We start from the raw sequence: 115,343 nt of genomic DNA on the forward strand, positions 1-115,343 counted from the left end.
AATAAAGTTGTTTAAAAAATCGTACAGAATTGAAATTTAATACCATCTTTTGAGTTTCTCGTATAATAAAAGGAATAATGTTTCGATATCTGTGGTTAGTTAATAAAAGGGAATGAGGTTTTGGGAGTGAAAATACCGCCACATATTACAGGTTTGAAAGCAATACATTTAAATTCCCATAATGAAAATGAAACAAAGAGAATATTTTATGATGTATTGAGGACATGTAAATTCAAAATAGTAGAATGGATACAACCACACTATCCCAAAAATTTTTTTGAAGTGATAGTGATAATAGACGATAAGGAATTTATTATTTTATTGCATGAGTTTTATCCTTTCTTAGCTTTTGCGGATAAAAATGTAGAAGGAAAAATTATTTTTAGTTTTATTGATATGCCCATATTAGAAAGTGAATTTGAAGCGTACTATCAAGTTTTGTCGAAAGCTTATTTAGAAAAGCCTTTTATACCTAGGGAACACAACTTAACAGAAGAAGAATTAAAAGATGCTAAATATTGGCGACCAGAAAATATCGGTGAAGTAATTTTTAATGTTTGGGATTGAATATTAAAGGGGTGATTATTAATTATTAGCTATCCAGAAATTAAACACTTTTATTATGTCAATAACGTATTGAAATTCCCTTTTTTTGACGGAATCAAATTCCCTTTTATTAGCGATTTAATGTTGTTGGCTGTATTCCAGCTTTTTGCTTCTCACGAAGCCTATATGAATCTCCCTTGATATTAAATGTTGTTGCGTGATGTAAGAGTCGATCTAAAATAGCTATTGCTAATACTTCATCTCCAAAAATCTTTCCCCACTCTATAAAAGATTTATTTGACGTTACAATGAGTGCTCCCCCTTTTTCATATCGCTTTGAAATGATTTGAAAGAAGATATTGGCACTTAATTCATCAAAGGGAAAATAGCCTAGTTCGTCAATGATAAGAAGATCAGGACGACTCCAACGTTTGATTACTCGATTCAATAGTCCCTTGGTATGAGCCTTCTTACACTCATTAATAAAATCATCAGCTCTCAAAAAAAGTGCTGTATAACCTTTCATGATAGCTTCGCTAGAAAATGCAATTGATAAATGTGTTTTCCCTACTCCTGGAGGTCCTAAGAGTAGGACATTTTCCCCATTATTAATAAAACGGCATGTTAATACTTCTTTCACTCGCTTTTCGCTAATACTAGGTTGAAAAGTAAAGTCAAATTCATGAATTGTTTTATGAAACGGAAGTTTCGCGTGTTGTATTCGTTTCTGTAAAGCTGATGCTTCTCTTTTTTCAATTTCATGCAAAAGTAGGGTGTTTAGAAATTCAGAATATGGTACATTATGTTTAGATGCATCTTCTAAAAGACCATCAATTTGGTCGGCGGTATGATGCCATCCAACTTTGATTAAGCGTTCAATTATAAGCTGAGTGGTCATACAGAATCACTCCCTTCTAATTGTTCATACACTTGAAGAGAACGTTGTTCTACTTCGAGCTCATCGGGTTGAATGTGACGGGTCGCCAAACCTTTTGTTGTCGCATTCAGCCCTTTATAATGTTCAAGGCTTACATGTGTTTCAGTCTTACCTGTAAGAATTGGATGTATTGCGACGCACTCTAATTCATCATATATTTCAAGATGATGATCAAGTGTCTCTTTTATCTTCACTTGTTTGCCCACGAATCGAAACGGTACAGAGTAACGTTTTCCTTGATAAGAGATAAAACAATCCTTACTAACCTCTCGTATTTCCCATTTTGTAATTGGAAAGGCTGGTTTTGTATTAGACTTTCCTAGATACTTTTCCTCGACTTGATATCTTGCGATTGGAGCTTCTTTTGTTGTTCCATTTGGTTTACGATTTGCCGTTTTATTTAGCCAATCCCTGACGTCATCATTTAATGATTCTAAAGTAAATGTATGCTTACGCTGCATAAAATTCTTTTTAAGATACCCTACTACATTTTCTACTTTTCCTTTTGTTTGTGGACGATATGGCTTACACGCCTTCGGCACAATCCCATAATAGGATAGAAAATCTTCGAACCTTCGATTAAATCTAATCTCTACTGGTGTATGTTTAATTACAACAGTTTTCATATTGTCATAAAGGATTTGTTCAGGAACCCCATTAAAATAAGCAAATGCATTCATATGGCATTTCATTAAAGTTTCTAAATCCATACTTGTAGTAAATTCAACATATTTCATTCTGGAGTACCCTAATACCATTACAAACGCGTATACATCTTGTTCTTTTTCGTTAACTTTTATGTTCCCTATGTATCCCCAATCCATTTGAGCCTGTTTACCAGGTGGTGTTTCAAACCGTAAGGTTGCTTGTTTTTTAGGGGTTTGTCGATGAGGTCTGACAAAATCGCGCAAAATGGTAGCCTTCCCTGGGTATCCCATTGATACAATTTCGTCGTATAACACTGCGCAATTTGTAGTACCTTCTTTAATCCTTTGAAGGAGGTATGGTTTATATGGATCTAGTTTACTTGGTTTTTTCTCTACTTTCTTTTTTGATGGTAATGCATCTTGCTGGATATATTTCCGAATAGTTTTTGGATCAAATCCTGTTTCTTCAGATATCGCTTTGATTGTCCATCCTTTTTGATACAATTCTCTGATCATAAAAAATTCCCCAATCTTGACCATAGCTTCTCCACTCCATCATTGTCGTTTTGAAACCATTGTCCGTTATTTTTGGGGAATTTGGAACCGTTGTTATAAAGGATTTTACCACCGTTACTAACAGATATGTCAATATGAAGTACGTCTGCGATTTCTTTGTATTGAAAACCAGAAAATTTCATTAACAATATGGTTCGATCTCGTTCATTCATATGACTAAGTACGTTTTGTACTTTTGTAATCTCTTCTTTTCTAATCCAATCATCATCTAATGATGAGATAGGTTGAACCTCATGGTGTTGTATCGTTTTATCTATTCTCGCCTGATGCCTTTTTTCGGATCGTAAATATTTATATGCAACATAAGTAGAAGATTTTATGAGCCAACCAGATACATTTTCAATTGTCTTCCAATCATTTCTATATAGCTGTAAAAATACTTCTGGTGCTAATTCTTCAGCAATAGGTTGTTTTTTCACAATCCATAGAATTTGTTTCACAACATAAACGTAATATTGCTTAAATAAATCTTCAAATGTCAGATCCGAGACAGGCTTTTCTTCCTTTTTTATCTTTAACATGTCAGTTAAAACCTCACTCTCATTTGATGCCTGTATTATAAAGAACCCAGAAAGACGAGTTTTGTGACAAAAATGTTTTATTTTTTTATTATGTACGAAAAAAAGCATTCATCTTTCAAGTAGATGAATGCAAAAATTAGAATCATTTTGAGTTTTTCTTCCTATCCTTATCAAAAGATATATGAATTCAAAACAAAAGTAATTTATCCTATTTTCTTTTAAAACCGTAAAAGGAGGTATCCTCTGGAGATAAAAATAGTATTTGAAATTTAATGTGTTTTTTATAAGTGGCCCCAAAAAGAAGGAATCGTTGCCGTTCCCCAAAAAGGGCTAAAAACAACGTGATGATTTTTTATTTTTAAAAATATTCATAATTATAATGCCGTTTTTAACCTATCCAATTATTCTATTGTATTCTTCTTGGATGGTTTGTAGTTGTAGACTTAAACACTTTGCAAGTGATGCCATTTTGGGCTCTTGTTCCAACGTGAGTAACAATTGAGATACTTCTATCAACATTTGATGGACCTCATATGCTTCTTCTGTAGGCACATGCCCACATGCCCAGAAATATAACGAAGGATAAGCATAGACTCAATTATCCTCATTTTCTGATCGATTTCTTGTAATAATTGATTAGAACCACTAGACAATGATTTGTTCAATATACCAATCCTCTCCTATATTTTTTACGGGAAGAAGACAGTTATACAATAGATTCTTTTTGTACAAGTTAAAAGAAAAATGATTTTTTGTATTCTATACCAATTATAATACTTACACAAAGACATTTGTGATTTTTATTTTAAAAAAAGCCAAATGTATATACAGTTCGAATTTTTTCATTGAATTTGTTCTGTTTGGGTTTCTACCTGAACTAGTTTTTTATTTGATTCAAATGAATTGACCCATGTTAACTAGGTTAACCTAAGTTGTATCAAAGTTTTTTAAGTATTCAGGTTAACTTTAAAGGAGATTTGTATGGGGAGGAATGCAATTGAAAATGAACAACAACAGAACCGTTTTGATCATGTTGATACAACCAATCTATATGAAACGAATGGTTTTGTGTACCAACTGTATACGAACTCACTTGAAACAAACTCTTCAGATTGACTAGTAAACGTTTTTAATTTATGCGGAGTAGGAAAAGCATGTGAACGAATTAAAACGAGTACACAACCCTATAAGAACCTTTAAAATAATTGAAGGTGTTTTTCTAATAAAAGAGCATTGTATTTTTAATATAATTCCCGTAAAGTAAGCGCATACCATACAAAATATACAACTAGGAGTGTGATACACAATGAAACCCATTTTCAAAACAAGTATAGCTCTAACACTTTTTTCTCTTTCTCTTATAGGGTGTCAGTCACCACAAACACAGCCGAAACAACCATTTTCACTAACCGAACAACAAGTGATGGCAGATGCTTGGTATCAAACCGCTGGAGAAGTCAAAGCGCTCTATCATCAAGGATATAATATCGGAAAGATGAAATTAGACGCAGCACTTGCCAAAGGTACCGAGAAAAAGGCTGCCATCGTTTTAGATTTAGATGAAACTGTCGTGGATAATAGTCCGTATCAAGCCATGACAGTAAAAGAGAAGAAAGGATTTCCTTATAAATGGGAGGATTGGATTCAACAAGCGAAAGCAGAAGATCTTCCTGGTGCCGTTTCCTTTTTACAATATGCAAATAAAAAAGGTGTGGCGATCTACTACATTTCAAATCGCAAACAAAGTCAATTAGATGCTACCTTACAAAATTTACAGAATCTGAATATCCCGCAAGCTGATAAGGAGCATGTCTTATTGCAGGGAAAAGAAGAAAAAGGGAAGGAAGAACGCAGAAAGAAAGTTGCGACAGAACATGATATTATTCTATTCTTTGGAGATAATTTATCTGATTTTACAGGATTTGATGAGAAATCTGTACAAGATAGAAATCAATCAGTTGAAGCGATACACGAAGCATTTGGAGAAAAATTTATTGTGTTCCCGAATCCGATGTATGGGGATTGGGAATCCGCTTTATATCAATACGATTTCAAAAGGTCAGATACTGAAAAAGATAAGCTCCGTAAAGATGCATTGCATGTATTTGAAGATGCGAAATAATAAACGTATTGAGACAAATGGATATATGTTTGCTATTATATTCTATAAGCTGTGGTAAGCTGTCATTTGGAAGATTGGGCGCATTCGCTCAATCTTTTTTCCTATTTTTTATGATCCCATGATTAAATTGCAACATATGGCGAATACATACTACCTATCAAGGGGATTTCCTTGACGATAAAATGTTGATGCATCAACGATATAGGGCTTTTATCCCAATCTTTATGTTTTAAACAAACGTTTAATTCGACATCTTTCGTACAAATCCCACACGGATTCGCTACAATTCGTCAATATTTGTATGCATTTTTTGAGAAAGGAATTCTCTTATGTATAAATCTAATTTCGTTGCTTTCTTACTATTCGTAATCTCTTTTTCTTGTTACATCATCTATGTAACCAAAAACCCACTCTATTTGAAGTGAACCCGAATAGTGGTACATGAAAAAAACACCTCCTGAATTCGCATACTAAGTATGCAAATTCATTGGAGGTGTTTTTCGTTTGAAGACAAGAGTTCATTACCCAGAAGAAACAAAGTGGAAAGTGATTGAAATGAAGAAAGACGGCTACTCAAATCGTACAATTATGGAGAAACTCGGAATTAAAAATGTTTCCCAAATTAAGACATGGATGAAATGGTATCGTACAGATCAAACGTATCGTTTTCAACAACCTGTAGGAAAACAATATTCTTATGGAAAAGGACCAAAAGAGCTCAGTGAATTAGAACAGATACGTTTAGAAAATAAACATCTAAAAACAAAATTACTTGTATGGGGAAAGTATCTGGAAATCGAAAGGGGCTGAAACCAGAAACTGTAGTTGCTTTATGGGAAAATGTAAAAACAAAAATAACGGTAAAAGAATTGTGTAACGTATTAGAATTACCCCGTTCCACATTTTATCGTTGGTTACAACGAACGGAAGATTTGAAAGATGGTATAGAAGAGAAAGTAAAGGACGTTTGTCTTAGGCATAAATTCCGGTATGGATATCGAAGAGTGACCGCTACTCTTCGAAAAATGGGACTGTGTGTCAATCATAAAAAAGTATTACGAATCATGAGACAAAATCACATTCTTTCAAAAGTACGTCGAAAGAAAAAGAAATATATCAATGGTACGGAGCCAATGGTATCCCCTCATCGATTGGAGCGCCAATTCGATGCATCCAGACCAAATGAAAAGTGGTTTACGGATGTGACGTATCTCTTATTTGGAGAGCGTACCTTGTATTTATCAACGATTATGGATGCCTTTAATCGTGAAATTATTAGTTGTGTCATCAGCGAATCACAAACACTGACATTAGCGATGAAGACATTAAAACAAGCAATGAGAGGGCGAAAAGTAAAAGATGTCCTTCTTCACTCAGATCAAGGAAGTATTTATACAGCAAAAGAATTTCAAGCGTATGCCAAAGAAAACGGCATGATCACCAGCATGTCCCGGAGAGGAAATTGCCATGATAATGCCGTCATGGAAAGCTTCTTTGGTCATTTAAAAAGTGAAGCCTTCTATTCACAAGAGATAACAAAAGTATCCAACACAACTGTGCAAAAGATTGTGCTAGAATACATTCATTACTACAATTGTGTGCGAATTCAAGAAAAATTAAACCACCTATCCCCTAAAGAATTTAGGGAACAAGTGGTTTAGGTGTTTTGATTGGTGTCCCCTTTTCGGGGGTCACTTCAATTTGCATCCAGTCGTTTTATTATCTATTATGTTGATTACAATTGTAAGTGTCATTTTTTTTAGTGATTTCTATGATACAACTTATATGAAATATATACTTCTCATGGGATTGTTTCTGTATCTTATTCTTATATGTAGTACCATGCTAAACGTGATATAAGTGTGGGTACAACAACATAGTAACAAGTATATTTTATTTTAATTCCTTTCTATTAGCTCCCACAAGATAGATAAAAAATAAAAGCGATTCGGAAACTCATTTTTGTAAGCTTCCTTCTTTGTCTATTGTATGTTTTTCTTTTCATTCTCAAAATTTATAATAAGACAAAAAAGAAAAAACGCAATCTTTATGAAAGCGTCTCTTCTTTATATATAAACTTACAAACAACGGAAAGGAATTTACATCCACTTGTATCTTAGCACACATCCTCATCGACGAATATTGAGAAATTTCTACATGGTCATCTCCCTGTCAAGTAGACAGTAATAAAAAGAGTATTATGCCACGGCCTTTTCCCGATATTCTATCGGGGAAAGGCCGTGAAGTTTTTCTTGGAATCTTTCTGTATTATAAAACTGAATATATTCTTGAATTGCTCGGTAGGCCATTTCATATGTTTTTGGGCGCACTAAATACAACTTCTCTGTTTTTAAATGTGAGAAGAATGATTCGATACACGCATTATCAAAACAGTTTCCACGTCTAGAATGACTACCGACAAATCCTAATTTCTCTAACTGTTTTGCGTAGGATTTAGATGTATATTGAAACCCTTGATCTGAATGGAAAAGGGGCTTAGTAGTTAATGACTTCCCTTCTAATTGACGTAATGTAGTTAAAACCAAATCTAAATCATTTCTTGAAGATAGCTTCCAGGCAACAATTTCATTGTTGTATAGATCTAACACAGCTGACAAATAGGCAAATTGTTCTCCGATTCGTACATAAGTAATATCTGTTACGAATTTTTGGTTTTGCTTTTCAGCTTGAAACTCTCGATTCAAATGATTTTTAAATACCACAGATGTTTTTCTTCCATAAAACGGACGTTTTTTTCGAATGATAGATTGAATACCCAGCTCTCTCATAAGACGACGAACACGTTTATGATTCATTACCATTCCTTCTCGAGCCAAAGCACGAGTCATACGTTTATACCCATAGTAAGGGTGCTGACGATGAATAGATAAAATATGTTCTTTATGCCACCTATCCCTTTTCTGACGTAAACGCTGCACGTTATGATATTTCCGCCATTTATAGTAGCCAGCCTTAGAAACTTCCGCGATTTGAAGCAACCATCGGAGTGGATAGGCTTGGCGTAATGAATCGATAAGAGAAAATCGTTCTTTCTTTAGGACCATTCCTTCCCATGTAGATTTGGATTGCGCTTTTTTAAATACTCAACCTGTGCCTTCAAATAAGCATTTTCTTCTTCTAGACTATTAAAATTCTTTCGATTCCAGACACCACGTTGATCATCAAAGGACTCCCCCTGTTGCGCACGTTTTACCCACTCAATAATCTGGGCATCGCTCTTCACACCGAGTTGTTCACGAATTTCTCGCAATGATTTTCTCTCTTCTAATCGAAGACGAACTGCTTCTCGCTTTAGTTCTTCTGTATATTTTTGAAATGATTGTCCTTTTCTTGCCATAAAAAAATCCCCTCCAGATAAAACAGTATTGAGTCCATCATATCAGATGGACTCTTTTTTTACTGTCTACCTATAGGGGGTAATACCATATACCTCCAACTCCGTTTTTATGGGCTAATTTGCTCCTATGGCACATAGGAGTGCTCTTTTATCAGGCCCTTTCTCTCTGGAGTAAAACAGCCAAAATACAACAGATTATTTACATTGGCAAGGCGACTTCATATTATTTGAAGGTTGCCCGCACTGACAATTCGCGTTATTCGCAGATACGTTTGTCTGTGCTCCTAGAGAAGAGTCCGTTGCCATTATAGATGCTCCTGGTTGTGCGAGTGGAGTAGCAACCCCAATGGTATTTATTACTGTATCTCCACCTGAAACACTATGTGGTGTGATTTCTTCATATATCATTTCTTGTACTTCTACCCAATCTACCGTAAACTCTGCACCCTCTGATTGAATAATCAAATCCACTTGGCTCGTATTCGCATCTGGATAGAAATAGAATTCTTGGGTCATAAAAGTAGGTTGGGTGAAGAATAACATATGTCTTTGATTTCCTGGTGGCACAATGGAAATCGTTCCTTGTCCTTTGGCACGAACGCGAACACGATACTCTGTGTTGCCGCCCTCACTTGGTAAGGTAATGATTTGAGTAACTGTGCTATCCCAATTCGATAATGTCAAGACAGGTTTCCGATTACTGTCTTGTGGGAAACTCACTGTACCGGCTATATTCCAGTTTTGTGCTTGTTGAAGAAACAAACCATTTTGAACAATATTCCGTGCTTGTAGTTGATTCCAAGCGCGAAGAGCGGCTTGATAGATTGCTGCTTTTTGTTGTGCATATCGATCTTGCATTGGTATACCTGGCATAGATCCTTCTTGAGGAGCACTGTTTTGAAGTGCTGTTAAGTTCTCTATATCGGTATAACTTACGTTTGGTCCGATCGTTCCGCTCCAATTGGATGAATCGTACATGGCATTTAATTGATTTGTAGCCTGCTGTAAACCCGCAGTGATTTGTGCCTGTTGCGCCAAATAGGGTTGTAGCCATTGTTCCTCTTGGTTTTGTGCTTTTCTTATTTCTGCCGCAGTTAGTGGGCGTCCCTCTGTCAAGGAAACTTGACTTATTTTTGCGAATCCATTCGACGGTACGGTAAAACCAACTGTAATGCCTATATTCGCTTCTGGATGTAATGCACCTACATCAATTGGATATTGAAAGAAGTTTGGACTACTGTTAACACCTTCTACAGAAGTTGGCAGAGACGTAGAATAGGCTACATTCACGACTTGATTGACTTCATTTCCATAGCGGGAAGCCATAATTTGTAGAGAATCCGCTTGTAAGACAAAAACGGATAGATAATAACGTGTATACGGTTTTAATACTGATTCCGGTACAGTCTGATAGGCATAAGATGGATATACAAGGGAAGAAGGAGGTAACACCAGTTGCTGCCCCGCGTATTGTGAGTCTCCTGATGAGATGAACACCTTGCGTCCAAGTTGCCACCCTTCACCTGTAAAACTCCCACTGCGCAATACATTTTGTGATTTACTCAGACGTTTTGCCTGATTCACTTGTGTATTTAATTCCCGTTTTTCTATTGCATAACTATTTGGTAGAGATTGAACTTGTTGATGCACATAATCAATCCAGTAATCGGTCACACCGGGAGCTAGTTGATTCGGATTATCGGTCGAAAAAAGACTTTGTGTCATCACACGTGTTTGTGCCAAATTGTTGAAAGGGAATTTAACAGCGGATGTTATTTGATCTGTATTTATCATCATATAATCACTCCTTTAGATCTTTAATAGGACATACTATTTCTTTGGCTCTACTAATTAATAATGGAACATATTAGTTTTGAGGTATATTCACTGTACCAGTAATCGTTCCTCGTGTAACGTAGTTTGAAGAATAGCTACCTATTTTTATTACGGTGAACGGCTGGTCTCCATAAGGTTTTAAAATATAATCCCCATTACTTATCGAATAATCCCCAGTTGCATCTTGCATTGGAACTGCCGAAGACCAATCATCTCCATTCATAGCAATAAAAGTTACATTGTTATCAAGGTTTGTTGCATTAATGCTAGCAGAAACCCCATTTTCACCAGAGCTAGCTGTCCAGATTGTTGGAAAATTATCTGGTCCTACCCCGGATTCATTCCAGTAAGCCCAAAGCGGACTTGTAATTGTATAATTTATAATATTATCGGATGACTGAGTAGGTTGACTAACAGGAACCAACTCAATCCGATCGATAAATACTTGTGTGTTTGTTTCCTGTGGCTGTAAGGTAAGTGCTACTACCACATTTCCTGAAGGTAAAGTAAGAGGATCACCAGATCCGCCACCTGCAGGCCATGAGATGTCTTGGACTACATAATTTCCTTGTTGTCCCGATACATATACTTGATTTGGGAAGTTTGCTTGTATATTGGCATTTGTAGTACTTTTAAATCCCCATCCACCACCTTGAATCTGGCCACCATTTGCTACTACACTTTGCGTTAAAGATGCAGTAGTTGTACCAGCGTTTGCATAACGTACACGAACTTTATATTTTCCCGCTGTTAAGTTTGTTGCTGTTATCAACAAAGTATTTCCCGGAGTAAGGTTTACAGCATTCGCACCATTCACCCATTCTCTTACCACTACAGGACGGTTCCCATTCGTAAGAAATCCCTTTTCTGCCGGAAACCCTTTTCCAACGATATTTAGTGTATCAGGATCGATTGTACCAAAAACATTGTTTGGACTTAGACCATAGGGAACGAAACTCGCCATTACTCCTAATTTCCCAGATGCTCCCGACACATTTGTTTGTGTAAAAGGGTATAGTGCATTTATTTTTTGATTCGGTAACGGAGTATTACAACTCGCTGCATATCCAGAACTTCCATTTACACAATAGCTTCCCGGTGTACACGTCGCAGCATTACAATAACCAGGTGTAGCACAACCTGCTAAGTCAGCATTTTCTGTCGATAAGCTTTCCGCATCTACATAACGAGTATTTTGAGTAATCGCATTAATTGTCTGGACAGGGGCAATCGCACGATGATCCCAGCTGGTGTTATTTCCCGGATCATTATCCCCGTAGCGGTACGTCTTATTATTTGTATAATCTAAATAAAGTCCATAGGGGTAACAAGCATTATTAGGGTTGTATGTTTTCGTTCGAATGTACTGTAATTCTCCTGGAAAATACGAGATATCATTCAGGTTGATGGGTTGATGTTGATAACCATTGCTATCAAAAATATTATGAATAGTCGTAGTCCCATTATTGATTTGATCCTGTCCAACCATATCTGAAAAAATAACACGTGTTTGTTCTAATTCTGTTTGAGAAGTATAATCATCAGGATACATGGAAGGCCATGTTGCAACCATATCTAAGCCGTTTAACAACATTCCTCGAATATATACATTGTAGGCATTGATCGAAGCTTTATCAGATCCTAATGAAGGCATCCCCGATTTAAAAGCATCAAACACTTTTTGTGTGTTGTCATGAATAGCTGTCCGCATGATTCCTTTTATTCTAACTAGATTTTGTTTTTGTGTAAGCCCATCACCTTGTGTTTGATCTGGGTACACTACATTAATCCATTTATTTGCAAACTGGATAAAAGATTGATACGTTGATAATTGTACAGTTGCTCCTATAACAAAGAAAGGTATCGCAAGCGTGTCAAAATTTCCAGTGACCATTTGACTTAGGGCGATAATAAAAGCGGAATTAGCCGCAACAAGTTCATTATAAACATTTACATAATCTGAAGGGCTTGGTTGTCTTGGTTGTCTGTTTTGATCTCCTTGTACGCCAGTAAACTGCGCATCGACTACGGTGTCCGCTGCCTCGCTCGCTAATGTAAAAATAGCATTCAAATACCCCTGCCAATTATTTTTATCCTGATTAGATAAGGCTTGATTCAACTGTTTTTGAATTTCTGCATCAATCAAATTAATCAATTGTTGAGTATCATCTTTACTACTGTGTGGCCACAACCAACCAATCACCATGCTGAGAATTGGTGCTGCAACAGCAACGCCAGGAATTTCAGCGCCTAAAACTGTTCCTAATATTCCTATACCAGCTTGTAAAACTGCTAGATAATTGAAGCTTCCCCCACTCGCTGCTGAGAATCCGTTCTGTAGAACCGTTGTTAATAATTTGTCACTACCTGTTTTTTGAAATTCCACCCATGCTTCTTTTAGGGAAGTAATAAGGTCCTCAAAATCACCAAATTGACTCCCTGCAGTGCCCCTTGGCGGGCTTACCAGTACATTATAAGGAATAATGGATTGTTCTTGTAATGAATTCATAAAATACCCCCCTATAAAAATGGATTTGATATAGCATACTCTCTTTTCGAGACGGTGAAGAAACTCAGAACTTTATATGTTTTATTGGTATTATAAACATATTTTTTTGTGTAAATGGAATTTTTTGGGTTGTTATCACCATTTTAAGATATACGTGAAATACTCTGTTTATTCCTGTTATTTTCTTTATATAAAAAACTACAATGTTTTCCGTAGTCTGACAAAATTGTTCAAAAAGTAAAAGTATGTGTATATGTGAGTCAAAAAAGGGAAATTTACATTCCAGACTTCTCTTTTTCGACGTAAAAGGAATTACATTATTTAAACATCAACCATATTATTTCGTACATAATCATAACCGAGGTTTATCTTATCTTTAAATTAGGATGTGTGCTCTGAACACCTGAATCAACAACTGCTACAAACCTCATTTTTTCCAATTGATTCGTTTGAGCCTTTAATGTAATTCCAATGGATTTGAATCCCCGTAAACACAGTACTCATAGGATTATAATCACTATGTGTAAACTGTGAATCGTGTCCATTGGCTTGAATGATTTCAATATTAGGTAAAACCTCAAAAACATTAATAATGGCTATCAAGCTTTTGCTTTTTACTTATGCCGTACGCTATCCACCTTTTTTCTGATGTTACATTAGACCATGATTCCATTCGGAAAGGAAGTGCAGTCAACATCTTCCTTTCCTTCTATGAGTGAGCCCTATACAGAGTTAGGAACGACAGAAAACCAAACGATTTTAGGTGTAGAACTGATTCCCCATTAAGAAAATGGCACAATGTTTTCTGTAGATACGTTAAAAACAGGAACCGTATTAATTTTAATAACGAGTAAACAGGTAGAGATACAACTTATTTCCTCATCAGGGAAGGTTTATAATAAACAAGATACATTAGTAACAAAGGGTCATAATATCTTTTTAAAGGGGTTTTCATTCATATGTTTCAACTAAAAAGTATGAAAGTGGGAGACTGGCAGATACGTATGAACACGGAAGGTAAAGATGCCTATTTAATGATGGTACGGTATCAACAATAAGCACCTTTCCATTTGAAAATACCCGCTAATAAAGCAAAATTAAAAATCCCATCTTTTGATAAAAAACTGTTGAAGCGGAGGTGGTCTCTATTATGATTCGCGTTGTTCATTGGACAGCTACACTGAGTTCATAATCTGATGGATTTCGACAAGTAGATACAAATATTTTATCTGCTACGTTACAGCATATAGAGCAATCGGATATATACAATCTTATAATTGATGTGAAAGGAATAAATAAAACAGGACACCCATATACATGTACAATTATACTTTCTATGTATATTGAAAAATAAAATATGTTTAGAATTCTACAAACAGAAAAAACGCTCTTATGAGCGCCCTTTTTCTGTTCGTTACTTTTATTCATTTTGAGGTGGTACAGTAAAACTGGAACACAGTATAGAGATAAATTATTCTATATAAGAGGTGTTTCAGATGAAAAAACAGTATGATGAAACATTTAAAAAACAATGTGTTGAATTGGTAATCAAAGAAGGGCGTACAATTTCCAGTATTCAAAGAGAATTTGATCTAGGACATGGGACTCTTAATTCATGGATAAAAAAATATTCTTCTCCACTTTTAGATAGTAAGGGAACTGATATGGCAGAACTACGTTCTTTACGAAGAGAAATCCAGGCATTAAAAAAGGAAAATGAATTTTTAAAAAAGGCGGCAACCTTCTTTGCCAAAAACCAAAACTAACACGTTTTCAGTTTATCAAACAATATCACCACATATTTGGAGTGCGCTGGCTTTGCTATCGATTACAAGTGTCTGCGAGTGGTTTTTACGACTATTTTCATCGTAAAGCCACTGAAGGTCAGAAACAACGTAAAAAGACAGCGGCTTATATTGTCATGCAATTTAAACGTTTAAAAGGTAGAATGGGGTATCGAAAACTGTACCGTTATCTTATAAATAGAGATGTTATGGTGAGCTTATCTCAAGTAAGACAAGCTTTATGTCGAGCTGGATTAAAGTCAAAAGTTGTCACGTATTATAAAAAAAGAAAGCAAGACCATTATACATTCCCAAATGTACTAGAGCGCTCCTTTAAACCTGGTAAGAAAGACGTTCCAACAGTTGTATGTGATATTACAGAATTTCGTTTAGTAAATGGATTGAAAGTGTATTTTTGTGCTGCATTAGACATTAGCACCCGGCGGGTGCTTGGTTACTCTTTGGATACTCACCAAGATGCGCAATTAGTAAAGGACACAATTCAGCAAGTTAAAAATGTTTATGGAAGTCACAAAAAGATTTTATTTCATAGTGATCAAGGATCCCAGTTTGCCAGTTATACAGTTACTGATTTTTGTAAGCAACAAAAGATTCAACAAAGTATGTCCCGCAAGGGGAACTGTTGGGATAACGCTGTGATCGAATCATTTTTTAGCATCTTTAAACGTGAATGTTTGCATGGAGAAAAACTGATTTCTCTCGCTCAAGTAACTCAGTTAGTAGCTGAATTTATTTATATGTATTACCATTCCATTCGTCCGCACTCATCATTAAATGGAATAACTCCGTATCAGTATTCAAAATCAATTGCATAATCTATTTCATGTTCCAGTTTTTCTTGACCAGGTCATAATGTGTAAATTAACATTTGAATTATATATTGCTTATAAGTTATCATTCATATAAACCCTATCTACTTATGAGAGTAAGTAGAATTGAAATTTCAGTAGAGGAAGGAGGTTTAATTGATGGAGGTTAGAATTAAAGAAGTGCGCAAAAAATTTGGTGATACACTACAAGGATTGGCTGAAAAAATCGATTATGACTACAGTAACCTTTCTAAAGTAGAGCGGGGAGTATATACTCCTTCTTTAGAATTACTTTCAAAAATTGCTGATGTTTATAAAATTGAGATAACAGATTTATTAATTGTATCTAATTTAAATAATATAAAAAAAATTTCTCTAGAGGATAACTTAGAAGCTAAAAATTACGCTCTTAGTTTAGATGGGGAAACAGTGAGTGAAGATGAATTAGATTTTCTTATACAAAGTATAAGAATTTTTCGACAGAAATTACAAAAATATAAAGACAATCTAGATTAGATTTTACTCATTGGAATCCAGGGAATTTTATTTATAACAATGCCTGTTATTATAAATTAGGTTAAGTGAAAATGTAAGTTCGTCATTTTGTTTTTGAAGCTTCTTTTGGTAATGTACGTGCGATTAAAACACGATTTGAATATTATTTAAATTATATGTAATTAGCAATAATTTTATTAGCAAATGCTGTGAAAACGAAGTGGTATCTTAAACTTCGTTTTCATTTATGTTATACAAAGCATGAAGTTTGTGTTCACCCAAAAATAGTTTAATGGTAGCTTAAATAAGAAGAAAATATAAAATTATTAGCAGGAAAAAAACTTAAAATTTTAACATGAGAGTATCTCTATGAAGTAAAGGATTTGTTAGCGGAAATTTATTTGTGTAATTGATTCATCATTAACGTCATAAACGTATACTTTAAAAATAAGGAATAATTAGTCATACGATTGAAAGAACTTACCTAAAAATAAAACATAAGATAAATAAGAATTACTGATAGCATTTTGTTAAGAAGGAGGATTATATGTCACTTCCCAATATCCCTAATATTACGCCATGTATTTCTTTAACGCGTCATGAAGCAATTAATTTATTATTGTCTTCCATTGCGATGGAGGAAATTGGTTTATCGCACATATTAAATGCTGAGGGTGAAAAATTACAACATTTTTTAAAAATAAAACATTTAGATGTCTCTAAATATATAGCAATGAATAAAAGTGTCAATGATACGTTAAGGACTATTGTTAAGTCTCAAATGTTATTACAATTGAAATTAGAAGAAGTTAATTCTATAGCTGAATGTGAGCATAGATGTACCTGTGTATGTGAGAAAAGTACTTTGCAAGGTTGTCGTTGTAAGAAAAACTGTTGTAAACAAAATTGTAATAAAATTTCCAAAAAATGTAATTGTGAAAATAATAAACTATAAGGAATAATTATGGGTAAATATTCCAAGCTAATATTTTTAGTTTTTATTGTAATGTCTATATAGAATTTTTGAGATGTATTTTTTTACAAAAGATATAGTGCATTTCTCGCCGATTTTTATGTAGTATTGGCTAATATACAAATTTAAAAATAGTGTTCTTGACTAATGTTGGTGGAGAATAGGTAAATTTCAACACATGTAAACATTAATTTGTTAAATTTATTCTAATAAGAAACAAATTTATATATGGGGAGAGGTGAAAATGGTTAATGAGAGCTTATTTAACACAAAAACATTCATAAATTCCATTTTAGAACATTATCTTTTTTATATTGAACAACATTGTGCATTACTCAAAAAAATATTAAGTCAATTGCAACACGTATCCTGTTGCAGGAATATGCATATAGTGATAAATAAGAGATTATATGAATCTTTATGGCTTTTTCATAGTTTATTTAATCATCTTAACATAAAAATTAACGAAATACAGCAAGATGTTAAGTATAATATTTTGATTAATCCTCAATTTATACATTTTTCAAAAAATATACAAGCTTTTTTGAGATATATTTATAAATACGTACAAACTTATGAGCTTTTAGAACCACGATACTACAAAAGATGTAAACTGTTACTGCAAACTTTATTAAATCAAACTTTATTTAACGTGAATCAAATACAAAAAAAAATTAACAATATTCATGCTAGTCCACCTTGGGTAAACTCAACTGCATTTAATGCTTGGAGACGGATTCAGCAATAAAATAATTAATTTACTAATAGAATTGAATATAGATGTAAGATTGCGGACGAATCTCCGATATTTATATAACACGAATAAAAAATATTCATATTATGAAAGGGGAAATAACGTTGAAAAAAAACACCATTTCTTTATGCATGATTGTAAAAAATGAAGAAGAAAGTATTGAAAGGTGTTTAAATAGTATTAAGGAGCTAGTAGACGAGATTATTATTGTTGATACAGGTAGCAGTGATCGTACCATTGATATTTGCAAACAATACTCCAAAAATATTTATCAGTTTCTTTGGAACTATAATTTTTCTGAAGCAAGAAACTTTAGTATTCAACTAGCAAAAAGTAAATGGATACTATGTTTAGATGCAGACGAGGAATTTGATGGAAATGGAATTAGTAATTTAAAAGATAGTTTAGATGAAAAAAAAGAACAGTTGTTTTATTTACCTATACTAAACTATGTTGGAAATACGGTTGCAGAAAATAATATTTATCAGATTTTTCAGCCAAGATTGTTTTGCAATGGTGCTGAGCTCAGATTTCAAAATAAGATTCATGAGACGTTATGTATTCCTCCGAACTTTTCTCAATATGGAATTCTCAATACCCCTATTAAACACTATGGATACCTCAATTCAAGAGTGACAAGTAAAAAAAAAAAAACGTAATTTAGAAATACTTAAAAATGAGTTAGAAATTCAAAATCATACCCCATGGATTGAATATCATATGGCATCCGAACATTATGGTGTAAAAGATTATGAAAAAGCATTTTATTTTATAAACCAAGCAATTTTGAAATTTCTTGCGCAAGAAACTTTACCACCTGCAATAGCATATCGATTAAAGTATACAATTATTATGGAATCAGGTAATATTGAAAAGGGCTGGCGTGGTATAGATTTGGCGATCCAAATTTATCCAGATTATGTGGATTTATATTTTATAAAAGCTAATATTCTATTTTATCTAAAAAAATATCAGGAGGCCCTAGAGGCTATAAATTGTTGCTTAAATTTAGGAGAGGATAATTATAAATATTTAATTTTAAAGGGAACAGGTAGCTTTCGAGCCATTAAGTTGAAACAAAGATGCCTGGAAAAATTAAAATGAGTATGATAGAGTTATCCACGATTTAGAGAAAGAAAAACAAGGGTCCAAAAAGAAACCCTTGTGGAGGTATGGGCATTTTAACTAATGCGAAATTTTATAAGTGGCAATCGATTTACAATCGTTATAATTAACAAAAATAAATATGATACATCCACGTATAAGACGACTTTCTAAAAATCATTAACAACTACATCTACATCATTATCCGGACAACATCCGCCTGTTATTTTACGTACACTGCTTACTCGTAAATCAGTGAAATTCATATTTGCATTTCTATCAACCCAAACTAATATAGGGCCTTCTACACGAATAAATGAACCTGTCCCCATAATTCTTCCACCTGAAAATACTTGGATTTTATCTCCTTGAAATAAACCATATACTTTACAAAAACCGTCACCATATCCATAATAGGGCATGATAATCTCTCCTTATTCATTAAATTTTTCTAACCTTCAAACAACTTGCTATTAACAAAGAGGCGTTTCCGAACATACTATTAGAATTTGTATATTCATTTTATTTATATGAGCATATCATAATCCTGCTTGGACAGACGCACAAAAAACATTATATTTTTTGATTAGTAGTCAATTTACCTTTATAAATTGGAAATTTTAAAAATATAATTCAATATCTGAACTACCTTCGGTTTCACTCCGGTTAGAACAGAGAGATTCCTAAGTAAAAGGGTTCTATTATGATTTGGAAGACAAGAAGGGTAGTCTCATTTATGTAGGTTTATATTTTGTACGTCTGTGTTTTGACAAGAACATAATTGGTTTGAAATAAATGTTTTCCTTACCATTTTTTCTTTATACGCCAACATAGTTCGAAACTTTGACCATGATATCGTACAACTCGCTTTTGCTAATTTATATTTTTGTAATATATTTGATATTTGCAAATCCTCTATATCGATAACACCGTGGTTTTGGATAATTTTAGTTAAGATTTTGTCCAATTAATCTTTTCTAGCACTCGCCTTGTATTTATACATTTTAGCTACCTTTACTCGCTGTTTATTCCAGCGAAAAGATCCATTCTTTTCTCTAGGGAAAATACGCTGTGTTTTTGTCAACTTCTCTCCTAATGATTGAAAAAACTTCAGATTTTTATAGATTGTTTTATCTGATAAGATGGTGAAATCTTTTAATCTTAAATCCCTCCTAAAGGTTGTAAACAGAAGACTGAATCGCAATACGATCCACTTCTTTGAATCAAACTCTTTCGTCATGACAGTAAGTCTGGCAGAGCATGATCTATATGCCAAACCTTCTACGGTTTCTTTGACCTGGTCAAGAAAAACTGGAACATGAAATAGATTATGCAATTGATTTTGAATACTGATACGGAGTTATTCCATTTAATGATGAGTGCGGACGAATGGAATGGTAATACATATAAATAAATTCAGCTACTAACTGAGTTACTTGAGCGAGAGAAATCAGTTTTTCTCCATGCAAACATTCACGTTTAAAGATGCTAAAAAATGATTCGATCACAGCGTTATCCCAACAGTTCCCCTTGCGGGACATACTTTGTTGAATCTTTTGTTGCTTACAAAAATCAGTAACTGTATAACTGGCAAACTGGGATCCTTGATCACTATGAAATAAAATCTTTTTGTGACTTCCATAAACATTTTTAACTTGCTGAATTGTGTCCTTTACTAATTGCGCATCTTGGTGAGTATCCAAAGAGTAACCAAGCACCCGCCGGGTGCTAATGTCTAATGCAGCACAAAAATACACTTTCAATCCATTTACTAAACGAAATTCTGTAATATCACATACAACTGTTGGAACGTCTTTCTTACCAGGTTTAAAGGAGCGCTCTAGTACATTTGGGAATGTATAATGGTCTTGCTTTCTTTTTTTATAATACGTGACAACTTTTGACTTTAATCCAGCTCGACATAAAGCTTGTCTTACTTGAGATAAGCTCACCATAACATCTCTATTTATAAGATAACGGTACAGTTTTCGATACCCCATTCTACCTTTTAAACGTTTAAATTGCATGACAATATAAGCCGCTGTCTTTTTACGTTGTTTCTGACCTTCAGTGGCTTTACGATGAAAATAGTCGTAAAAACCACTCGCAGACACTTGTAATCGATAGCAAAGCCAGCGCACTCCAAATATGTGGTGATATTGTTTGATAAACTGAAAACGTGTTAGTTTTGGTTTTTGGCAAAGAAGGTTGCCGCCTTTTTTAAAAATTCATTTTCCTTTTTTAATGCCTGGATTTCTCTTCGTAAAGAACGTAGTTCTGCCATATCAGTTCCCTTACTATCTAAAAGTGGAGAAGAATATTTTTTTATCCATGAATTAAGAGTCCCATGTCCTAGATCAAATTCTCTTTGAATACTGGAAATTGTACGCCCTTCTTTGATTACCAATTCAACACATTGTTTTTTAAACGTTTCATCATACTGTTTTTTCATCTGAAACACCTCTTATATAGAATAATTTATCTCTATACTGTGTTCCAGTTTTACTGTACCACCTCAATTTTTGCCGCTCTTGGTTTATCTTTCATCGGTGGGGGAACATATGCCTATTTTAGTGATCAAGTAGTAACGAATAACACATTTACTGCGGGTACATTAGATTTAGCTATGCAACCTACGACTTCATTGGATTTAAATCAGTTGAAACCAAGGGATAAAATATTAAAATAATTCAACTAAAAAATAGTGGTACGTTAGCTATTCAAGATGTTGTGATGAAAATAGATTATACGGTAAACGATGCCCTGAAAAATAATTAGGCAGAGGATTTTGGTAAGCATATAAAAGTACAATTCCTTTGGGATTGGGATCCAGCAAAGAGCCCTGTTTATGAAACAACCCTTGCGGAACTAAAAGAACAAGGACCAGAAATCGTTTCAAAGAAAGTATTTGCATCTAAGTGGACAGAATCAGGAGGGTTACAACCTGGAAAAATGGATTGGTTTTGGATGAAATTTATATTTGAAGACAATGGAAACGATCAAAATATGTTCCAAGGAGATAGTATTGCTTTGAGAATGGAATTCTAAGCAAATCAAACCGCGGGACGGGAAAGATAAGAACTACTGCACAGAAAATTCGTGATACAATAAGCACTTGATGTATCAAGCTATCGTATAGAGTAATTTACAAATTCAAATGATACATAAAAAAACCGCTACATTTTGTAATGAAACAAATGTAACGTTTTTTTATAGATGCCTATCCCTTTTCACCATTCTTTTCATCCTACATTCTTTCGCATGATGATTGTAATTTTCTATCTCTTTATTTACAAATAGGGAATTCCGCCTTTAGCCATGCTAGATAGCCACCTTGTACATTTATTACGTCCTTTACACCATGTTTTTGTAATATACTTGCTGCAATAGCGGAACGTATACCAGAACGACACTGTACAATAATCGAAAGATCTTTTGGAATGTCTTGTACATGCTTTGTCAGGTGTTCTAGCTTAATATGTTTGGCATGCGGAAGATGGCCCTCGTTCCATTCCGATTGATTTCGAACATCAATAACAGGATGGGTTCCCGATTGTATAAGAGAAAACAATTCTTGAACGGTTCTTTCTTCATACGTCTCTAATGGCTCTATATCTTTCAGTGTATTTGAAGGCATATAGGCTATCGTGCGGTCTAGTCTAATTGCTTCCAAATCTCTCCGTACCTCGTTTATATTCACAGACAGAGGATCGATAACGATGATAAGGTCCTGGCTATCCTCTAGGAGCCAACCACACCATGTTGTAAAGGACTGGTTATAGGGAATATTAAGTGAGCCCTTTACGTGACCAGAAGCAAAAACCGTTGCTTCTCTTGTATCAATGATTTGCTTATCTGTATGTATTAGTTGTTGCCATGCAGGAAAGAATGTATTTCTTTTATGAGACCCTGTGTACGAATCGGCGGACCAACTTGATTGATTCGTTTCATTTTAGAAAAATAAGGTGGTGGTTCCGGCTGTCCACTTAATACATGCATCACAAAAGAATTTTGTTCTTCTGTTTGAAAGGCCCAATTAAAATGTTTCTCATAGCCCATTGTAGAAGAGGGAATGGTGCCTAATGATTTTCCGCATGCGCTACCAGCACGATGGGAGGGCCAAATTTGTAGGTATACCGGCATCGTTTTGATTTTTTGGATCGAATGAAATAAGTCTTTGGCACTACTCTTCGCATGATGTGGAATACCAACAGCCATTTCTAATAAATCTGGTCTACCTACATCACCAACAAATAGAAAATCTCCTGTAAAAATCCCTATCGGTTTGTCATCGGTTTCATTATGCTGTTTTGTATCTATGACTAGAAATGAAATACTTTCAGGCGTATGCATAACCTGAAATTGGATTGTACCAATATGAAATTCACTACCACCTCTGACAAGATGGTATGGCACTTGATCGAGATATTGATACTTCCACGTGCTTCTCCCTTCAGCTGCTGCATAAAACGTTGCGTTACAAGATAACGCAAGCTCTTTCGCACCAGATACAAAATCAGCATGAATATGTGTTTCCGTTACCGCAATGATGTCTAATCCTCGCTTTCTAGTAAATGTCATATATTGTTCAATGTGGCGTCCTGGATCGATAACGATGGCCCCTCCGTAATCCTGACACCCCACAATATAAGACGCATGAGCCAACTTATCATGATAAAAACATTCTAATAACATACATCCGTCCCCTTACACTTCAAATTCTTTTAGGCATGACTTCTTTTGACAATGTATCATTTCTTATACAATGCCTTTCAGCATATATCTCCAATACAGAAACGGAAGTGCATATCTCTTTAACAAAAACATACTATATCTTTCTTTTGATTGATCAAACGGAAATGTTTCTTGTTCTTCCTGATGATAATCAAATTCTGCTAAAATCAAACTTTTATATCCCGTGACAATAGGGCAAGATGTATAGCCATTGTATGTCGCTTGTACCTCCTGTCCCTGTAAAAATGCCAACAGGTTTTCTCTTACAACAGGGATTTGTTTTCGAATAGCCGCCCCCGTTTTAGAAGTTGGCAAATTGGTACAATCCCCAATCCCAAATATATTGGGGTACCGTACATGCTGCAGTGTATAAGGGTTTATATCTACCCATCCCTCTTCGTCTCCTAGTAAACTATTCTTGATCATATCAGGTGGTCCCATAGGCGGGACAACATGTAAGAGATGATACGGTATGCTTTCTCTATTACCTGTTTGTATATCTTCAAAAATCGCTTCTTTTTTTTCAGCGTTAATTTCTACTAAATTCTGATGAAAGTTCGTTATAATTTGTTTCCTCTGAATTACCTTTTCTAAAGAGGAAGCATAGCGAGGTACATGAAAAATATGTGGATTTGCTGTTTGAAACATAATCTTACTTTTCTCCCGGACACCTTGGCGACAAAAGTATTCCTCGGCTAAATACATAATTTTTTGAGGTGCACCGCCACACTTGATAGGGGTATTCGGATGCGTAAAGATGGCGTTTCCTCCTTTAAATTGTTGGATTTCTCTCCAGGTTGCATCCGTATAGTCATACGAGTAATTACTACAAACCCCATTTTTTCCAATCGATTCTTTCAATCCTTTAATGTGATCCCAATGAATTTGAATACCCGCAGCTACAATTAACATTTCATAGGTAATAATAGTTCCATCCTCTAGTAGCAACCTGTTTTCTCCCGGACTTATTTCCGAAACATTCCTTTGTATCCAATGTACGCCTTCTGGAATGAGGTCGGATTGCTTTTTCATCGTTGCTTCTTTTTTGACAATCCCAGCTCCCGCAAAGGTCCATAGTGGCTGGAAATAATGTGTTTGAGCAGGGTCTATGATGGCCACCTGTTCTTTTAATACAGGGGCATGACGGAGTAAATGGGCAGCCAAGGAAATCCCAGCTGTACCAGCTCCGATAACAACAATTGTATATGCTTGTTTCATGTTTATTCACGTCTCCCAAAAGTTTATTCGAACGTATGTCTTCCGTTCTACTGTAATTGAAAAACAGCACTCACAGGATTATGATCACTATGTGTAAACTGTAAATCGTGTCCCTTGACTTGAAGGATTTCCACATTAGGTGAGACTAAAAATCCATCAATAATGGTCACAAAACTTTTTCCTTTGATGTATGCCGTACGATTATCGCGTACCGTATACACAGAAGAATCTACAGCCCATTGAAACCCTCCTTCTGTAAAATCTTGGGGCAAACGCACTAACCATTTGGGCCAGGCGGCTAGAAATGCGGGGTCTTGTAACTGAATATCTGACAGTAGCTGATTCCAGTCGCCACCTATAATCACATAATCCCCCTTCTGATACTGTGTATGCATATACTGTTTTATGTATTGCAGTTGTTGTTTGCGGATATTCCCACCTGCATCATATGCCGAGACATGTAGATTTACGATTCGTAAGTTCTTTCCATTTTCAACCGGGATCATGTGTTCTACCATCGCACGATCTAAATCAAAGAGTTGCTTAGGCCAAGGCTCTCTCCCTGGTAATTGAAAACGAGTTCTTGTTGTATGAAGTAGGTAGAAAACGTAGCGAGTCCTGATTCCACATATCCCATGGGACGCAAAAAGGGAACCGGAACCCATGGATTCCTATAATTATAACCAAATGTAGACGCATGAGAGGATAACTCCTGTTGAAAAAATTGATATTCATTTTGATCAAAAGAACGGAATGCTTTCATATCGACTTCTTGTAACAAGACAAAATCTGCATAATCTGCTTTTAAGAAGGAAGACATGTGCTGTAAATTCTGTTTGGTTTGTTCTTTACTACGAGAACGTGAGCCTGTTCCTCCGTCCATGAAGAAATCTTGTTTTGCATCTAATCCTGCGTAACCAATGTTGAAGGTAGTAACTTGGAATGGCGTATAGGATGGTAATCTGTTTTCTTGCGAGTTTTCTATCATAAGATTTACAGATTCGGATGGCTTTTTATGCTTCCATGTAATAAAAGCTAAAAAGATGATAGGCAGTCCGAGCAAAACCAATGAGAAAGTAACCAATATTCGGGTTCCACTTTTCATCCTCTTCCCCTCCTTTTTCTATGTTCCTAGACAATCCTGCCAGGTCTCCCCATTATATATCGGATATAAGGGAAGTATTTTGAGAAATATCTCGAAACGGCTAGAATAAAAGGTTTTTCTCTTTTGGAGACCGAATATCATGAGAAATTATATGTACAAAAGGGGGCCGAGAAGATGTAATCTTCATTTGAAAGTGTATGTAAAGATAAAAACATGAGGGGGTATTCATTTGAAACATTGTAAAAGACTACTGCAATCCTTTCTTTTGCTTTTCTTATTTTTCATTTTTTATAACGCACCTTCTGTATCTGCAGAAACACATCCAAATTACGGAAAGGTATTTCCACCAAAAGAAACATTCCGGCCAGGGGATTGGTTTGTGGGAGCAACACCTACACAGGTAGACCCTACCAAATCACCGATTGTATTTGTGCAAGGAAAAAACGGAAAGGCAAATGATTGGTATGGAGATACTTACTATCATGGAAAAAATACGATGTATGACCTTGCTTACGATGCTGGCTATCAAACTGCTTTTGTACAACTGTACGATGCGGCGGGAACAGGGTCGGTAAGTCCTTGGACAAATGGGAAACTATTAGCTGCAAAATTAGAAGCCATTTCGCAACATTTTGGAAAAAAAGTCAACATCATCGCGCATAGCAAAGGGGGCATTGATACACAAGCGGCTCTTGTACAATATGGGGCGCATCGTTTTGTGGATAAGGTCATCACACTTGGATCCCCTCATTATGGGACACATCTAGCAGATTTATCCTATAGTTGGTGGGCGGGATGGCTTGCCTCTTTACTAGGGCAACAAGATGAAGGAACGTATGCGTTACAAACCGGGGAAATGGCACGTTTTCGCTCGATTATTGATACGAATCCTGCCACAAAATCCAATCAATATTACACGATAGCAGGAACCAGTTGGGGGCCTACTTTTTCTGCTTTATCTATGGGAGGATTGTATTTGTCACCATATGGAAATAACGATGGCCTTGTCAGTGAATGGAGTACCACTTTGCCGTACGGTGCCCACCTTTTTTCTGATGTTACATTAGATCATGATTCAATTCGAACGGGAAGTGCCGTCTTTTCTCGCATAGAACCTTACTTACGAACGAAAAAAATGGGGCCAGCATGGTCACCGTCTGCCGCGTCTTCTAGGAATGAGCCCTATACAGAGTTAGGACCGACAGAAAACCAAACGGTTTTAGGCGGAGAACTGATCCCACATCAAGAAAATCGCGCTGTGTTTTCTGTGGATACATTGACATCAGGAACTGTATCGGTTTTGACTGCGAGTAAACAAGTAGAGATACAACTTATTTCGCCATCAGGGAAGGTTTACACCAAACAGGCTGCGGTAGTAACAACGGGTGATGATACCTTTTTTAAAGGGGCCTTTATTCATACATTTCAAATAAAAAGTATGGAAGTGGGAGACTGGAAGATACGTATGAATACGGAAGGGACAGATGCTTATTTAGCGATGGTACAGTATCAACAAGAAGCACCTTTCCATTTGAAAATACCGGCTAAGCTGAGAGCAAATCAAGCAAAATTACAAATCCAATTTGCTGATAAAAACCCAGTTGAAGTGGAGGATGTCTCTATGACGGTTCGAATTGTCGATCGGACAGGTACACTGATTTCACAATCTAATGGCGTTCAGCAAGTAGATGCACATACGCTATCTACCACGTTACAGCATATAGAGCAATCAGGTGTATACAACTTTACCATTGATGTGAACGGGAAAAATAAAGCGGGGCATCCATACACACGTACGATTATACGTTCTATATATATTGAGAAGTAATATATATTAAAATTCTATAAACAGAAAAAGGTGCCCCTAAGAGCACCTTTTTCTGTTTGTTACATGTATTCATTTTCAATCTTATCATGATCCATGTAACTGTTTCTGGATTAGGATTGTCCATACCCGTATATATTCTAATAAGAACGGTATACGAATAGTGATGGACCTTGTAGGATTTGAACCTACGACCGGACGGTTATGAGCCGTCTGCTCTTACCAACTGAGCTAAAGGTCCCTAGAAAAGCATATGGATAAGGAGTATATATGTATTACATACTCTTTTTCTTAGCCCTCATCATTTTTTGAAAAAGAAAAACACTCTCGTGAGCGCTTCTCTTTGACTGGATAACCACTTCAATTTTAATAACATCTCTTAATCTATTGAAAAAAATATATAGCCCTATCCATACTCATTTTATCATATGTCCCAAAGGTTCTTGTTGAGAAAATAATCGCGCTCACTATGACTTCACACATACACAGCTGATATATGTGATGAAAGAAGGAACTTACTGTGAATTATTCAGGTAACATTTCAAAAGTAACGAACTCTTCAAGATTTTGTAACGTATCATGACATTTATTTTTATCAAAGGATGCACAGCGCCCCCTCACTTGTACCACTTTCCCCTTTTCATATTGAGGTTCAAGATATGTGATCACAAATATATCTACATTACGATCTGGAAAACAGTAAAAAATTACTTTTTTTCCTGACCAAGCTAATGGATAAATGGTTTTTAATTTTGCCCTTGTTGCTTCATCTCCAAGATGCGGTGCAGTATCTATGGTTTGCCCTACAAAATCAGTTCTTTGTTGATGAACAGTTTGGAGTAATGCCTGATTCACATCAGTAAAAACATAGTCCTCTTCGTTTTTTTGGAACATAAAATACATATGTGAATGATGTTTCTCATAGTCTTGCAGCAACTCTTCTAATAATGAACATAAAACCATTCTCATCTCTTTTTAATCCCTTCTGTGAAAATGATAGAATATAGGTTTATTTTAATTCAAATGTTGAGAAAAAACAAACTAAAAATTCCGAATTTTAAAGTTATTTTTATTACCCTCGAATATCTACTGGTCTGTAATTACATTGCTCCTAAAAAGTTGATCCCTTCGACATATGCATGATCTTACACATTCATTGTAAGCGCCATGCAACCTATATGTAATAAAAAGTTGTTACATATGGATTACAAGACATCTTTATTTCTCAATCATTTAGCTATAAGGACAATATATTTTTTCTAATATAATAAACTTGGTTCATTTCATACAAATTATAAATAAATGGGGTTTTTTATAAAAAAATCTAACAAATTCTGTGTTATTCTCAAGCAAATTACATGTATCTAAACTAGCGATTATAAAGGCAATCAAGATGGTAATAAAAAGAAGGTAATAGAAATTGATGTATTTTATTGTAACTATTTTTGAAAGCCAATTAGCCTCCATTTATGAAAAATTTCATCAAAAAGCAGAGAACCATTATCATCTATTTGATACATTTGATGAAGTAAGATTAGATATTATTATTCCCTTTTGAAATACATGGACAAACGAAATATGGAAGGAGTGATCGTGTTGAATAAAGAACAAGCTTATACATTTCTAAAGCAAGTGTATCAAGATGTTATCTTAGATTTGAAGTTAGATAACATATCAGATTATTTTAGTGACCAATATATGCAAGTTACGGATGGTACAGAGGTGAATATACAAAGGTTTCATACTCACATGGAAACTTTAAAAAGTATAGTAAACACACTGGAATTGTCACCTTTTTATGACCTTTTATTTGATGAAGAGAATCAAACAGCAACGCTAAGATATGAGATTCATGTAAAGAAGAAAAATGGGAATAGTGGTGTCATCGAAATCATAGCGATTTTTGAATTGAAAGATGGGAAAATTTTACGTTGTAATGAACTAACTCGTTCCTTACAACCTGATGATGAATTTAATACCATTGGAAAAATTAATATAAAAAAATAACACCTAAGTTTGCATGCATCATATGTTGCGAAGCCAAAACCTAAGCTCAGGTTTTGGCTTCGTTTGGCTAGTATACGGCTTATGTTCATCTTATTGAAGCAAATTTACTTCCTTCCATACCCACTAGCATGTCTCTCAATAAGAACTGACAGATGAGCAAAAATACCGCATGCTAACATTGCAAGCTTTTTATGCACTTTTAAATACCATCCATATTCTTATAACATCGTTGATACATCATTCATATAGTCCACGCTTTTTCAAATGCTCACGTAAACTACTGGCGCGACATTTTAACCGTTTTGCAATTTCCACATATCCCATTCCTGTATTCCGTAACTGAACCGTATCCTCACACAATTGATCCCATTTCCATTCTGCATTCTTTGCTCTCACATTTTCCTCCCCAGACAAATGCTTTCCTAACTGGTATACTTCTTTCCCCCATTTACAATTTGCAATGCAATGTTGATAAGAACCGAATAGATATTCACATCCACGGCAATGCTGTTCTTGTATATTTATAATTTGAATTCTCGTTTCTTTTGCATTCATCTTCCATTCTCCCCTATGTTTCTTTTTCCTTATGATAACAAAAGAAACATATTTTGTTTATGAAACTAATTCCGGCGCTAAAATAGCTTGTTTTACAATTTTCGACACAAATAACTCATAGAGCATCTTATTCTTTTTAATCCCCCTCCGCTGATTCAGAGGATAATCAATCGAAATAAGGAGTATACAGTGTATATGGAGTTGTATTCCACCTACGAAAAACACCTATTTTATTTAAAGGTATCTAAAACCTTTATAAACGGTTAGTAATCGATTTGTTCGTTTTGCTATTCAACTTAATTTAAAACGTCTTACAATAGGATATTAGCGCCACAAATGAACTGACAGCGAGAAAGTTTGGTCGTCACGACCAATTCATATGAATTATTGGTTGTAACGACAGGTGCTTTTTCTACAGGTACACACAATAAATTAGATGCATTGACTTGAGAAACGCCTACTACTTCTACAAAAGGAATCAAAACAATTCAGTCCATCTATCAACATAACCTATTTCTTCTCGTTTATTAAGTCCAATGCAATGAAACTACAGTATCAAAAATGTGCAATGCAATATTCCTTTTTATTATATAAATTGGACGCTAACATTTTGTCTGTTTTTTGGACAAAATAGAAATGCTATATGTTGAAGAATTTCTAGGCTTTATCATGCTAATTCGCTATGATAATAATTGAAAAAAGTAAAGTAAGAGTTATTTTTTGCATTCTAGGAAAGAACCTGCATGATAGGGGGGCTTTTTGTGTATGCGCGCGCAATAAAGGGGTTTATATATAATGCGGAGTAAAAAGAATGCACTTAAAGAATGGAAAGCGGATATCCAAGTGATGCGAGAAGAAAGGCGCTTGGAAAAGAAAGTGAGAAAAAAGAATAAAAAATATAGTATTCCTGGTCATACGGCTGATTTTATGAATGGACGGAACACCTATTATAAAAATCATGGCGTATGGAAGCAACACAATAAATAATACAAAGAAAACAGCACCCCAACGTTATATCTTTGCAAAATTAGAGATGTAATTTTGAACAATTTTGATCGTCTTTTCGGTTCTGTTGCAAAGTTTTCTAAGTGAAATTAAAATGTAAGAAAAAGGATGCGAGGAGCATGACGCATGAGATATTTTAAAGGAAAACAATTCAAGAAAGATATTATTTTGGTAGCCATCGGCTACTATTGTCGTTTTTCTTTAAGCTATCGTGATGTATCTGAAGTCTTGAAAGAGCGCGGAATATCAGTTCATCCAACAACAATCATGCGTTGGGTACATGAATATGGTAATCTTATGTATCAAATCTGGAAAAAGAAAAACAAAACTGCTCAATTATTATGGCATCTAGATGAAACCTATATCAAAGTCAAGGGGGAGTTGCGTTATCTTTATCGCGCGATTGATCAAGAAGGGCATACATTGGATATTCAACTTCGTAAAACAAGAGATCATCAAGCTGCCTATACGTTTATGAAAAGGTTAGCGAAAGCTTTTGGAGAACCGACGGTTCTCACAACAGACAAGGCGCCTGCTCTACTTTGTGCGTTCAAAAAACTGAAACATAACGGTTTTTATGTGCATACAAAACATTGCACCGTTAAGCATTTGAATAACCGCATCGAACAAGATCATAGACATATCAAGCGACGTTTTGCTAAATCCGCAGGATTTCAAAGTCTTCGTCAAGCTTCACGTACCTTGAAAGGAATCGAAACTATTCATGCGATATACAAACAAAAGAGAAGTCTTCCAGACTTCTCTTTTTCGACGTACAAGGAATTACAAGAGCTATTCAGAACTGCTTAAACTATAACTATATTTTGCAAACGAGTTTATATTTTTTTCAAACTTTGCAACAGAACCCTTTCATTATTGTTATACTCCTATTGATTTTTATATGGTGGTGTAAAAAAGAAATCATGAAATAAAAGTTCCGTGTAGATCTCCTCGCGTACTATTTTGGTAATGTAGAACCCGATTGTGTCATGTTTGGTTTTACATGAATGCGAATTTGACACGTAGTAAAATAGTGTTTTCCATTTTCCCAATTCTTCTCTATCGTTTTCCATTTTTTATAGTCTTTACGCTGATATGCATCTCCTATTTCGAGGACATCTAATTTATATTGTTTTTGTATACGCTGTATCGTACTTTGTAATTGTTTTTCCATTTCTTTCGATAGTAAGTTATTCAATTGCTGTAGTGAAAATTGATGCTGTAAAGAGGAATGAATCTCTGCCAATTTCCCGTCTACCATAACGTATATATCTACTTTAGGATGAGTTTGATTCGTAACATCTATTTTCATACGATGATGTACACGTTGAAATTCAAAAGTGATAAGTTGTTTCTGTTTTAAAACGGTAAAAATTCCTCTTATCTGCGAACCAGTCATGTAATTTAAGGAGGCTGTATCTTTTGCAGGTAAAATTGTAACGAAACGGTTATCTTTTCCGCTAAACAAAGCGGCCCCACTTAATGCTATTCCTTGTTTGGTTTGCAATAAAACTGGCAGTATAAAGCTTTTCTTGGCAAGAATCTTACTATGAATATCACCAATTCGTTTTTTCTCTACCATTTGTGCGTTTTTTTGTGTATGTTCTGATAACATTTCAACGTATTTGGCAGGTAAATACTCCGGACCTGCATTTTGCTTTAAAATATGTTCGGCGTTCCCCTTCGATACAAAGAGTCGAATATTTCTTCTCATTGCGTCGTCACGTGTGTACACATCTAAAATATGTTGTAACATATACGGTGTTTGTAAGAGTTTGTCAGAGAAAATAATGACTTGTATGTGTGGGAAAAATAAAGGTCGACTAATTTTTTTTGCAATCATGCGGAAATGAGCAAAAATACTTTCTCCTGTAGCACTTAAATTAATATAATTTTTTTGTGTAGATGTACCACGCTCTGAGGTACTAAGTGTATTGGGTAATACCATTTGATAGGTTCCTTTGATTCCCTCCCCTGGTGCTTGATCATAAGCGGCGCCAACAACAAATCCTAATTCTTCAATTTCTCTTCGTTCCGCACAAGCACACAATAGACAAAAAAGGAAAACTATAGAAATGAGTTTTAGACTACTTTTCATATACACTCCTTCTGTTAAGAATTGGTATGTATAGTAGCGTGTGTTGTTCGGATGAGAATTATGTAGGTAACAGAAATATTGCATACATCTTTTCTGTCAATCTTTGTTTGATAAGTATAAGTTTGAATTTTCTGTATTTTAGGTTATGATTAAAGTCAATCTCTATGATTATCTTTTTAAAGAACGGACTATGTAATCTGTTCTTTTTATTTTATGTTTCATTTTTATCCCTATTTTAAGAAAGAGGTGATTGGATTGAAAAAGGCGATTGTGGTTGGAGCTACTGGTGGCACGGGAGCGGCGATTACAGAAGAATTAGCAAAGCGAGGTATCCCTACTATTCTGTTTGGGAGATCCCTTCAGAAATTAGAACAACTTCGAATAAAAATTGGAAATCCCGAACATGTAACGATTGTAACAGGGGATGCGTTTTGTCAAGATGATATCGTAAAGGCGGCTGAGGACGCGGATGTTTTATTTCATTGTGCAAATGTTCCCTATCATGAAATGGAGAACAAATTAATTCCGTTAGGAGAATCGGTAATGGGGGCGGCGAATCAATTAGGAGTAAAAGTAGTTGTAGTCGATGGCATTTATCCTTATGGAAGAAGACAAAGTGATCGGGTTGCTGAGAATCATCCGAAACGACCACATACCAAGAAGGAGAAAACAAGACTGGCTTTTGAACAAATGTTACTTGAAAAGAGGTAGGGCAAGGTACCCGTGATGATTGTTCGTTTACCAGATTACTATGGACCCACCGCAAACGAAGCTTCTTACCTCGGTTCGACCCTCCAAGCAATTGCTTGTGGAAAGATGGCATTTTTTATTGGGAATATGCACGTCCCACGAGAATTTATTTACTTACCAGATGCAGCATTCATGATTACAGAGCTGGCTGTTCGGGACACAGCCTATGGGAGGGGCGAAAATTGGAATCTTCCAGGTGCGGGCCTTATTTCAGGTCAGGAAATTGTACGAATTGCACGTCAGGCTAGTGGGTACTCCAAACCTGTTATTCCGCTGGGCCGTATGGGACTATCGTTACTCGGAATGTTTATTCCCGTAATGAGAGAAATTGTAGAAATGTTATATTTAACAAAAGAGCCACTTACCTTAAGTGGCGACAAATACGAAAAATGGATTGGTCCTATACGTACCACATCCTTTCAACAAGGGATTTGGCATACCATACATGATTTGCAAAGAAAAAACGTATTGTCTCATACAACAGTGGAAAATCAGTAACAATGCAAAGGAAGTTTTTTCTTGCTACATGGATGAGATTGTATGTTTTTTATCGTTTTAGATGAATGAACTGGAAAGGACATCCACGTATGCTTCGCTCTTTTCGGTGGAAAAACAATGAGAAAAAACAGGAACTAATACTAGATAAGTAGTAAGCAATTTTAAATTTCTCAATGTCTTATATTTCATGCCATTCTTTTCTCACCAAATATAAGAAAAGAATGGCATGTTATTTTCTATTCGAGGAATCAATAGTGTGGAAATAAACGTACGTGCTGCGCTTGTTCTCTATCATGTCCGAAAAAAACCAATGTTGGGTGTATGTCTCGAATGACATCATGCATACATAGAATGGATTGTTTTGCCATTTTCTGATCAAATCCGAAAAAGGGAATGTCCTTTTCAAAATTTTCTTTCGTGTAAGCAACATCGATCGTTAAAAGGATGGGTCCAGATTTTTCTGTTGTAACCAGAATAGATTGATGTCCTGGAGAATGCCCAGGCGTAAAAAGGAGTTGTACACCTGGAAGCAACTCATGATCCCCTGTAACCATCTGATATTGTAAATCTGGTAGTCTACATTCTAATGGAGCATAATTTTCATTCCCGATTGCAGCCTCATATTCTGCTTGTTGGATGACAATGGAACTATGACGAAAATGTTTGTTTCCTCCAGAATGATCGACATGTAAATGAGAGTTAATAACAACTTGGATTTCTTCTGGCTGATACCCAACACGTTGGACTGCGTTCACGATGGAATCTTTCTCGAACATGTGAGGAACGACTCGATTTTCTCGATTCGTTCCTTTATAATATTTGGGATTGCTGATAAAAGTATCTGGCATTCCCGTATCAATTACAACTGGACCCTCTGTGTTTCTAGTAAAAAAGACCAGACAGGCATGCGAAGTAATTTGCCTGGTGGTAACGTTAGATTCACGGCGGATTGATCTAGAAAACATGATCCTACAGATAAAAAATGCAATTTTTTCACAGTCATGGTATGTCCCTCCTCACGTTTATTTTCTCCCCATTTAACGGAGTATTCGCATGTTATACCGTTCACACACAGTGTGTATTTACAGCGGGATGCGTTTTTTCTTCTAAACAATAGATTGGACAGAAAAACAGCTACAAAGAAATTCTCTTCTCAAGGTTTTCCTTCTGTAAACAAACATTATCATTCGCCGTCCTTTTTCACATTCCCTGCTGGAGTGAATTTTTTATGAAAGCATTTCGATTCGTAATAAAAGGGGTTGTAGAAAGGATGATTTACAGTAGCACATTAGGAACGCTGTCTATGGAGAGGCAAGCCACCGGTATTTTATAGCATCTCTTGTTGAGAAATATGAAGAGAGGCTGATAAGAAGCCTAAATTCATTGTATACTACGCGAGTACGTATAAAACAAATAGGAGTGATAATTTTGAAACGTAAGGTAGGTGTAGTTTTTACTGCGTTATTAACGGGGACCATACTGTTTGTAGTATCACATACATCAGCACATGCAGATACGGTATCTCAACCTTATCAAGTTGCTATCCCAAGCAAAGACAATACAAAGCCGACAATCATTGGATTTGATAGTCAAATAGCGTTCGAATCCTATTTAAAAGAACATCCCATTGCGCCAGCTTTTCCAAAATTATTACAATCTTCTTCCCAAATTTATTCTACTTTTTATCATGATACTAACTTGAAGGGGGCAAAATTTAATGCGAATGCAGGTAGAAATCCCATACTGATAACGAACTTTAGTGCAAGTAGTAATGATCAGGTGTCTTCCGTATGGACACATAAATTCGGTAATTATACAACCCTTTATGAGCATAAGAATGCACAAGGTCGTGCGTTAGCTATAGCGAATAATGGTACTAGTGTCGATTTAACAGATTATAGTATGGGAGATGGCGAAAGAACATGGAATGATCAAGCGTCATCAGTAGTTGTAAAAGCAAACTAATGAAATCCCTTCGTTCTATGTATCTATCATACATGTAGAACTTTCTCAATATTCGTCGATGTGGGTGTGTGTTAAGATGCAAGTGAATGTGAATTCCTTTCCGTTGTCTGTAAGTTTAGGTACAAAGAAGAGACGCTTTCATACAGATTGCGGTTTTTCTTTTTTGTCCATTCATTATAGATTTTGAAGATGAAACGATAAGAAGATTATACATAGGAAGAGATTTTGGATTCGTACTTTAATATTTTTAAATGTAGAAGGACTAGGCACCATTTTATAAAACCTTGTATAGCGAAAGGGACGTGCATCTTAATGGGGGTAGTGGCAGGGTTCTGGCTATGAACCGCAAAGTAAATGAATAAAGTACTAAAATCAGTTACCAAAAACCATAATTTTTGTAACTTGTTCAATCTTTATTAGGATTCTCGATTTAAATAGGTTAAGTCGTTACCAAAAATCATTCCCAAAATGATTACCACAAACATTTTCCAAAAGTGCACCGTGCACTTTTTATCCTTCTGGTAATTCAATTAAACTAGTAATTATTGTAATAAATGTAGATTTCCCAATACCGGATGTTCCTGTACCAACAATCATAATGTTGTATTCTTTATTTAAAACTTACTTTACGGTCTATGACAGCAACCCTGTCATTACCCCTAAAAGGGATGCAAACGATTCAAGCTCTATATAAACAGAGACGAAGTCTTTCATCAGACTCCGTCTTTTCGGCATACAATGCGTTACAGGAATTATTCAAATCTGCTTAAACTACAATAGGATTTTGTATGCAGGTCTATGTTTTCTCAAACTTGGCAACAGAACCCTATATACTTATAGAGTTACTTCATGATTTACATATTAATTTCCATTGGAGAACGTTTCTTATCTGATTCTGTTTCGCCAGATGGTTCAGAAAGTGTTGTACATTCTTGAAACGCAAATTGTTTACAGCCCTTACATGTGGATAGCTCTAATTCTTGTAGTGCAAAGTTTAATGCTAATCCTGTACGCGTGAAAAAGTGTTGCTCTCCAATCCTTTCGTATAACCCTGTTTGATAGAATATGTCTTTCGGTTGATGCTGGATACCTGAAATCAAAAGGGTTCCTTGTTTTTCAATTATTTTTTTTCGAATGTCTTCTACTGCAGACTCTGCCGAAGTATCCATAAAAGAAACGTTTCCCATACGTAGAAGAAGGATGTGAGTGTTAGATTGTAAGGATGCTTCTATAGATGTTTCGAATTCTTTTATGGTACCAAAGAATAAGGGACCTTCTACGTTGAAGATACCGATTTGCGGACAATTTTTCCCATTTTCAACGATTTCTGACTTGACATAGGAATCTACTGGATCTGGCAACGCTTTTCGAACACGTAAGGATTTGCTCATTTTTCCAATGAATAAAAGAAACGCAAGAAGTAGTCCCACGCTTACGCCAGTTGTAAGATCTGTGAAAACAGTTACTAGGAATGTCAATACAAGGACCAGCGTGTCCCCCGTTTTTGTTTTTAGAATATGAATAAACTCATCCTGCTCACTCATATTCCAAGCAACAACCATTAAAATCGGTGCCATACTAGCCAGTGGAATATGAAAAGCAAGCGGAGACAGAAATACTAACACCAATAATACTACTATTCCATGTATCATGCCTGATACTGGCGAAGTCGCTCCATTTTTAATATTTGTTGCAGTTCGAGCGATGGCACCGGTCGCAGGAATGCCGCCAAATAAGGATGTCACCATATTCGCAATTCCTTGTCCCACCAGTTCTTTATTACTATTATGTTTGCTGTTTGCCATGTTATCTGCCACCATAGCAGACAACAATGATTCAATCCCACCTAATGCTGCAATAATACAAGCTGCTGGAAGTAACATAAGGACAGTATCCCATGTAAATTCAGGCATTTGAAAGTCTGGTAGCTGATGTGGAATATCGCCGTATGTAGTCCCAATCGTTTCGATTTGATTCGGAAATAATAGAGTTGCGATCAAACTTGAAATGACCAAGCCTAATAATGCGCCTGGAATTCGAGGTAACCATTTTGTAGCTGCGATCACAATTCCTAAGCAAAGAAAAGCGGTAAGGATACTATATGGATTCAATTCTGCGATATTTGTTCCAATTTCTTTCATATTATAAAAAAAGGTTTCTTGCTTTTCCAGGTGATGAAGCCCTAAAAAATTTGCAATCTGTCCAGAGAAAATAATGACAGCAATCCCCGTTGTAAAACCAATCATGACAGGTCGCGGAATAAAGGTGATAAACCTTCCTAGTTTGCAAACACCCATGATAATAAGTAACATTCCTGCCATAAAACCAGCAATTAATAAGTTTTCATAGCCATATTGCATCACAATACCGAGTAAAATCGGTACAAATGCACCTGTGGGTCCCGCAATCTGATATTTTGAACCACCAAATATGGATACGAAAATTCCTGCGATAATCGTCGTATAAATACCATATTCAGGTCGTACCCCACAAGCGATGGCAAAGGCCATCGCAAGCGGAATCGCTACAATCCCGACAACCAATCCTGCCAGCATATCTTTTTGTAAGTTAGCAAGGTTATATCCAGCATATCTGCCTGAAAATCTCATCATTTTCCTCCTCTTCCTGCATGTATTTAAGGACTTGTTGTATGTGCGTAGGAATATCCCTCTATAACGACTTCTAAATGACCTGTTTGGGGGTGAATGACAAGTCCATGAACAGGTACAGAAGGTGGTAATAAAGGATGTTGGCGTATCATTTCTACACTATGTTGAACACTTTCCTGTACGTTTCGGAAACCGGTTAACCATGTAGATAGATCAATGCCTGCATGTTGTAATGTACGAATGCAAGTGGAATCAATGCCTTGCTGTTTTACCTTTTCTAATAGCGGCTCAGCTTGCAAACCCGCCATACCACAATCTTCATGACCAATCACACAAATTTCCTCTACTTGTAATTCATAAATGCCCAGTATGATACTCCGCATCATACTACCAAAAGGATGGGAAATCACAGCGCCTGCGTTCTTTATGACTTTGGCATCCCCATTTTGTAAGCCCAATGCCTGTGGTAATAATGTTAACAATCTGGTATCCATACACGTCACAATCAATAATTTTTTATTTGGAAATTTGGTTGTAGCAAAAGGTTCGTACTCTTGTTTTTGTACAAACGTTTCATTATGTGTCAATATATTTTCTAGCAATGTCACTTGGTAACGCCTCCCTTAAATGTCACTTGCCAATTTTATAGATTGGTAAGCTTTGAATATGAATTCGGATGTGATCTTATATTTAGTCTAGAGAGGATGAAATTTGGTGTCAACAACCTAAAACATGAGAAATAAAATCTTATATTCTGTATGTTTCATACAAAATCTGAGATTTTATTTTTTTGATTCTTGTCTACATGTCATGTTAAGGACATAAATAGGAAAAATAACAAACACCTCCTTAGGTTAAAATAAGTATCATAAAATCACCATTTATCTACGTTATTTCGACTTTAAACGGTTCTACACAGGGAGATGTTGTTTCTGATTCGTAATATGCATAAGTTGAGAAATGTAGATAGAACCTTGTATGTCATATGAAATTTATTTATGATGTAACTAAAGTGTTGTTAATAAAATATTTAAGTCGCATGTGATTGAGAGTGTAATCCCTCCATATGGTCGATTCACGGGGAAACAGAAAAGAATGGAAGGTGAATCACTCATAATGATAGATGTTTTAAAAAAATGGAATTGTTACGAGGGAGACAAAGTGAGAACATGGATGTTTGTTAGGAACAATCCATTTCATATATTGAGGAGGAAATAGAATGAACAAAACCGTAAAATATGCACTTCGATTTTTAGCTGTACCTATTGCAGCAGGCGCACTTCTGTTGAGTACAGCGGCACCGCAGCATGTACAAGCAGCTAGTGAACCATCTCTACAAACACAAAGAAATGAAGTGGGAACATTAGAAATTACATTGACAGCCATGGAATGGAAATATGATCATAGTGAGCCTGGGGGATTTAAGTATTATCCTGGAAACAATCTAGCAGATGTAGAATTTACAATCTATAATAAAAAGGACAATACAATCTATGCAAAGAAACGAACAGATAAAAATGGAAATGTTTCGTTTCAACTCCCTTTGAATCTTGTTTTTTCCTGTAAACAAACATCCGTATATCCAGAAATAAATGGGGGAAGATATGTACCGGAGACAAGAACGTTTTCTGGATCTTTTAAAACAAACGGAGAAATCTATCAGCATACTGTGTATAATATGTTCACATTATATTAAAAAATAAAACCCTTTGAAAAACGATTTCAGTTTTTCAAAGGGTTTTAACGTACTAGCGATTATGTAAATATTTTAGTATGAGTTTACCTATGAACTCCAAATTTGCTGTACCCATTCAGGATGATCAATAAATGGGTTCCGATTCTGTTGATACTTTGTATAAATAAGCTCATTACGCCTTCGTTCAAAATTATCCACGGGATCTTGTTCATGTTATTGTAGTAAGACCGATATTCGTCCCATATAAGGAGACGTATTGTTGTTCACTCTATCATTTAGTTCTAGATCAATTTCTCCATTGTCCCCTTCATACCGAACAGTCATATAAAATAACATGCTAGCAATATCTCCCTTTACACCATCATGAGGTTTCCAAGAATCACTATCATATTTACACTCTGTTGCTTCTAAATGAGGAGTGCCCCATTATCAAAATCTAAATTACCACGTGAACTGTTTACAGATACATCGAATGCATTAAATTCACGATAGCGGAGTTAAAGACGCCGTAGCAACCTTTTCACTCATCCACACATAAAGCGATTAAATCCTTTGCTTGGTACTTACTCAGTTTCTGAACAAAACCAACATTTCTAGCAAGATCTTGTAAGGCATTTGGAGATAAAAATCTTTGAATATCTTGAGCAAATAGTTGTAATTCATCAGATATAGAAATAGACATATAAAAACGCCATCCTTTCCTATGTTTCTACAAAAAGAATAGCGTATTTTTTCTTGTTAGGGGGTATTTTTTTGTTAGCTTGATAGCAATGGGGTGGAACCAAAAATTAATAAAACATATTCTATTATTGCTTCACCGCTTGGGCTACAAGTGCTGCGTATGCTTGTGCCCCTAATTTGGTTAAATGCACACCATCAGGTGCAAAGTAGTCTCTCTTTCCAGCACTTGCTGTATACCAATCAACTAGAGTTACATTCGGATATTCAGATGCCGTTATTTTCAGTCTCTCATTCACGATTGATTCCCACGGACGTGGTACTCTCGTATTAATAAATATGATTTTACGTTCGTTTCCAATTAATTTTATTAATGAAACAAGTTGCTCCGTAGTAAAGGCTCCATTTGTACCTAATCCAATAATGACATAGTTTCCTAAGTTCCCTTCGTTTTTTAACTGTTCAACTTCCGGAATCGCTTTTGACAGCTGGCGACCAATTTGCGCATCAATCCTAATATCAGGAAAAGTATTTTTTAAATACGGAGTAATATCAATCATAACAGAATCGCCTATCGCAGTAACTGTGAGTGAATTTTTAGGTTGCTCAGAACTTACTTCTTTTGATTCCCCTTGTTTTTGAGGCGTCTCTTGATTTTGCGCCGATTGTGTTTGTGCTGCCGCCTCCTTATCTTGTTGAGAATGTTCCTTAGACTTACTAGGGGTCACACGACCGAAAAAAGAAAATTGTACGTTAAGGAATATTTTTACATAAAAAGACGATTCTTTTCTATATTAAAGAGTCGTCTTTTCATCTTTTTTCAATTCTCTTAATTTCCGATATAACGCAGCTTGACGTACACCCGTGATAGCATAAATTTCTTTAATCGTTTTCTTCGTTTGTTGGCGTAATTCAATCGCATGGTTCATCCCTGCATGTTGTTCCGTATATTTTTTTATTCTCCCATGATATACTCCTTTTTGTTTTGCAAGTTTGATTCTAGCAATTTGTTTTTCCTTAATCATTTCTCGGTCTAACTCACTAAAGGCTGACATAACTGTTAAAAAGAATTTTCCTGTTGGAGTTCTTGTATCAATTCCTAAATTTAAAACAGCAAAGTGTATGCCTTTTTTATGAAGATGTTCAATAAATTGTAGTAATTGAATTGTATTCCGTCCTAGTCGGTCCATTCTTGTTACAACGAGGGTATCTCCTTTTATTAGGCGTTTGTGTAATAATGGAACAAAAACGGCAATAGGAATCCAAACCCTTTAAAATTTTACCAATATAAATCTAACTCATCACAATACGTGTCTGCTTCAATAAAACAATTTCTCCAATCAGCAGTATTTGCAATCTCACAGATAATATCTTCAACCTGTTTTGTTAAATCATAAATATCTTTGTAGGGAACGAAAAATACATATTCGTTAGATGAATTCATTTCCATATTAAAATCATATCGAAGATATTGCTCCACCTCTTTTCGTACCTTGCTTTTTCCCCTAACAAATTTATTATTATTTTCTATTCTAAGCCACATTCTAATTTTGGCTATTTTTTCTTTTCCAATAGGATGTACCTTATCTCTTATCCCCTTTTCTTTTATGTATCGATATAAAGTAGCTTGACTAATTCCAGACATAGCAACTATTTCACTAATACTATATTCTTTAGAGGCATATAGATTTAACGCTTTTTCAATGTATTTTTCTTTTACCTTCGGGCGGCCACCTTTTCTTCCCCTAGCTCTAGCACTTTCCAATCCTTCCTTCGTCCGTTGGACGATTAGATCTCGTTCAAACTGGCTAAATGCTTGGAAAACAGTTAACATGAGTTTTCCCTGTGGTGTTTGTGTATCAAAATTTTCTTTTAAACTAATGAGCTTTACACCTTTTTGTTCAAAATACTCAACGAGTTCAATTAAATCCTTGGTACTTCTTCCTAATCTTGAAAAGCTTTCTACAATTAAAGTATCACCGGTTCGAATCTTATCTTTTAATCTCATTAATTCAGGTCTATCTTTTTTTGTTCCAGATATTTTTTCGGTAAGAATTTCCGTACATTTACAAGTTTTTAATAAATCTAATTGACGAATCAAATCTTGTTGTTGAGTACTGACCCTGACATAGCCGTATATATGATTTTGCATGAAACATAACCTCCTCATGAAGTTAATTTTATCAAAAAGGTGCATTAATGTTAATTTGTTTTTGGTAATACTTTTGATAACGAGTTTACCTAGTTTTTTATCTTATCATTTATCAAAAAATATAATTATCAAAAACCATCGTTTTTGACATAGTGTATATGTTTATTGTTTCTCCAAAAATAGTAATACATGATAAACCTAAGAAAACACATAAGAATAATGTAGTAATATCGTAAACTATATGATAGAATATGTATGAAAAAGAGTAAAGAAAAAGCTCATTCTTTTACAAGAAATGAGCTTTCCTTTTTCAAGCTAAACATTGTGAATGGCTTCAATCTTTATTAGGGAAAAGATTGAAAGAAAAATTTAGCATAATTATATTTTGTCATGAGTGTAAAATAAAGTAAATTGATAATATTTATTTTAAATATTACGAATTCACTTTACACTTTCACAATGAGTAATCTAAAAATCCCACTGCCTAATTAGGCAGTGGGATTTTTAATTGATTTTGCAGATACTATAATATAAGGCCTCACCATACCATTTCGGGAATAAACTATTTATCAACTTATGTAATCTAGTTTATACATTTCATTTGTTATATATTTAGTGCGTAACTAAATTTTTAGTTTACGAAAAAGGAATACATTTGGAGAGGGGAATTTTATGAAGGGGAATACGTTTATTTTTTTTATGATAACATTATTAGTCGGAATTATCGGTTTGTTGTTTACGCCAGTTGTACATGCTGAAACAGAAACATCATTTCAACCAAATGATTTCTCTACGTATGGATTGGGTTTAAAAGATACTAAAATGAAAGAAGATATACCTGATTATACACCATCTATTTCTTATCTCACAAAACAAGAAGCAACCAAACAAAAACAACAGGGAATTCAAAATCCAAATATTCTTCCCAATCGCATCGATTTACGTGAATATTTTCCAGAAGTACGAAGTCAAGGGAAGTTTGGTACATGTGTCCCATTTGCTACAACTGCTTTAAGAGAATACTATATTGCAAAAGATGCAGGAGCACGTGGAACAGACATTACGTATTTATCGCCCTCTTATATTTATTATCCAAGTGGACCAAAGGATGGTATGTATTTCGAATCCGCCTTTCAAATTTTAAAACAAGAAGGCGTACCTCCAGAAACAGAACGCTTGTATGATTTAAATCCAGAAAATACAAACCAATTTAAAGAACCCCTTACAGCTCTACAGCAAAAAAATGCAGTGCCTTATAAAATTAGTTCCTATCAAGCTATACGTCAAGCAAATATGCTTGCTGATATAAAGCAAGCAGTAGCCAATCAAGACCCTGTTTTAGTGGGAATACATGTATACCCCAACTTTGATGCAACTCCTACATCCGGAATTGTACCACCTGTTACAGAAAAGAAGTCCAGAGGGGGACACGCTCTTGTTGTAGTGGGGTATGATGAAACAAACCAATGGTTCATTGTAAGAAATAGCTGGGGGACAAAATTTGGTGACCACGGATATGCATATATGCATTATCAGACATTATTAGACATGTCAAATAGTGTAGCATACGTGATTAAACCTTCACAAAAACAATATCCACCATTTGGTGTGCAGATGGCAGCGACAGATATAAATTCTTCTGAAATCAAATTTAATATAGCAGCGAAAAATGCGACTGCATACGATTTGTATAAAAATAACCAAAAAATCCAGACCTTTACGGCATCTACTATTACAGATTTAAATATCCTGCCTGAGCAATCTTATATGTATCATGTGGTAGCAAAAAATATGATGGGAGAAACTCGCAGTTATCCTTTGTCTATTTCAATTCCACCTATCATACCAATTAAACAGGCGAGTTGATATTAATCATGAAGGATAAAGTAAGAGCTACTTTTTGTGATTTTAATGGAAGTCCATTACTTGTTGTAATGGACTCTTTCATTATGATGTGAGAGAATTAGACTAGATTGGTAAAAAATAATAAAAAAAGAACGGTTCTATTGGCATAGTCCGTCCTTCGAGAAGGAAATAATGACAGTTATTCTTCTTAATTATACCTAATAAAACAGAAGATTCAATCTATTATACGTTGAGAAAATATTCATCTTCTGAAATAAGGCGGTTGTTATGAATAAAGGTGATGCAATTTTAAGGTTGTTATCAGAAATCAAGTTGGAACTTAAAGAAGTAAAAGAACAAATGGAGAAAATGCAAACAAAGTTAGATACATTCGAACAACAAAATCAGGTGAAGAACAAAATAGAGCGAAAGAAGCCAAAAACAAAACCTGATAAACAAGATAAGCGAGATTGGAAATACCCAGCTAAGCTGAAATGAAAATTGTACAGAAAAAGTGAGGTGATAGGTATATGAATAGAAAAGAATTTGAGGATACCTTACAAAATTTTTCTTTTTAGCTAGTCGTGGAAGAAAAGCATCCACAATTAAACGATATGTCTATGATATTGAGGACTTTGGAAGATGGCTGCAAACCTCGAATCGTTTTCAAGGAAAGAACGTATGGAACAAGCTAGATAAAGAGGATTTTGAAGCCTATTTTCAGGAGCTCATATACAAACGAAAGGATGGAGAGAGAACCATTCATCGTATTGCAGTCGTGTGAAAGAAATTGTATCAGTTCTTGGATATTCCAAGTCCTATTGTAGAAATGCAGGGAATCACTCCACCGAATCGGGCCCTACGGAAGGAGGACTTTATTACGAAGGAAGAAGAGAAAAAGCTGAAAAACATTCTTACTTCTTCTGAAGGATTGTCAGAAGAACAACTTTCCATTCGACCGCTTCTCCTAGATCGAAATGTATCCATCCTATCACTTCTTTTGGATTATGGGCTCACACTACAAGAACTCGTATCGTTACAGATGCAACAGGTGCACTTTGGAAAAACAGGATTACTGTTTTACATAACAAAGGGAAAGAGAGAAGGATCATGTTAAAGGAAGAGGATAAAATATGTTTATTTACGTACTATAAAACGATACCTGAACTAGTTCGTCCTAGATATCACAGTACAGATTCGTTATTGGTTACATTTGATTTTAAACGAGAGACATTTCGTTGGGTGTATGACAATGATGCTCCGAAAGCACTAACAGCCATTGCTGTACAAAAGATGATTCGATTAGAAGTAGCCAGAGCGCAACTGAGAAAAGGAATTTCAGCACAGCACTTACGGAATACCTATATTCTACGCTGTCTAGAAAGAAACATGTCTACAGAGGAAGTCATAAAAAAACTGGATTCCTTTCTCATTTATCAGTAAAGCGTTATGTAGAATATGCAAATCAATATTCACATGGAGAATAATTTGAAAAGAAACAATTTCTATGACATACTAAAATAATATAAGTTTACCTTTAAAAATGTAACGATTGAACCGCTCGCGGTGGAGAAAGAATAGGGTTCTGTTGCAAAGTTTCTTAAGAAATAAAAAGGTGAAATTGATTATATCTGAATCTTATGCAATTGTGAGTAATTGTTGTAATTCATTGTACGTTGAAAAACCGAAGTCTGAGCCAAGACTTCGGTTTCTTTTATATAAAGCATGAACGGTTTCAATGCCTTTCAAGGTACGTGAAGCATGTCGAAGGTTTTGAAATCCTGCGGATTTAACAAAACGTCTTTTAACATGCCTATGGTCCTGTTCTATAAGATTATTCAGATGTTTGATAGTGCAATGAGTTGTATGTTTATAAAAACCTTGTTCTTTTAATTTGTTAAATGCACATAGTAACGCTGGGGCTTTATCTGTTGTGAGAACCGTTGGTTCTCACAACAGATAAAGCCTTTACCAATCTTTTCATAAAGGCATATGCCGCCTGATGATCTCGTGTTTTTCGAAGCTGAATATCTAATGTGTATCCATCTTTATCAATCACACGATATAAATAAACCCATTTTCCTTTTATATAAGTCTCGTCTAATTTCCACGATGATCGTACCTGCTTGTTTTTCTTCTTCCAGATTTGATAAATCAAATTCCCATATTCATGGACCCAACGCATGATAGTTGTTGGATGAACCAATATTCCATGCTCTCTCAAAAGTTCAGATACATCGCGATAACTTAAAGAAAAACGGCTACTAAAATAATATCTTTTTTGAATTGCTTTTCTTTAAAATATCTCATGTTTCATTCTCCTTAGCACATTTTCCCTACAGTTTAGCTGCATTTAAAAAACTTTGCAACAGAACCTCGAATAGTATCTAATAATATTAAAGGAGTTTAGTATTATTTTCTTCTCGAAATAATGTAGTGCCTGTCAAAATGAAAGCATTCGTTATACATTTTGGGATAATTCTATATTGTATGATTGCATATGTGTGTTGTAACGCCATAAAAAAGAGACAAAATCTAGGTTGAGAGAAGGTACTCCTAGGTTCTGTCTCTTTCTTTTACGTTCTGATACATTCTCATGAATAGCGTTTAGCGAACCGACATCCTTATTTTTGATTACATTGACAGCTGAAAGGTGCATGACTTGTTGGCTTGCACTGACAATTACTAGCAGGTTGATTTGTCGACAGCTTGATTTGTGAATGTGATGCCATTATAGATGCTCCTGGTTGTGCGAGTGGAGTAGCAACCCCAATGGTATTTATTACTGTATCTCCACCTGAAACACTATGTGGTGTGATTTCTTCATATATCATTTCTTGTACTTCTACCCAATCTACCGTAAACTCTGCACCCTCTGATTGAATAATCAAATCCACTTGGCTCGTATTCGCATCTGGATAGAAATAGAATTCTTGGGTCATAAAAGTAGGTTGGGTGAAGAATAACATATGTCTTTGATTTCCTGGTGGCACAATGGAAATCGTTCCTTGTCCTTTGGCACGAACGCGAACACGATACTCTGTGTTGCCGCCCTCACTTGGTAAGGTAATGATTTGAGTAACTGTGCTATCCCAATTCGATAATGTCAAGACAGGTTTCCGATTACTGTCTTGTGGGAAACTCACTGTACCGGCTATATTCCAGTTTTGTGCTTGTTGAAGAAACAAACCATTTTGAACAATATTCCGTGCTTGTAGTTGATTCCAAGCGCGAAGAGCGGCTTGATAGATTGCTGCTTTTTGTTGTGCATATCGATCTTGCATTGGTATACCTGGCATAGATCCTTCTTGAGGAGCACTGTTTTGAAGTGCTGTTAAGTTCTCTATATCGGTATAACTTACGTTTGGTCCGATCGTTCCGCTCCAATTGGATGAATCGTACATGGCATTTAATTGATTTGTAGCCTGCTGTAAACCCGCAGTGATTTGTGCCTGTTGCGCCAAATAGGGTTGTAGCCATTGTTCCTCTTGGTTTTGTGCTTTTCTTATTTCTGCCGCAGTTAGTGGGCGTCCCTCTGTCAAGGAAACTTGACTTATTTTTGCGAATCCATTCGACGGTACGGTAAAACCAACTGTAATGCCTATATTCGCTTCTGGATGTAATGCACCTACATCAATTGGATATTGAAAGAAGTTTGGACTACTGTTAACACCTTCTACAGAAGTTGGCAGAGACGTAGAATAGGCTACATTCACGACTTGATTGACTTCATTTCCATAGCGGGAAGCCATAATTTGTAGAGAATCCGCTTGTAAGACAAAAACGGATAGATAATAACGTGTATACGGTTTTAATACTGATTCCGGTACAGTCTGATAGGCATAAGATGGATATACAAGGGAAGAAGGAGGTAACACCAGTTGCTGCCCCGCGTATTGTGAGTCTCCTGATGAGATGAACACCTTGCGTCCAAGTTGCCACCCTTCACCTGTAAAACTCCCACTGCGCAATACATTTTGTGATTTACTCAGACGTTTTGCCTGATTCACTTGTGTATTTAATTCCCGTTTTTCTATTGCATAACTATTTGGTAGAGATTGAACTTGTTGATGCACATAATCAATCCAGTAATCGGTCACACCGGGAGCTAGTTGATTCGGATTATCGGTCGAAAAAAGACTTTGTGTCATTGTACGAACTTGGGCCACATCGTTAGATGTAGTTACGATCGACGAAGCAACTTGATTCATATTTACCACCATATCATCACTCCTCTATACTTATTTTGAATCTATTAAATAGATATAATATTAGCACGCTGCTTTCGAGAGTGTGTAAAAAATTGAAAATCACCCAAATATCATTTGCTAGGAATGTCGAAATTCAAAGTCTGAAACATTAGTTAGTAGGTGGCTGGTCCGTACCTAAATAGGCTTTTGCACTACCTGTTATTGTTAAACTATAATCATGAGGATTATTATATAATATGATTGCATCAAATCCTGATGGGTCTGCGTATCCCTGGTTCAATACTCGATTTGCTATCCATTGCCCTTGTCTTACATACCACACTTGTAGTGGCTGTATTTCAGGAGGTATCTGATCCGTAGAAGAACTACCGGCTACATATGATTTATACTGTAACTCTCCGCTCCAAATAGTTTTAGTTTGTAAAGGACTAAGAGTAAATGCATCCGGATCCAAAAATGGAATCAACTCAATGCGATCGATTTTTATTTAAGTCGGAAACGAGATGCGAAGGCTACCAAGTGTTTTCTAAAGAAAGCCTTGGCTTCTTGTCATGCCACAAAGCCTCGTTCAATAATTGCTGATGGAGATAAGGCCTATCCTGTTGCAATACGTGAACTAAAGGAAGAGAAATGTATACCGCATGATATACCACTTCGTGTAAAAAAATATTTAAACAATATCATTGAGCAAGATTATCGATTTATCAAAAAACGGATTCGGAATATGCTTGGATTGAAATCCTTGCGAACGGCTGCAAAAATGATCGCTGGAATAGAAGCTATGCATATTGATCAAAAAAGGACAAACACTCCAAGGGGAGAAGTCTGTCCAAAAGCAACTGTATCTTATCGATGAAATCTTTGGTTTAACAGCATAAATTTCAATTCCGTTAGAAATCTTTTTTTCATTTTTCATCCCCCCCTATTTTTGCACCAGAACCAAAAAATAGGGGTAAAACGCCTCTTTCCGAGGAACAAAATAACGTAGCCATTAACTCCCGTTCCTCAGCTTTCCGCTACGCTAATACCTATGACCCTATTCCTAAACAGGGAACGACAAGTCAGTGAATTTGGAAATATAGGTGATATGCTGTATTTTAATGATGGTACCTATATGAAAAAAGGGTTCTGGTGCAAAGTTTAAAAATCATTCGAAATTATGAATGAATCATACAATTTTGTGCATATCACTGAACATTTATTCTGAATGAGTGCCTGTTAATTCTTGTTTTTAAGAAATTAAAACTTAGCAACAGAATAAGCTTCTTAAATATTCCCATCTCAGTTTAAAACGCCACTTCTATAAATATTAATATCTACTTTGATATCAAACTTCGCTTTTTTATAATCAAATTTCTTCCAAATTTTTGGGTGATAAGCAATCAACTGCCTACCTACTCCAAATGCATCGCAATTTGTTTTCTGTAGCTTATTAATAATTTCTTTTGATTCATGTGTTAATTCTTTAGATAATTGCTTACTTAATCTCTTTTTTTCTATATAATTATCTAGATCGTCACGCGAGTATTCAAGCACTGTAGCAAATAATTTTAATTTAATTGTAATATAAATATTTCCGTCTTTACCTATATTAACGTTCATTTTCTGTTTAATTTGCCCTTTTCTCATTTCTATACTCACATACTCTTTATTATTAATTTTCTTCGTGATATGTGCCTTCTTCCCCACTTTCCCCTTGAGCAATGTAAATAAAACACATTGCTCAAGAGGTAACCGTCCCGTCAATTTATCATTATGAAATAGAGCTAAACCATTGGTAACTATTTCTTTATCTTTTATTTTTATTGATGGTAGCGTAAAATCTTCACCTTTATCCTGAATTTTTCTAAAAATACTTTCTAAATTCTCTACAGGAAAGTAACTACGCTCTTCAAGTGTTTTAATTTTTCTCGTTAGAAATTGTCCAATCAGTAATTCGTCAATTTTTTTCTTCTCCAAAATTTCAGACGATAACCCATCCACTGAAATTACTCTCACAAAAGATGTAGGATTGCCTGGGTCTCTAAATGCTACATCAAGAGTTGGAGATATCCCCCTTTCCTCAAGTTCTTTTCCATATAGTTGTATACCATATTTTATATAACTTATGTCCCCTGTCGTCATCGCTCTTATTTTATCAGTAGTATCTTGTGCCGTATTCTTAATTGAAGAATACACCTCATTCGTTAATCTTTTTCCTGAATTTACAATTTCCACCGTTTGTTTCAAATTTTTATTTTGATATAAATCATAACCTACGCTATAAGCAAGCCTTGAATCTTTAAGTAGTTTTTGATCCCAACAGCCGACAAGAAAAATACAAAATATACACATGAATAGTTTTTTCATAATTTTAATTTTTACATTTTTTTTTAAAATATACAAACGAATTTATAATGGCTATTTTTATTAAGGTTCTCGTGCAAAAACTATAAAACTTGTGCAATGAAAGCATCAACTCGCACAGTGGTTAGAAGTACAAGCATTAGAAAATCAGAAACGCCTATATTATAAGAAAGAAGTCATGATTGAAGACCTTTGGAAGACCTAACGGTCTTCTTAATGAACACAACAAACGGTAAATAAATATAAAGAAATGAAAGTGGATCAAGAACGTTTTGTTTTTACGTAAAACCAAAGTAAAGCAAGTGATTATTATTAAAAAAGGAATGGAATCAATTACATGTTATACAGCAGAAGGTGAGAACATTTTTACAGAATACAGACCGTATATGCACACGAATAGACCCATTCCACGAAATGAATTATTGAATATTCAGAAATCAACCCTGAGTTGTTTTTTTATTATAAATTTTCGAAATTTTTATCTCGGCGGGTTCGAGATCATCTGCTCCTTCATATGGCTGAAAGAAAAGTTTGTTTAACAGGCTTAAAATATTTAATTCCAAAATACTCATTACAGCAGCTACACTTACTGTTAAAGAGTAAAGAATGGTTACCAAAAAAACTCCGCACGAACTCGATATCATATTACAAACGAAGCAAGTGACGTATCTACAAAATGGAAGGAAAACCATACGAAACCTGCAAGACACCTGTAAATCATTGCATTTAAGCAGCTCTGAATAATTGCTGTAATTCTTTGTATTTCGAAAAAGAGAAGTCTGGAATGTGACTTCTCTTTTGTTTGTATATAGCATGAATCGTTTCGATTCCTTTCAAGGTACGTGAGGCATTGAGAAAAAGAAATAGATAGGGCCACCAAATCGATTCGACCGATATTTCGTGCGTCTAGAACCTGTTTTTCGTTGTCACGTTTTTGTCATCTTCCCTATTCTTCGTTCCCATTTGCCAAAAAACAAACGTTTGTTTAAAAAAGCAACATATGAAAAATCCCGATACATCAAGATTTTGTTGTCAAGACCCTCCCCTTTACAACAAAAGGCGTCTTGGGTAGCAACAAACCAATTTGGGCGGGCATCTGTTTGGCGGGGCTTGTGCTTTCTATACACCTACCTATAGGAGAATAGGAAAGACGGCAGATGCATTCTTTTGATAGCTATTTTATTTGGTCGACAGAAACATCCTTTATTATATGCTACGTGCAAAAACAATCTGCGGAAGCAGGTTGTTTTTTTGATTTTCCGCTCTATTGTTTCACTAAGTAACAGAAGTAACCAGATAATCATGTGTCTTCCTGGAAGATATAGCCTGTATGAACCTCATTTTTTCATATGGTTCCCTCGAAAAAAATGGTGTCAAAAACCAATTGTATTTGATATAATAAAAGAGTTTGTAAAATCTTGACTCATTCGGGAAAGAAAGTAACTGTCATATTTCAAAATAAAGAGACTTTGTTTTCGTATCACTGGCAGTTCTTTCTGTTCCCCTCATCCCAATCATTGATGAGGGGTTTTTTTGGCTTTGTATTCGCTTTGTTAGGGTGTGTACATGAAGGAGAATACAATCTCTTCATGGAAATCTGATGAAGCACATATAAAGGACAATTTCACATGTAAAGCGAAAACGAAAATGAAACACGCTTGTGTTGTTACTAAGCGGGATTTAATGTTACTTTCCGCATGTAGCATATCGAAAAAACAAAAATAGATATTTCTCAATATCAGATTCGTCCGATATTTTGTAGAATAAAAATGTATGGATGTATGTCATACATTTTTTACCTTTCTCCTAAACACGATACGCTTTATGTGTATCGTGTTTTTATGTTTCCTATTTTATTGAAAAAGGACAAACATATACGATACGGACGCATGACTTGTACATACATGGTAATTCCTCTTCAAGCCTGTATAAAAAACAAAAATGTACAATGAATCTGTACCTGAGTACGAACGCTCTATCCGCTCATACGTTGGTCTACTTCTCCTCCTCACATCGTCCGATAGTATTATCCCAACATAAATGCGAGATCCATTTATTTGGAGTCATCCAATCACCCCGAAAGGAGAATGATGATGCGAGATTTTGATTCGTTTGATGAACCCTATGCGTCTGGATCCGGAACCACTCCACCCGAGTCACAGCCCAAGCAAGCAGCAACACAATCTATGATTTCTTTCCAATGTGTCGTGGAAATTCCACGTGGCTACCGTGTGGTATCGCATGGATTAACACAATTTCTCTATGATATCAGTGGACTATCTCTTTCACAAGAAACGGAAAAGAAAACACTGCAAGTGGAGGAGTATGGACAAATCGAAGTGGAGCTCTATACTTTGACTTTACGTGGTTGTATTTCGATTGCCACCAATATCGATATCCAGCCAGAACAGCAACAACACATTGGATGTGTCGGAAATCATACCCATACCATCCAATTTTATTTCACCGATACGATTGCCATCTCCATAGCTGTCAAACACAGCGTGAAACCAATTCCACAGATGACCATAGACCATCGGCATATCAAAGTGGAACAAATTCAACTTGAACCGCTCGATGCGGCGAATTCACATATTTGGAAATTAACGGGCGTATTCACTTTTAAGGTGGAATAAACAAAGACAACTTAGGGGGAAAGACGTTTCACATTATCCCGTATCACTCCCTTTTTTATAGTACAATCCATTCCATTTTTCATACGGATGTTTTATACCAGCTGTCCTCCTCTTCCCCTGTCAAACGTCTCTTATTTTTGACAGCCTCCTACAAACCGTTTCATGTTTCACCGAATTCCAAAACATATTGTAGATTTTCTTTTGTGATACCTGAGATTATCCCCTTAAGATAAACAGTGTAACAAAACATGAATACACATGGATATAACGGCTTAAACGATAATCGTCTTTTGTAAACGGACGTATATTTCTTTGAACTTTGCAACAGAACCTTTGAAAGCCACGAACGATTCTTGGAGAGTAGATGAAACATATATCAAGATCAAAGGAAAGCAAATGTATTTATATCGTGCGATCGATTCCGAAGGAAACACAATTGATTTTTTATTTAAGTCGCAAACGAGATGCGAAGGCTGCCAAGTGTTTTCTAAAGAAATCCTTGGTTTCTTGTCATGCCACAAAACCTCGTCGATAACTGCTGATGGAGATAAAGCCTATCCTGTTGCGATACTTGAACTAAAGGAAGAGAAATGTATACCGCATGGTATACCACTTCGTGTAAAAAAATATTTAAACAATATCATTGAGCAAAATCATCGATTTATCAAAAAACGGATTCGGAATATGCTTGGATTGAAATCTTTGCGAACGGCTACAAAAATGATTGCTGGAATAGAAGCTATGCATATGATTAAAAAAGGACAAACGCTCCAAGGGGAGAAGTCTGTCCAAAAGCAAATGTATCTTATCGATGAAATCTTTAGTTTAACAGCATAAATTTCAATTCCGTTAGGAATCTTTGGTTCATTTTTCATAAACCCACTATTTTTGCACCAGAACCTTTCATACACACTTCTTCTGTTAAGAATTGGTATGTATAATAGCGTGTGTTGTTTGAAAGATAAATATGTAAGAAAACCGAAATTTGACTCATATAGAATGGATTTTTACAATAAAAATGGAGTGATTTTATTTGTCACCTATCCTAGGGGTTCAAGTAAAAAAATTGCTGGTATGTTATTGTACACCCACACTTATATCACGTTTAGCATGGTACTACATATAAGAATAAGATACAGAAACAATCCCATGAGAAGTATATATTTCATATAAGTTGTATCATAGAAATCACTAAAAAAAATGACACTTACAATTGTAATCAACATAATAGATAATAAAACGACTGGATGCAAATTGAAGTGACCCCCGAAAAGGGGACACCAATCAAAACACCTAAACCACTTGTTCCCTAAATTCTTTAGGGGATAGGTGGTTTAATTTTTCTTGAATTCGCACACAATTGTAGTAATGAATGTATTCTAGCACAATCTTTTGCACAGTTGTGTTGGATACTTTTGTTATCTCTTGTGAATAGAAGGCTTCACTTTTTAAATGACCAAAGAAGCTTTCCATGACGGCATTATCATGGCAATTTCCTCTCCGGGACATGCTGGTGATCATGCCGTTTTCTTTGGCATACGCTTGAAATTCTTTTGCTGTATAAATACTTCCTTGATCTGAGTGAAGAAGGACATCTTTTACTTTTCGCCCTCTCATTGCTTGTTTTAATGTCTTCATCGCTAATGTCAGTGTTTGTGATTCGCTGATGACACAACTAATAATTTCACGATTAAAGGCATCCATAATCGTTGATAAATACAAGGTACGCTCTCCAAATAAGAGATACGTCACATCCGTAAACCACTTTTCATTTGGTCTGGATGCATCGAATTGGCGCTCCAATCGATGAGGGGATACCATTGGCTCCGTACCATTGATATATTTCTTTTTCTTTCGACGTACTTTTGAAAGAATGTGATTTTGTCTCATGATTCGTAATACTTTTTTATGATTGACACACAGTCCCATTTTTCGAAGAGTAGCGGTCACTCTTCGATATCCATACCGGAATTTATGCCTAAGACAAACGTCCTTTACTTTCTCTTCTATACCATCTTTCAAATCTTCCGTTCGTTGTAACCAACGATAAAATGTGGAACGGGGTAATTCTAATACGTTACACAATTCTTTTACCGTTATTTTTGTTTTTACATTTTCCCATAAAGCAACTACAGTTTCTGGTTTCAGCCCCTTTCGATTTCCAGATACTTTCCCCATACAAGTAATTTTGTTTTTAGATGTTTATTTTCTAAACGTATCTGTTCTAATTCACTGAGCTCTTTTGGTCCTTTTCCATAAGAATATTGTTTTCCTACAGGTTGTTGAAAACGATACGTTTGATCTGTACGATACCATTTCATCCATGTCTTAATTTGGGAAACATTTTTAATTCCGAGTTTCTCCATAATTGTACGATTTGAGTAGCCGTCTTTCTTCATTTCAATCACTTTCCACTTTGTTTCTTCTGGGTAATGAACTCTTGTCTTCAAACGAAAAACACCTCCAATGAATTTGCATACTTAGTATGCGAATTCAGGAGGTGTTTTTTTCATGTACCACTATTCGGGTTCACTTCAAATAGAGTGGGTTTTTGGTTACATAGATGATGTAACAAGAAAAAGAGATTACGAATAGTAAGAAAGCAACGAAATTAGATTTATACATAAGAGAATTCCTTTCTCAAAAAATGCATACAAATATTGACGAATTGTAGCGAATCCGTGTGGGATTTGTACGAAAGATGTCGAATTAAACGTTTGTTTAAAACATAAAGATTGGGATAAAAGCCCTATATCGTTGATGCATCAACATTTTATCGTCAAGGAAATCCCCTTGATAGGTAGTATGTATTCGCCATATGTTGCAATTTAATCATGGGATCATAAAAAATAGGAAAAAAGATTGAGCGAATGCGCCCAATCTTCCAAATGACAGCTTACCACAGCTTATAGAATATAATAGCAAACATATATCCATTTGTCTCAATACGTTTATTATTTCGCATCTTCAAATACATGCAATGCATCTTTACGGAGCTTATCTTTTTCAGTATCTGACCTTTTGAAATCGTATTGATATAAAGCGGATTCCCAATCCCCATACATCGGATTCGGGAACACAATAAATTTTTCTCCAAATGCTTCGTGTATCGCTTCAACTGATTGATTTCTATCTTGTACAGATTTCTCATCAAATCCTGTAAAATCAGATAAATTATCTCCAAAGAATAGAATAATATCATGTTCTGTCGCAACTTTCTTTCTGCGTTCTTCCTTCCCTTTTTCTTCTTTTCCCTGCAATAAGACATGCTCCTTATCAGCTTGCGGGATATTCAGATTCTGTAAATTTTGTAAGGTAGCATCTAATTGACTTTGTTTGCGATTTGAAATGTAGTAGATCGCCACACCTTTTTTATTTGCATATTGTAAAAAGGAAACGGCACCAGGAAGATCTTCTGCTTTCGCTTGTTGAATCCAATCCTCCCATTTATAAGGAAATCCTTTCTTCTCTTTTACTGTCATGGCTTGATACGGACTATTATCCACGACAGTTTCATCTAAATCTAAAACGATGGCAGCCTTTTTCTCGGTACCTTTGGCAAGTGCTGCGTCTAATTTCATCTTTCCGATATTATATCCTTGATGATAGAGCGCTTTGACTTCTCCAGCGGTTTGATACCAAGCATCTGCCATCACTTGTTGTTCGGTTAGTGAAAATGGTTGTTTCGGCTGTGTTTGTGGTGACTGACACCCTATAAGAGAAAGAGAAAAAAGTGTTAGAGCTATACTTGTTTTGAAAATGGGTTTCATTGTGTATCACACTCCTAGTTGTATATTTTGTATGGTATGCGCTTACTTTACGGGAATTATATTAAAAATACAATGCTCTTTTATTAGAAAAACACCTTCAATTATTTTAAAGGTTCTTATAGGGTTGTGTACTCGTTTTAATTCGTTCACATGCTTTTCCTACTCCGCATAAATTAAAAACGTTTACTAGTCAATCTGAAGAGTTTGTTTCAAGTGAGTTCGTATACAGTTGGTACACAAAACCATTCGTTTCATATAGATTGGTTGTATCAACATGATCAAAACGGTTCTGTTGTTGTTCATTTTCAATTGCATTCCTCCCCATACAAATCTCCTTTAAAGTTAACCTGAATACTTAAAAAACTTTGATACAACTTAGGTTAACCTAGTTAACATGGGTCAATTCATTTGAATCAAATAAAAAACTAGTTCAGGTAGAAACCCAAACAGAACAAATTCAATGAAAAAATTCGAACTGTATATACATTTGGCTTTTTTTAAAATAAAAATCACAAATGTCTTTGTGTAAGTATTATAATTGGTATAGAATACAAAAAATCATTTTTCTTTTAACTTGTACAAAAAGAATCTATTGTATAACTGTCTTCTTCCCGTAAAAAATATAGGAGAGGATTGGTATATTGAACAAATCATTGTCTAGTGGTTCTAATCAATTATTACAAGAAATCGATCAGAAAATGAGGATAATTGAGTCTATGCTTATCCTTCGTTATATTTCTGGGCATGTGGGCATGTGCCTACAGAAGAAGCATATGAGGTCCATCAAATGTTGATAGAAGTATCTCAATTGTTACTCACGTTGGAACAAGAGCCCAAAATGGCATCACTTGCAAAGTGTTTAAGTCTACAACTACAAACCATCCAAGAAGAATACAATAGAATAATTGGATAGGTTAAAAACGGCATTATAATTATGAATATTTTTAAAAATAAAAAATCATCACGTTGTTTTTAGCCCTTTTTGGGGAACGGCAACGATTCCTTCTTTTTGGGGCCACTTATAAAAAACACATTAAATTTCAAATACTATTTTTATCTCCAGAGGATACCTCCTTTTACGGTTTTAAAAGAAAATAGGATAAATTACTTTTGTTTTGAATTCATATATCTTTTGATAAGGATAGGAAGAAAAACTCAAAATGATTCTAATTTTTGCATTCATCTACTTGAAAGATGAATGCTTTTTTTCGTACATAATAAAAAAATAAAACATTTTTGTCACAAAACTCGTCTTTCTGGGTTCTTTATAATACAGGCATCAAATGAGAGTGAGGTTTTAACTGACATGTTAAAGATAAAAAAGGAAGAAAAGCCTGTCTCGGATCTGACATTTGAAGATTTATTTAAGCAATATTACGTTTATGTTGTGAAACAAATTCTATGGATTGTGAAAAAACAACCTATTGCTGAAGAATTAGCACCAGAAGTATTTTTACAGCTATATAGAAATGATTGGAAGACAATTGAAAATGTATCTGGTTGGCTCATAAAATCTTCTACTTATGTTGCATATAAATATTTACGATCCGAAAAAAGGCATCAGGCGAGAATAGATAAAACGATACAACACCATGAGGTTCAACCTATCTCATCATTAGATGATGATTGGATTAGAAAAGAAGAGATTACAAAAGTACAAAACGTACTTAGTCATATGAATGAACGAGATCGAACCATATTGTTAATGAAATTTTCTGGTTTTCAATACAAAGAAATCGCAGACGTACTTCATATTGACATATCTGTTAGTAACGGTGGTAAAATCCTTTATAACAACGGTTCCAAATTCCCCAAAAATAACGGACAATGGTTTCAAAACGACAATGATGGAGTGGAGAAGCTATGGTCAAGATTGGGGAATTTTTTATGATCAGAGAATTGTATCAAAAAGGATGGACAATCAAAGCGATATCTGAAGAAACAGGATTTGATCCAAAAACTATTCGGAAATATATCCAGCAAGATGCATTACCATCAAAAAAGAAAGTAGAGAAAAAACCAAGTAAACTAGATCCATATAAACCATACCTCCTTCAAAGGATTAAAGAAGGTACTACAAATTGCGCAGTGTTATACGACGAAATTGTATCAATGGGATACCCAGGGAAGGCTACCATTTTGCGCGATTTTGTCAGACCTCATCGACAAACCCCTAAAAAACAAGCAACCTTACGGTTTGAAACACCACCTGGTAAACAGGCTCAAATGGATTGGGGATACATAGGGAACATAAAAGTTAACGAAAAAGAACAAGATGTATACGCGTTTGTAATGGTATTAGGGTACTCCAGAATGAAATATGTTGAATTTACTACAAGTATGGATTTAGAAACTTTAATGAAATGCCATATGAATGCATTTGCTTATTTTAATGGGGTTCCTGAACAAATCCTTTATGACAATATGAAAACTGTTGTAATTAAACATACACCAGTAGAGATTAGATTTAATCGAAGGTTCGAAGATTTTCTATCCTATTATGGGATTGTGCCGAAGGCGTGTAAGCCATATCGTCCACAAACAAAAGGAAAAGTAGAAAATGTAGTAGGGTATCTTAAAAAGAATTTTATGCAGCGTAAGCATACATTTACTTTAGAATCATTAAATGATGACGTCAGGGATTGGCTAAATAAAACGGCAAATCGTAAACCAAATGGAACAACAAAAGAAGCTCCAATCGCAAGATATCAAGTCGAGGAAAAGTATCTAGGAAAGTCTAATACAAAACCAGCCTTTCCAATTACAAAATGGGAAATACGAGAGGTTAGTAAGGATTGTTTTATCTCTTATCAAGGAAAACGTTACTCTGTACCGTTTCGATTCGTGGGCAAACAAGTGAAGATAAAAGAGACACTTGATCATCATCTTGAAATATATGATGAATTAGAGTGCGTCGCAATACATCCAATTCTTACAGGTAAGACTGAAACACATGTAAGCCTTGAACATTATAAAGGGCTGAATGCGACAACAAAAGGTTTGGCGACCCGTCACATTCAACCCGATGAGCTCGAAGTAGAACAACGTTCTCTTCAAGTGTATGAACAATTAGAAGGGAGTGATTCTGTATGACCACTCAGCTTATAATTGAACGCTTAATCAAAGTTGGATGGCATCATACCGCCGACCAAATTGATGGTCTTTTAGAAGATGCATCTAAACATAATGTACCATATTCTGAATTTCTAAACACCCTACTTTTGCATGAAATTGAAAAAAGAGAAGCATCAGCTTTACAGAAACGAATACAACACGCGAAACTTCCGTTTCATAAAACAATTCATGAATTTGACTTTACTTTTCAACCTAGTATTAGCGAAAAGCGAGTGAAAGAAGTATTAACATGCCGTTTTATTAATAATGGGGAAAATGTCCTACTCTTAGGACCTCCAGGAGTAGGGAAAACACATTTATCAATTGCATTTTCTAGCGAAGCTATCATGAAAGGTTATACAGCACTTTTTTTGAGAGCTGATGATTTTATTAATGAGTGTAAGAAGGCTCATACCAAGGGACTATTGAATCGAGTAATCAAACGTTGGAGTCGTCCTGATCTTCTTATCATTGACGAACTAGGCTATTTTCCCTTTGATGAATTAAGTGCCAATATCTTCTTTCAAATCATTTCAAAGCGATATGAAAAAGGGGGAGCACTCATTGTAACGTCAAATAAATCTTTTATAGAGTGGGGAAAGATTTTTGGAGATGAAGTATTAGCAATAGCTATTTTAGATCGACTCTTACATCACGCAACAACATTTAATATCAAGGGAGATTCATATAGGCTTCGTGAGAAGCAAAAAGCTGGAATACAGCCAACAACATTAAATCGCTAATAAAAGGGAATTTGATTCCGTCAAAAAAAGGGAATTTCAATACGTTATTGACAGTAATTTAAATAAGATTAAAAAGTACTGTTTATCTATAAAATAATTGGGTAAATAATATGTAATTAGGAAGTGTATGAATATGATTGAACTAAAATCTATTATCCATTCGTATAAACTAAAGAGAAAAATAGCTAAAGATTTATACGGAAAAAGAGATGAATTGACACTATTATTAAATGAATTTAATAATATGAAATGTACAGTAACATCTGAAAAGAAGAAAAACAATATATTATCTCGTTTGCAACTAATTTATCAAAATATGAAATTAGATAAGCAGTACCCTCTAGCAGTTGCTTTTGATAGTAAATTATTGGAGCGGTTAGAAAAAGAATCTCTACATACTATTGAGGATGGTGTAACATGTCTTCATTTAATGTTAGATATGAATTATGAGAAAATAAAACAATATGGGTCGAGTACAAGTAGGTCATTTGTTCCATTATCGCAGTCTTCTATTTGTCTTGCTGATTGTATTTGTTTAACAGGATTTGTAGTAGGTTTACTAGGAGCAATTTCATTTGGAGGATTCATGTTATCTATATGTTCAATTACATAAAGGTTAATATTTGTAAAAAGGGCACCGATTTAAGGTGTTCTTTTTTGTTTTTCTGTAAAGTTATTGTAAATGATAAGTACAATACATCACATAAAATGTATAATTTAAATGTATTGAAATACAAATATATAGAGGTGTTGTAAATGATAATTACTTTAAATTTTTAAAAGAGTTGTTTTGATAAAATTTTATTTATATAAACAGTTTTTACTTTTCTTTTAAATACTTGGTTTGAATGGATTAGATTAAGTAACTATTGTTCTAGCATTTTGATAATCAAGACAACTACAGAAAGGAAGGAATCATTTTATGAAAAAATTAAGGCTGTTAACATTTGAAAATATAGTAGAACCCCTTTTAAATGAAGAGGTATCATTTATATACTTTCCTATTGAATGGCTTGACATCGTAGAGATACATTATAAGACGTTTTTATTAACGAGTAAGTTGAAACGTTTAAATGAAAGATTGTATGATATGTTTTCCGATATATTGTTTATTCAGCATAATCCGTACGTATTAAATGAAAATACACCATGGATTGTATCGAAAGAACCTATTAAACAAGAGCAGCTCGATTATATTTTTCAAAGTTGGTATGAGATTATTCATGATTGGAAGCCAAATAGATTAGTAGAGCCACCAAAATATGAATGGCAATCCGATTTGATTTCTAATTTGCCAGTACTACATGATAATGAAACGTATTCTAAGTGGGTGCCCGCTTTAATCTCACATATTTTTTGTGAGCGCCCTATATATTTAGAAAATACAAATGAAGAAGAAATCTATTTTTCTCCTCTTAGATCACAAAATATTTGTGAGGCGATGTCAGGACCGATAAAAGATGAAAAAACAGAAGATTTTTTCTCCTATGTATATCGATTCGAATGCATAACCCGCGGTGGTGAGAACGCTCCATTATTAAATATTTCAATAGGGATCCGGAGATTTTATCAAGAATATAAGATGATAGGTCAAAAAAACCTTGATATGACAGCGTTTGTTTGACTTTTTTTAATGAAATGCAAACATTTTGCAAACATAGGTTATCCAAAGATACTTTTACCGAAGTTTTTAACTGCTTCTTCCTGCATATTCGGTAAAACATGAGAATAGACACTTAATGTCATTGAAATATCTGTATGACCTAATCGCTCACTGATGATTTTAGGGTTAACTCCTTGTTTCAATAGTAGAGTTGCATGTGTATGTCTTAAATCATGGAATTTAATTTCTTTTATACCTACTTTGTGTGTTAACCTAATGAAACTCTTTCTGAAATGAGCTCTTTTTATGATTCTTCCAAACTCATTACAATTAATTAAATCTTGATCTAGATAAGCAGAACCAAACTTTAACTTCTCTTTATTGATTAAAATTTTATGTTTTTTTAAGGCTGTTATTGTTTCATTAGGTACAGGAATTGTGCGTTTTGATGAATTTGTTTTTGCAGTTTTTTTGATTTTATTGTCATGACCAGATGTTTGATTTATTGTAACAGTATGTTTTTCAAAATCAATGTCCTGCCATCGTAAACCTAGAACTTCTCCTAGACGCATACCTGTAGTTATTGCAAGTAGATACCCAATGTGATATCGTGATTCTTGTGAATGAGCTAAAAACTTTTTTACTTCTTCCTCTGTCCAAGTCTGGATAGGGGTTTTTTCTTTTTTAGGTATCTCAGCAAAATCTGCTGGATTTCGAGAAATAATATTTTGTTTTACGGCTAGGTTTAAAGCGCTCTTTAAAATTCTATGCATAAGCAGAATAGAATTGTTTGCAATCCCTTTATCTATCGCAGTCTTATAACATTTTTGAATGTGTATAACATTTAATTTATGGAGCGCAACCATTCCTATACTAGGTATAACATGTTGGTTGATAAATGCCTTATAGCCAGCAAAGGTACTCTTTTCTATGCTCATACTTTTAATTTCTAGCCAATGATTTAGGTAATCTTTTAACGTGACTTTAGATGGTTCTATAAAAGTTCCTTCATTCAACTCTGTAATCTTCTTTGCCACATCGGCCTGTGCTTCTTTTTTTGTCTTATATCCAGAAAACCACTTCTGTCTTCTTTTTCCTGTCTCTGGGTCAGGACCGATATCAATAACGATGCAATATTTATTTCCTCTTTTTCGAATATGTCCTTTCACTTAAAACACTCCTTCATTTTGTTTTGAATCATGTTGTATAAGTCTAGTTGTAATTTTGCTGCTATGAAAATTACATGTTTGGACATATCAGCGATGGGTATATTTTACCATATATGAGCAAATTCAGTTATAGAATATGATTTTCATCCATTGTAAAAAATAGTAAAATATTTATAGAATTAGATAAAGGGGGAGAAAAGACTATGAAAAAATTCACAAATGACCCTGGCGGGCACAAAGTAAGTGATTCTGGTGGCTGGAAGGAAGAATTAGACCAAGGAACAGGCATATAGTACATAAGTGGAGCTTAACGGCTCTTTTTTTATTGTAGAAAAAAAGCCGTTAAGCTCCCTTGAGAAACGTTGATATATAACGATTTTAAAACTTTCTCAATAAGAATCAGATAACTACACGACTGAATTTTGGAAAAAATGTGATATTATGAAAATAATAAAATAAACGGACGTGAAAAAGACCTACGACTGTGCAAGTGGTGCTCGCAACACCCTTACACCGTCCTCCCTAAACGCGCTAGGGAAAACACTTGTCATAAGTCTCAAACATAATTATAACACACAACCTAGATATAATGGCACGTTTTCCTGTAAATATAAGACATCTAGGGTAACGTGTCTTTTTTGTCCATAAGGAGGGCAAGGATTGTGCAAGTTTTATTAGATTTAAATGACATGCAGGAGTGTCTAAAATCAAACGGTTATACAAATCGTAAATTGGCAACACGTTTTAAAGTAACGCATACAACAGTAAATAGTTATTTTAAGAAGCAAAGTAAATTTGATTTTATGCACTTGGTTGATGCGCTGAAGCTATATAAGCCTAAAAATGTTGATTTTAGAAGGGAATGCATCAAAGAGTGTATACCTACACTATCACATAAAAATTTGAAATTAGCATTAGAAGTGTTAGATATGTTTGGAGAATATGATCTTCAAGACCTAGTAATTCAACGAATAATGAGTTTTAAAACTAATAAAAATAAAAGCGAAGAAGAAAAGAAAAAAGGTAATTCAAAAACTGTGAGGATAAATTTAAATTTGGTTCCGTTATACAAAACATTAAGAGAAAGGAGTGAAAGTACAACTACTCCTAAGAGGTTCTTTGAGAAAGTTGAGAAAATGAGAAAAAATCAAAAATACTCAGATAACGAGCTGGTAATAATATCTGTTTTAAATACAATTTACTCTTTTTTTGATTTAGGTAATTATAAGATGGTTAATGAACATATTCAGCAATTATTGCCGGACATCTTGGGAATTAAATGTCATACATTAAGGGATTCTCTTTTATTAAGAATAAAAGAAATGGAAGTTTTCGTTGCACTTCACGAAAATAAATTAGACGAATCGCGTGAATTATGTTTTGAAATTATAAATGATCAAAGTAATTGCTATGTCAGTACAAAGGCAGTAGCATATTGTAAAATTGGAGAAAGTTATGTTTTCTCTGATTATCAAAATGCTAAAGAGTACATGGAGAAATCATTAAATATAATTGGCGTTCCAGTGAATAAAAAATTAGAAGTAAGAAGAGAAAAAGTACTTAATACACTATTATTTTTAAGAATATATCATGAAAAAGATTTACATACCATTAACCCAGAAAATCTAGATTATGCTGAAAAAGCATTCTTATATGTAAAGCTAGGTGAAAAGCAAAAAGCGATTAAAATTTTACAAGCTTTACAAAATACAAATGGATATCTTAGTAGTTTTCAATTGTACTATATGGGGCTTGCGGTCGGAGGAGAAGAAGGAAAGAAATACCTAGAAATGTCCATAGAAAGTTTTTCTAAATCAGGTGATTATTTCTATGTATTCCTACCAAAGACAGCATTGAAATGTTATAATTGAATTATACAAAAAGGGTGGTGAAACGCTTGAAAAATAAGCTTGTAAAAATAGTTTTAACTATTACTACTGTAGCTTGTCTTTCTATTACAGCTTTTCAGGTGACGGAAAAAGATAAGGTGCAAAGTGCTAAAGAACAAAAAACAACTTTATATATGATTGATCCAGGCCCAGGAGGCGGTTAATTAATATAATATTAGAAATGACACTATCAATTTGATAGTGTCATTTCTGCTTTATAGGGAATGGAAACATTTTGACTGAAACGACAAAAACTTTCCACTTTAAGACGGTTAATATATAAAACAGGATGTAAGGGGAGAATTAAGGATGACGAAAGAGGAAATTGTAATCCTATTTTTAGATACTGTGAAAGAATGTGCACCAGATCAATTAGAAGAATATATAGCAGAAATTAAAAAAATAGCCGTTCCTAATTAGGGGGCTATTTTTCTGTTTTATTATGGTGTTTGTTAAGAGCTTGAGCGATAGCTAGCATTTGTTCTAACGCCATATCTTCTTTATCCTTTGGTAGCGGTTCTAGCCATTCCATGATTTCCTTGAATTTTTTATATTTATCATCACTAGAGTCGTCACCTTTATTTTCTCCGTACAAATAATTTACAGGTACATTAAATCTCTTCGCTATCTTTTCTATAGTTTCACGACTTGGGAATGCTTTTCCGTTTTCAAACTTTGAAACAGTCCCCTTAGTTAGATCCACTTCTTTCCCGAATTGTTCTTGATTCATTTTGTTATCTATTCGAATTTGTTTAATTCTATCCTTCATTTCCATACTTAAATACTCCCCTTTTTACGATATATCGTAAATTACATTAATTACATTATAAAGTTTCCTAGCAAGAAACGTAAAGAGTTAAAAAAGTTTCCTTCTATGAAATTTTTTATAAAAAACACTTGAAGTTTCACGTGATGAAACTTATAATGAGTTTGTAAGCATCAGAAGGGAGTGATCAGATGCAAAATCAAAAACAACTAACGGCACTTCAAAAAGCTTTTGAAGATTCTGGTCTTAAATATCATGAATTAGCTAATATGGTTGGTATATCAAAGTCTTACTGCTATAAAATTATTAATTATAATCTAAGAGTTTATTATGATGTAGCTGTTAAAATATCAAATGTTTTAGGTAAAGAAAGCGACATTCTATTTAATGAACAAGAAAAAAATTTTGAACACAAAGTTTCATTCAGTGAAACGAGAGGGGGTGAAAAAAATGGACCAATTACAAGTTTTGCAACATCCAGTAAGTGAGTTTGTTTTTATGGCAGGGAGTCAAGTTGTTCATGATAGTGGAAAGAAACTTTTCGCAGCAGCTTGGAGAGACGTAAAATCAGTGTTTGCAGTAAACAGTTATTGCAACATTTTACAGAAAGATTTCAATGAGGAGATATCATACATAAAAGCATGGCGACCAAGATTAGTATGATTATCCATCGTTAATATAATTTTGGAAGGAGAAAAAAGAAATGGGATTAGATCAAATCATTAAAGAATCAATCCGAGAAGTTGTTCGAGAGGAGATACAAGCTGCTTTAGCGCAGTTCCAACAACAATCACAACCAAGCAAAGTAATGAGGGTGAAAGAAGCAGCGGATTATCTCAATATCGCTGTTTGTAGAATGTATGAATTAGCAAGTCATCCACAGTTTCCGGTGATTAGGGAAGGACGCAAATTACTTTTCCTACAAAAGGATTTAGAAGCTTGGCTTGAAACACAAAAGGAGGTGATCTAGTGGAAGATACGACATCGTTAGTTATATTCGCAATGTTTATCGCGTGCAGCGCATTGTTACTTTACATTACTTATGAGCCAATAAAACAGTGGGCTTGGAGTGACGTAAAACAAAATAAAAAGACCCATGGCAGTGGGTCCTTTAAGAAAAAACAGTTGTTATAAGTATATCACGGAAAGTAGGGGAATAGTACATGCGTTTAACTGAATATCAAGTGCTATTACCTAATAAGTTTTGGAACTTAGCAAAGAGCAAGGATGAATTAAAGCAAATAATTGACCAGTATTTCAAGGCTGGTTATCCGCATTATGAAATTCAACGAATTATCAAAAGTGGACAAGCATATGTGGCGGTTTGTACAAGGAGGTAAATAAATGGCAACATTTCGAGTTAATAAAAGTAAAAATTACACAACCATTAATAATACAGGTCTTCGAGATGAACGTTTAAGTTGGAAAGCAAAAGGGATATTGGCTTACATTTTATCGTTACCAGATGATTGGGTGTTTTACATGGAGGAAATATCTACTCATGCGAAAGATGGAATTGATAGTTTAAGGGTAGGAATGAAAGAACTAAAAAAATTCGGTTATGTTAGAAGGTTTCCTGTAAAAAACGAAAAGGGAAAGATAACTAACTGGGAGACAATTATTTATGAAATTCCACAAGTGGAGAATCCACATATGGAAAATCCACAAGTGGAAAAACCACAAATGGAAGTTCCATTTATGGAAAATCCAACGCTACTAAGTACTAATAAACAAAATACTAATATACAAAGTAGTAGTAGCATCTTCTCATTCTACGAAAATAATTTCGGTATTTTAAATTCATTCATAGCCGAAAGTATTTCGCAATGGGTAGACGATACAAGCGAAGAACTTGTACAAGCAGCTATGGAGCGTGCCTTGAAACAGCAGAAGAAATGGAATTATGCTGAGGGGATTTTAAAACATTGGGTTAATAAAAACATTCGTACTTTAGCTGATGTTAATGCGGCAGAAATAGAGTTTAAAAACAAAGGTAAAAAAGGAGCGAATAGAAATGGCAACACCAATGAAAAAACTGGCAGAATCCCTGGAATCGAAGGTGAATTACCATTCTGATCAATGTATGAATCACTCTTATGAAATAGGTGGACAAACAATCATTAAGCCAGTTCAAATGATTATTTATCAAGGTAAGCCTGTTTGTCCAAGATGTGTTGTTGAGCAAAACAATAAGGTTTTGGAAGAACAAGCTAACGCTCATTATAAGAAGATTAGCCGTTTACAGAAATTCAACATGCTGGAAAAGGCTAGTGTTATTACAAATAAGAAAATTCCTCTTTCAAGATTATCTGATTACAGAACCGTGTGTGATGAAACGATTAGTCACAAGAAAGCTGTTGAAGAAACCTTGGAGGATTTAAAGAACGGAGAAATTAGAAAAGTTGTATTTACAGGAAATCAAGGGACGGCAAAAAGTTTCCTAGCATACAGTATGCTTCATGAATTAAATCAATATTTTTGGGATATCAGTCAAGAAGAAGAAAATTATCATCTTATGAAAAGTTGCTTGTACGTTGAATTAGAAGCAATAACAAGAATGATTATGGATTCTTTTGATGATAAGAGCAGTAAATATACACTTCAATATTTCGTTCAATTAATGGGACAAGCTGATTTTGTTGTGTTAGATGATCTTGGCGCAGAAAGCGGGTCAACTGATTCGAATAGACAGGCATCGGATTTCATTCAACGCCTTTTATATGCGGTATCAAACGCTAGACAAGGAATGAGTACATTTACCACAACAAACTTTACTGGAAAACAACTTTTTAATAAATACGATGCTAAAACAGTTAGTCGTTTATTAGGGGATTCAAGGGTTTTGAAATTTACAACAGCTGATCAAAGGCTTGCAAATTTAGGTTTCTAATAAGGAGGAATAAGCATGTGTGCATTATGCAGTAATACAGGGATTATTCGTAAAGAAACTTACCCAGGTGTAATTGAAACGAGCGGTTGTAATTGCGAAGTAGCAATCCAGCAGCAAGAAGAAAATGATAAGCGTTGGCAAGCATGGTTAATCAAATTTGAATCAATGAAACACGAGTTGCAACGGAATCAACAACAAAAAGTTAGTTAACAAGGGAGGGAGTAAGATATGAAAAACACAGGTGTTGCAAGAAAAGTGGACGAGCTAGGTCGTGTAGTAATTCCAGTAGAGTTACGCAGAACTTTAGGGATTGTCGAAGGTACGGCACTAGATTTTCATGTCGATGGGGAAAACATTGTTTTAAGAAAATATGAAAAGTCATGCTTTGTAACGGGTGAAGTTTCTGAAACCAACATAGAGTTGCTAGGTGGCCGAATGTTTTTAAGCAAGGAATGGGCCATTGAATTACTGGATCTTATTCAGAAGAGTGGGATGGCATATGCCTAAGCAACTAAACATTTTCGATGTAGAGCCAGCAATTTGTGAGTTCGATGTAATGAAGGCAAATGTGAAAAGAGGTACTGGACGCACTACATATGCTGATGTACGCGTCCAAGTTCCAAGAAATGCAAAGAGTACGGATGAATTACCACGCACAACTAAACAAGATGATCGTTATGACATCTTTGAACAATATGCAATGGCGATTTGGAGATTTCAACGCGCTGTAGATAATTTTTTTAGTTGGGATACAGCGGAAGAGTTATGTAAGGCAGCAAGGGATAAAAAAGAAATAATTCCGGTACGGGTTTACTTAGGGAGTGGATTTAAGCCTGATGTTGTCGAGTACATGCGGTAGTAAAAGGGAGAGGGACATATGACAAAAATAGAAATTGATGTTAGCAGCAACAAACTTTTAATAGTTAAGGATGGAAATGTTACAGCAGTCAATCCACCAATGAGCGGATTCGGTGAGCAAGTTGCGGTTTGGGTAAACGGTAAAGTTGATCGTGTGGATACTAAGTTTACTGAAAAGATAAAATAATCATTTTTAGAAAGTAGGTTCGCTTATGAGTGTAGCAAGAAATCATGAAGTGATGAAGGAATCACGGTTGAAGGTATACATCGCTTTAGAAGAAGCTAACTTCATTTGGGATGAAAGAGATGTAATTCGTTTTCGTGAAATGTGGAGTCAAGGCATGAGTTTACCAAAGATGGCAAAAGTCTTAAGGAGACATCAAGCCGAGGTTGCTCTCCTTGTAATAGATCAGGCTGATAAGTATTTAATTGAAAATCGTCCGATTGGATTAGGGATTTGCTAAATAGGAAGGGGAAATCAAAAATGAACATTATAGAAAATGGTGTATTGGAAGCAACTAAATTAATGAGTGAAGCAAAAAATGAGGATCAAGTTATAAATGAAGCTACAGTTTTACAGATTGCAAGTATCTTATCGATTGATGAATTTAATGATTATCAGGAAGCAACTTTACGAACTTGGAATAACAAAACTGATTTTGGAGGACGAGTTTCAAATGCAGCTTTAGGACTTACAGGCGAAGCTGGTGAAGTTGCCGATATTGTTAAAAAAGCAATTTATCACGGACATGGTTTTCAACCATCGCATTGTCCAGGAGAAGAAGATGGAAACACTTATAAGTTAGCCTTAGAGCTTGGAGATATTCTTTATTATTTATCAATTATGGCGCATGAACTGGGATATACGTTACAAGATATTGCTGAAATGAATATTGCAAAATTAGCTAAAAGATATCCAGATGGTTTTAGTAGAGAAGCAAGTCAAGCACGTGTAGATGTAAAGTAAGACAAAATTTGAATTTTATTAAGAAATGGGGAACGAGAAATGGCTATTGAAGCACATAAATGTAACGTTAAAGGATGTAATGGTCTTGTAGTTTTTGAAAATGCTGATTTTGATTTGCAAAATCTTGACACAATTAAAGGAGTTTATGCACTTGATGATCCTACTTGTAACGTTTGCGGAAAAGAATTTTTAGTAGTACCTAGCTATTCTGTCATTGATCTTGATGTAGAAACACAAGAATTTGAAGAAATTGAACCAGCTTGTATTACTGAATGGCAGAATCAAAGATTTTAACCAAAGCGTTATTTTAAAATTAAAGAACGCCCAAGGGAGCGCTCTTCGATCAAGACAATATTGAAAAATACTCTGTAATTTATGTAATCTTTTTAGCTTTGTGAGATTAATCAAAAGTTTTTTGACTTGTTTTTGGATGGTATTACATTTTGTTCTATTTTTTCGTAAAGATTAAGTAATTGTTTGATGAATGTAATTTTCGGTGTTAACCAATATGAAAATATCGCTGAAATAATTCCTATTAAAGCTCCTGTTATGACATCGAAAGGATAATGAACTCCTACCCAAATACGAGAAATAGCTACGCAGAATGCAAGTACAAGCCATAACCATCTAGCCTTTTTACGAACAAGCCAGAATGAAAAACAAATTGAAAAAAATAGAATCGTATGGTCGCTAGGAAATGAATTATCTACTGCATGATCGACAAGTTTATTAACATTAGGTAATACTGCAAATGGTTGATAATTCAAATGCAAATTCCCTGCTAATTTTCCAATTATTTCAGCAGTTACAAAAGCAACCATCGCTTGAATAATCATCATTTTGTTTTTTCTAGATTGAGTAAACCAATAAGCCATAATAATTAATCCTAAAAAATACACCATATATTCCGCCAAAAATACCATAGTTGAGTTTAGGGATGAATATTGCTTCCCTAAATCATTGATTGCTCGAAAAGCATCAATATTTAATTGAGAAAAAGACATTTTTAATTCGCTCCTTACTGTGTGTCTATAACTTTATAAGGAAAATTATAGTAAAGAGTTTATAGTGAAAAAATTGATTTCAGTGACATTAGTATTACAAAATTGTAAGGATTAGCTCATTAAAGATTTTTAATAAAATAGTTATTTTAATTAAAAACGAGGAAATGAGGGAGTGAAAGTAAAAGAACCCTTTATATAAAGGGTTCTTCTGGTGATTTAATATATCAATTACATTCGTGGTAATATTCATCACATGAATCGTTATTATCGTTACAGCATATACAAAATGTTTTTTGAACAAATAAACTAACTACACTATTAGAACCTTCCTGCTTTGTAAGAGTAAGACTTTGAAAATCTTCAACTTGAAATATTTTTGTTTGAACAGGTTGTAATGTAGTAGTAATTGGTACGCTAGATCTTCTTGTTAGAATAGTTACTTGAACGGGTGCACTCATACCGACAACGAATAATTGAATTAATGTTTTATTATGATTGTTTGTAAAATCCTCAAATACAGTTTGTGGAGCGGTGGTTTCAAGGAAAACAGACACGGGTATATTTCCATTTGTATTTTCTGCAAAACCAGCTATCGTATGAGTTTCAATAAAACAGTTGTTTTTTTGATTATTGGAATTCGATTGGTTTTTATAATATTTTTTACCATCTTTATAAAAGTAATCAGCCATATGAATTTAAAGCTCCCTTCTTTTAGATATCTATATAGTCTATTTAATAAAGTGAAGTAGTGCTTGTACAACATAATAAAATCCGCTCTCGTAATTACCTGAAAATGTTATTTAGAAATTAAAGAGCACCATTCAAGGCGCTCTCGGATAAACAATAATATTGAAAAAGAATACCACATTATATTTTATGCATGTTCTTAATAAATGTGCAGTTTTTTAACAAAATCCTTATTTGAAAACAAGAAGCCTTAGAGTTAGGGCTCTAGGGCTTCTTGTTTTGGTATTCTCACATGGTTTTTCAAAAAGAATAGAACATATTGAAGATAACATGTAAATGTTTCATAAATGTATCAAAAAGTTGAACAAAATTGCTATTGCAGAAGAAGCGGAAATGAAGTTTCTAATACGTAAGTACGTGAAAGGTATTATTTCCAGTGGATAAAATGCACATGGGACACCTAATCATTATTTTATCGGGGGAAAAGAATATGTTATGAACTTGGTTGAATGAAAAAATGAAAATTTAAATTTTAGAGTGAAACTGAACAAAATTTTCATTGTACGAGCAAAAATAAAAGAACCCGTTTGTTATAAACGGATTCTTCCCTTAAGGTATGCAAGGAATACAAGGTAATTGGCCTAGGGAAACCTGTAGAATTCCTTGTGATTATAATGTATGCAAAGGAATCAATAAGGTTAATGAAAATTAAACAAAATCCTTATAAGAATAGAAAAGAGCACCATTAGGGTGTATGGCGCTCTTTGACCAAGAACTATATTGTGTATTTTTTTATAGTCCGTAAAAGTATATGGAAATTGAAAAATAAAGAGTGAAACAAATTTTAAGAAAACCTTTATTTGAAATAAAAAAATGCCCTAGAGAACTAGGGCAAAGATTGAAGTATCATCTTTAAAGTGAAAGTAAAAAGAATGATATGAGGTTATTTTAACATGAATATTTAAATCAAGAAAACACGATGTTAATAAAAACGTATTTGAATAGGAAAATACAACTGAAATGATAAGTATATCTACTGAACATTTCAGCTGGTATTCAATGTTTTAGAAACCAATTTTTTTAAACATCTTAGTATATGTAATTACAAGTACAGCTTGTACAATTACGAATAGTGAACCCATGAACATTTTGTGGTTATGATCTAATGCAGCAAATATTGCCATTGATACTCCAATTAAGATAAAAAGTACACTTAGGAAGGGCGTGATTTTCATTAACACATTAAGTCTTTTATTCATATACGGACCTCCTGTTCTCAATAGATTTAAGTATTAAACGAACTTATAAATATATTTTACTATATTTTTGTTTTTGGATATACAGGGACATATATAAGTACAGTAGAAATTTAAACAAAAACGCTATTTTAGTAGAAAACATTAAAAAGGACCCGATTAGGGGTGCGGGTCCTTTTAATGGAACGATAGAACTTTATGGTATTACCAATACATTACCATAAAAGGAAATGAACTTCCAGTATATGAGTGTTGAGAAAACTTTTTATAAAAACTTCATTTTGCACAACAAAGCAGCTAGCTTAATTAGCTAACTACTTGTTGTACAAAAGAAAATTAGGCCCTACAAGTAAATGATATGTAACGTTAAGTTACAACTATAGTATGAGCAGAATTAAATATGTTATGCGGTAGTGAAAATAAGCTTAATAAAAATTTCATTTTGTAGAAAAAAGGAAACTAAAACAGAGCACTATATATAGTGCTCTGTTCGAGAGTGAGTATAAATTCCTATCATTCCATACTAGTGTATGCTCTGCATTATGTAATTGCTATTAAAATGGGCGTAAGATTTATTAAAAAATAGAGGCTTGTTAATTATGAAGCCTCTATTACCGAAAACTAAAATTACGTTATAGTAAATTCAATTGCAATAGGAGTACCTCCATCTAGGACGGCTCCTCCTACAATTGTAGCAGCTGTAGTAGTCACGCCAGTAATAGTATCATTTGTTTGAATAACGCCATTAATATAAAGCGTGAAAAAAGCATAAGAAGCAGGGAATGTTGTTACGGCACCAGTGTCATCAGTGAAATCTGTGTTAGCAAAAGTTAAATCCGCTCCAGCGACAGTCCCTGTTGCTGCTGTACTTATAAATCTTCTTCCAGCTATAAAAGGCTTAACGATAGGCATTTATGTTCACCTCTTTTTAAGAATAACTCGGACAAGTTTTTAGAAAGCTTGGTCCTGTATTTTATTCTATGTTGTGTTTCTTTGAATAGAAACGGCTTGTACACTAGTATAAAAACACTATTTTAGTAGAAAACATTAAAGAGGACCCGATTAGGGGTGCGGGCCCTTTTAATGGAACGATAGAACTTTATAGGATTACCAATACGTTACTATAAAAGGAAATGCGATTCCAGTTTATGACTATTGAGAAAACTTTATATAAAAACTTCATTTTAATAAATAAGGAGGATGAATGATGGTTTTAGAGGCGAAGGTGAAATTTGAATTAGATGAAGAACAGAAATTACAGTTTCAAAATATAAGGGAAAACGAAGGGGAACAAGAAGCGTTTTACTTTCTAGAAGAATTGATAATGAAAGGAATCGATTCAGCTGAATTTGTAGAGATGGAGTACAAGGATAAAAAATAACATTTCAGTCAAATCGAAAGGGGAATGGAGAAATGATTGAACAAATGGATATTGCGGAGGGGCAGTTATCAATATTTGAAATGGATGAAACGAAAAACAAGCTGTATGAAGTCTTGGAAGCTAACGGATATCGATGCGAGATTAGGAGTTATTACCTACACAACGATTACTTGGGTGAGGTTAAGTACTTCTTCGTTAGAACAACTGACGACATGATCATCGATATGTGTTTGAGTCAGTTTCCGGAAGTATTTACGGTGTATGAGGGATTCAGTGAAATTGAGATCAAGAAGATATACAGAGGCAGATTACAATAAAACAGCTAGCATGATTAGCTAGCTGTCCTGGTAAGAAAAGAAAACGGTAATTATCAAATGTTGCTTTTGTAATTGCGAATTACAACCATAGTATGAGCAGAAGCAAAAATATTACGCAAGAAAGTTAAATAACAATTTCATTTGGTACTCAATACGTTTTTTTATTTTCATTTGAAATTGTATCATTTTTGTTTATTAAGCATTTATTAAAAATGATAAACGTATTTAGGAGGTGTATTGATGGAGAATAAGAAAAGCTTAAAACATAATGAAATTCTAAGTGCTAAAGCATTCGATTCCAACTTGGTTGGTCCAACTTTACCGCCTATACCCTCATTTACATTACCAACTGGACCAACAGGACCAACTGGACCGACGGGAGCAACGGGAGCAACGGGAGCAACGGGAGCAACGGGAGTAACAGGACCAACAGGACCAACTGGACCGACGGGAGCAACGGGAGCAACGGGAGCAACGGGAGTAACAGGAGCAACAGGAGCAACAGGAGCAACGGGAGTAACAGGAGCAACGGGAGTAACAGGAGCAACGGGAGTAACAGGAGCAACGGGAGTAACAGGAGCAACAGGACCAACAGGATTAACAGGGGTAACAGGATTGACGGGAGTAACAGGAGCAACGGGAGTAACAGGAGCAACAGGACCAACAGGATTAACAGGGGTAACAGGATTGACGGGAGCAACGGGAGCAACCGGGTTAACGGGAGTAACAGGACCAACAGGGCCAACAGGATTAACGGGAGTAACAGGACCAACAGGATTAACAGGGGTAACAGGATTGACGGGAGCAACGGGAGCAACCGGAGCATTATCAACCGCAAGTGCTAGTGTTGTAACAAATACTGCGCAAACAGTAGCTAATTTAGCAGCTATTCAGTTTACCGCGCCAGTACTAGTACTTGATAATGTAACATTTAATGGCACTGATACTTTTACAATTGTGGTTGCAGGTAATTATTATTGTATAGGTTCCTTAATGCCTGCAGAGACCCAAACGGGACCATTTGCTGTCGGTATAGGACTGAATGGTATTCCAACCCCAGCTTTAGATGGAGCAAATTATGCACAGTCTGCAGGACAAGAGGTTGTAGGTTTTGGTTTTACTGGTCAAATTCCAGCTGGTACAACAATTAGTTTGTTTAACCTAAGTGGACATACAATTTCAATAGGAGGGACAATTTCAGGAGCTACCAGTGTAGCAGCTCGGTTATTGTTATTTCGCATTTCTTAATTTGCATGTAAACCAGTCATGTTTATAAAGAAATTAACTAGATTTCAAGTTTTTACTTATTATGGTTGAAATAAAATAAAAAGTGTTTTGTAGAATCTATCATAAATAAAAGAGCAGTTAGCCCAGTCTAACTGCTCGATACAGGGATAATTATCTAGATGTATAAATAGTATATGTTGAGTTATTGATCTTATTCATGGGTGGGGAATGGATTATGTGTACTTATTGGGAAAATGCAGTTAAAGATTTTTTCAACAAACAAGAACAGGAACGAAATAAAGGAGCAGCTAGCAAAAGCTAACTGCTCAGGTAATGGAATATGGTTCGAAATGGGTTGTATATAGTGTCGACGGAATAATGAGTTTTATTCATCAAATTATGTTATATGCTTGACGATATAGTCTTTTAGTATCAAAAAACTGCAAGGAGAAACATTACTTCAACCGAGAACCAAAACATATCTTTTTGAGGCTTTTGAAAATCCACTATTATGGAAAATGTTAAAAATAGGGTAACAATTAATACAATACAGAGTTTAATTATATCGGACATTTAGAGCACTTCTAAAATGTAGTCTTTTTCATAGCTATTTCCAATGTTAAGGAATTTAAAAAGTGTATTATGAGAATTTAAACAAAATAATCCGTTTAAATTAAAAGCAAAAAGAATATAGTCCGGCTAGAAAACTAGAGGACACCAATTCATTAAAGCAGCAATTAAAGCTGTTTTAGGAATAGGTGTCCTTTTTATTTTGAAAAGGGAGATGGGGAAATGAAGGTGTTAAAGGATCAACTATGTGAATGGAAAAAGCAATCGAATCAAGCCAAGAAGAAAAACAAGAAAAAACAAAAAGAGAAATTAAGTACTCGTGAAATTGAGGATTTAATGGGGATGCATAGACCTTGTTATGAACGAAGACGCGGAGCATTAAGACAAAAATAATAATAATGGAGGAATTTAATATGAATAAACAATTATCATTTAAAATGCCAATCGTGGATGGGAAAAGAACAAAACAAGGAATTGAAAAAGTGTTCAGCCAGTATCGTACATATTTAGCGACAATGCCATGTGATATGCTACCAAAAGTGACGCCATCATATTCTATTGTTCCTCCATCAACTACAAACGAGTTTAATAGTTCAACTGAGAATATTGCAATTGAAAGAATTGAGTATGAACAAGAAAGAAAAGAATTTATGAGTTGGTTGTATGATGCTGTGAATCGCCTAAGAGATGATGAACGAGAGGTCATCGTGAAATTTTATATGGAAGATGATATTGGATATGATCCTGATATCTGGATGGATTTAGGTATAGGCAAAACAAAGTATTATAAGTTAAAAGGACGTGCGATATTACGTTTAGCTTTCAATCTAAAGAAAGAGGTATATCTAAAAACACTTAGACAAAAAGAGGAGCAAAACGTATGAACATTGTACAGCCAATTCGTGATAAAGAAATGATTAAAGAACTAAAAGAATATTTTAAGGAGCAGAATGAACGTAATTACATTCTGTTCCTTCTTGGTATTAATACAGGATTACGCGTTTCAGATATTCTACGTTTGCGAGTACGTGATGTTGAAGGGTGGAATATTTTTATTCGCGAAAAGAAAACTAATAAGATTAAAGATGTGAAGATGCCTTCTGATTTAAAGAAAGCATTAAGGGATTATACAAAAGGAAAACCGAAGAATGAATTTCTTATTAAAAGTAGAAATGGAAAGAATAGGCCTATTACAAGATCGATGGCATATGTCATATTGAATCAGGCAGCACAAGAATTTGGATTAGAACGTATTGGAACTCATTCGCTAAGAAAGACATATGGGTACCATCATTATAAACAGTTTAAAGATGTAGTTGCTTTACAACAAATGTTAAACCATACAGATCAAAAAGAGACTTTAAGATATATAGGAATTCAACAAGATACATTAAATGATTATCAAAGGAAATTTAAAATCTAATTCTTTTATTTTTTTATCACTTATTGAATTAGCTTTAAACTGAAAGTGTCAAATTCATTTTGATGAAATGCTAGAAAGCTTGGTATCTGTAAGAAAAAACAGGAGAGGCTAACTTAACACAATCTAGTTTATAGCTAATTCAATTTTAGGAGTTTTAGATATTAAATGATGAAATAAGCATGAAAACAACGAAAAAATGAAGTGTTTTTATTACATGTTTCATACTTTACGAATTTAGATATGTTGTATACTTAATATATGAAGGAGGGGATGTTTTGATAAAAGGATTAAAAAAATTCATAACAAGTTTTGAACTTATTATAGGATTAAGTTTGATACTTATGTTTACAGCTATCGGAGGAGCTGTATATGGTATTCTCATAAACCAAATTAATTTAACTATTTCATCTTTATCGGTAGTAGTAGCATCGATTTCAAGTATCGTAGCGGCTAGAGTGCTAAAAAGTCAAAAAGATAAAGACAGACCTTATGTAACTTTTGTAATAAATTATGATCGTTACGGTATAATGCAAGTTGGTGTGAAAAACGCGGGTAATACGCTAGCAATTTTAGAGAGTGTAGATGCAGATAATAATTTGATATTAATGGAGGGGCAATCTTTGTTTGAGATAATAAAAGGATTGCCAGTTCAGCCGAATGAGGAAGTGTTGTATCCCTTATCTGGACTAGTCAAACTATCTAAGGAAAAATTGAGCCAGTATACTACTAGTGGGACGGTCAAGTACAAGGATATGACAGGGAAAACTTATGAAAATAAATTTTATATCAGTTTAGAACAGATTAGTTCAACGCTAATGCATACTAATGAACAAGTGATGAGAGATTATAAACTGCGACAGATACCAGATGCTTTAAAGGATATAGTAAAGAGTTTGGATAAAATAAATAAGACGAAGAATGATTAATAAAATGTGAACTATTCGCGGACAATTTGCGAACTATTTACGGACACGTTTTGGTTTTTAACATGATATATTTGTATTGTGAGAAGTGGCGGAAAACACAACTCATAAAGATTCCTTTATAATCTATATGTTGTCTAAACGGTTTCATAATAACGGGCATATAAAATCCGAAACCAGCAGATGGTACTGATTGAATGTTACCGTTAATAAGGAGAGCTTTTGCTCTTCTTTGAGCTAACAACATCCTAGGTAGACAGAATCAGGAGAACCTGATAAGTTTTCCGATGGCGTCTGTCGTGGTTGTTAGCTGAGAGAAGAATAAAACTTCACATACCGTAATTTAATTGTAAATAAATATCTGATCTTAAAGCATCCATTCGGGTGCTTTTTATTTTGGAGGGATAAAGAATGGCTAATAACAAAATAAAAATTAATATCGATGTTGATACAACTCAAGCCTTAAAGCAAATGAAGGAAGTAACGGAAGCTACTAATGAATGTGTGGCTGCATTCGAGAAGTTAGAAAGAGTTATGGGGAGGTTGACAGGTAAGAGTGAATTGAATGGAATCACAGTAAAAGTTCCTACTGTTTTAGATGGGAAGACAATTAGTGAAGCTGTTTCTAGAATTCAACCAACGGCAAATACAATTGTTTCAAGAACATGCTAAGGAAAGATAAGGAGTGAGGACGAATGAGTAATATTTTGAGATGCTGTTTAGCTTGTGACTATCAAATTAAAACTTATCAAGCACCAAAAGATGAATATCAAGAAGTTACTGTTTGTCCGAAATGTAATGGTGCGTTTGTAGATGTGTTTAAGTTAGCGAAGTACAAACAATCTAATGAGACTGTAGAACCGTTATTAACAATTACATTATCAGATATAGATGCTAAACCAATAGTTTATTACAAAGGCAAACAGATAGATAGAAAGTTACATGTTGCATTTGATTGGGAATCACAATCGATTGATAAGATTAATCGGACATACATTCATATTGAACATGTACCATCTGATAATAAACGCTGTAATACTGAAATCATTCAGCACAATCATCCTATTGTGGAAGAACAGGTAGAGTACAAGTATCTAAAGTAAGGAGTGAGGATATATGGATGGTGTATATGAACAGAAATCTGAATCTAAAAGTGTAACAGAATTATTATCTAAGTTCTCAACCGAGGAACTTATTGAAGCTTTAAAGCTAAAGCAAGATGTACAAATCAATCATACAACAGAAGCAACATGGGCTATTAAATATGATTTAACTAAAGTGAAGAAGTATTGTTTGCTTATTAACAATTGCAATCCAGCTTACATTGAGAGCTATAAAAGAATCTTAGAGGTCGAACAACACTTATATTCCGGTGGTTGTTGTGACTAAGGAATACAAAACCAAACAACAGAAGCATAAGTTCTATGATAAATACAAACGGGATAAAGAAGCAAAGAAGTTCTACGATAGCACAGCGTGGCGAAGGTGTAGAGAGTTAGCATTGATACGAGACAGCTACCGTTGCCAAGAGTGTATGAAGCATGATCCATTGATACCAGTACCTGCTGATATGGTCCATCATATCAAAGAAAGAAGTGAATATCCTGAACTTGCATTAACATTAGATAACTTAATTAGTTTATGTAATTCATGTCATAATAAAGAACATCCTGAAAAGGGTGGAGGGAAAAAGAAAAGCAAAAGGAGAATTCAGTTCGTAAAAGTAAAAGCGAACAAAGAATTCATATAGCCCCCCTCCTTTTATTGTTCAGAGCCGTTTCCGCCCAGACCGGACGCCTCCTTCGTGGGTAGCGCAAGTGATGTTTCTAAAGGGGGGTAAAGCCTGAAAATAAGAGCTTTTTATTTCTGAATTGGTACTTTTTATCCATAAAATGTAAGTGAGGTGATATCGTGGATAAAGGATTGATTGAGAGGAAACCGCCTACGCATTTAAAAAAGGTAGGAAAAGATACTTGGATTCGTATTTGGTCTGTTTTAGAAGTTGAAGGAAAGGCTGATATCAATGATCCTATTGTAGTTGAAGCGATTGCCTTCAGTTATCAAATGTTTAGAGAGATGGCAGCTAATGTTAAAAAAGAAGGCCTGACGATGGAGTATACAAATAAAGCTGGTGCTACAAATCTGACTAAGCACACTTTGATACCAGAGATACCTAAATATTTACAACAGATTCGACAATATTTAGGGGAGCTAGGGTTGACTGGGGCAAGTCGAAAAAAGCTTCAGGAAGAGCTAACTGGAGATTCTGATGATGATTACGACAACTTCTAAGCCCTCTGAAATAGCTAAGTGGTATAAAAATTGGCGAAATGAGCAGATACAGCATTTTAATATTTTGGTAGATCCATCTCCTGAACTAAGAACAACTTGGTATGCAGAACAAGTTGTGAAAGGAAATATAATAGCTAGTAAGAAAAATGTCTTGTCTTGTCAACGTCATCTAAACGATTTGAGGAGACAGGGGACTGAGGAGTTCCCTTGGGTTTTTGATGAAGAAAAAGCGCATCGACCTATACGATATATAGAAAAGTTTTGTCGTCCATCAAAAGGTGATTATAAAAGGTTGGTTCTTCAACCGTGGCAACACTTTGTTATAGGTTCTTTGTATGGATGGATTCATAAAGATACAGGTTATAGGCGCTTTCGTGAGGGCCTTATTTTTATTGGACGTAAAAATGGAAAAACTACAATGATTTCTGGCTTATCTAATTATGCTGTTGCTAAAGATAATGAACCAGGTGCTCGTGTTTATGTTTTAGCAAATACAAAACAACAAGCTGGGGAGTTATTTGATGAAAGTCGTGCAATGGTTCAAAAATCACCCCTTCTTCGGAAACATTTACGCGAAAATCAGAAAGGTATTTTCCATGATAAAACGCATTCTAAAATTGAACCTCGTGCATCAGATAGTAAGAAACTAGACGGATTAAATACACATCTTGGTATTTTTGATGAAATACATGAATTCAAAAACTTTAAGTTAATTAATGTTATAAAAAAATCACGTGGTGCACGTAAACAACCAATGATTGTTTATATCACTACGGCAGGATATCAGCTTGAAGGACCACTTGTTCAATACTATGAAATTGCAACTGATGTTTTGGAAGGAGTTATCGACCAAGATAGAAAGTTTTATTTCATGGCCGAAATGGATAGTGTGGATGAAATTGAGAATCCTGAACTGTGGATTAAAGCAAATCCTAATATGGGAGTTTCGCTAGATCTTCCATCGCTTATTGATGACTGGAATACAGACAAGCATACAGATGCGGAAAAGAATGACTGGATTACAAAACAATTTAACATCTTTGTTGATAATGATGAAATGTCCTTTGTAGGTATTGAGATATTAAAAAGAAATGAAGAAGTTATTGATATAAAGACATTAGCTGGTAAAGAATGTGTTGCAGGTTATGATTTATCCGCAACAGAAGATTTTACAAGCGCTTGTTTAGAGTTCCCTTTAGAGGATGGAAATGTTTTTGTGCTATCTCATAGTTGGGTTCCGCAGGCTAAAGTTGATCGTGATAACGAGAATATTAGTTTCAAAGAATTTAAAGACAAAGGTTGGCTCACTATTATCCCTGGTGAGTATGTGAAATATGAGTATGTGTATGATTGGTTTGTCGAGCAATCTGAACAATATTTTATAAAGAAAATCACTTATGATCCAGCCAATGCTTACCGTTTAAATGAAGATTTGAAAGCATATGGATTTAAAACCGAACCAGTTCGACAAGGGCATTTAACTTTAAGTCCAGCATTAAAGGATGTAAAAGAATTGTTGTTGGATGGAAAAATAATCAGTAATAAAAACCGTCTTTTTCGTTGGTATATGAATAATGTAAAGCTTGTGGAAGACAGAAATGGGAACTTTTTACCATCTAAACAGAGTAAATATCGAAAGATTGATGGATTTGCAGCGTTTTTAAACGCTCATACGGAAGTAATCCCTATGTTATCTCAATTACAAGGTGATGGAAATATTGAATTTATATCAGTTAACGATCTTTTTAAATAGAAAGGCGGTGAGAAATTGAAACTGATTAATCGTGTTAAGGGAGCAATTAAAGGAGCTTCATTGGGATGGAAAGGTGCTGGATATGACTTCACTTCATGGTTTGGAAGGAAGTTTTGGGGTATTGATAATGCGAAGTTAGCTACAAATGAGACGATTTTTAGTGTGATTAGCAGATTATCTAATACGGTAGCATCTTTGCCATTAAAGCTTTATAAGGATTATGATACGGTTTTTAACCAAGTGTCTGATGTTGTGATGAATGAACCTAATCCAAACATGACCGGATTTGAATGGATAAATAAAATTGAAGTTTCAAGAAATGAAACTGGAAATGGATATGCAGCTATTATCCGTGATATTCGATTTCAAGTGGAATCATTAATCCCTATTGAATCCGCTTATGTAACGCCTTTTTTAAACACGGATGATAATAATTTGTGGTATGAGGTACGTGGGATTGAAGGTACATATTACATCCACAATATGAACATGTTTCATGTCAAACACATCACAGGTATTTCAAGATGGAAAGGCATTTGTCCAATTGATGTATTGAGAAATACTCTTGAATATGATAAGGCAGTACAAGAATTTAGTTTGTCAGAAATGCAGAAGAAAGATAGTTTTATTTTGGATTATGCAACACAGGTAGATAACGATAAGAGACAAAAAATCATTGATGATTTTAGACGATTCTATCAAGAGAATGGTGGTATTTTATTCAGGGAACCAGGTGTGAATATAGAAGAAATGGAGCGGAAATACTTCGCTTCAGATACGTTAGCATCAGAACGAATTACACGTTCACGGGTTGCTAATGTTTTTAATGTTCCGGTTACATTTTTAAATGACACGGAAGGACAAAGTTACAGCAGTAATGAACAGTTGATGATTCAGTTTGTTCAAATGACTTTGACTCCTATTGTTCGTCAGTATGAGCAAGAAATGAATCGTAAGTTGCTGAATAAAAAAGAACGGCAAGAAGGCCATTACTTTAAATTCAACCTTGGAGGGCTGTTAAGAGGGGATACAGCTTCAAGAACAGCTTATTATCAAGCCGCAATTAGGAGTGGATGGTTATCACAAGATGATGTTCGTCAGAAAGAAGATGAACCGCCTGTGGGTGGTAATGCTTCAAAACTTTGGGTAAGTGGTGATTTATATCCAATTGATATGGACCCAACTCAACGGAAGGGGGTGAAAAACGGTGGCAAAGATCAAACAGAATAAGTTTTTTCAAATGAAAGCATCCGCCAATGGTAAAACGGCCGATGTTTTTATTTATGGAGAAATTACAAAGTATGCATGGGAAGAGTATGGAGAAGTATCTTCTATTACGTTTAAAAATGAACTTGATGAATTAGGTGACGATATTGAAACGATTAACCTTTACATCAATAGTCCAGGTGGATCTGTCTTTGAAACGATGGCTATTATCGCAATGTTACAAAGGCATCAGGCGAAGGTTATCTCTTATATTGATGGAATAGGCGCTTCATGTGCGTCAGTATTACCAATGATTTCAGATAAAATTATTATGTATGCTAATTCAATGATGATGATACACAATGCATGGACATATGCATCAGGAAATGCCGATCAGTTACGTAAAGCAGCGGATGATATTGAACGTATTAACCAATCGATGGTACAACACTATCTAACCCGTGCTGGTGACAAGTTAGATGAAGATACATTAAAACAATTACTAGATGCAGAGACATGGTTATCAGCTGAAGAAGCAATTGGGTATGGACTTTGTGATGAAATTATCTCAGCAAATAATGCAGCAGCATGTCTAGATGAAAAGTGGATGAAGGAATACAAAAATATTCCACAACAATTAGTTAATGCACAAGCTAACATATCATCAAACGAAATGTTAGAACGACAAAAAATTGCCGAAGAAGCGAAAGCTAATGCGGACTATATAAAAACAATTTTAGGAGGAATTCATTCATGAAAATGAAAAATAAATTTCGATTATCCCTTGGTAACTTTCAATACTTTTCAAAAAACACATTATTTGAATTAAAACAAAATTTATCTACTATTGGTCAACAGCTCCAAAAAGTAGAGAGTGAACTTTCTCAGAAGGCAATTGATCCATCCGCAACCATGGAAAGTCTACAAACGTTACAACAATCTAAGAAAGATCTTCAAATGCGCTTCAATGTAATTAAAGAACAACATGACACGATGGAAGCTGAACAAAAAGCACAATTTCAAACTCAAACTGGTTTACAATCTATTGAAGATCCAAAGCAAAAGGTAATTGCAGCGAAAGCAGAGTTAGTTCGCGCTACAATTCGCGGTGGTACTTTATCGCAAGAAGCACGAGCAGCTCTTGGTGATAAGAACTCAACAGGTGGAGAAAAAATTCTCCCAAGCACAATGACGAATGAATTATTACATGAACCATTCGTTAAAAATCCATTAAGGGAAGTATCTACATTTACAAGTGTAACGAATCTTGAAATTCCTAAAGTTACATTTACATTAGATGATGATGATTTTATTGCTGATACAGAAACAGCAAAGGAATTAAAAGCGGAAGGTGATGTTGTAACCTTCGGACGTAATAAATTCAAGGTGTTTGTACCTATTTCAGAAACTGTTTTAGCAGCAACAGATACAAACTTGGTGCAAACTGTAGATCAGGCGTTAGAAAGTGGTTTAGCAGCAAAAGAGAAGAAAGTGGCATTCGCTACAACACCTAAATCTGGGGAAGAGTCTATGTCATTCTATAAAGCTGGCATTAAAGCTGTTAAAGGTGCAACTTTATATAAAGCTATTAAGTCAGCAGTTGCAGATTTACATGAGGACTTCCGTGCAAATGCAACTATTAAAATGCGCTATGCAGATTATTTAGACATAATTGAAACGCTTGCTAATGGCAGTGCTACTTTATATAATGCTCAACCAGAACAAGTTTTAGGAAAACCAGTTAAGTTCTGTGATTCAGCAGTGAATCCTATTGTAGGTGATTTTCGATATTCCCACTTCAACTATGATCCAAATATGATTTATGATCGCGATAAAGATGTGAAAACGGGTATTGAACTATTTGTGTTAACAGCTTGGTTTGACCATAAAATCAAACTGAAATCCGCATTCCGTATTGCGGAAGTACAGACTACACCCTAATCCACCCCAAACTCCAACAGGATTAAAAGCTGATTCTACAACAGTAACAACGGCCAACATTAGTTGGTCTCCTGTTGTGTATGATGGGGGCATTAAAGAATATCAAATATTACGTAATGGCAAACAAGTAGGAACGTCAGTAGCAACAACTTATAAAGATACAGGATTAACAGGTGATACAACATATTCTTATCAAGTGAAAGCTGTTGGGAATAACGGATTAAGTTCAACGTTAAGCGTTGAACTATCAGCGAAAACAAGTGCTTCAGGATCGTAGGTGATAGCATGCTGGAGCTTATAAAAGGAAAATTAAAAATTGATGGGAATGAAGAGGATACAATTATCCAACTTCTAATTGATGGAGCAAAAGAAGCCTTACTAGGTTCTGGTGTTCCTGAAAGTGAAAAGGCCCTTTACAAAATAGCGGTAATTACACATGTTTTATTAAACTATGAGAATCAAGATAAATCATTAAACGTCCCAGCGTTAAAACAGTCATTAGAAACTACTATATTACAATTAAGGGACTATAATAACGGTGATAATCATGAATCCAAGTAAATTAAATAAACGAATAACAATCCAAAAGGAAATTACAAATAAAAAAGATGAAGAAGGGAATCCAATTCCACCAGAATGGAAAGATGTTGTCACTGTTTGGGCAAGAGCAAAAACACCATTTGGAAAGGGATTTAACTATGAAATATTCGCTGGAAATACTGAAAATGCGGTACGTACAGTGAATTTTTTTATGCGATTTCGTAGGGGAATTGATTCGAAAATGCGAGTCTTATATGATGACCGACTCTTTGAAATAAAAGCTGTTGTAGATGTTGATGAACAACATAAAGAGACATGCTTGGTGTGCGAGGAGCGATCTATATGGCAGAAGTAACAACCTTTGGAATACAAGAAGCAATTCAACGCTTTGAAGCTTTAGGAAGAAGTGTAAAAACAATTGAAAACTCAGCATTAAAGAAAGGTGCTGAGGTAGTAAGGGATGCTCTAGAGGTAGAAAGTCCAGTAAGTGCACATCCGAAACCACCTTCACCAAAAGAATCATGGAGAACAGGGAAACATGCAAAGGACGAGGTGCTTGTCGGAAAAATAAAAAATCGGAATGGAGTCAAATCAATTAGTGTGGGGTGGGAAAGAGATGATAATTCTCCACACTTTTATATGAAATTCCAAAACTGGGGAACTAGTAAAATGCCACATCCACCACATAAAGGGTTTATAGAGAAGACAGTAACTCACACGGAAGTAAAGGCAGTTCATGAGATGCGAAATGTCTTTGCAACGGCATTGCATATCGTATGAGATTCTTAGAAAGAGATGTGTTACGTGCACTTACAACGCCTTTTATTGTAGAAAAAATTGGTGGAGAATATATCTACAATATGATTCGTGGTGACGATAACGGAAAAACATGGATTACTTATTCTGAGTTAGATAATAGTGCTAGGAGATACGCGGAGGGTGCGGAATCTACTAGCACTATTTTATTTCAAGTAGACATTTGGTCTTTTAGCCCTGTTAAGGGTGATTTAAAAGAAGCAGTAAACACTTCTATGAAAAATATAGGATTTCAGCGTATTACAACAGCAAATTTATATGAACCCGATACGAAAATCTATCATTATGGTATGAGATTTCGTACAGAATTAAAAATTTAGGAGGAAAACAAATATGGCAATTGCAGTCGATTTTAGAGATTTACATTATGCGATTTTGACAGAAACACCAGATGGTAAGTTTACGTATGCAGCACCTAAGAAAATTGGAGATGCAGTAAGTGGCAAGGCTTCACCTAAAAATGAATCCGTAACGTTCTACGCAGAAGGAGGTCCACTAGCAACAGCAAGTGCCTTTGGTGGTGTGGAGATTGAACTAGAAACAGCGGATATTTCATTATCTACTTACGCTGAATTATTAGGAAAGAAACTAATTAAAGGTCAGGTAATTGATAATGTAAATGATGTTGCTCCATATGTAGCGTTATTATATCGTTTACCAAAAGATAATGGGAAAAATCGTTTTTATTGCTACTACAAAACGAAGTTTGAAATTCCTGAAGATGAACACAAGACAGCTGAAGACAAACCGACTTTCCAATCAGCTAAAATTAAATGCAAAGCGATCCAACGTTCAGATGGAAACTGGAGACATCGTTTAGATGAAGAAGAAACAGGGTACGATGCAACTGTTGCATTGAACTGGTTTAAAACAGTTCCAACACCACCAACAGAAACGGCACCATCACTTAGCAAATAAAAGTATAAAAAGGGTACAGCTCAATGCTGTGCCCTTTATTTATGAAGGGAGATTCAAATATGCAAGAAAATCAAAAGACAGAATCGTTTAAATTGGTTTTAAATCTACCCACTGGTAAAAAAACTTTCTTTTTACCAACATACATTTCGTCTACTGACGGTTTTGAAGCAGCTGAATGGGCAGAGAAATTGAATGTTGAGAATGTTCACTTTGATGTACTAAAAGAAGCTACTCATTTTGTTGTTAAAGTGTTTGGAAATCGATTTACAGTGGAAGAGTTTCTTGAAGGAGTACACATTTGGTTTTTAACATCAACTATCTATGCAATTTGTTTAGCGATTGTAGGCCGTATTGCTGAGGCTGTGGCAGTTATTAATGCTATTGAATCAAAGACAAATCCGGCAAAAAAAAAGAGACAGAGAAACAGAAAGAACCATTCAAACCAACAGAAATGATGTTGGGGATATATAGCATGTTACAAGATTCTGGTATGTCCCAAACGGATATTAATCAGATGGATCTAGTACTTTTCTTTAAAACGTTAGCTTATAAGAAAAAGCAAGAAGATAAAAATGTAGTCCGAACAGCAAATCAAGCACCAGATTGGTTATAAAGGTAGGTGAGATAAATGGCTGGAGACATGGAAATTGGCGCACGAGTCACATTGGATACCCAACGTTTTGAAAATGGAGTAGCAGGAATTAATCGTGGTTTACGTTTATTAGATTCAGAGTTCAATTTAACGAGTGAAAGAGCTAGATTACTTGGCAACTCTGTTGAACAGTTACAAAATAAGTTAACTCATTTGAATGAAAAATTCACATTACAAGGACAAAAGGTAGAACATTACCGCCAAAGGATTGAACAAGCAAGACAAAAACAAGAACAATTACAAGCTTCAAATTTAACATTGGCGGCATCGATGGAACGTCTTGAAACACAGTATGATCAGGCTGTACAAAATTTCGGACGTAATTCCCAAGAAGCTAAACAATTAAAGCAAGAATTAAAACAACTTCAAGCTGAATACACATCTAACGGTCAAGCGCTTCAACGATTAAATACGCAAATAGATAACAATACGATTGCTATGAATCGTGCTGAAACAGCTCAAGAGCGAATTCAAAATGAAATAAGAGAAACGAACCGTGAATTAGCCGAGCAACAAAATCGTCTTCATCGTACCGGAGAACGGATGCGCGATACAGGAAATAAAATGCAAGATGTAGGTGGACAGGTCGGTACTACCTTTGCAGCCATGACTGGGGTTATTGGTGCTGGACTTGCGATGGCTGTAAAGGAATCTATGAATTTCGAGCAGAAAATGGCTGATATTCAAGCAGTTTCTGGTGCAACTGGCGATGAAATGAAGAAAATTAGCGAACTTGCAGTACAGATGGGAGAAAAAACAAAATATTCATCTGTGGAAGCAGGGCAAGGTATTGAAGAGCTAATTAAAGCAGGGGTAAGCCTAACTGACATTATTAACGGTGGTTTAGAGGGTGCCTTGAACTTAGCGACAGCTGGGGAATTAGAATTGGGGGATGCAGCAGAAATTGCTTCTACAGCTTTAAATGCATTTAAGGATGATAACTTATCAGTAGCACAAGCGGCTGATCTATTAGCTGGTGCAGCAAATGCTTCAGCAACTAGTGTTGGAGAAATGAAGTTTGGGTTATCAATGGTTTCAGCGGTTGCAGCTGGTGTGGGACTTAGTTTTAAAGATACAACAACAGCATTAGCTTTATTTGCACAGAACGGCTTAAAAGGCTCTGATGCAGGTACGTCATTGAAGACAATGCTAGCAAACTTAATTCCAAAATCTAATGAAGCTTACGATATGTTTAGTGATTTGGGATTAATAACAATCGATACTGGCAAAGCAATGCAGTTTCTTGGAGAAAGAGGGATTAAACCAACTTCAAATTCATTTAAAGATGTAACTGGTGCTTTATCCGAGTTCGCAGCAAAACAAGCCGGTGTGAAGGTTGGATCTGAAAAAGCGGAGAAGGCGTTTCAAAAATTAACTTTTGAAACGGGTATTATGACAAATGCCTTTTTCGATTCAAATGGTAATTTGAAAGAAATGTCTGATATTGCTGAAATTCTTCAAATGGCAATGCAAGGATTAACGGCTGAGCAAAGACAGTCGTACATGTATACATTGTTTGGTTCTGATGCCATTCGTGCCGCTAATATTCTTTATAAAGAGGGCTCAGATGGTGTGAAAAATATGTATACGGAAATGTCAAAGGTAACAGCGTTAGAAGTTGCTGAGACAAAGATGAATACAACAAAAGGAAAAATTGAAGAATTAAGTGGTGCTGTAGACACTCTTAAAAAGTCATTTGGTGATGCGTTATTACCTATTTTAGTTGATGTAGTATCTGGTGTTCAGGGTGTCGTAGATTGGTTTAACAATTTAGATGAATCGACACAACAAATGATTGCAAAAAGTGCTTTATTGGCTTTCGGGATAGCAGGGGTAACAACAGCTGTAGGATTTTTAGCAATGGGGATAGGCGCTTTATTAGCAAACCCGATTGCTTTAGCTATTACTGGAGCTGTTCTTGCTGTAGGGGCGCTAGGTATAGCAATAGTCGATCTGAACGAAAAATCCAAACAGGCACAAAATGATATGGATAAGTTTGGTCAAAGAGTAAGTGACGCAACGAGTAAAGCAGCTGGTGCTTATGTGGACTTAAAAGATAAAGCTATCAATAACATGATGGATTTAAAACTTAAAACAGGTGAAGAAGCGAATAAAGCAGCAGACGAAACTATTAAAGCTTTTCAAAGAATGACAAATGAAGTTATTAAAGAGTTAGAAGGAAAGAAAAGCGAATTCAATAAAATGTTTAGTCAGTTGATGGGAACTGTTCCTGAGGGTGCTAAACAAACCCTAGAACAAGTGAAAAATAATGTCATTGAATCTATTAATAAAGAGATTGAAGTTGCTACACAAGCGGAAAAGATTTTGGAAGAGGGTATTAAAAGGTATCAAGGAGATACCATGAAAATGCCAAAAGATTTCGCTCAAAAATTCGAACAAGCATTACAGGTTGCTGATAAAAACGTTCAACAATTCTACACAAAAGCAAAGGAAATCACGTCTATTTCGAAAGAAATTGAAGCTGGAGGGATGCTATCTTTAGATGCTGGCAAAAAACGGTTTGAAAGCATCATAAAGGTATATGAAGATGGTGTTAAATCTTTAGAAAAGCAAACCAAAGGTTGGCGCGAAAATGTAGAAAAAGCGTTTAAATTAGGCGAAATTAAACCGGAAGAAAGAAAAGCGACATTAGATGCTATTGCACTTTATGAATCGAAGCATGTAAATGACTTGCAGACAATTAGAAATGATGGATTTAAAGTGTTACAGCAACATATGAAGGAAGAAGATTCAGAAGTTTTGGCATCACAAGCTAAAAGGATAGAAGCGGAAGATAAGGGATGGGGCGCAAGGTTCAAAGCGGCATATGGATTCCGTGAAAAATCGGCTGATTTGGAACAACGCTTTAGAAGTGATCAAGAGAAAGCTGAAAAAGATTATCAAGATAAATTACTTCGATACGAGTTGCAATATGGCAAATCTAAAATTGAAAGTATAGGAATGTATCTTTCTGAATTACAAAAGGGTACAGAATCATCTAGATTATTAGCCGAATCAATGGCAAAAGAAATTGATGGCAAAATGAAAATTGATTTAGGGCCAGCTGGACAATTCACAATTGATACATTCTTACAGAAGCTTCAAAAGGGTGAATTAGATTCTTCAGCTGTAGCAACCGCAAATGCTAATAAATTAAAAGAAGTTTATAAAGTGGATTTATCACAAAGTGGTATTGAATCCATGCAAAAATGGATCGATGGTATTAAAACAAAAGATACTGGTGAAGTAAGAGAATTCCTAAGTAAAAATATGCAAGGTAATACCACAATTGATTTAGGAATCTACGGGAAAATGACAATGGACTCGTGGATTACAGGACTTCAAACAGGGACTTTATCTTTTGATACTGTATTTCAATTCTTTCAACAAAACGTTAAAAACGGAATGAATGTCGACGCTACTCAAGAAGGTCAGAATAACATTCAAACTTTAATTAATGGAATGCAAATTGGGGCATTATCTTTACCACAAGTCGCACAGACTATGGGGCTAGATATTAAAAGTAATGTTCAAGTGGATCTTGGTGAAGCAGGACAATTTAATGTACAGACACTCGTTCAAGGTATGCAAAATGGATCCATTAACGCTGAACTAGCAGCGAAAGCAATTGCTTTACTAGTTGAAAATGGAGCGAAGTTAGATTTAACGCAAGTTGGATTTGATATTAGTCAAACGCAGGCTAATGGTATTTCTGGTAATATGGCTCCTGAGAATGCGGCAACAGGAAAGAAACAAGCTGTAGAAGGGATTATGGGAAGTACTACAGATGGTGGCGGTGGAAGTAAGAGTGGCAGTGAGCTAGGGCAAGGGATAGTAAGTCAAGATGGTTACATTAGAGGAAGCGCATTACAGGTTGTTGATAGTGCTCATAACGCTTTTAGCACTATTAATGGAAACCCGGCAGGTAATCAAGGTGGACAAGGTGTTGGAAGTGGGATTGTTAATCAAAAAGGCTATATCAGAGGAAGCGCTTTAGAAGCTGTTACCTCGGCTCATGCTGGTTTTAATACAATCAATGGTACTCCACAAGGTCAAAAAGGTGGTAGTCAGTTTGCGCAAGGTATGGAAAATACAAAAGGGCAAGCGAGGTCGAGCGGTTCTAATGTAGCGGAAAGCGGTAATTCTGGTCTGAAAAGCGTTAGTTCGGTTAGTCCTGGTGAAGCGTTTTCTAGTGGATTTGCTAAAGGTATTTCTAATGGTGAATGGAATGTACAAAATGTAGCATCTAGTTTAGCACGAGGAGCATTTGAAGCGTTAAAGGCTACACTTAATGTGAACTCACCATCAAAGTTAACTAGAGATCAGGGTGGGAAACCTTTTAGTGAAGGGTTTGCTCTAGGTATTCAAAAGGGATCTTATATGGCTGAACGTGAGAGTCGTACGCTTGGTTCAAAGGCAAATAATGCTTTAGTAAATGAATTAGCATTAGGAAGTAGTTCGAATAAAATGCTATTTACAGGCGTTCAAATGGCAAACGGAATTGCAGAAGGGATTAAAACGCAATATTCTGTCGTACGAGATGCATTACAAGATACAGTATCAGGAGCTGTTAATAGTATACGTTCTTTAAAACCCGAAGAAATATTTAGTTTTCAAGGTGATGACCCATTAACTAAATATTTTAATGCAATCTTTGTAGATGGAGATTGGCAAAATGATTGGATTACACATATTCCTGAAAGCATGCGTGATATGGTTAGAGAAATAGGTCGTCAAATGGAACGGTTCGAAGGGCTCTCCATTTATGATGTCGGGAACCTTTCTAGATGGAGGGAAGTGCTATCTGACAATCCTAATGTCGTTCAATATAGACCTGATAATGATAATCCAGATAAACAACCATATACAAAATCAGGTCCAACATATATTGAAATTCCAGTCGTACTAGATGGAAGAGAAATAGCTCGCGTAAGCCATCCTTACGTAACTGAATATCAGAATAGAGAAAAAGAAAGAAACTCAGTCTTTTAGATTTGAGTTTCTTTTTTATAAAAGGAGGTAAATAATGAGCTCTTTTTCATTTAATGGGGAACGAAAAAGTTACATTCACATAGAAAGAGGATGGAAAAGACCAGCATGGGCACCATTAAGAAGAAATTTGTTAAATGCTCCAAGCTATCAAGGAGCGAGACTATTAAGTACAGATACTGATATGCGTGTTTTATCTGTACCTGTTGGAATTATAGCGCCAAATGGCATTGGTACAGAAAGATTAAAAGAAGAAATAGCATCCTGGTTAATTACAGAACAACCAGCAGAGCTTATTTTCGATATAGAAAATGAAAGGACCTATTTAGCTGTTGTGGATGAAGAATTCAATATTGATGAATTCGTAGATATTGGAAAAGGCGTTTTGAAGTTTATTTGTCCAATGCCTTATAAATTAGGTCCTACAAGAACCGTAGAATTTCAAGCGGATGAGCGTGAACTAGTGGCAAATATTCAAAACAAAGGGAGTGTCGAATCTAACCCGATTATTGAAATTGAAGTAACGAAACCTTCCACTTTTCTTGATGTTTGGAATGGAGATAATTATTTTCGTATCGGATGGCCACTTAGAATGGATCAGGTACCCGTTGAAAGAAACCAGCGTGTTATGTGGGATGAAATGTCTACAACTGTAGGTTGGACGAATGTTCCGAATGCAGAAGATATGGTCGGGGGCGGAGCGTTCAAAGTGGATGCAGGCTCACGCCTAGTTCCGGTTTATTTAGGTGAAACAAACATAAAGGGTTGGCATGGTTGCATAGCTAAAAAGAACATCCCACAAGGCCCGCTACAAGATTTTATTATGCAGGCTTATGTTGGGGTAAGAAGCTCGCATCCAGATCAAATGGGGCGTGTTGAAATTGGTTTGTTGGATGAAAACAGCGACTATGTAGCTCGTATTTCTATGAATGATGTCCATTGGCAAGCTGAACAAAATACAGGTTTTGCTAAACTTGGAAACAAAAAGAAACCTGTCAGCGAGCGAGTACTTATAAATGAACCAGGAGACCATCCTACTACATGGAATCAATATCGCGGCCGATTATGGTTAGCTCGCACCGGTAATAGGTGGGAAGCTTATATTTCTAAGTTTTTATGGAATACCGAAAAGGATGATTCGGAACGCTTTGTCGTGTGGGAAGACGAAAATAATGTGAACATGGATAAGGTAGCACAAGTTCAAATTAGCATCAGTCAATTTTCGGATAACATGTTCTGTACAGACATGAGCATTGATGATTTAAAAATCTGGAAGGTTAATACGAATACACAAGATAACCCACCTTACATTTTTGATGTTGGAGATAAGGTAGTTATTGATACCGAGCGAAGCCTTGTATCGATTAATGGTAAAAAAGCTATAAATTTAAAAGATATATTCAGTGATTATCCAGTTGTTAGCAAAGGATCAAACAAGCTTGAAATTATGCCTTCCGATGTAGGAATAGCCAAAGTAACGTATAGGGAGAGATATCGATGAGAGCACCTAGCGGCACACTTCATGTCATTGATTTTAAAACAGATCAAATTGTTGCTAATATCCAGCCGCAAGATTATTGGGATGATATACGTCATTGGGAGATTAAGAACAATATCGATACGTTAGAGTTTAAAGTGTTTGATAATACAGAGCATGCAGCTACACTCATGCAACAAAATTTAGTATTAAAAGAAGTGCGTGATGGGCGGATTGTTCCTTACGTTATAAATAATGAAGCTGAAAAGGATTCAAGAGATAGATCACTTACTGTACGTGCTTCTGGAGCATGGGTTCAGATAGCAAAAGACGGTTATATCATGCCGCAACGTATAGAAGGCAAAACAGTAAATCAATTCATGGATATGGCCCTTGCAGGTACGAAGTGGAAACTTGGAAAAACAGAATATGCTGGTTTCCATACAATGACCATCGATACGATTATAGATCCTCTTACCTTTTTAAAGAAAATAGCTTCTTTATTCGAATTAGAGATTCAATATCGTGTAGAAGTAGTCGGTTCACAGATTGTTGGCTGGTACGTGGATATGGTGAAAAAACGCGGTAGAGACACTGGCAAGGAAGTAACTTTAGGAAAGGATTTAGTCGGTGTTAGACGTATCGAGCATTCTAGGGATGTTTGCACCGCCCTTGTTGGATTCGTCAAAGGTGAAGGGGATACTATTATCACAGTTGAGAAAATTAACGATGGTTTACCTTACATTACTGATAGTGATGCTTTTCAACGTTGGAATGAGAAGGGGAAACATAAATTTGGCTTCTATTCTCCAGAGACAGAAGAACAAAATATGACACCGCAACGTCTTTTAACTCTTATGAAAACAGAGTTCGCAAAACGCGTTAATACTTCTGTTGTTTACGATGTAGAAGCAGCAGCTATAGGACGTGTATTTGGACTATCTCACGAGCTAATTAATGAAGGAGATACAATTCGAATTAAAGATACTGGATTTACACCGAAACTTTATTTAGAAGCACGGGCAATTGCTGGTGATGAGTCATTTACAGACCCTTCACAAGATAAATATGTATTTGGTGACTATCGTGAAATTACTGATCCAAATGAAGAAATGCGAAAATTATACAATAGATTGCTTGCTTCTTTAGGTAATAAAGCCAATAAAGAACTATTAGAACAACTAGAAAAGTTAGCAGAAGAAGCGAAGGATACAGCCGAACAAGCTCAAAAAGAAAGTAAAGCGGCAAAGGATATAGCAGAAGAGACTAAAGATTATATGGATCAAAATCTTGTGGACATCATAGAGGGAGCTAATCAACCTACTACTGGTCTTAAACCTAATAAAACGCTATGGCGTGATATTAGTAATGGTAAGCCTGGTATTTTGAAAATATGGACAGGCACAGCGTGGGAACCTGTCGTCCCTGATACAGGACCATTGCAGCAAAGTATTAAAGATGTTAAGGGAGATATTGAAACAGCTAAAACAGAATTAAATCAAAAGGTTCAAGAAGCACAAAATCAAGCGACAGGACAATTCAACGAAGTGCAGGAAAACTTACAAGGTGTCAGCCGTACAATTTCTAATATCGAAAATAAACAAGGTGAAATTGATAAGAAAGTAACTAAGTTTGAACAGGATTCTAATGGATTTAAAACTTCTATTGAATCGTTAACAAAAAAAGATACTGAGATTAGTAATAAATTAAATACAGTTGAATCGACTGTGGAAGGTACTAAACAGACTATTTCCGATATACAGCAAACAACAAGTAACCTAACAAAAACAACAAATGAAATAAAACAAACTGCTGATACTAACAAACAAACAATTTCACAATTAAAAACCGACGTAAGCAATATTTCTGTAGGTTCTATAAACCTATCAAGCGGCTCAGAATCAGGGGTAAATAAACAGAACGTAACTGGAACCTGGTCAGACAGTAAACAGATGACTCTTTCCGATAAGATTAATTTCAGAAACAAGACGTTTACTATTTCCTTCTTATTTACTGGGAAAATGACAAAACTCAATACTAACCCTTGGTTTGGTGTTGAAACAGCAATAACGTATGCAGATGGAGAGCAAGAATGGAAATCTGTACGTGCTGACTCGCAATTAAAGATAAATGTGGATTATAAAGACGAACCACTATCGGTTGCATTTAGAACAAAAGATAAAGATGTAACTCAAGTTAAATTCTATTACTCCGGGCGCAATATTGATGGTAATTTAAACTCACACCATGCAAAATTTGAAGAAGGTAACATACGAACAACTTGGCAACTTTCTAACGATGAAGTTACTTCTAAAGCGGATTTTACCCAAACAACTAATGAAATTCAGCAAACAGTAAATACAAACTCTCAAACAATCTCAAAAGTACAAAAAGATCAAGGTACAATGCAATCCACCTTAAATCAAGTTAAACAGACTACAGATTCTAATTCTCAAACCATTACGACGTTATCTCAAACGCAAGGTAAACAAGGGGAGATTATTCAACAAAACACAAGCGATATCACACAGTTGAATAATCAAATCAAATCTAAAGTAACAGATACTCAAATGCAAGAATATGTGGGTGGATTAGGAAGTACGAACTTACTATTTAATGTTGCATTTGAAGACCGAGTAATAAACGCTTCTACAGGCGCTGTAACAAATAGAACCCCAAGTACCACGAAATGGAGCGTCGTAGGTACAGGTTCAGGGATTACAATAGTTCCTGAGAGTGCTAGGCATCATGAAGGTTACAATTCTGTCAAAATTACAGCTACAGGTCAAACTGCTAGTAAGTGGTCTGGTATCATGCAGAAGGTCCCAGCTGTACAAAATGGTGGTGACTATGTATTCTCCGCTTGGGTATACGTCCAGGATAAGAATACACTTGATAATGGTGGAGCGATTAAACTTCAATTCTTTAATGGGGCAAATGCAATTGCAACATTTGTACAAACTGAGTTTAAAGATTTATTAGTAAACAATTCTTGGATACTAGTATCTGTTAAAATCACTTCTCCTAACGTAGCGATAACGCATTTACAAGGTGATATATGGGTTAGACAGAACGGCACAATTTGGGTATCTCAACCGCAATTACAACAAGGATCTACTCGTTCTACATTCATGGAGAATCCGAAAGACTATGCCAACTATGACCAACTTGTAGGCGAAATCGCAAAGAAAGTGGCTACTTCTGATTTTGATAGTAAAGTTTCTAAAATGGAAACAACGATTAATCAGCAATCTAACCGTATTGACCTAAAAGCAGAGAAAACGGATGTATACACCAAAGCAGAAGCTAACGGTCAATTTGGAAGTAAGGCAATGGTGGAAAAACACGAAAGTTCTATTACATTAATGTCTAATCAAATTAATTCTACAGTCAAAAAAGGCGATATTATTTCATCTATTAATCAAACAGCAGAGCAAATTACAATCGACGTTTCGAAGCTTGCTATTAATGCTGATACAATGGTGAAATGGTTAACGGCAAAAGGTATTGATACGAATGTTATAAACGTTAATGGTGATAAGATTACCATTGATAAAAACGGCGTTACTGTTAAAATGTTAGACTTCCTTTTTGAAGATGAATGGGGAACGAAAACAACCGTTATACCAAAACGAAATTTAATAGCCGATCATGATTTTTCTAGTGTTCCAAAATTGAACATAGGTATCCCCAATTACCAGGGGTTTGGTACTGGATATGGTCTACCTTGGAAAGTACAAGGAAACGGTGTAGTGATAGAAAATAACACTTTTATATTTAACTATGAACAAATGGTAAATGCAGTACGTGTCGACACGTATAATTACCCAGAAACAAAAGTTCAAAACGGGATTCATCCAGGAAACTCTTATACATTGTCAGCGCATTATAGAACCGCACAGATCAATGGTGTGCGTACAACTGCCAAACCACGATTGCAGGTATGTTTTGTTACACCACTCGATGATGTAACCTATAAAATTTGGCATGAAATATATAAAGATTTTCCAGAGCCATCTACATTTTATGGTGAAATTAGAAAGTATAATTTCACATTTACCGTTCCTAACAATTACAATCCACAAGAACATATGATTGTAGTTAAAGTTACAGCTGCAAATGCGCAAGTTTCTGCTGGTAGAGCTGTTTGTGTGAGTGGGATAACATTGGTGAGTGGTAACTACGCTTGTGTATATCACTGGGATCGTGCAGGTTCTGAAAGGGCAGACGGTCTTCAACCGTTTAATAGAATTGCTATAGGCAGCGTAAATAACAACATAGGTCCAGCTGATCATGGGCAGACCTTTGATATAATTACAGAAAAGGATGTATTCGTAAATCAACCTATTCTAACGCAGGGAATAAATTTAGGGCGTAATAAAATGGGCCAAGCTGGTTCCATTCGTTTCTTTGATGGCGGCCAAGGCTATGGGTTTTATTTTATGGGAATGGGAGGACAATGGTACAAGCTACCTAACGTTTAGGAGGAAAATATATGAATGATTACAAAGATTTACAAGGTTATCCCTTACAAGCAGGGCAAGGCGCTCCATTTGCTGGTAGGTTAGTAGATTCAGAAAGAAACGAAAACGGAGTATTTGTGCGAATTCCTTTTGATATGCTAAACAATGCCGGTTTATATGGTGCTAATAAAGTAGAGGTGTGGGGGGAAACGGATGGAACGATATATTTCCGTATTGCAACAAGATGCGAAATATGTAAACGTGGAGCTCGTCTGTACGCACTGGATATGGGGTTTGCGAAAAAGAATATTTGTTTAGAGTGTTATACATCACTTACAGGGAATTATCCATCTCAAGAACCGTCAACACCAACTAATGAAAATAACACACAAACGGAGCAGGAGCAGCAATAGCTGGTCTTTTTTTATTTTGTACAAAATACGGCTTTTATAACAAAAGAGGGACAAATAACTGTCTCTCTTTTTTATTTTGAAATGAGGTGGTCAAAGTGGAAGGGTTACAAGAAGTAAGAAGCGATGTTCAAGAAATAAAGCAAGATATTAAGGACATTCGTTTAGAGATTAAAAGTTTAGAAATGCGGACAACAGGTAACGAGAAAGACATTATCAATATCAACAAACAGCTAGATAAAATTAGCGCCAATACTACCTGGATTTTGCGACTTATAGTTGGCGGAATTGTTGGTGGCATTCTCACTTTCTTAATGAAAGGAGGTGGTATGTAATGTTTGAAATTACTGTAATGTTTGAAATTACTGTAATGATTGGAATTGTAGTTGGTCTTTCGCAAATTGGAAAAACAATTGGATTACAAACAAAATATGTTCCGTTATTAAATTTAACGCTTGGCATAGTGCTAGGCGTTTTATTTTTGGACAGAGATATCAAAACAAATGTATTTCAAGGAATCATCATTGGACTGTCAGCAAGTGGATTATTTGACCACACAAAAATTATGAAAAAGGATGTTGATGCTAAATGAAAAAGACAATGAAACATATCACCTCTTTACTTATGATTCTAGTACTTGCTAGTTCTTTTGCTACAAGTGCTTTTGCTGATAGAACACTTATTATTCCTGATTTACCGAAAAAACCATACCGTTATGGTGTAGGTGCTTACGAGGGCGTTGTAGCTCATTCGACCGCCACTCCGGAAGCACCTGCTATTAATATTCGAAACTATGAAGCTAGGACTTGGCGAAATGCATTCGTTCATTTTGCGGTAGATTGGAACGAAACGATTCAAATCGCAGATACGAAGTATATCGCTTATGGCGCGGGGCCAGCGGCAAATAAACGATTTGTCCACGTTGAGCTTTCTGAATCTAGTAATCCAGCAAAATTTAAATCTTCGTATGAGCGTTATGTTAAGTTACTAGCGAAAATCCTGAAAGACAACGGATTAACAGTCGAACAAGGCTTATGGACTCACGAAGATGTAACACGTAAATTAGGTGGTACTGATCACGAAGACCCCCGTGCATACTTAGCTTCATACGGTATCTCTATCGCTCAGTTCCGTGCTGATGTAAAGAAAGCGTACGAAAACGGTCAAGTATCCGTTGTAGTACCGGAAAAACCTACTAAGCCAGAGGTCGAGAAACTTACCGTTACTGTAACGCCTTCTAACGGTGTAGCATACATCGATGGCACTAACGTTAATTTAAGAAAAGGTCCTGGTACTAATTACAGTGTGATTCGTAAATTAAAACAAGGCGAAGCGTACAAAGTATTCGCTGAGTCTAACGGACCTAACGGTAATTGGTTAAACTTAGGTGGCGAGCAATGGGTTAAATATAATTCGTCCTATATTCATTATAATAAAGGTAATGTAACGGTAAATAATAACGTATTAGGTAAACGTGTCGTATCGAAAGTAAACGATTTAAACTTTTATACGAAAGCTACATGGAATAGATCATACCTAGCAGGCACTGTTGACGCAGGACTCGGCTTTACTATCGATGCTAAAGTTGATGTAAATGGCTATCCGCAGTATAAGGCACACAATTCGAAAGGGCATACGTACTATATTACGGCTAGCCCAACGTATGTGAATGTGAAGTAAACTGTGCGCTTAATGAACGTAGAAAAGACCGCCTATTACAGGCGGTCGAATTTTTTTATTTTTTTACTACTCCACCAGCGACACCAGATAGAGTCATAGCATCCGCGATTGTATTTACGTTTGTTTCTGGGGTTCCATAGAATGCATCTAAAGCTCCGATAAACCAATCAGCATCAACTGTAACTGTGTAGCCATTAGACTTCCAGTTACTGATTAGTCGGTTTGTTAATGTTCGTTTCTCTGCTTCGGATAACTTTAGCCACGCTTCACCCTTACTGTTTGCATCAACAGTTGTAGTCTGAACTTCATTTTGTTTAGGCTGTTGTACTGCTTGTTGTTCGCGTTGTTCTTGTTCTTTTTTTATTTTAGCTCGTTCTTGTTGCGCTTCTTGTTCAGAAAAGCCGTTTTCAATAGATATTATATTTTTTGTGTCAATATCAATTTTATATTTATCGTAAGAAATATTGTGAATTTTTACTAATGTATCTCCGCTATATTGTTTTTCTACTTCATATTTACTTCCAAGTTTATCAATGAGATGTTTATTTGTAGAAGTATATTCTGCAGTTGAAACATCAATTAGTATTTTCACATAGTATTGTCCGTTTTCGACAATTTGTGACGGGGAAATAGTTGTTTGTAATTTGCCATCTTTAAATACCTCACTACTTGTAGCAGTATAATTGTATTCATCTGATTTTTTTGAACTATATACTTTTATGGTTGCTTTTGTAGAATCAGGAATATTGGTAGTTAAAGATAATTTGAGTTTGTTTGTCTCCTTATTATAATCTAACGTATCTAGTTGTGCGGACAGTTTTTCTTTTTGTGGTTCAGAGGTAGCATCTTTAACTTTAGTAGATGACTCTGTATTCGATGCCGGTTTATCACCGAATATTACTTTAATAGAGAAACAAAAAATTATAGCTATAAAGACAACTAATACGACAGTTCTAGTTTTAATCAAAACTTCATCTCCTTTTTTGAATTTAAAATACATAATTAATAAATATAATAATATAACGTTTTTGAAACGAAGTAAATATTTCCATGTGTTTTATATAAAGATATTTAAGTAATAATAATTTGAATTTTAGACAGTATTGAAAAATAATCTTATCTAATAAAAAAAGAGAGTTACCAATAGGTAACTCTCTTTTTTTATAGTATTTATTATTTTTTAACTTCAACGAAATTTAATACCTTAACTTATGTTGTCATCATTCTCAAATCTATCCCTGGTACAAGAAATACAGGGGTAGATAAATTTAGTAATTTATATTTCATTAACAAATAACTCTTTTCTAAGGATTAGCCTTCTAATTTTCTTATTTCGTCTAGTGTCAAACCCATAGTATCTATATATCCATACATAGCTTTTAAACTTGAATCAACCTTTTCAGTATCTTTTTCATCTAAACCTACAAATATTTGTTCTATGCATATTTCAATTACTTTAGCATCGTCTCTTAGTTGCACTTTGAAATAATCATAAGCCTTAGGTGGGTCAAGTTCTTTTAACTTCCTAAGTTCTCCCTTGACTACTTCAAATTGTTTCTTTAACTCCATTTGATTTATTTTTAATGTTTGATCCTTTGCAAATATCGGTTTTGTAGCTTGCAGCTCCCTTGAAAACTGATTAACAAGTGTCTCCATCTTTTCTTGATACTGTTTTATCGTTATAGGGCCATGGACATCTGTTAGGGGGTCTTTTTCTTTTCTTTCTTGTTCTTTGATTCCTGGTTCTTTAACTATTTTCTTCTCTAATTCATCTTTTTCTTTGCGTAGTCTATCTACTTCTTTGTTTGCGGTCTCTAAAGCCTTTTTATCAGATTCCGCTTCAGCTACTTTCTTCTCTAATTCATCTTTTTCTTTGCGTAGTTTATCTACTTCTTTGTTTACAGTCTCTAAGGCCTTTTTATTAGATTCCGCTTCAGCTACTTGTAAATTATCAGTCTTTTTCTTTTCTGTATCTTCTTTTGAACAACCTACTCCACTAATTAGCAAAATTGGTAATGCTACCGATAACACTTTATGTTTCATTACTAGTCCCCCAATGACTTATTCTTTATCCCGTTTCTTTCTTAGTTGTACCTAGCGCGTTTTTATGATTCTTTATTTAATTCCTAATTTAAAGAAAAACCTATCCCAAATAACATGATTGATATGCCTATGTATACTCTTTTTGAAAAATATTGTAATTAATTAACATATGAAACTATAACATAATATATATAAATAAGATATATGAATTTATCGTCATTACTATTAAATTCTCTTATTCTATTAATGAAAAATATGATATACATACTTGGAAATAAAATAATAGAAGAAAGAAGACTTATATTGCCATTACCCTGTTGGCATCAATCCGTACCGGCTATTTTGTCTGAAATATGGTAGGTAGACGAACCTACATAATTAGTACGCAATTGGGAATATAATCAGTAAAGTAAAAAGAAATGTATGAGTTATTTAAATAAAAAAGTGCTAACAAGTTTGCAAACAAACTTGCTAACACCTATAAGAAATAGACATAAATTATCGCTGATATGTCTTCTTTGAAAATAGCTTTAATCAGTAAAATCACACTTATACGAAATGTTCATAAAAATCGTCTTAATATCAAGAATATAATCATCCAGATATTCCTTTACTTTTAAGACGGAAACGAGGCATGATATTGATTTCTACAGAGTTTGCGTCAAATAATAAAAAAATCCGGTTTGTAAAACTAAAAATACAACAAGCTACAACCGGTATGAAATGGATTAAGATATTTAGAAATTTAAAAGATGATTTTCAAATAGGGGGAGAGGTGGATTTAGACCATATTCTCCAATATCCGAAAGATTATATTGTAGGAGAAAATAAAAGGGTGTTATTTCCATACAATGAGAGAATTTATAAAGTTCAAGGTACTAAAATAGAACCGGGTATAAAGGTAAAGGAAAGAGAGTATTTATTTAAAGAATTTCAGCGTAAATTCTCTTATTTCACAATACTTCCAGAATGTAAAAAGATAGCAACAAATAACAAAAATGAATTATTTCCTTTATTTGCACCAAAAGGATTAGAGACATTAACATTAGAAGTTTGGTCTGAAAATATAGCGCTGGAAATAGAACAAGCATTACTTGAGAGTGAAATTGTTTTGACTAAAGTTGGTGAAAATTCTTATGTATTGAATACAGATTTTCCAGTGTTATTAAAGATTGTGAGATATAATATTGAAAAGGTGTTACAAAATCCATATAAAATGCAATATTGCCAAAAATATAAAACAAATCTTGTAGATGATGTTAAGAAAGCTGTCTATGCTACCGCGGGTAAGCGCAGTGATGGGACATTAGCATTAATCGCAATGAAAAATTGTGATGGACGCGAAAAAATTGATCCAAAACAAATCATTAGAGAGGGATTTGCACGAACAAACCGTATTTCAACATTTATTAATTTATTTATAGGCCAAAGTGTATCTCGTAAAACAATTGTAAATAGTATTTTTAGTCTATTAGAACAAAAAGGATTTTTGAAGCGTAGTTGGAATAAGATAAATTTACCTTGTACATATGTTAGTTTATCAATTGAACGAATATCGAAATTTGATTTCTTACCTATTTTTTCAAAAATAAAAGGAAAAGAAATTTTATATAAATTATATGGGAATACAGAGTGGCAAACGATTGATTACGTAATATTAAATATAAATAAACATAATGCATTTTTACCACAACCATCAAAGAGAAATGATATGGGGGCTCTTTTTAAACAATATGTTTTCGAAACATTAATGGAAATTGTACAATATGCAAAAGAACAAAATGAACAAGTTTACTTCATTGTAGATGCAAATTTGAGAAAATATTGGATAAAAGAGTTACAAAATAAAGAAATTAATACAGATATTTTACCTGATATTGTTCCAGAGGTGTTAAAGGTTCCAAATTTAAATATTATTAGAATAAATACAGGTTTTGATGTACCAAGTTACGGTGTAATAGTACGCGATGATGCTCTAGATAGCATTGGCTTATATGCAGATCAAAAAGGGATGTATTATAGCACTGGTGAATATTCACTTAATTGTAGTGGGACTTTTCATCGATATATACTTGAAATTCTACCATTAGGTGTAAAACCTGTAGAAAGGGATTATATCGCTAAAATGATACATTACATGTGCTGTAATTCTAGTATGATTTCGAAAAAGAATGTACACATGACATATTCCATGCATATGGAAAAGGTAATAAAGAGTTATATTACTGACATAGACGCAAGAGAGTTCAAAGAATTTGATGATGAATTGGATGTAGATGTAGTAAAAGTAGAAAAGTAAGATTCAATTACACTACTTTAAATACTAGTAAACAAATCCTGCTCGTTATATCGATTAGGATTTGTCATTTTTTTATGTAAATAAGGATATCCTTTGTCAAGTATCTTTTCGTTTACATATTTACTTTATGTGCAGACAGGATTAATATGTTTTTTAGAAATACAAAAACTATATCATATGGAAAAACGATTTTTATTAATTGAAAAAATTTGAAAGGAATGGGGAATTGTGAAGAAATTAGATGTGCTCTTAATGCTATTGAGCGTCCTCTTTCCAATTGCAGGACTTATAAAGCAAATCCCTCTAGAACAATCTATATATATTGGAGGACTTTTATTTTTTACTAGTTTCGGTAGTTATTTTGCTAAAAAGATGTATTCACGTATATGTAGCTGGATAGCGTATGCGCCATTTATAACATTACTGTTAGTTATTTGGCATCAGGATATTTCAACAAGCTCAATCATAGCAAATGCGAAAATTGCAGCATGTGTCGCGTTAATACCATGTTTATTCCGTTTTCGTACATATGGACTTACTTTGGGCTTATTCTCATTATGGGCCGCTTTACTATGGGATATAAAAGAAGTACAGTCGTTAGTCATACTTGAACGCATAACGAGTTTAATGACAAGCCATTATGTATATATATTACTATTAATTGGAGGACTTGTAATAGGAGGATTACTTGCGATGTTCATTCACCGCAAAGAGAAAGATAATAATAAAGAAAATATAAATCTACTTGGACCAAAAAAGAAACGCAAAAGATTATCATTTAAGATTCGTCTTCCAAGATTACCGAAATTAAAGATGAAACTATTTAAGTTTGGTGGGAAAGAATCCAAAAGTAAAATGCCAGAAAAGATAAATGAGCATAAGTACGAAGGACCAGTTGCAACATATGAAATGACAGAGCAAATAGATCCATACAAAGAAAATGCAGTTCAAGGTCAAACAAGGATGGAACGCCGAAGAAATAGGTATAATGCATAATGAAGTTTAATAACCTCGTAATGACTTATCTTAATATTGATAAATCATTACGGTTTTTTTTATGTAATGAAATGAAAGTTGCTATTGCGGAGAGGAATAGCATATTTTATAGATAGGAACTAAAATAAGGGGAGGATAAAATGCTTATCATTACATATATATCTGCTTGTATATTATTCTTAGTTAGCTTTTTACATGTATATTGGGCTTTCGGAGGTAATTGGGGGACAAATAGTGTTATTCCAACTAAATCAGGGGAAAAGGCGTTTACACCTCGCGCCGGAATGACAATGTTCATTGCATTATTATTAAGTATGGTAGCAATAACTTTGTTGCAACAAGCAAAAATTGTTCATTTTGCAGTTCCTAATTTTATTATACAAGTCGGTTCCTAGATTTGTATGATCATCTTTTCTATTAGAGTAATTGGTGAGTTTAATTATTTTGGTATCTTTAAACGACAAAAAAATACGCACTTTGCTAGAATGGATACCTGTTTATATATTCCACTTTGTGCATTGTTATCTTTATCTTTCTTATTAGCAATAACTTTGTGAGTAAATAATAGTAGTTTCTTTTCTCAAAATACATGTAAACGTGAGAAATCTAAGAGTAAATAAAAGGATGTAAGCGCCTTCTTGTCGAAATGTAAATTATTATGAAAGGCGGTGACACTATGAAGTATGTAAAAGTTAGTATGAATGGTGGAAGTGAACACAAATTCTCAATGACTTTAGATCGGTTTGAAGAACTTATTACTACAGAGAATGGGATATTAGAAAATAAATTAGTATGTATTGAAAATGTAATGATTAATCCTACTAATATATCTTCTGTAGTTGAAAAAATTGGTGTACCGGCTAAGTTTATGGAAGCTTAAAATCGTTAGATAAAAAACATCCATTGAGGATGTTTTTTAATTTATAAATATGAAATTGTACAGTGAATATTTGAGTAGATTTTTTAGTAATGACTATGCATATATTAAGTACCTGAACATGGTGCTTAATACATGCACGAAATAATAAGTATAAGCATATATTATGTAGTAGGACAAGATCTTTGTGTCCTACTTAATACTCAGAAAAAACCTCTAATCACATAAGAGCATCCAATTGCAGGGTGCTCTTATTTTTTATAAAAATCTACTACGAGCTTTATTTTATAGTAGGATGCAATAATAAAAGGCTATTTTGAAATATTGTTCTTTAGCCTTTAATTTTAAATTTATCTTTAATGTTAATAAATATTAAAAATAATATGATAGCAGAAATTAAGTTAGATAAGTAGAAATTTTGATGAAACAATAGTTCAAAGATGACATCGAAAGTAACGAATAAAGCAATAGTAGGTAGTATGCAAATAAATATAAATCTCCAATTTTTTAAGTAATGTTTATAATTTGTAAGTACTTTATCCATAAATATAGCTCCTATATTTTTGTTTTTATATAATTATACATTTAGATACAAGGATTTTCAAAGTAAAAATATTTAGCAATTCAAAAATATAAGGAGAGCTTTTGTTGAAAATCCAGATTGCTGTAGCAATGTGAATTTGACTTTAAAGAACTATACTAAAATGATACACTATAATCTACGTTATTTTTGAAATGAATAGAGGGATTTGTGTGATAGATAAAATTAAAAATGCTGTAGGGGATATGTACGAAGATGAGGCTAAAGATTTACTTCAAAGTATTCTCATACAGTTAAACTTATTAGAAGAAAACTATAGTGAAGATACAATTAAAAATTTGATGGATATTCCGAAACAATTAACGAGTAATCCTACTTATAAAAGGAATGTAATAGAAAGTACGCACGTACATATTGCTTTTGATGATTCAACGGCTGGTTGCTTAAAATATATGTTAAGCCAAGAAGAGTTATATGAAGAGAGTGTTGTTGCTTTTTCTGAATTCTTTTCAATTGGACCGATATATAAGTTGCATACGAATGAGGGGCAACTAGCAAGACAGAAGTGGTTAATAAATAATTTAACTGCTTATGATAGTTATTTTGTAGAAGAATATTTATCAAGATTTATAGCAACTATAGAAGAACTACATACTATTCCTGTTGAAACGCCTATTACAATTTGGAAGGCTGATAATGCACATGAACATGTAGGCCTAAGTTTTGTAATAGCACAATTAAAGAATAAGAAAAACATTCGAGTTGTTAATACGTCTGAAGCAAGTAGAGAAATATTAAAACAAGAGTATGATATTCGTGGAACGGGAGAATTACCACCTGAAAGTTTAGCTTTATTCCAAAAAAGTTTTATAAAGTTACCTTATTTAACTGAAGAGAAGCGAATGAAGTTTGAACATGAGTGGGATAGATTATCGGAAAGCATAGAATGTTTAAGAGTGTGGAAAGAAAATGAAGTGCATTCTGTACAAGAAGATTATTTTGATCAATTTATAATTGAATGCGCGAAAAGTGTGGGTGCTGATCGAGAGTTCCTCAAAGCTCCTAGAGTAATTGGTGAAGCACTTGGTCTTGTTGAACAATTGGTTGGAGATACTTTCTTAGAATATCGCTTGAAACAATTAATTAAACAAGAAGTATTTGAATTTGAAGGTACGTTAGATGAAATGCGTTTTTATAGTGTGAAGTTAAGGAAATAATAAACACATTCTATTTTTGAAAGGCTCGTATTTTTAATAATACGAGCTTTTTAAGTTGAATTTGGGCTATACATAAGCTTCCCAGCGAGGGCATATCACATATGAATGGTAAAGGTAATGAATGAAAAGAAGGTGATTTGTTAATATGTATAATCAACAAAATTATCCATATGATCAAGCGATGTATTACAATACACAAAACTACGGGTATGAACCTACAAATGAAGTGAGAGATATTGAACAAGAAGATTACAGACCAGATGATGCGGAAGATGCTCCAACGTCACCACCACCGTCACAAGCGCCGTCGTTACCGTCTACATTTGCTTCTCCAGCACAACCAGGTAATATGAAATCATGGATGTGTAACTGTCTAGGAAGATGGGGCTATTTACGCTTACATCGTCCTGGTCCTTTCGGAAGGGATTTATGGTTCTTCCCGACTGAAGTGAGAAGAAATGGAGTGTCAGGTTACACGTGGCAAGGTGGTCGTCGTCGTAAAGTAAGTTATCGCTATCAACAAATTAGTAATTTTATGTGCTTCGCATAAAGAGAAGTGAGAGAGTGAAACGATTTTACTCTCTCACTTTTTTATTTTTCAATATACGAAGTAAGATTTTGATTGAAAATTTACAATTTTCACGTTTTTATTAGAGTATAATGCATATGTTGGGTTGGTTTTCAAAAACAAATGAGAGTGAGGGAATACAATGTCAATGAAAAACAAAGTTGGACTAAAAATAGAGGATGGCATTAATTTAGCTTCAGCTCAATTTAAAGAAGATGCGTATGAAATTTATAAAGAATCTAGAAAAATGCAACCTATCTTATTTGTGAATAAAACTGAACTAGGAGCGGAATGGCTTGTCACAAGATATGAAGATGCCTTGCCGCTTTTAAAAGACAGTCGCTTAAAAAAAGATCCAGCCAATATATTTCCTCAAGATGCATTGAATGTGTTTCTTACGGTTGACAATAGTGATTATTTAACTACTCATATGTTAAATTCAGATCCACCTAACCATAATCGTCTACGATCACTCGTACAAAAAGCTTTTACACCGAAGATGATCACGCAATTGGAAGGAAGAATACAGGATATTGCAGATGGTTTGTTAAATGAAGTCGAGCGAAAGGGTTCATTAAATCTTGTTGATGATTATTCGTTCCCTTTACCTATCATTGTAATAAGTGAAATGCTCGGTATTCCAAAAGAAGATCAAGCGAAATTTAGAATTTGGTCTCATGCTGTCATTGCTTACCCAGAAACACCAGAAGAAATAAGAGAAACTGAAAAGCAACTATCTGAGTTTATTACATATCTTCATTATTTAGTTGATATTAAAAGAAAAGAGCCAAAAGAAGACTTGGTGAGTGCTTTAATACTTGCAGAGAGTGAAGGGCATAAACTTAGCGCTCGGGAACTATATTCAATGATAATGCTATTAATTGTAGCAGGACACGAGACGACAGTGAATTTAATTACAAATACGGTATTAGCACTTCTTGAAAATCCAAATCAATTACAGTTATTAAAAGAAAACCCAAAATTAATTGATGCTGCTATTGAGGAAGGATTACGATATTATTCTCCAGTTGAGGTTACAACTTCAAGATGGGCAGCGGAGCCATTTCAAATTCACGACCGAACAATCGAAAAAGGAGATATGGTTGTCATTGCCTTAGCTTCTGCAAACCGTGATGAAACTGTATTTGAAAACCCAGAAGTATTCAAGATTACTCGGGAAAATAATCGTCATATTGCCTTTGGTCATGGTAGTCATTTCTGCTTAGGTGCCCCACTTGCTAGGTTGGAAGCAAAGATTGCTATTACTACTTTGTTTAATCGAATGCCTGAACTACAAATAAAAGGGAATCGTGAAGAAATTAAATGGCAAGGTAACTATTTAATGCGTTCTTTAGAGGAATTACCTTTAACTTTCTAGAATAGTTAAAAGGAGACATGCATACATCGAAAATGATTTACATAGAGTATGTATGTATTATTTAAATTCGAAACGGAAGGGTGAAGACATCCCGATGATCAACTAATTCTATTTATAAGAGATCTTCGTTAAAAAACGAAATATTCTTCTGAATAGGGTTAGTCTGTACATTTATAGAAAAGGGATGTATTTCGCTCTGCGAATATATAGTCTTTTTATATGATTTGTGCTGCCTCCTGTTCAGAACATGAAATAGGAGGCTTTTTTATGTCGACAAATGTAGTAACGAAACAAAACAATGGGGTATCACAAGTATTAAAAAATCGGTTTGTTCAAGGGATTTTAGCATCAGCATTATTTTTACAAATAGGAATATGGGTTCGAAACTTTGCGGTATTACTATATGTAATGGAAATGACAAAAGGTGATGCTTTTGCTATTTCGATGATTTCAGTTGCTGAATTCGCTCCAATTTTTATTTTTTCATTTATTGGCGGTACTTTTGCTGATAGGTGGAAGCCAAAGAAGACAATGATATGGTGTGAAACGTTAAGTTCCATTTCAGTATTCGCTGTATTAATTACGCTTATGTTTGGAACGTGGAAAATTGTGTTTTTTGTGACACTCATCTCTGCAATCCTTTCACAGTTTTCACAACCATCTGGAATGAAGTTGTTTAAACAACATTTATCAACGGAACAAATTCAATTAGCAATGTCTATATATCAAACGATATTTGCAATATTTATGGTATTAGGACCAATCCTAGGGACATTTATCTTTCATAGTTTTGGAATTTATATTT

General features: G+C 34.8%; 113 protein-coding genes, 1 tRNA gene and 16 pseudogenes (1 of these 130 cut by a window edge). 87 read left to right on the plus strand and 43 right to left on the minus strand.

Annotated elements, in window-relative coordinates:
• The first annotated feature begins 126 nt into the window (after positions 1-126).
• Positions 127-567, plus strand: coding sequence for a hypothetical protein (locus F3I02_RS15285; protein WP_044584677.1), 441 nt, complete (start codon positions 127-129; stop codon positions 565-567).
• Between the two features lie 109 nt (positions 568-676).
• Here the strand turns inward: F3I02_RS15285 and istB (F3I02_RS15290) are convergent, their stop codons facing one another.
• From istB (F3I02_RS15290) to F3I02_RS34420, 4 genes are all read right to left on the minus strand, one after another.
• Positions 677-1,444 carry an IS21-like element helper ATPase IstB gene (istB, locus tag F3I02_RS15290; protein ID WP_196477522.1) on the minus strand — a complete coding sequence of 256 codons (768 nt, stop codon included), beginning with the start codon at positions 1,442-1,444 and terminating at the stop codon, positions 677-679.
• Positions 1,441-2,670 (minus strand): IS21 family transposase, encoded by a 1,230-nt coding sequence (gene istA / locus F3I02_RS15295; RefSeq protein ID WP_196477521.1) that lies wholly within the window; start codon positions 2,668-2,670, stop codon positions 1,441-1,443. Before istA (F3I02_RS15295) ends, istB (F3I02_RS15290) begins: the two co-directional genes overlap by 4 nt.
• Positions 2,643-3,227 carry an RNA polymerase sigma factor SigX gene (locus F3I02_RS15300; RefSeq protein ID WP_230876756.1) on the minus strand — a complete coding sequence of 195 codons (585 nt, stop codon included), beginning with the start codon at positions 3,225-3,227 and terminating at the stop codon, positions 2,643-2,645. Before F3I02_RS15300 ends, istA (F3I02_RS15295) begins: the two co-directional genes overlap by 28 nt.
• Positions 3,228-3,620: 393 nt before the next feature.
• On the minus strand, positions 3,621-3,746 hold the full coding sequence (locus tag F3I02_RS34420) for a hypothetical protein (protein WP_269061756.1): 126 nt from the start codon (positions 3,744-3,746) through the stop codon (positions 3,621-3,623).
• 462 nt (positions 3,747-4,208) lie between these two features.
• Here F3I02_RS34420 and F3I02_RS34425 point away from each other — a divergent pair, with 462 nt between their 5' ends.
• From F3I02_RS34425 to F3I02_RS15315, 3 genes are all read left to right on the plus strand, one after another.
• The gene (locus F3I02_RS34425) at positions 4,209-4,343 is read left to right on the plus strand and encodes a hypothetical protein (protein ID WP_269061755.1); all 135 of its coding nucleotides are present in this window, start codon (positions 4,209-4,211) and stop codon (positions 4,341-4,343) included.
• Between the two features lie 190 nt (positions 4,344-4,533).
• The gene (locus tag F3I02_RS15310) at positions 4,534-5,349 is read left to right on the plus strand and encodes a 5'-nucleotidase, lipoprotein e(P4) family (RefSeq protein WP_196477520.1); all 816 of its coding nucleotides are present in this window, start codon (positions 4,534-4,536) and stop codon (positions 5,347-5,349) included.
• A gap of 504 nt (positions 5,350-5,853) precedes the next feature.
• A protein-coding gene (locus F3I02_RS15315) for an IS3 family transposase (RefSeq protein WP_196477871.1) occupies positions 5,854-7,010 on the plus strand; the annotation gives its coding sequence in 2 pieces (ribosomal slippage) (positions 5,854-6,106 and positions 6,106-7,010; 1,158 coding nt in all).
• A gap of 537 nt (positions 7,011-7,547) precedes the next feature.
• Here the strand turns inward: F3I02_RS15315 and F3I02_RS15320 are convergent.
• The 3 genes from F3I02_RS15320 to F3I02_RS15330 form a co-directional block, all read right to left on the minus strand.
• A protein-coding gene (locus tag F3I02_RS15320) for an IS3-like element ISBth8 family transposase (protein ID WP_196477519.1) occupies positions 7,548-8,707 on the minus strand; the annotation gives its coding sequence in 2 pieces (ribosomal slippage) (positions 7,548-8,449 and positions 8,449-8,707; 1,161 coding nt in all).
• Between the two features lie 195 nt (positions 8,708-8,902).
• Positions 8,903-10,504, minus strand: a complete 1,602-nt coding sequence (locus tag F3I02_RS15325) for a hypothetical protein (protein ID WP_196477777.1) — start codon at positions 10,502-10,504, stop codon at positions 8,903-8,905.
• 70 nt (positions 10,505-10,574) lie between these two features.
• Positions 10,575-13,052, minus strand: coding sequence for an insecticidal delta-endotoxin Cry8Ea1 family protein (locus F3I02_RS15330; RefSeq protein ID WP_196478121.1), 2,478 nt, complete (start codon positions 13,050-13,052; stop codon positions 10,575-10,577).
• Between the two features lie 663 nt (positions 13,053-13,715).
• Between F3I02_RS15330 and F3I02_RS34430 the strand changes: the two genes are divergently transcribed.
• The 7 genes from F3I02_RS34430 (at position 13,716) to F3I02_RS15360 (ending at position 18,992) form a co-directional block, all read left to right on the plus strand.
• Positions 13,716-13,838, plus strand: coding sequence for a hypothetical protein (locus F3I02_RS34430; protein ID WP_269061754.1), 123 nt, complete (start codon positions 13,716-13,718; stop codon positions 13,836-13,838).
• 710 nt (positions 13,839-14,548) lie between these two features.
• Positions 14,549-14,818, plus strand: coding sequence for a transposase (locus tag F3I02_RS15335; RefSeq protein WP_230876755.1), 270 nt, complete (start codon positions 14,549-14,551; stop codon positions 14,816-14,818).
• Entirely contained in the window at positions 14,773-15,672 is a 900-nt protein-coding gene (locus F3I02_RS15340) for an IS3 family transposase (protein WP_196477652.1), read from the plus strand. The genes F3I02_RS15335 and F3I02_RS15340 overlap by 46 nt, the downstream gene beginning before the upstream one ends.
• 153 nt (positions 15,673-15,825) lie before the next feature.
• Positions 15,826-16,182 carry a helix-turn-helix domain-containing protein gene (locus tag F3I02_RS15345; RefSeq protein ID WP_078401364.1) on the plus strand — a complete coding sequence of 119 codons (357 nt, stop codon included), beginning with the start codon at positions 15,826-15,828 and terminating at the stop codon, positions 16,180-16,182.
• Positions 16,183-16,708: 526 nt separating this feature from the next.
• Entirely contained in the window at positions 16,709-17,116 is a 408-nt protein-coding gene (locus F3I02_RS15350) for an alpha-helical endospore appendage domain-containing protein (protein WP_196477516.1), read from the plus strand.
• A gap of 876 nt (positions 17,117-17,992) precedes the next feature.
• Positions 17,993-18,547, plus strand: a complete 555-nt coding sequence (locus F3I02_RS15355; protein WP_196477515.1) for a glycosyltransferase family 2 protein — start codon at positions 17,993-17,995, stop codon at positions 18,545-18,547.
• A 61-nt stretch (positions 18,548-18,608) separates the two neighbouring features.
• Positions 18,609-18,992 carry a hypothetical protein gene (locus F3I02_RS15360; RefSeq protein WP_196477514.1) on the plus strand — a complete coding sequence of 128 codons (384 nt, stop codon included), beginning with the start codon at positions 18,609-18,611 and terminating at the stop codon, positions 18,990-18,992.
• Positions 18,993-19,162: 170 nt separating this feature from the next.
• Here F3I02_RS15360 and F3I02_RS15365 read toward each other — a convergent pair whose 3' ends face one another.
• The 4 genes and pseudogenes from F3I02_RS15365 to F3I02_RS15380 form a co-directional block, all read right to left on the minus strand.
• On the minus strand, positions 19,163-19,414 hold the full coding sequence (locus F3I02_RS15365; RefSeq protein ID WP_196477513.1) for a hypothetical protein: 252 nt from the start codon (positions 19,412-19,414) through the stop codon (positions 19,163-19,165).
• A 311-nt stretch (positions 19,415-19,725) separates the two neighbouring features.
• Positions 19,726-20,160, minus strand: a pseudogene (locus F3I02_RS33935) (transposase); the annotation flags it as partial.
• A gap of 160 nt (positions 20,161-20,320) precedes the next feature.
• Entirely contained in the window at positions 20,321-21,220 is a 900-nt protein-coding gene (locus F3I02_RS15375) for an IS3 family transposase (RefSeq protein WP_196477652.1), read from the minus strand.
• Positions 21,175-21,444, minus strand: a complete 270-nt coding sequence (locus tag F3I02_RS15380; protein WP_230876755.1) for a transposase — start codon at positions 21,442-21,444, stop codon at positions 21,175-21,177. Before F3I02_RS15380 ends, F3I02_RS15375 begins: the two co-directional genes overlap by 46 nt.
• A gap of 39 nt (positions 21,445-21,483) precedes the next feature.
• On the opposite strand from F3I02_RS15380, the pseudogene F3I02_RS15385 reads away from it, so the two are divergent.
• Positions 21,484-22,040: pseudogene (locus F3I02_RS15385) on the plus strand (TasA family protein).
• A gap of 238 nt (positions 22,041-22,278) precedes the next feature.
• Here F3I02_RS15385 and F3I02_RS15390 read toward each other — a convergent pair.
• The 3 genes and pseudogenes from F3I02_RS15390 to F3I02_RS15400 form a co-directional block, all read right to left on the minus strand.
• Positions 22,279-23,687: pseudogene (locus F3I02_RS15390) on the minus strand (MBL fold metallo-hydrolase).
• Between the two features lie 63 nt (positions 23,688-23,750).
• Complete coding sequence (locus F3I02_RS15395; protein ID WP_196478168.1) at positions 23,751-24,950, minus strand: NAD(P)/FAD-dependent oxidoreductase; 1,200 nt, start codon at positions 24,948-24,950, stop codon at positions 23,751-23,753.
• Between the two features lie 41 nt (positions 24,951-24,991).
• Positions 24,992-26,049, minus strand: a pseudogene (locus tag F3I02_RS15400) (endonuclease/exonuclease/phosphatase family protein).
• 229 nt (positions 26,050-26,278) lie between these two features.
• On the opposite strand from F3I02_RS15400, the gene F3I02_RS15405 reads away from it, so the two are divergent.
• Positions 26,279-27,877 carry a DUF7379 domain-containing protein gene (locus F3I02_RS15405; protein WP_230876834.1) on the plus strand — a complete coding sequence of 533 codons (1,599 nt, stop codon included), beginning with the start codon at positions 26,279-26,281 and terminating at the stop codon, positions 27,875-27,877.
• A gap of 164 nt (positions 27,878-28,041) precedes the next feature.
• Here the strand turns inward: F3I02_RS15405 and F3I02_RS15410 are convergent.
• Both F3I02_RS15410 and F3I02_RS15415 read right to left on the minus strand, forming a co-directional pair.
• Positions 28,042-28,115: transfer RNA gene (locus F3I02_RS15410), tRNA-Ile, on the minus strand.
• A gap of 284 nt (positions 28,116-28,399) precedes the next feature.
• Positions 28,400-28,843: a hypothetical protein gene (locus tag F3I02_RS15415; RefSeq protein ID WP_196478122.1), complete on the minus strand. Its 444-nt coding sequence runs from the start codon at positions 28,841-28,843 to the stop codon at positions 28,400-28,402.
• 627 nt (positions 28,844-29,470) lie between these two features.
• On the opposite strand from F3I02_RS15415, the gene F3I02_RS15420 reads away from it, so the two are divergent.
• Entirely contained in the window at positions 29,471-29,881 is a 411-nt protein-coding gene (locus tag F3I02_RS15420) for a nuclear transport factor 2 family protein (RefSeq protein WP_230876835.1), read from the plus strand.
• 237 nt (positions 29,882-30,118) lie between these two features.
• On the opposite strand, the gene F3I02_RS15425 is transcribed toward F3I02_RS15420, so the two are convergent.
• Entirely contained in the window at positions 30,119-30,436 is a 318-nt protein-coding gene (locus tag F3I02_RS15425; RefSeq protein ID WP_065486709.1) for a hypothetical protein, read from the minus strand.
• A gap of 795 nt (positions 30,437-31,231) precedes the next feature.
• On the opposite strand from F3I02_RS15425, the gene F3I02_RS15430 reads away from it, so the two are divergent.
• Entirely contained in the window at positions 31,232-31,423 is a 192-nt protein-coding gene (locus F3I02_RS15430; RefSeq protein ID WP_196477585.1) for a hypothetical protein, read from the plus strand.
• A 144-nt stretch (positions 31,424-31,567) separates the two neighbouring features.
• Positions 31,568-32,251, plus strand: a complete 684-nt coding sequence (locus F3I02_RS15435; RefSeq protein WP_196477586.1) for an IS6 family transposase — start codon at positions 31,568-31,570, stop codon at positions 32,249-32,251.
• 148 nt (positions 32,252-32,399) lie between these two features.
• Here F3I02_RS15435 and F3I02_RS15440 read toward each other — a convergent pair whose 3' ends face one another.
• On the minus strand, positions 32,400-33,539 hold the full coding sequence (locus tag F3I02_RS15440) for a Ger(x)C family spore germination protein (RefSeq protein WP_196477587.1): 1,140 nt from the start codon (positions 33,537-33,539) through the stop codon (positions 32,400-32,402).
• A gap of 213 nt (positions 33,540-33,752) precedes the next feature.
• Here F3I02_RS15440 and F3I02_RS15445 point away from each other — a divergent pair.
• A pseudogene (locus tag F3I02_RS15445) lies at positions 33,753-34,787 on the plus strand (SDR family NAD(P)-dependent oxidoreductase).
• A 248-nt stretch (positions 34,788-35,035) separates the two neighbouring features.
• On the opposite strand, the pseudogene aiiA reads toward F3I02_RS15445, so the two are convergent.
• A pseudogene (gene aiiA / locus F3I02_RS15450) lies at positions 35,036-35,790 on the minus strand (quorum-quenching N-acyl homoserine lactonase AiiA).
• Between the two features lie 416 nt (positions 35,791-36,206).
• On the opposite strand from aiiA, the gene F3I02_RS15455 reads away from it, so the two are divergent.
• Together F3I02_RS15455 and F3I02_RS35135 are read left to right on the plus strand one after the other, a co-directional pair.
• The gene (locus tag F3I02_RS15455; protein ID WP_308018386.1) at positions 36,207-36,752 is read left to right on the plus strand and encodes a hypothetical protein; all 546 of its coding nucleotides are present in this window, start codon (positions 36,207-36,209) and stop codon (positions 36,750-36,752) included.
• Between the two features lie 650 nt (positions 36,753-37,402).
• Positions 37,403-37,522, plus strand: a pseudogene (locus F3I02_RS35135) (IS6 family transposase); the annotation flags it as partial.
• An 84-nt stretch (positions 37,523-37,606) separates the two neighbouring features.
• Here the strand turns inward: F3I02_RS35135 and F3I02_RS15460 are convergent.
• Positions 37,607-39,361 (minus strand): SulP family inorganic anion transporter, encoded by a 1,755-nt coding sequence (locus F3I02_RS15460; RefSeq protein WP_196477589.1) that lies wholly within the window; start codon positions 39,359-39,361, stop codon positions 37,607-37,609.
• 26 nt (positions 39,362-39,387) lie between these two features.
• Positions 39,388-39,969 carry a beta-class carbonic anhydrase gene (locus F3I02_RS15465; protein WP_196477590.1) on the minus strand — a complete coding sequence of 194 codons (582 nt, stop codon included), beginning with the start codon at positions 39,967-39,969 and terminating at the stop codon, positions 39,388-39,390.
• Between the two features lie 611 nt (positions 39,970-40,580).
• On the opposite strand from F3I02_RS15465, the gene F3I02_RS15470 reads away from it, so the two are divergent.
• Positions 40,581-41,057: a SpaA isopeptide-forming pilin-related protein gene (locus F3I02_RS15470; RefSeq protein ID WP_196477591.1), complete on the plus strand. Its 477-nt coding sequence runs from the start codon at positions 40,581-40,583 to the stop codon at positions 41,055-41,057.
• A gap of 87 nt (positions 41,058-41,144) precedes the next feature.
• On the opposite strand, the pseudogene F3I02_RS15475 reads toward F3I02_RS15470, so the two are convergent.
• From F3I02_RS15475 to F3I02_RS15495, 5 genes and pseudogenes are all read right to left on the minus strand, one after another.
• Positions 41,145-41,533, minus strand: a pseudogene (locus tag F3I02_RS15475) (endonuclease); the annotation flags it as partial.
• A gap of 10 nt (positions 41,534-41,543) precedes the next feature.
• Positions 41,544-41,739: pseudogene (locus F3I02_RS15480) on the minus strand (IS4 family transposase); the annotation flags it as partial.
• 124 nt (positions 41,740-41,863) lie between these two features.
• A pseudogene (locus F3I02_RS15485) lies at positions 41,864-42,454 on the minus strand (SGNH/GDSL hydrolase family protein); the annotation flags it as partial.
• A 75-nt stretch (positions 42,455-42,529) separates the two neighbouring features.
• A pseudogene (locus F3I02_RS15490) lies at positions 42,530-42,961 on the minus strand (recombinase family protein); the annotation flags it as partial.
• 53 nt (positions 42,962-43,014) lie between these two features.
• On the minus strand, positions 43,015-43,887 hold the full coding sequence (locus tag F3I02_RS15495; RefSeq protein ID WP_196477593.1) for a recombinase family protein: 873 nt from the start codon (positions 43,885-43,887) through the stop codon (positions 43,015-43,017).
• A gap of 672 nt (positions 43,888-44,559) precedes the next feature.
• On the opposite strand from F3I02_RS15495, the gene F3I02_RS15500 reads away from it, so the two are divergent.
• From F3I02_RS15500 to F3I02_RS15510, 3 genes and pseudogenes are all read left to right on the plus strand, one after another.
• The gene (locus F3I02_RS15500) at positions 44,560-45,753 is read left to right on the plus strand and encodes a C1 family peptidase (protein ID WP_196477594.1); all 1,194 of its coding nucleotides are present in this window, start codon (positions 44,560-44,562) and stop codon (positions 45,751-45,753) included.
• A gap of 267 nt (positions 45,754-46,020) precedes the next feature.
• A complete protein-coding gene (locus F3I02_RS15505; protein ID WP_196477595.1) occupies positions 46,021-46,230 on the plus strand; it encodes a hypothetical protein in 210 nt (69 codons plus the stop codon).
• Between the two features lie 32 nt (positions 46,231-46,262).
• Positions 46,263-47,219, plus strand: a pseudogene (locus F3I02_RS15510) (tyrosine-type recombinase/integrase).
• A 151-nt stretch (positions 47,220-47,370) separates the two neighbouring features.
• Here the strand turns inward: F3I02_RS15510 and F3I02_RS15515 are convergent.
• From F3I02_RS15515 to F3I02_RS15525, 3 genes and pseudogenes are all read right to left on the minus strand, one after another.
• A pseudogene (locus F3I02_RS15515) lies at positions 47,371-48,042 on the minus strand (IS6 family transposase).
• A gap of 314 nt (positions 48,043-48,356) precedes the next feature.
• The gene (locus F3I02_RS15520; RefSeq protein WP_196477872.1) at positions 48,357-49,955 is read right to left on the minus strand and encodes a hypothetical protein; all 1,599 of its coding nucleotides are present in this window, start codon (positions 49,953-49,955) and stop codon (positions 48,357-48,359) included.
• 136 nt (positions 49,956-50,091) lie between these two features.
• Positions 50,092-50,397, minus strand: a complete 306-nt coding sequence (locus F3I02_RS15525; protein ID WP_196478124.1) for a hypothetical protein — start codon at positions 50,395-50,397, stop codon at positions 50,092-50,094.
• Between the two features lie 15 nt (positions 50,398-50,412).
• Between F3I02_RS15525 and F3I02_RS15530 the strand changes: the two are divergent.
• Positions 50,413-50,821, plus strand: a pseudogene (locus tag F3I02_RS15530) (DDE-type integrase/transposase/recombinase); the annotation flags it as partial.
• A 403-nt stretch (positions 50,822-51,224) separates the two neighbouring features.
• Here the strand turns inward: F3I02_RS15530 and F3I02_RS15535 are convergent.
• Together F3I02_RS15535 and F3I02_RS33945 are read right to left on the minus strand one after the other, a co-directional pair.
• Positions 51,225-52,322: a Ger(x)C family spore germination protein gene (locus F3I02_RS15535; protein ID WP_374058649.1), complete on the minus strand. Its 1,098-nt coding sequence runs from the start codon at positions 52,320-52,322 to the stop codon at positions 51,225-51,227.
• A gap of 693 nt (positions 52,323-53,015) precedes the next feature.
• Positions 53,016-53,141, minus strand: a pseudogene (locus F3I02_RS33945) (IS6 family transposase); the annotation flags it as partial.
• A 1,241-nt stretch (positions 53,142-54,382) separates the two neighbouring features.
• Between F3I02_RS33945 and F3I02_RS15540 the strand changes: the two are divergent.
• On the plus strand, positions 54,383-54,925 hold the full coding sequence (locus tag F3I02_RS15540; protein WP_196478126.1) for a hypothetical protein: 543 nt from the start codon (positions 54,383-54,385) through the stop codon (positions 54,923-54,925).
• Between the two features lie 333 nt (positions 54,926-55,258).
• Complete coding sequence (locus F3I02_RS15545; RefSeq protein WP_374058650.1) at positions 55,259-55,762, plus strand: IS6 family transposase; 504 nt, start codon at positions 55,259-55,261, stop codon at positions 55,760-55,762.
• Positions 55,763-56,218: 456 nt separating this feature from the next.
• On the opposite strand, the gene F3I02_RS15550 is transcribed toward F3I02_RS15545, so the two are convergent.
• From F3I02_RS15550 to F3I02_RS34435, 3 genes are all read right to left on the minus strand, one after another.
• A protein-coding gene (locus F3I02_RS15550) for an IS3 family transposase (protein WP_196477871.1) occupies positions 56,219-57,375 on the minus strand; the annotation gives its coding sequence in 2 pieces (ribosomal slippage) (positions 56,219-57,123 and positions 57,123-57,375; 1,158 coding nt in all).
• A gap of 504 nt (positions 57,376-57,879) precedes the next feature.
• On the minus strand, positions 57,880-58,695 hold the full coding sequence (locus F3I02_RS15555; RefSeq protein WP_196477520.1) for a 5'-nucleotidase, lipoprotein e(P4) family: 816 nt from the start codon (positions 58,693-58,695) through the stop codon (positions 57,880-57,882).
• 190 nt (positions 58,696-58,885) lie between these two features.
• On the minus strand, positions 58,886-59,020 hold the full coding sequence (locus F3I02_RS34435; RefSeq protein ID WP_269061755.1) for a hypothetical protein: 135 nt from the start codon (positions 59,018-59,020) through the stop codon (positions 58,886-58,888).
• Between the two features lie 462 nt (positions 59,021-59,482).
• Between F3I02_RS34435 and F3I02_RS34440 the strand changes: the two genes are divergently transcribed.
• The 6 genes from F3I02_RS34440 (at position 59,483) to F3I02_RS15585 (ending at position 64,176) form a co-directional block, all read left to right on the plus strand.
• A complete protein-coding gene (locus tag F3I02_RS34440) occupies positions 59,483-59,608 on the plus strand; it encodes a hypothetical protein (RefSeq protein WP_269061756.1) in 126 nt (41 codons plus the stop codon).
• Between the two features lie 393 nt (positions 59,609-60,001).
• Complete coding sequence (locus tag F3I02_RS15565) at positions 60,002-60,586, plus strand: RNA polymerase sigma factor SigX (RefSeq protein WP_230876756.1); 585 nt, start codon at positions 60,002-60,004, stop codon at positions 60,584-60,586.
• Complete coding sequence (istA, locus tag F3I02_RS15570; RefSeq protein WP_196477521.1) at positions 60,559-61,788, plus strand: IS21 family transposase; 1,230 nt, start codon at positions 60,559-60,561, stop codon at positions 61,786-61,788. Before F3I02_RS15565 ends, istA (F3I02_RS15570) begins: the two co-directional genes overlap by 28 nt.
• The gene (gene istB, locus F3I02_RS15575) at positions 61,785-62,552 is read left to right on the plus strand and encodes an IS21-like element helper ATPase IstB (protein ID WP_196477522.1); all 768 of its coding nucleotides are present in this window, start codon (positions 61,785-61,787) and stop codon (positions 62,550-62,552) included. Before istA (F3I02_RS15570) ends, istB (F3I02_RS15575) begins: the two co-directional genes overlap by 4 nt.
• A gap of 127 nt (positions 62,553-62,679) precedes the next feature.
• Complete coding sequence (locus tag F3I02_RS15580) at positions 62,680-63,165, plus strand: hypothetical protein (RefSeq protein WP_002164034.1); 486 nt, start codon at positions 62,680-62,682, stop codon at positions 63,163-63,165.
• 309 nt (positions 63,166-63,474) lie between these two features.
• Positions 63,475-64,176: a pPIWI_RE module domain-containing protein gene (locus F3I02_RS15585; protein ID WP_196478128.1), complete on the plus strand. Its 702-nt coding sequence runs from the start codon at positions 63,475-63,477 to the stop codon at positions 64,174-64,176.
• A gap of 38 nt (positions 64,177-64,214) precedes the next feature.
• Here F3I02_RS15585 and F3I02_RS15590 read toward each other — a convergent pair whose 3' ends face one another.
• Positions 64,215-65,324, minus strand: a complete 1,110-nt coding sequence (locus tag F3I02_RS15590; protein WP_196478129.1) for a site-specific integrase — start codon at positions 65,322-65,324, stop codon at positions 64,215-64,217.
• A 662-nt stretch (positions 65,325-65,986) separates the two neighbouring features.
• Between F3I02_RS15590 and F3I02_RS15595 the strand changes: the two genes are divergently transcribed.
• Positions 65,987-67,195, plus strand: coding sequence for an AimR family lysis-lysogeny pheromone receptor (locus F3I02_RS15595; protein ID WP_196478130.1), 1,209 nt, complete (start codon positions 65,987-65,989; stop codon positions 67,193-67,195).
• 26 nt (positions 67,196-67,221) lie between these two features.
• Positions 67,222-67,377: a hypothetical protein gene (locus F3I02_RS15600; protein ID WP_000791793.1), complete on the plus strand. Its 156-nt coding sequence runs from the start codon at positions 67,222-67,224 to the stop codon at positions 67,375-67,377.
• A 260-nt stretch (positions 67,378-67,637) separates the two neighbouring features.
• Here the strand turns inward: F3I02_RS15600 and F3I02_RS15605 are convergent, their stop codons facing one another.
• Entirely contained in the window at positions 67,638-67,988 is a 351-nt protein-coding gene (locus F3I02_RS15605; RefSeq protein WP_102956497.1) for a helix-turn-helix transcriptional regulator, read from the minus strand.
• A gap of 182 nt (positions 67,989-68,170) precedes the next feature.
• Here F3I02_RS15605 and F3I02_RS15610 point away from each other — a divergent pair, with 182 nt between their 5' ends.
• The 14 genes from F3I02_RS15610 to F3I02_RS15680 are packed head-to-tail and all read left to right on the plus strand — an operon-like array spanning position 68,171 to position 72,988.
• Positions 68,171-68,467 (plus strand): helix-turn-helix domain-containing protein, encoded by a 297-nt coding sequence (locus F3I02_RS15610; protein WP_196478131.1) that lies wholly within the window; start codon positions 68,171-68,173, stop codon positions 68,465-68,467.
• Entirely contained in the window at positions 68,430-68,642 is a 213-nt protein-coding gene (locus tag F3I02_RS15620; RefSeq protein ID WP_230876836.1) for an ORF6C domain-containing protein, read from the plus strand. The genes F3I02_RS15610 and F3I02_RS15620 overlap by 38 nt, the downstream gene beginning before the upstream one ends.
• Before the next feature lie 40 nt (positions 68,643-68,682).
• On the plus strand, positions 68,683-68,949 hold the full coding sequence (locus F3I02_RS15625; RefSeq protein ID WP_196478132.1) for a helix-turn-helix domain-containing protein: 267 nt from the start codon (positions 68,683-68,685) through the stop codon (positions 68,947-68,949).
• Positions 68,949-69,113 carry a hypothetical protein gene (locus F3I02_RS15630; protein ID WP_000390298.1) on the plus strand — a complete coding sequence of 55 codons (165 nt, stop codon included), beginning with the start codon at positions 68,949-68,951 and terminating at the stop codon, positions 69,111-69,113. The genes F3I02_RS15625 and F3I02_RS15630 overlap by 1 nt, the downstream gene beginning before the upstream one ends.
• A 29-nt stretch (positions 69,114-69,142) precedes the next feature.
• Complete coding sequence (locus tag F3I02_RS15635; RefSeq protein WP_196478133.1) at positions 69,143-69,319, plus strand: hypothetical protein; 177 nt, start codon at positions 69,143-69,145, stop codon at positions 69,317-69,319.
• Positions 69,320-69,323: 4 nt separating this feature from the next.
• On the plus strand, positions 69,324-70,055 hold the full coding sequence (locus tag F3I02_RS15640; RefSeq protein WP_196478134.1) for a DnaD domain protein: 732 nt from the start codon (positions 69,324-69,326) through the stop codon (positions 70,053-70,055).
• Positions 69,994-70,869 (plus strand): ATP-binding protein, encoded by an 876-nt coding sequence (locus F3I02_RS15645; RefSeq protein WP_196478135.1) that lies wholly within the window; start codon positions 69,994-69,996, stop codon positions 70,867-70,869. The genes F3I02_RS15640 and F3I02_RS15645 overlap by 62 nt, the downstream gene beginning before the upstream one ends.
• 15 nt (positions 70,870-70,884) lie before the next feature.
• A complete protein-coding gene (locus F3I02_RS15650; RefSeq protein WP_196478136.1) occupies positions 70,885-71,079 on the plus strand; it encodes a hypothetical protein in 195 nt (64 codons plus the stop codon).
• Between the two features lie 18 nt (positions 71,080-71,097).
• Positions 71,098-71,376 carry an AbrB/MazE/SpoVT family DNA-binding domain-containing protein gene (locus F3I02_RS15655; protein WP_196478137.1) on the plus strand — a complete coding sequence of 93 codons (279 nt, stop codon included), beginning with the start codon at positions 71,098-71,100 and terminating at the stop codon, positions 71,374-71,376.
• Complete coding sequence (locus F3I02_RS15660; RefSeq protein WP_196478138.1) at positions 71,369-71,728, plus strand: cell division protein SepF; 360 nt, start codon at positions 71,369-71,371, stop codon at positions 71,726-71,728. The genes F3I02_RS15655 and F3I02_RS15660 overlap by 8 nt, the downstream gene beginning before the upstream one ends.
• 18 nt (positions 71,729-71,746) lie before the next feature.
• Positions 71,747-71,914 (plus strand): DUF3954 domain-containing protein, encoded by a 168-nt coding sequence (locus F3I02_RS15665; protein WP_000161123.1) that lies wholly within the window; start codon positions 71,747-71,749, stop codon positions 71,912-71,914.
• A gap of 25 nt (positions 71,915-71,939) precedes the next feature.
• Positions 71,940-72,191 carry a helix-turn-helix domain containing protein gene (locus tag F3I02_RS15670; protein ID WP_086390336.1) on the plus strand — a complete coding sequence of 84 codons (252 nt, stop codon included), beginning with the start codon at positions 71,940-71,942 and terminating at the stop codon, positions 72,189-72,191.
• Between the two features lie 20 nt (positions 72,192-72,211).
• Complete coding sequence (locus F3I02_RS15675; RefSeq protein ID WP_196478139.1) at positions 72,212-72,694, plus strand: nucleoside triphosphate pyrophosphohydrolase family protein; 483 nt, start codon at positions 72,212-72,214, stop codon at positions 72,692-72,694.
• Between the two features lie 39 nt (positions 72,695-72,733).
• Positions 72,734-72,988 (plus strand): hypothetical protein, encoded by a 255-nt coding sequence (locus F3I02_RS15680; RefSeq protein WP_196478140.1) that lies wholly within the window; start codon positions 72,734-72,736, stop codon positions 72,986-72,988.
• Positions 72,989-73,098: 110 nt separating this feature from the next.
• On the opposite strand, the gene F3I02_RS15685 is transcribed toward F3I02_RS15680, so the two are convergent.
• From F3I02_RS15685 to F3I02_RS15700, 4 genes are all read right to left on the minus strand, one after another.
• On the minus strand, positions 73,099-73,698 hold the full coding sequence (locus F3I02_RS15685) for an undecaprenyl-diphosphatase (protein ID WP_063547387.1): 600 nt from the start codon (positions 73,696-73,698) through the stop codon (positions 73,099-73,101).
• 224 nt (positions 73,699-73,922) lie between these two features.
• Positions 73,923-74,387 (minus strand): exosporium protein D, encoded by a 465-nt coding sequence (locus F3I02_RS15690; protein WP_196478141.1) that lies wholly within the window; start codon positions 74,385-74,387, stop codon positions 73,923-73,925.
• Between the two features lie 1,062 nt (positions 74,388-75,449).
• On the minus strand, positions 75,450-75,644 hold the full coding sequence (locus F3I02_RS15695) for a hypothetical protein (protein WP_001042536.1): 195 nt from the start codon (positions 75,642-75,644) through the stop codon (positions 75,450-75,452).
• Between the two features lie 624 nt (positions 75,645-76,268).
• Positions 76,269-76,553, minus strand: coding sequence for a DUF4183 domain-containing protein (locus F3I02_RS15700; protein ID WP_196478142.1), 285 nt, complete (start codon positions 76,551-76,553; stop codon positions 76,269-76,271).
• Between the two features lie 292 nt (positions 76,554-76,845).
• On the opposite strand from F3I02_RS15700, the gene F3I02_RS15705 reads away from it, so the two are divergent.
• The 31 genes from F3I02_RS15705 to F3I02_RS15855 all read left to right on the plus strand — a co-directional run bounded on the left by F3I02_RS15705 (position 76,846) and on the right by F3I02_RS15855 (position 104,619).
• On the plus strand, positions 76,846-77,022 hold the full coding sequence (locus F3I02_RS15705) for a hypothetical protein (protein WP_196478171.1): 177 nt from the start codon (positions 76,846-76,848) through the stop codon (positions 77,020-77,022).
• Positions 77,023-77,054: 32 nt separating this feature from the next.
• Positions 77,055-77,339, plus strand: a complete 285-nt coding sequence (locus F3I02_RS15710) for a hypothetical protein (protein ID WP_196478143.1) — start codon at positions 77,055-77,057, stop codon at positions 77,337-77,339.
• A 240-nt stretch (positions 77,340-77,579) separates the two neighbouring features.
• On the plus strand, positions 77,580-78,587 hold the full coding sequence (locus tag F3I02_RS34570) for an exosporium leader peptide-containing protein (RefSeq protein WP_196478144.1): 1,008 nt from the start codon (positions 77,580-77,582) through the stop codon (positions 78,585-78,587).
• Positions 78,588-79,358: 771 nt separating this feature from the next.
• Complete coding sequence (locus tag F3I02_RS15720) at positions 79,359-79,529, plus strand: hypothetical protein (RefSeq protein ID WP_196478145.1); 171 nt, start codon at positions 79,359-79,361, stop codon at positions 79,527-79,529.
• A 20-nt stretch (positions 79,530-79,549) separates the two neighbouring features.
• The gene (locus F3I02_RS15725) at positions 79,550-80,020 is read left to right on the plus strand and encodes an ArpU family phage packaging/lysis transcriptional regulator (protein ID WP_196478146.1); all 471 of its coding nucleotides are present in this window, start codon (positions 79,550-79,552) and stop codon (positions 80,018-80,020) included.
• Positions 80,017-80,559 (plus strand): site-specific integrase, encoded by a 543-nt coding sequence (locus F3I02_RS15730; protein WP_098578469.1) that lies wholly within the window; start codon positions 80,017-80,019, stop codon positions 80,557-80,559. The genes F3I02_RS15725 and F3I02_RS15730 overlap by 4 nt, the downstream gene beginning before the upstream one ends.
• Positions 80,560-80,834: 275 nt before the next feature.
• Positions 80,835-81,485, plus strand: a complete 651-nt coding sequence (locus tag F3I02_RS15735) for a hypothetical protein (protein WP_196478147.1) — start codon at positions 80,835-80,837, stop codon at positions 81,483-81,485.
• Between the two features lie 408 nt (positions 81,486-81,893).
• The gene (locus F3I02_RS15740; RefSeq protein ID WP_196478148.1) at positions 81,894-82,154 is read left to right on the plus strand and encodes a hypothetical protein; all 261 of its coding nucleotides are present in this window, start codon (positions 81,894-81,896) and stop codon (positions 82,152-82,154) included.
• Between the two features lie 23 nt (positions 82,155-82,177).
• Entirely contained in the window at positions 82,178-82,585 is a 408-nt protein-coding gene (locus tag F3I02_RS15745; protein WP_196478149.1) for a hypothetical protein, read from the plus strand.
• A gap of 13 nt (positions 82,586-82,598) precedes the next feature.
• The gene (locus tag F3I02_RS15750) at positions 82,599-82,871 is read left to right on the plus strand and encodes a hypothetical protein (RefSeq protein ID WP_098218091.1); all 273 of its coding nucleotides are present in this window, start codon (positions 82,599-82,601) and stop codon (positions 82,869-82,871) included.
• Complete coding sequence (locus F3I02_RS34665) at positions 82,864-83,232, plus strand: HNH endonuclease (protein ID WP_308018567.1); 369 nt, start codon at positions 82,864-82,866, stop codon at positions 83,230-83,232. The genes F3I02_RS15750 and F3I02_RS34665 overlap by 8 nt, the downstream gene beginning before the upstream one ends.
• Positions 83,233-83,393: 161 nt before the next feature.
• Complete coding sequence (locus F3I02_RS15760; RefSeq protein WP_000357492.1) at positions 83,394-83,774, plus strand: phage terminase small subunit P27 family; 381 nt, start codon at positions 83,394-83,396, stop codon at positions 83,772-83,774.
• Positions 83,755-85,527 carry a terminase large subunit gene (locus F3I02_RS15765; RefSeq protein ID WP_196478150.1) on the plus strand — a complete coding sequence of 591 codons (1,773 nt, stop codon included), beginning with the start codon at positions 83,755-83,757 and terminating at the stop codon, positions 85,525-85,527. The genes F3I02_RS15760 and F3I02_RS15765 overlap by 20 nt, the downstream gene beginning before the upstream one ends.
• 15 nt (positions 85,528-85,542) lie before the next feature.
• Entirely contained in the window at positions 85,543-86,757 is a 1,215-nt protein-coding gene (locus tag F3I02_RS15770) for a phage portal protein (protein ID WP_098398303.1), read from the plus strand.
• The gene (locus F3I02_RS15775; RefSeq protein ID WP_098398304.1) at positions 86,735-87,490 is read left to right on the plus strand and encodes a head maturation protease, ClpP-related; all 756 of its coding nucleotides are present in this window, start codon (positions 86,735-86,737) and stop codon (positions 87,488-87,490) included. The genes F3I02_RS15770 and F3I02_RS15775 overlap by 23 nt, the downstream gene beginning before the upstream one ends.
• Positions 87,487-88,674, plus strand: coding sequence for a phage major capsid protein (locus tag F3I02_RS15780; RefSeq protein ID WP_087876100.1), 1,188 nt, complete (start codon positions 87,487-87,489; stop codon positions 88,672-88,674). The genes F3I02_RS15775 and F3I02_RS15780 overlap by 4 nt, the downstream gene beginning before the upstream one ends.
• Positions 88,649-88,951, plus strand: a complete 303-nt coding sequence (locus F3I02_RS15785) for a fibronectin type III domain-containing protein (protein WP_196478151.1) — start codon at positions 88,649-88,651, stop codon at positions 88,949-88,951. Before F3I02_RS15780 ends, F3I02_RS15785 begins: the two co-directional genes overlap by 26 nt.
• An 8-nt stretch (positions 88,952-88,959) precedes the next feature.
• Positions 88,960-89,235, plus strand: coding sequence for a head-tail connector protein (locus F3I02_RS15790; RefSeq protein WP_061684785.1), 276 nt, complete (start codon positions 88,960-88,962; stop codon positions 89,233-89,235).
• The gene (locus tag F3I02_RS15795; RefSeq protein WP_141493392.1) at positions 89,222-89,569 is read left to right on the plus strand and encodes a phage head closure protein; all 348 of its coding nucleotides are present in this window, start codon (positions 89,222-89,224) and stop codon (positions 89,567-89,569) included. Before F3I02_RS15790 ends, F3I02_RS15795 begins: the two co-directional genes overlap by 14 nt.
• The gene (locus F3I02_RS15800) at positions 89,557-89,994 is read left to right on the plus strand and encodes an HK97-gp10 family putative phage morphogenesis protein (RefSeq protein ID WP_098629070.1); all 438 of its coding nucleotides are present in this window, start codon (positions 89,557-89,559) and stop codon (positions 89,992-89,994) included. Before F3I02_RS15795 ends, F3I02_RS15800 begins: the two co-directional genes overlap by 13 nt.
• Positions 89,991-90,350, plus strand: coding sequence for a hypothetical protein (locus F3I02_RS15805; protein WP_001211430.1), 360 nt, complete (start codon positions 89,991-89,993; stop codon positions 90,348-90,350). Before F3I02_RS15800 ends, F3I02_RS15805 begins: the two co-directional genes overlap by 4 nt.
• A gap of 13 nt (positions 90,351-90,363) precedes the next feature.
• Complete coding sequence (locus F3I02_RS15810; protein WP_196478152.1) at positions 90,364-90,948, plus strand: major tail protein; 585 nt, start codon at positions 90,364-90,366, stop codon at positions 90,946-90,948.
• 59 nt (positions 90,949-91,007) lie between these two features.
• A complete protein-coding gene (gpG, locus tag F3I02_RS15815) occupies positions 91,008-91,403 on the plus strand; it encodes a phage tail assembly chaperone G (protein ID WP_196478153.1) in 396 nt (131 codons plus the stop codon).
• Between the two features lie 17 nt (positions 91,404-91,420).
• A complete protein-coding gene (locus F3I02_RS15820; RefSeq protein WP_000938714.1) occupies positions 91,421-91,561 on the plus strand; it encodes a hypothetical protein in 141 nt (46 codons plus the stop codon).
• A gap of 15 nt (positions 91,562-91,576) precedes the next feature.
• Positions 91,577-96,592, plus strand: coding sequence for a phage tail tape measure protein (locus F3I02_RS15825; RefSeq protein ID WP_196478154.1), 5,016 nt, complete (start codon positions 91,577-91,579; stop codon positions 96,590-96,592).
• 34 nt (positions 96,593-96,626) lie between these two features.
• Positions 96,627-98,090 (plus strand): distal tail protein Dit, encoded by a 1,464-nt coding sequence (locus tag F3I02_RS15830; protein WP_196478155.1) that lies wholly within the window; start codon positions 96,627-96,629, stop codon positions 98,088-98,090.
• A complete protein-coding gene (locus F3I02_RS15835; protein WP_196478156.1) occupies positions 98,087-102,550 on the plus strand; it encodes a phage tail spike protein in 4,464 nt (1,487 codons plus the stop codon). The genes F3I02_RS15830 and F3I02_RS15835 overlap by 4 nt, the downstream gene beginning before the upstream one ends.
• 11 nt (positions 102,551-102,561) lie before the next feature.
• A complete protein-coding gene (locus tag F3I02_RS15840; protein WP_196478157.1) occupies positions 102,562-102,942 on the plus strand; it encodes a hypothetical protein in 381 nt (126 codons plus the stop codon).
• A 95-nt stretch (positions 102,943-103,037) separates the two neighbouring features.
• Complete coding sequence (locus F3I02_RS15845; RefSeq protein ID WP_000398738.1) at positions 103,038-103,274, plus strand: hemolysin XhlA family protein; 237 nt, start codon at positions 103,038-103,040, stop codon at positions 103,272-103,274.
• A gap of 17 nt (positions 103,275-103,291) precedes the next feature.
• Complete coding sequence (locus F3I02_RS15850; protein WP_098397859.1) at positions 103,292-103,531, plus strand: holin; 240 nt, start codon at positions 103,292-103,294, stop codon at positions 103,529-103,531.
• Entirely contained in the window at positions 103,528-104,619 is a 1,092-nt protein-coding gene (locus F3I02_RS15855) for an N-acetylmuramoyl-L-alanine amidase (protein WP_098537304.1), read from the plus strand. The genes F3I02_RS15850 and F3I02_RS15855 overlap by 4 nt, the downstream gene beginning before the upstream one ends.
• A 55-nt stretch (positions 104,620-104,674) precedes the next feature.
• Here F3I02_RS15855 and F3I02_RS15860 read toward each other — a convergent pair whose 3' ends face one another.
• Both F3I02_RS15860 and F3I02_RS15865 read right to left on the minus strand, forming a co-directional pair.
• On the minus strand, positions 104,675-105,586 hold the full coding sequence (locus tag F3I02_RS15860; protein WP_098537305.1) for a hypothetical protein: 912 nt from the start codon (positions 105,584-105,586) through the stop codon (positions 104,675-104,677).
• Positions 105,587-105,930: 344 nt separating this feature from the next.
• Positions 105,931-106,662 carry a hypothetical protein gene (locus F3I02_RS15865; RefSeq protein WP_196478158.1) on the minus strand — a complete coding sequence of 244 codons (732 nt, stop codon included), beginning with the start codon at positions 106,660-106,662 and terminating at the stop codon, positions 105,931-105,933.
• Positions 106,663-107,302: 640 nt separating this feature from the next.
• On the opposite strand from F3I02_RS15865, the gene F3I02_RS15870 reads away from it, so the two are divergent.
• From F3I02_RS15870 to F3I02_RS15890, 4 genes and pseudogenes are all read left to right on the plus strand, one after another.
• Positions 107,303-108,961 carry an RNaseH domain-containing protein gene (locus F3I02_RS15870; protein ID WP_196478159.1) on the plus strand — a complete coding sequence of 553 codons (1,659 nt, stop codon included), beginning with the start codon at positions 107,303-107,305 and terminating at the stop codon, positions 108,959-108,961.
• 228 nt (positions 108,962-109,189) lie between these two features.
• A complete protein-coding gene (locus tag F3I02_RS15875) occupies positions 109,190-109,957 on the plus strand; it encodes a DUF3959 family protein (RefSeq protein WP_000732212.1) in 768 nt (255 codons plus the stop codon).
• A 140-nt stretch (positions 109,958-110,097) separates the two neighbouring features.
• Positions 110,098-110,514 (plus strand): annotated as a pseudogene (locus tag F3I02_RS33955) (DUF3995 domain-containing protein).
• Positions 110,515-110,633: 119 nt separating this feature from the next.
• On the plus strand, positions 110,634-110,837 hold the full coding sequence (locus F3I02_RS15890; protein ID WP_000878369.1) for a hypothetical protein: 204 nt from the start codon (positions 110,634-110,636) through the stop codon (positions 110,835-110,837).
• Positions 110,838-111,165: 328 nt separating this feature from the next.
• On the opposite strand, the gene F3I02_RS15895 is transcribed toward F3I02_RS15890, so the two are convergent.
• On the minus strand, positions 111,166-111,378 hold the full coding sequence (locus F3I02_RS15895; protein WP_000362071.1) for a hypothetical protein: 213 nt from the start codon (positions 111,376-111,378) through the stop codon (positions 111,166-111,168).
• 209 nt (positions 111,379-111,587) lie between these two features.
• On the opposite strand from F3I02_RS15895, the gene F3I02_RS15900 reads away from it, so the two are divergent.
• From F3I02_RS15900 to F3I02_RS15915, 4 genes are all read left to right on the plus strand, one after another.
• The gene (locus F3I02_RS15900) at positions 111,588-112,592 is read left to right on the plus strand and encodes a DUF1835 domain-containing protein (protein ID WP_000565703.1); all 1,005 of its coding nucleotides are present in this window, start codon (positions 111,588-111,590) and stop codon (positions 112,590-112,592) included.
• Between the two features lie 145 nt (positions 112,593-112,737).
• A complete protein-coding gene (locus tag F3I02_RS15905) occupies positions 112,738-113,142 on the plus strand; it encodes a hypothetical protein (protein ID WP_000282694.1) in 405 nt (134 codons plus the stop codon).
• 160 nt (positions 113,143-113,302) lie between these two features.
• A complete protein-coding gene (gene cypA, locus F3I02_RS15910) occupies positions 113,303-114,538 on the plus strand; it encodes a cytochrome P450 (protein WP_196478160.1) in 1,236 nt (411 codons plus the stop codon).
• Positions 114,539-114,805: 267 nt separating this feature from the next.
• On the plus strand, positions 114,806-115,343 hold the 5' end (the start) of the coding sequence (locus tag F3I02_RS15915; RefSeq protein ID WP_000106397.1) for an MFS transporter. It continues 746 nt past the right edge of the window; 538 of the gene's 1,284 nt are visible here — the first part of the coding sequence; its start codon is at positions 114,806-114,808; the stop codon falls past the right edge of the window.

The sequence above is a fragment of the Bacillus sp. SRB3LM genome, from assembly GCF_015712745.1.
GTDB lineage: Bacteria > Bacillota > Bacilli > Bacillales > Bacillaceae_G > Bacillus_A > Bacillus_A thuringiensis_K.

Coding starts and splice junctions, on each gene's coding strand:
- istB (WP_196477522.1), bottom strand. CDS start 1,444: ATGACCACTCAGCTTATAATTGAACGCTTAATCAAAGTTGGATGGCAT.
- istA (WP_196477521.1), bottom strand. CDS start 2,670: ATGGTCAAGATTGGGGAATTTTTTATGATCAGAGAATTGTATCAAAAA.
- F3I02_RS15300 (WP_230876756.1), bottom strand. CDS start 3,227: ATGTTAAAGATAAAAAAGGAAGAAAAGCCTGTCTCGGATCTGACATTT.
- F3I02_RS34420 (WP_269061756.1), bottom strand. CDS start 3,746: ATGTTGATAGAAGTATCTCAATTGTTACTCACGTTGGAACAAGAGCCC.
- F3I02_RS34425 (WP_269061755.1), top strand. CDS start 4,209: ATGGGGAGGAATGCAATTGAAAATGAACAACAACAGAACCGTTTTGAT.
- F3I02_RS15310 (WP_196477520.1), top strand. CDS start 4,534: ATGAAACCCATTTTCAAAACAAGTATAGCTCTAACACTTTTTTCTCTT.
- F3I02_RS15325 (WP_196477777.1), bottom strand. CDS start 10,504: ATGATGATAAATACAGATCAAATAACATCCGCTGTTAAATTCCCTTTC.
- F3I02_RS15330 (WP_196478121.1), bottom strand. CDS start 13,052: ATGAATTCATTACAAGAACAATCCATTATTCCTTATAATGTACTGGTA.
- F3I02_RS34430 (WP_269061754.1), top strand. CDS start 13,716: ATGATTCCATTCGGAAAGGAAGTGCAGTCAACATCTTCCTTTCCTTCT.
- F3I02_RS15335 (WP_230876755.1), top strand. CDS start 14,549: ATGAAAAAACAGTATGATGAAACATTTAAAAAACAATGTGTTGAATTG.
- F3I02_RS15345 (WP_078401364.1), top strand. CDS start 15,826: ATGGAGGTTAGAATTAAAGAAGTGCGCAAAAAATTTGGTGATACACTA.
- F3I02_RS15350 (WP_196477516.1), top strand. CDS start 16,709: ATGTCACTTCCCAATATCCCTAATATTACGCCATGTATTTCTTTAACG.
- F3I02_RS15360 (WP_196477514.1), top strand. CDS start 18,609: ATGGCATCCGAACATTATGGTGTAAAAGATTATGAAAAAGCATTTTAT.
- F3I02_RS15365 (WP_196477513.1), bottom strand. CDS start 19,414: ATGCCCTATTATGGATATGGTGACGGTTTTTGTAAAGTATATGGTTTA.
- F3I02_RS15380 (WP_230876755.1), bottom strand. CDS start 21,444: ATGAAAAAACAGTATGATGAAACGTTTAAAAAACAATGTGTTGAATTG.
- F3I02_RS15415 (WP_196478122.1), bottom strand. CDS start 28,843: ATGAGAATGGTTTTATGTTCATTATTAGAAGAGTTGCTGCAAGACTAT.
- F3I02_RS15425 (WP_065486709.1), bottom strand. CDS start 30,436: ATGAATGCAAAAGAAACGAGAATTCAAATTATAAATATACAAGAACAG.
- F3I02_RS15430 (WP_196477585.1), top strand. CDS start 31,232: ATGCGGAGTAAAAAGAATGCACTTAAAGAATGGAAAGCGGATATCCAA.
- F3I02_RS15435 (WP_196477586.1), top strand. CDS start 31,568: ATGAGATATTTTAAAGGAAAACAATTCAAGAAAGATATTATTTTGGTA.
- F3I02_RS15440 (WP_196477587.1), bottom strand. CDS start 33,539: ATGAAAAGTAGTCTAAAACTCATTTCTATAGTTTTCCTTTTTTGTCTA.
- F3I02_RS15460 (WP_196477589.1), bottom strand. CDS start 39,361: ATGAGATTTTCAGGCAGATATGCTGGATATAACCTTGCTAACTTACAA.
- F3I02_RS15470 (WP_196477591.1), top strand. CDS start 40,581: ATGAACAAAACCGTAAAATATGCACTTCGATTTTTAGCTGTACCTATT.
- F3I02_RS15495 (WP_196477593.1), bottom strand. CDS start 43,887: ATGCAAAATCATATATACGGCTATGTCAGGGTCAGTACTCAACAACAA.
- F3I02_RS15500 (WP_196477594.1), top strand. CDS start 44,560: ATGAAGGGGAATACGTTTATTTTTTTTATGATAACATTATTAGTCGGA.
- F3I02_RS15505 (WP_196477595.1), top strand. CDS start 46,021: ATGAATAAAGGTGATGCAATTTTAAGGTTGTTATCAGAAATCAAGTTG.
- F3I02_RS15520 (WP_196477872.1), bottom strand. CDS start 49,955: ATGGTGGTAAATATGAATCAAGTTGCTTCGTCGATCGTAACTACATCT.
- F3I02_RS15540 (WP_196478126.1), top strand. CDS start 54,383: ATGCGAGATTTTGATTCGTTTGATGAACCCTATGCGTCTGGATCCGGA.
- F3I02_RS15555 (WP_196477520.1), bottom strand. CDS start 58,695: ATGAAACCCATTTTCAAAACAAGTATAGCTCTAACACTTTTTTCTCTT.
- F3I02_RS34435 (WP_269061755.1), bottom strand. CDS start 59,020: ATGGGGAGGAATGCAATTGAAAATGAACAACAACAGAACCGTTTTGAT.
- F3I02_RS34440 (WP_269061756.1), top strand. CDS start 59,483: ATGTTGATAGAAGTATCTCAATTGTTACTCACGTTGGAACAAGAGCCC.
- F3I02_RS15565 (WP_230876756.1), top strand. CDS start 60,002: ATGTTAAAGATAAAAAAGGAAGAAAAGCCTGTCTCGGATCTGACATTT.
- istA (WP_196477521.1), top strand. CDS start 60,559: ATGGTCAAGATTGGGGAATTTTTTATGATCAGAGAATTGTATCAAAAA.
- istB (WP_196477522.1), top strand. CDS start 61,785: ATGACCACTCAGCTTATAATTGAACGCTTAATCAAAGTTGGATGGCAT.
- F3I02_RS15580 (WP_002164034.1), top strand. CDS start 62,680: ATGAATATGATTGAACTAAAATCTATTATCCATTCGTATAAACTAAAG.
- F3I02_RS15585 (WP_196478128.1), top strand. CDS start 63,475: ATGAAAAAATTAAGGCTGTTAACATTTGAAAATATAGTAGAACCCCTT.
- F3I02_RS15605 (WP_102956497.1), bottom strand. CDS start 67,988: ATGGAAATGAAGGATAGAATTAAACAAATTCGAATAGATAACAAAATG.
- F3I02_RS15610 (WP_196478131.1), top strand. CDS start 68,171: ATGCAAAATCAAAAACAACTAACGGCACTTCAAAAAGCTTTTGAAGAT.
- F3I02_RS15620 (WP_230876836.1), top strand. CDS start 68,430: ATGGACCAATTACAAGTTTTGCAACATCCAGTAAGTGAGTTTGTTTTT.
- F3I02_RS15625 (WP_196478132.1), top strand. CDS start 68,683: ATGGGATTAGATCAAATCATTAAAGAATCAATCCGAGAAGTTGTTCGA.
- F3I02_RS15635 (WP_196478133.1), top strand. CDS start 69,143: ATGCGTTTAACTGAATATCAAGTGCTATTACCTAATAAGTTTTGGAAC.
- F3I02_RS15640 (WP_196478134.1), top strand. CDS start 69,324: ATGGCAACATTTCGAGTTAATAAAAGTAAAAATTACACAACCATTAAT.
- F3I02_RS15645 (WP_196478135.1), top strand. CDS start 69,994: ATGGCAACACCAATGAAAAAACTGGCAGAATCCCTGGAATCGAAGGTG.
- F3I02_RS15650 (WP_196478136.1), top strand. CDS start 70,885: ATGTGTGCATTATGCAGTAATACAGGGATTATTCGTAAAGAAACTTAC.
- F3I02_RS15655 (WP_196478137.1), top strand. CDS start 71,098: ATGAAAAACACAGGTGTTGCAAGAAAAGTGGACGAGCTAGGTCGTGTA.
- F3I02_RS15660 (WP_196478138.1), top strand. CDS start 71,369: ATGCCTAAGCAACTAAACATTTTCGATGTAGAGCCAGCAATTTGTGAG.
- F3I02_RS15665 (WP_000161123.1), top strand. CDS start 71,747: ATGACAAAAATAGAAATTGATGTTAGCAGCAACAAACTTTTAATAGTT.
- F3I02_RS15670 (WP_086390336.1), top strand. CDS start 71,940: ATGAGTGTAGCAAGAAATCATGAAGTGATGAAGGAATCACGGTTGAAG.
- F3I02_RS15675 (WP_196478139.1), top strand. CDS start 72,212: ATGAACATTATAGAAAATGGTGTATTGGAAGCAACTAAATTAATGAGT.
- F3I02_RS15680 (WP_196478140.1), top strand. CDS start 72,734: ATGGCTATTGAAGCACATAAATGTAACGTTAAAGGATGTAATGGTCTT.
- F3I02_RS15685 (WP_063547387.1), bottom strand. CDS start 73,698: ATGTCTTTTTCTCAATTAAATATTGATGCTTTTCGAGCAATCAATGAT.
- F3I02_RS15690 (WP_196478141.1), bottom strand. CDS start 74,387: ATGGCTGATTACTTTTATAAAGATGGTAAAAAATATTATAAAAACCAA.
- F3I02_RS15695 (WP_001042536.1), bottom strand. CDS start 75,644: ATGAATAAAAGACTTAATGTGTTAATGAAAATCACGCCCTTCCTAAGT.
- F3I02_RS15700 (WP_196478142.1), bottom strand. CDS start 76,553: ATGCCTATCGTTAAGCCTTTTATAGCTGGAAGAAGATTTATAAGTACA.
- F3I02_RS15705 (WP_196478171.1), top strand. CDS start 76,846: ATGATGGTTTTAGAGGCGAAGGTGAAATTTGAATTAGATGAAGAACAG.
- F3I02_RS15710 (WP_196478143.1), top strand. CDS start 77,055: ATGATTGAACAAATGGATATTGCGGAGGGGCAGTTATCAATATTTGAA.
- F3I02_RS34570 (WP_196478144.1), top strand. CDS start 77,580: ATGGAGAATAAGAAAAGCTTAAAACATAATGAAATTCTAAGTGCTAAA.
- F3I02_RS15720 (WP_196478145.1), top strand. CDS start 79,359: ATGAAGGTGTTAAAGGATCAACTATGTGAATGGAAAAAGCAATCGAAT.
- F3I02_RS15725 (WP_196478146.1), top strand. CDS start 79,550: ATGAATAAACAATTATCATTTAAAATGCCAATCGTGGATGGGAAAAGA.
- F3I02_RS15730 (WP_098578469.1), top strand. CDS start 80,017: ATGAACATTGTACAGCCAATTCGTGATAAAGAAATGATTAAAGAACTA.
- F3I02_RS15740 (WP_196478148.1), top strand. CDS start 81,894: ATGGCTAATAACAAAATAAAAATTAATATCGATGTTGATACAACTCAA.
- F3I02_RS15745 (WP_196478149.1), top strand. CDS start 82,178: ATGAGTAATATTTTGAGATGCTGTTTAGCTTGTGACTATCAAATTAAA.
- F3I02_RS15750 (WP_098218091.1), top strand. CDS start 82,599: ATGGATGGTGTATATGAACAGAAATCTGAATCTAAAAGTGTAACAGAA.
- F3I02_RS15765 (WP_196478150.1), top strand. CDS start 83,755: ATGATTACGACAACTTCTAAGCCCTCTGAAATAGCTAAGTGGTATAAA.
- F3I02_RS15780 (WP_087876100.1), top strand. CDS start 87,487: ATGAAAATGAAAAATAAATTTCGATTATCCCTTGGTAACTTTCAATAC.
- F3I02_RS15790 (WP_061684785.1), top strand. CDS start 88,960: ATGCTGGAGCTTATAAAAGGAAAATTAAAAATTGATGGGAATGAAGAG.
- F3I02_RS15795 (WP_141493392.1), top strand. CDS start 89,222: ATGAATCCAAGTAAATTAAATAAACGAATAACAATCCAAAAGGAAATT.
- F3I02_RS15800 (WP_098629070.1), top strand. CDS start 89,557: ATGGCAGAAGTAACAACCTTTGGAATACAAGAAGCAATTCAACGCTTT.
- F3I02_RS15805 (WP_001211430.1), top strand. CDS start 89,991: ATGAGATTCTTAGAAAGAGATGTGTTACGTGCACTTACAACGCCTTTT.
- F3I02_RS15810 (WP_196478152.1), top strand. CDS start 90,364: ATGGCAATTGCAGTCGATTTTAGAGATTTACATTATGCGATTTTGACA.
- gpG (WP_196478153.1), top strand. CDS start 91,008: ATGCAAGAAAATCAAAAGACAGAATCGTTTAAATTGGTTTTAAATCTA.
- F3I02_RS15820 (WP_000938714.1), top strand. CDS start 91,421: ATGTTACAAGATTCTGGTATGTCCCAAACGGATATTAATCAGATGGAT.
- F3I02_RS15825 (WP_196478154.1), top strand. CDS start 91,577: ATGGCTGGAGACATGGAAATTGGCGCACGAGTCACATTGGATACCCAA.
- F3I02_RS15830 (WP_196478155.1), top strand. CDS start 96,627: ATGAGCTCTTTTTCATTTAATGGGGAACGAAAAAGTTACATTCACATA.
- F3I02_RS15835 (WP_196478156.1), top strand. CDS start 98,087: ATGAGAGCACCTAGCGGCACACTTCATGTCATTGATTTTAAAACAGAT.
- F3I02_RS15840 (WP_196478157.1), top strand. CDS start 102,562: ATGAATGATTACAAAGATTTACAAGGTTATCCCTTACAAGCAGGGCAA.
- F3I02_RS15850 (WP_098397859.1), top strand. CDS start 103,292: ATGTTTGAAATTACTGTAATGATTGGAATTGTAGTTGGTCTTTCGCAA.
- F3I02_RS15855 (WP_098537304.1), top strand. CDS start 103,528: ATGAAAAAGACAATGAAACATATCACCTCTTTACTTATGATTCTAGTA.
- F3I02_RS15865 (WP_196478158.1), bottom strand. CDS start 106,662: ATGAAACATAAAGTGTTATCGGTAGCATTACCAATTTTGCTAATTAGT.
- F3I02_RS15890 (WP_000878369.1), top strand. CDS start 110,634: ATGAAGTATGTAAAAGTTAGTATGAATGGTGGAAGTGAACACAAATTC.
- F3I02_RS15895 (WP_000362071.1), bottom strand. CDS start 111,378: ATGGATAAAGTACTTACAAATTATAAACATTACTTAAAAAATTGGAGA.
- F3I02_RS15905 (WP_000282694.1), top strand. CDS start 112,738: ATGTATAATCAACAAAATTATCCATATGATCAAGCGATGTATTACAAT.
- cypA (WP_196478160.1), top strand. CDS start 113,303: ATGTCAATGAAAAACAAAGTTGGACTAAAAATAGAGGATGGCATTAAT.